At 61.7% G+C, this 114333-nt stretch carries 99 protein-coding genes, 1 tRNA gene and 1 pseudogene (1 of these 101 only partly in view); 60 read left to right on the top strand and 41 right to left on the bottom strand.

Going from position 1 to position 114333, the window contains the following annotated elements; genetic code table 11:
- Positions 1-31: 31 nt before the first annotated feature.
- Positions 32-1252, bottom strand: a complete 1221-nt coding sequence (gene sstT / locus BM70_RS0102120; RefSeq protein ID WP_025854461.1) for a serine/threonine transporter SstT — start codon at positions 1250-1252, stop codon at positions 32-34.
- Positions 1253-1481: 229 nt separating this feature from the next.
- Between sstT and BM70_RS0102125 the strand changes: the two genes are divergently transcribed.
- Positions 1482-2636 (top strand): MFS transporter, encoded by a 1155-nt coding sequence (locus BM70_RS0102125; RefSeq protein ID WP_025854462.1) that lies wholly within the window; start codon positions 1482-1484, stop codon positions 2634-2636.
- A gap of 128 nt (positions 2637-2764) precedes the next feature.
- On the opposite strand, the gene nhaR is transcribed toward BM70_RS0102125, so the two are convergent.
- A complete protein-coding gene (gene nhaR, locus BM70_RS0102130) occupies positions 2765-3667 on the bottom strand; it encodes a transcriptional activator NhaR (protein ID WP_025854463.1) in 903 nt (300 codons plus the stop codon).
- 134 nt (positions 3668-3801) lie between these two features.
- On the opposite strand from nhaR, the gene BM70_RS0102135 reads away from it, so the two are divergent.
- Together BM70_RS0102135 and BM70_RS0102140 are read left to right on the top strand one after the other, a co-directional pair.
- Positions 3802-4053: a hypothetical protein gene (locus tag BM70_RS0102135; RefSeq protein ID WP_025854464.1), complete on the top strand. Its 252-nt coding sequence runs from the start codon at positions 3802-3804 to the stop codon at positions 4051-4053.
- 41 nt (positions 4054-4094) lie between these two features.
- Positions 4095-4841, top strand: a complete 747-nt coding sequence (locus tag BM70_RS0102140; protein ID WP_025854465.1) for a TerC family protein — start codon at positions 4095-4097, stop codon at positions 4839-4841.
- A gap of 58 nt (positions 4842-4899) precedes the next feature.
- On the opposite strand, the gene BM70_RS0102145 is transcribed toward BM70_RS0102140, so the two are convergent.
- Positions 4900-5601, bottom strand: a complete 702-nt coding sequence (locus BM70_RS0102145; RefSeq protein WP_025854466.1) for a hypothetical protein — start codon at positions 5599-5601, stop codon at positions 4900-4902.
- Positions 5602-5873: 272 nt separating this feature from the next.
- On the opposite strand from BM70_RS0102145, the gene BM70_RS0102150 reads away from it, so the two are divergent.
- The 4 genes from BM70_RS0102150 (at position 5874) to BM70_RS0102165 (ending at position 9887) form a co-directional block, all read left to right on the top strand.
- Positions 5874-6572 (top strand): glutathione S-transferase N-terminal domain-containing protein, encoded by a 699-nt coding sequence (locus BM70_RS0102150; RefSeq protein ID WP_025854467.1) that lies wholly within the window; start codon positions 5874-5876, stop codon positions 6570-6572.
- Between the two features lie 3 nt (positions 6573-6575).
- A complete protein-coding gene (locus tag BM70_RS0102155) occupies positions 6576-7418 on the top strand; it encodes a PhzF family phenazine biosynthesis protein (protein WP_025854468.1) in 843 nt (280 codons plus the stop codon).
- A 119-nt stretch (positions 7419-7537) separates the two neighbouring features.
- Positions 7538-8512 carry a porphobilinogen synthase gene (hemB, locus tag BM70_RS0102160; RefSeq protein WP_025854469.1) on the top strand — a complete coding sequence of 325 codons (975 nt, stop codon included), beginning with the start codon at positions 7538-7540 and terminating at the stop codon, positions 8510-8512.
- Between the two features lie 289 nt (positions 8513-8801).
- Complete coding sequence (locus tag BM70_RS0102165; protein WP_025854470.1) at positions 8802-9887, top strand: DUF1615 domain-containing protein; 1086 nt, start codon at positions 8802-8804, stop codon at positions 9885-9887.
- Between the two features lie 72 nt (positions 9888-9959).
- Here BM70_RS0102165 and BM70_RS0102170 read toward each other — a convergent pair whose 3' ends face one another.
- Positions 9960-10823 (bottom strand): DUF4349 domain-containing protein, encoded by an 864-nt coding sequence (locus BM70_RS0102170; RefSeq protein WP_025854471.1) that lies wholly within the window; start codon positions 10821-10823, stop codon positions 9960-9962.
- A 149-nt stretch (positions 10824-10972) separates the two neighbouring features.
- Here BM70_RS0102170 and BM70_RS0102175 point away from each other — a divergent pair, with 149 nt between their 5' ends.
- Positions 10973-11392 (top strand): PaaI family thioesterase, encoded by a 420-nt coding sequence (locus BM70_RS0102175; protein ID WP_025854472.1) that lies wholly within the window; start codon positions 10973-10975, stop codon positions 11390-11392.
- 80 nt (positions 11393-11472) lie between these two features.
- Here BM70_RS0102175 and BM70_RS0102180 read toward each other — a convergent pair whose 3' ends face one another.
- The 3 genes from BM70_RS0102180 to BM70_RS0102190 are packed head-to-tail and all read right to left on the bottom strand — an operon-like array spanning position 11473 to position 14058.
- Positions 11473-12654, bottom strand: a complete 1182-nt coding sequence (locus BM70_RS0102180; protein ID WP_025854473.1) for an acetyl-CoA C-acetyltransferase — start codon at positions 12652-12654, stop codon at positions 11473-11475.
- A gap of 11 nt (positions 12655-12665) precedes the next feature.
- Positions 12666-13325 carry a CoA transferase subunit B gene (locus tag BM70_RS0102185; RefSeq protein WP_003211625.1) on the bottom strand — a complete coding sequence of 220 codons (660 nt, stop codon included), beginning with the start codon at positions 13323-13325 and terminating at the stop codon, positions 12666-12668.
- A gap of 34 nt (positions 13326-13359) precedes the next feature.
- On the bottom strand, positions 13360-14058 hold the full coding sequence (locus BM70_RS0102190; protein ID WP_010211319.1) for a CoA transferase subunit A: 699 nt from the start codon (positions 14056-14058) through the stop codon (positions 13360-13362).
- A 189-nt stretch (positions 14059-14247) separates the two neighbouring features.
- Here BM70_RS0102190 and BM70_RS0102195 point away from each other — a divergent pair, with 189 nt between their 5' ends.
- Positions 14248-15147 carry a LysR family transcriptional regulator gene (locus BM70_RS0102195; RefSeq protein WP_025854474.1) on the top strand — a complete coding sequence of 300 codons (900 nt, stop codon included), beginning with the start codon at positions 14248-14250 and terminating at the stop codon, positions 15145-15147.
- A gap of 173 nt (positions 15148-15320) precedes the next feature.
- Here the strand turns inward: BM70_RS0102195 and BM70_RS0102200 are convergent, their stop codons facing one another.
- The 6 genes from BM70_RS0102200 to BM70_RS0102225 all read right to left on the bottom strand — a co-directional run bounded on the left by BM70_RS0102200 (position 15321) and on the right by BM70_RS0102225 (position 23226).
- Complete coding sequence (locus tag BM70_RS0102200) at positions 15321-15650, bottom strand: hypothetical protein (protein WP_025854475.1); 330 nt, start codon at positions 15648-15650, stop codon at positions 15321-15323.
- 605 nt (positions 15651-16255) lie between these two features.
- Positions 16256-17101: an NAD-dependent protein deacetylase gene (locus BM70_RS0102205; RefSeq protein WP_025854476.1), complete on the bottom strand. Its 846-nt coding sequence runs from the start codon at positions 17099-17101 to the stop codon at positions 16256-16258.
- Positions 17102-17109: 8 nt separating this feature from the next.
- Positions 17110-17550: a CBS domain-containing protein gene (locus BM70_RS0102210; protein WP_025854477.1), complete on the bottom strand. Its 441-nt coding sequence runs from the start codon at positions 17548-17550 to the stop codon at positions 17110-17112.
- A gap of 131 nt (positions 17551-17681) precedes the next feature.
- The gene (locus tag BM70_RS0102215) at positions 17682-19631 is read right to left on the bottom strand and encodes a DNA topoisomerase III (protein ID WP_025854478.1); all 1950 of its coding nucleotides are present in this window, start codon (positions 19629-19631) and stop codon (positions 17682-17684) included.
- A gap of 166 nt (positions 19632-19797) precedes the next feature.
- Positions 19798-21420, bottom strand: coding sequence for an MFS transporter (locus BM70_RS0102220; protein WP_025854479.1), 1623 nt, complete (start codon positions 21418-21420; stop codon positions 19798-19800).
- Between the two features lie 159 nt (positions 21421-21579).
- The gene (locus BM70_RS0102225) at positions 21580-23226 is read right to left on the bottom strand and encodes a GMC family oxidoreductase (RefSeq protein ID WP_025854480.1); all 1647 of its coding nucleotides are present in this window, start codon (positions 23224-23226) and stop codon (positions 21580-21582) included.
- A 316-nt stretch (positions 23227-23542) separates the two neighbouring features.
- Between BM70_RS0102225 and BM70_RS0102230 the strand changes: the two genes are divergently transcribed.
- Positions 23543-24436 carry a LysR family transcriptional regulator gene (locus BM70_RS0102230; RefSeq protein WP_025854481.1) on the top strand — a complete coding sequence of 298 codons (894 nt, stop codon included), beginning with the start codon at positions 23543-23545 and terminating at the stop codon, positions 24434-24436.
- 37 nt (positions 24437-24473) lie between these two features.
- On the opposite strand, the gene BM70_RS0102235 is transcribed toward BM70_RS0102230, so the two are convergent.
- Genes BM70_RS0102235 through BM70_RS0102245 form a run of 3 tightly spaced genes read right to left on the bottom strand, consistent with a single transcriptional unit; the run spans position 24474 to position 27504 of the window.
- Positions 24474-25571, bottom strand: coding sequence for a DNA alkylation repair protein (locus BM70_RS0102235; protein ID WP_025854482.1), 1098 nt, complete (start codon positions 25569-25571; stop codon positions 24474-24476).
- Positions 25572-25588: 17 nt separating this feature from the next.
- Positions 25589-26935 carry a glutamine synthetase family protein gene (locus BM70_RS0102240; RefSeq protein ID WP_025854483.1) on the bottom strand — a complete coding sequence of 449 codons (1347 nt, stop codon included), beginning with the start codon at positions 26933-26935 and terminating at the stop codon, positions 25589-25591.
- Positions 26936-26946: 11 nt separating this feature from the next.
- Positions 26947-27504: a helix-turn-helix domain-containing protein gene (locus BM70_RS0102245; protein ID WP_025854484.1), complete on the bottom strand. Its 558-nt coding sequence runs from the start codon at positions 27502-27504 to the stop codon at positions 26947-26949.
- Between BM70_RS0102245 and BM70_RS0102250 the strand changes: the two genes are divergently transcribed.
- From BM70_RS0102250 to BM70_RS0102260, 3 genes are all read left to right on the top strand, one after another.
- Positions 27503-27919: a DUF4440 domain-containing protein gene (locus BM70_RS0102250; RefSeq protein WP_256220866.1), complete on the top strand. Its 417-nt coding sequence runs from the start codon at positions 27503-27505 to the stop codon at positions 27917-27919. The genes BM70_RS0102245 and BM70_RS0102250 overlap by 2 nt on opposite strands.
- A 140-nt stretch (positions 27920-28059) precedes the next feature.
- Positions 28060-28368: an RcnB family protein gene (locus BM70_RS0102255; RefSeq protein WP_025854486.1), complete on the top strand. Its 309-nt coding sequence runs from the start codon at positions 28060-28062 to the stop codon at positions 28366-28368.
- A 76-nt stretch (positions 28369-28444) separates the two neighbouring features.
- The gene (locus BM70_RS0102260; protein ID WP_025854487.1) at positions 28445-29638 is read left to right on the top strand and encodes an MFS transporter; all 1194 of its coding nucleotides are present in this window, start codon (positions 28445-28447) and stop codon (positions 29636-29638) included.
- Here the strand turns inward: BM70_RS0102260 and BM70_RS0102265 are convergent.
- Both BM70_RS0102265 and BM70_RS0102270 read right to left on the bottom strand, forming a co-directional pair.
- Positions 29601-29873, bottom strand: coding sequence for a DUF1652 domain-containing protein (locus BM70_RS0102265; protein ID WP_025854488.1), 273 nt, complete (start codon positions 29871-29873; stop codon positions 29601-29603). The genes BM70_RS0102260 and BM70_RS0102265 overlap by 38 nt on opposite strands.
- Before the next feature lie 109 nt (positions 29874-29982).
- Positions 29983-31473, bottom strand: a complete 1491-nt coding sequence (locus tag BM70_RS0102270) for a PAS domain S-box protein (RefSeq protein ID WP_025854489.1) — start codon at positions 31471-31473, stop codon at positions 29983-29985.
- Between the two features lie 173 nt (positions 31474-31646).
- On the opposite strand from BM70_RS0102270, the gene BM70_RS0102275 reads away from it, so the two are divergent.
- The 8 genes from BM70_RS0102275 to BM70_RS0102310 all read left to right on the top strand — a co-directional run bounded on the left by BM70_RS0102275 (position 31647) and on the right by BM70_RS0102310 (position 38313).
- Positions 31647-32615: a hypothetical protein gene (locus tag BM70_RS0102275; RefSeq protein ID WP_025854490.1), complete on the top strand. Its 969-nt coding sequence runs from the start codon at positions 31647-31649 to the stop codon at positions 32613-32615.
- Between the two features lie 85 nt (positions 32616-32700).
- Positions 32701-33504 (top strand): AraC family transcriptional regulator, encoded by an 804-nt coding sequence (locus tag BM70_RS0102280; protein WP_025854491.1) that lies wholly within the window; start codon positions 32701-32703, stop codon positions 33502-33504.
- 134 nt (positions 33505-33638) lie between these two features.
- Positions 33639-34457: an ABC transporter ATP-binding protein gene (locus BM70_RS0102285; protein ID WP_025854492.1), complete on the top strand. Its 819-nt coding sequence runs from the start codon at positions 33639-33641 to the stop codon at positions 34455-34457.
- Positions 34454-35218, top strand: coding sequence for an ABC transporter permease (locus tag BM70_RS0102290; RefSeq protein WP_025854493.1), 765 nt, complete (start codon positions 34454-34456; stop codon positions 35216-35218). Before BM70_RS0102285 ends, BM70_RS0102290 begins: the two co-directional genes overlap by 4 nt.
- A 24-nt stretch (positions 35219-35242) precedes the next feature.
- On the top strand, positions 35243-36283 hold the full coding sequence (locus BM70_RS0102295; protein ID WP_025854494.1) for an ABC transporter substrate-binding protein: 1041 nt from the start codon (positions 35243-35245) through the stop codon (positions 36281-36283).
- Positions 36280-37164 (top strand): PhzF family phenazine biosynthesis protein, encoded by an 885-nt coding sequence (locus BM70_RS0102300; RefSeq protein ID WP_025854495.1) that lies wholly within the window; start codon positions 36280-36282, stop codon positions 37162-37164. The genes BM70_RS0102295 and BM70_RS0102300 overlap by 4 nt, the downstream gene beginning before the upstream one ends.
- Positions 37161-37622 (top strand): RidA family protein, encoded by a 462-nt coding sequence (locus BM70_RS0102305; RefSeq protein ID WP_025854496.1) that lies wholly within the window; start codon positions 37161-37163, stop codon positions 37620-37622. The genes BM70_RS0102300 and BM70_RS0102305 overlap by 4 nt, the downstream gene beginning before the upstream one ends.
- 70 nt (positions 37623-37692) lie before the next feature.
- Positions 37693-38313 carry a hypothetical protein gene (locus BM70_RS0102310; protein WP_025854497.1) on the top strand — a complete coding sequence of 207 codons (621 nt, stop codon included), beginning with the start codon at positions 37693-37695 and terminating at the stop codon, positions 38311-38313.
- A gap of 117 nt (positions 38314-38430) precedes the next feature.
- Here the strand turns inward: BM70_RS0102310 and BM70_RS31050 are convergent, their stop codons facing one another.
- Positions 38431-38745, bottom strand: a complete 315-nt coding sequence (locus tag BM70_RS31050; RefSeq protein WP_256220867.1) for a DUF6124 family protein — start codon at positions 38743-38745, stop codon at positions 38431-38433.
- Between the two features lie 532 nt (positions 38746-39277).
- Between BM70_RS31050 and BM70_RS32080 the strand changes: the two genes are divergently transcribed.
- From BM70_RS32080 to BM70_RS0102355, 8 genes are all read left to right on the top strand, one after another.
- Entirely contained in the window at positions 39278-39463 is a 186-nt protein-coding gene (locus tag BM70_RS32080; protein ID WP_025854498.1) for a type II toxin-antitoxin system HicA family toxin, read from the top strand.
- A 52-nt stretch (positions 39464-39515) separates the two neighbouring features.
- Positions 39516-39917 (top strand): type II toxin-antitoxin system HicB family antitoxin, encoded by a 402-nt coding sequence (locus BM70_RS0102325; RefSeq protein ID WP_016977415.1) that lies wholly within the window; start codon positions 39516-39518, stop codon positions 39915-39917.
- A 39-nt stretch (positions 39918-39956) separates the two neighbouring features.
- Positions 39957-40301: an FKBP-type peptidyl-prolyl cis-trans isomerase gene (locus tag BM70_RS0102330; protein WP_025854499.1), complete on the top strand. Its 345-nt coding sequence runs from the start codon at positions 39957-39959 to the stop codon at positions 40299-40301.
- Between the two features lie 445 nt (positions 40302-40746).
- Positions 40747-43452, top strand: a complete 2706-nt coding sequence (mgtA, locus tag BM70_RS0102335; protein WP_025854500.1) for a magnesium-translocating P-type ATPase — start codon at positions 40747-40749, stop codon at positions 43450-43452.
- 65 nt (positions 43453-43517) lie between these two features.
- Positions 43518-44234, top strand: coding sequence for an MgtC/SapB family protein (locus BM70_RS0102340; RefSeq protein ID WP_025854501.1), 717 nt, complete (start codon positions 43518-43520; stop codon positions 44232-44234).
- 299 nt (positions 44235-44533) lie between these two features.
- The gene (locus BM70_RS0102345) at positions 44534-45160 is read left to right on the top strand and encodes a response regulator transcription factor (protein ID WP_025854502.1); all 627 of its coding nucleotides are present in this window, start codon (positions 44534-44536) and stop codon (positions 45158-45160) included.
- 1 nt (position 45161) lies between these two features.
- Positions 45162-48776: a transporter substrate-binding domain-containing protein gene (locus BM70_RS0102350; protein WP_025854503.1), complete on the top strand. Its 3615-nt coding sequence runs from the start codon at positions 45162-45164 to the stop codon at positions 48774-48776.
- Between the two features lie 134 nt (positions 48777-48910).
- Positions 48911-49339 (top strand): hypothetical protein, encoded by a 429-nt coding sequence (locus BM70_RS0102355; protein ID WP_025854504.1) that lies wholly within the window; start codon positions 48911-48913, stop codon positions 49337-49339.
- Here the strand turns inward: BM70_RS0102355 and dkgB are convergent.
- The 5 genes from dkgB to BM70_RS0102380 form a co-directional block, all read right to left on the bottom strand.
- A complete protein-coding gene (dkgB, locus tag BM70_RS0102360; protein ID WP_025854505.1) occupies positions 49336-50154 on the bottom strand; it encodes a 2,5-didehydrogluconate reductase DkgB in 819 nt (272 codons plus the stop codon). The two genes, BM70_RS0102355 and dkgB, sit on opposite strands and share 4 nt — an antisense overlap.
- 195 nt (positions 50155-50349) lie before the next feature.
- Positions 50350-51165 (bottom strand): PP2C family serine/threonine-protein phosphatase, encoded by an 816-nt coding sequence (locus BM70_RS0102365; RefSeq protein WP_025854506.1) that lies wholly within the window; start codon positions 51163-51165, stop codon positions 50350-50352.
- Positions 51162-52565, bottom strand: coding sequence for a serine/threonine-protein kinase (locus BM70_RS0102370; RefSeq protein ID WP_025854507.1), 1404 nt, complete (start codon positions 52563-52565; stop codon positions 51162-51164). The genes BM70_RS0102365 and BM70_RS0102370 overlap by 4 nt, the downstream gene beginning before the upstream one ends.
- A 10-nt stretch (positions 52566-52575) precedes the next feature.
- Positions 52576-53454 carry a DUF3365 domain-containing protein gene (locus tag BM70_RS0102375; protein ID WP_025854508.1) on the bottom strand — a complete coding sequence of 293 codons (879 nt, stop codon included), beginning with the start codon at positions 53452-53454 and terminating at the stop codon, positions 52576-52578.
- Between the two features lie 30 nt (positions 53455-53484).
- Complete coding sequence (locus BM70_RS0102380) at positions 53485-54333, bottom strand: hypothetical protein (RefSeq protein WP_043274140.1); 849 nt, start codon at positions 54331-54333, stop codon at positions 53485-53487.
- A 274-nt stretch (positions 54334-54607) separates the two neighbouring features.
- On the opposite strand from BM70_RS0102380, the gene BM70_RS0102385 reads away from it, so the two are divergent.
- The 3 genes from BM70_RS0102385 to BM70_RS0102395 all read left to right on the top strand — a co-directional run bounded on the left by BM70_RS0102385 (position 54608) and on the right by BM70_RS0102395 (position 56899).
- Positions 54608-55306 (top strand): hypothetical protein, encoded by a 699-nt coding sequence (locus BM70_RS0102385; protein ID WP_025854510.1) that lies wholly within the window; start codon positions 54608-54610, stop codon positions 55304-55306.
- Between the two features lie 149 nt (positions 55307-55455).
- The gene (locus tag BM70_RS0102390) at positions 55456-56007 is read left to right on the top strand and encodes a DUF3455 domain-containing protein (RefSeq protein WP_025854511.1); all 552 of its coding nucleotides are present in this window, start codon (positions 55456-55458) and stop codon (positions 56005-56007) included.
- Between the two features lie 124 nt (positions 56008-56131).
- The gene (locus tag BM70_RS0102395) at positions 56132-56899 is read left to right on the top strand and encodes an outer membrane protein (RefSeq protein WP_025854512.1); all 768 of its coding nucleotides are present in this window, start codon (positions 56132-56134) and stop codon (positions 56897-56899) included.
- 130 nt (positions 56900-57029) lie between these two features.
- On the opposite strand, the gene BM70_RS0102400 is transcribed toward BM70_RS0102395, so the two are convergent.
- Together BM70_RS0102400 and BM70_RS0102405 are read right to left on the bottom strand one after the other, a co-directional pair.
- Positions 57030-57608: a cupin domain-containing protein gene (locus tag BM70_RS0102400; protein WP_043274141.1), complete on the bottom strand. Its 579-nt coding sequence runs from the start codon at positions 57606-57608 to the stop codon at positions 57030-57032.
- Positions 57596-59551 (bottom strand): FAD-dependent oxidoreductase, encoded by a 1956-nt coding sequence (locus tag BM70_RS0102405; protein ID WP_025854514.1) that lies wholly within the window; start codon positions 59549-59551, stop codon positions 57596-57598. Before BM70_RS0102405 ends, BM70_RS0102400 begins: the two co-directional genes overlap by 13 nt.
- 125 nt (positions 59552-59676) lie before the next feature.
- On the opposite strand from BM70_RS0102405, the gene BM70_RS0102410 reads away from it, so the two are divergent.
- From BM70_RS0102410 to BM70_RS0102460, 11 genes are all read left to right on the top strand, one after another.
- Positions 59677-60435: a class II aldolase/adducin family protein gene (locus tag BM70_RS0102410; protein ID WP_025854515.1), complete on the top strand. Its 759-nt coding sequence runs from the start codon at positions 59677-59679 to the stop codon at positions 60433-60435.
- A gap of 41 nt (positions 60436-60476) precedes the next feature.
- A complete protein-coding gene (locus BM70_RS0102415; RefSeq protein ID WP_025854516.1) occupies positions 60477-61115 on the top strand; it encodes a TetR family transcriptional regulator C-terminal domain-containing protein in 639 nt (212 codons plus the stop codon).
- A gap of 150 nt (positions 61116-61265) precedes the next feature.
- Positions 61266-62057 (top strand): enoyl-CoA hydratase/isomerase family protein, encoded by a 792-nt coding sequence (locus BM70_RS0102420; RefSeq protein ID WP_025854517.1) that lies wholly within the window; start codon positions 61266-61268, stop codon positions 62055-62057.
- Between the two features lie 27 nt (positions 62058-62084).
- Complete coding sequence (locus BM70_RS0102425; RefSeq protein WP_025854518.1) at positions 62085-63245, top strand: acyl-CoA dehydrogenase family protein; 1161 nt, start codon at positions 62085-62087, stop codon at positions 63243-63245.
- 18 nt (positions 63246-63263) lie between these two features.
- Positions 63264-65372, top strand: a complete 2109-nt coding sequence (locus BM70_RS0102430; protein WP_025854519.1) for an acetate--CoA ligase family protein — start codon at positions 63264-63266, stop codon at positions 65370-65372.
- Positions 65362-66969 (top strand): 5-guanidino-2-oxopentanoate decarboxylase, encoded by a 1608-nt coding sequence (locus BM70_RS0102435; RefSeq protein WP_025854520.1) that lies wholly within the window; start codon positions 65362-65364, stop codon positions 66967-66969. The genes BM70_RS0102430 and BM70_RS0102435 overlap by 11 nt, the downstream gene beginning before the upstream one ends.
- A 19-nt stretch (positions 66970-66988) precedes the next feature.
- Complete coding sequence (locus tag BM70_RS0102440) at positions 66989-68575, top strand: ABC transporter substrate-binding protein (protein WP_025854521.1); 1587 nt, start codon at positions 66989-66991, stop codon at positions 68573-68575.
- Positions 68576-68707: 132 nt separating this feature from the next.
- Entirely contained in the window at positions 68708-69667 is a 960-nt protein-coding gene (locus tag BM70_RS0102445) for an ABC transporter permease (protein ID WP_025854522.1), read from the top strand.
- 3 nt (positions 69668-69670) lie between these two features.
- Positions 69671-70498: an ABC transporter permease gene (locus BM70_RS0102450; protein WP_025854523.1), complete on the top strand. Its 828-nt coding sequence runs from the start codon at positions 69671-69673 to the stop codon at positions 70496-70498.
- Between the two features lie 2 nt (positions 70499-70500).
- Positions 70501-72120, top strand: coding sequence for an ABC transporter ATP-binding protein (locus BM70_RS0102455; RefSeq protein ID WP_025854524.1), 1620 nt, complete (start codon positions 70501-70503; stop codon positions 72118-72120).
- A gap of 9 nt (positions 72121-72129) precedes the next feature.
- Positions 72130-72831 carry an NAD(P)H-dependent oxidoreductase gene (locus tag BM70_RS0102460; protein ID WP_025854525.1) on the top strand — a complete coding sequence of 234 codons (702 nt, stop codon included), beginning with the start codon at positions 72130-72132 and terminating at the stop codon, positions 72829-72831.
- A gap of 122 nt (positions 72832-72953) precedes the next feature.
- Here the strand turns inward: BM70_RS0102460 and BM70_RS0102465 are convergent, their stop codons facing one another.
- Positions 72954-74033 (bottom strand): 3-deoxy-7-phosphoheptulonate synthase, encoded by a 1080-nt coding sequence (locus BM70_RS0102465; protein WP_025854526.1) that lies wholly within the window; start codon positions 74031-74033, stop codon positions 72954-72956.
- A 616-nt stretch (positions 74034-74649) separates the two neighbouring features.
- On the opposite strand from BM70_RS0102465, the gene BM70_RS0102470 reads away from it, so the two are divergent.
- Positions 74650-75399 carry a carbon-nitrogen hydrolase family protein gene (locus BM70_RS0102470; protein WP_025854527.1) on the top strand — a complete coding sequence of 250 codons (750 nt, stop codon included), beginning with the start codon at positions 74650-74652 and terminating at the stop codon, positions 75397-75399.
- Positions 75399-75830 carry a GNAT family N-acetyltransferase gene (locus BM70_RS0102475; RefSeq protein ID WP_025854528.1) on the top strand — a complete coding sequence of 144 codons (432 nt, stop codon included), beginning with the start codon at positions 75399-75401 and terminating at the stop codon, positions 75828-75830. The genes BM70_RS0102470 and BM70_RS0102475 overlap by 1 nt, the downstream gene beginning before the upstream one ends.
- A 35-nt stretch (positions 75831-75865) precedes the next feature.
- Here the strand turns inward: BM70_RS0102475 and BM70_RS0102480 are convergent, their stop codons facing one another.
- Positions 75866-76105 (bottom strand): DNA-binding protein, encoded by a 240-nt coding sequence (locus BM70_RS0102480; protein ID WP_025854529.1) that lies wholly within the window; start codon positions 76103-76105, stop codon positions 75866-75868.
- Between the two features lie 82 nt (positions 76106-76187).
- Here BM70_RS0102480 and BM70_RS0102485 point away from each other — a divergent pair, with 82 nt between their 5' ends.
- From BM70_RS0102485 to BM70_RS0102505, 5 genes are all read left to right on the top strand, one after another.
- Positions 76188-76553: a helix-turn-helix domain-containing protein gene (locus tag BM70_RS0102485; RefSeq protein ID WP_025854530.1), complete on the top strand. Its 366-nt coding sequence runs from the start codon at positions 76188-76190 to the stop codon at positions 76551-76553.
- Between the two features lie 151 nt (positions 76554-76704).
- Positions 76705-77346, top strand: a complete 642-nt coding sequence (gene uvrY, locus BM70_RS0102490) for a UvrY/SirA/GacA family response regulator transcription factor (protein ID WP_025854531.1) — start codon at positions 76705-76707, stop codon at positions 77344-77346.
- A 1-nt stretch (position 77347) separates the two neighbouring features.
- Positions 77348-79171, top strand: a complete 1824-nt coding sequence (uvrC, locus tag BM70_RS0102495) for an excinuclease ABC subunit UvrC (RefSeq protein WP_025854532.1) — start codon at positions 77348-77350, stop codon at positions 79169-79171.
- A gap of 32 nt (positions 79172-79203) precedes the next feature.
- Positions 79204-79764: a CDP-diacylglycerol--glycerol-3-phosphate 3-phosphatidyltransferase gene (pgsA, locus tag BM70_RS0102500; RefSeq protein ID WP_016968866.1), complete on the top strand. Its 561-nt coding sequence runs from the start codon at positions 79204-79206 to the stop codon at positions 79762-79764.
- A gap of 63 nt (positions 79765-79827) precedes the next feature.
- A tRNA-Gly gene (locus tag BM70_RS0102505) sits at positions 79828-79903 on the top strand.
- Positions 79904-79986: 83 nt separating this feature from the next.
- Here BM70_RS0102505 and BM70_RS32090 read toward each other — a convergent pair.
- The 4 genes and pseudogenes from BM70_RS32090 to BM70_RS0102520 all read right to left on the bottom strand — a co-directional run bounded on the left by BM70_RS32090 (position 79987) and on the right by BM70_RS0102520 (position 85496).
- Positions 79987-80268, bottom strand: a pseudogene (locus BM70_RS32090) (hypothetical protein).
- A gap of 683 nt (positions 80269-80951) precedes the next feature.
- Complete coding sequence (locus BM70_RS0102510) at positions 80952-83369, bottom strand: ATP-binding protein (RefSeq protein WP_025854533.1); 2418 nt, start codon at positions 83367-83369, stop codon at positions 80952-80954.
- 2 nt (positions 83370-83371) lie between these two features.
- Positions 83372-84031, bottom strand: coding sequence for a response regulator transcription factor (locus BM70_RS0102515; protein WP_025854534.1), 660 nt, complete (start codon positions 84029-84031; stop codon positions 83372-83374).
- 160 nt (positions 84032-84191) lie between these two features.
- On the bottom strand, positions 84192-85496 hold the full coding sequence (locus BM70_RS0102520; RefSeq protein ID WP_025854535.1) for an EAL domain-containing protein: 1305 nt from the start codon (positions 85494-85496) through the stop codon (positions 84192-84194).
- Between the two features lie 726 nt (positions 85497-86222).
- Between BM70_RS0102520 and BM70_RS32960 the strand changes: the two genes are divergently transcribed.
- Both BM70_RS32960 and BM70_RS31070 read left to right on the top strand, forming a co-directional pair.
- Positions 86223-90944, top strand: a complete 4722-nt coding sequence (locus tag BM70_RS32960) for a YadA-like family protein (protein WP_025854536.1) — start codon at positions 86223-86225, stop codon at positions 90942-90944.
- Positions 90945-91157: 213 nt separating this feature from the next.
- On the top strand, positions 91158-96305 hold the full coding sequence (locus BM70_RS31070) for a YadA-like family protein (RefSeq protein WP_025854537.1): 5148 nt from the start codon (positions 91158-91160) through the stop codon (positions 96303-96305).
- Positions 96306-96333: 28 nt separating this feature from the next.
- On the opposite strand, the gene BM70_RS0102535 is transcribed toward BM70_RS31070, so the two are convergent.
- Entirely contained in the window at positions 96334-97272 is a 939-nt protein-coding gene (locus BM70_RS0102535; RefSeq protein WP_025854538.1) for a LysR family transcriptional regulator, read from the bottom strand.
- Positions 97273-97379: 107 nt separating this feature from the next.
- Between BM70_RS0102535 and BM70_RS0102540 the strand changes: the two genes are divergently transcribed.
- Positions 97380-97820, top strand: coding sequence for a carboxymuconolactone decarboxylase family protein (locus BM70_RS0102540; RefSeq protein WP_025854539.1), 441 nt, complete (start codon positions 97380-97382; stop codon positions 97818-97820).
- 189 nt (positions 97821-98009) lie between these two features.
- Complete coding sequence (locus BM70_RS0102545; protein ID WP_025854540.1) at positions 98010-98657, top strand: HD domain-containing protein; 648 nt, start codon at positions 98010-98012, stop codon at positions 98655-98657.
- Between the two features lie 96 nt (positions 98658-98753).
- Here the strand turns inward: BM70_RS0102545 and BM70_RS0102550 are convergent, their stop codons facing one another.
- Together BM70_RS0102550 and BM70_RS0102555 are read right to left on the bottom strand one after the other, a co-directional pair.
- Positions 98754-99680, bottom strand: a complete 927-nt coding sequence (locus tag BM70_RS0102550; RefSeq protein WP_025854541.1) for a TIGR03571 family LLM class oxidoreductase — start codon at positions 99678-99680, stop codon at positions 98754-98756.
- A 129-nt stretch (positions 99681-99809) separates the two neighbouring features.
- Entirely contained in the window at positions 99810-100658 is an 849-nt protein-coding gene (locus tag BM70_RS0102555) for a type 1 glutamine amidotransferase domain-containing protein (protein ID WP_025854542.1), read from the bottom strand.
- A 111-nt stretch (positions 100659-100769) separates the two neighbouring features.
- On the opposite strand from BM70_RS0102555, the gene BM70_RS0102560 reads away from it, so the two are divergent.
- Together BM70_RS0102560 and BM70_RS0102565 are read left to right on the top strand one after the other, a co-directional pair.
- Positions 100770-101696: a LysR family transcriptional regulator gene (locus BM70_RS0102560; RefSeq protein WP_025854543.1), complete on the top strand. Its 927-nt coding sequence runs from the start codon at positions 100770-100772 to the stop codon at positions 101694-101696.
- Positions 101697-101768: 72 nt separating this feature from the next.
- A complete protein-coding gene (locus tag BM70_RS0102565) occupies positions 101769-102671 on the top strand; it encodes a LysR family transcriptional regulator (protein ID WP_025854544.1) in 903 nt (300 codons plus the stop codon).
- Here BM70_RS0102565 and BM70_RS0102570 read toward each other — a convergent pair.
- Genes BM70_RS0102570 through BM70_RS0102580 form a run of 3 tightly spaced genes read right to left on the bottom strand, consistent with a single transcriptional unit; the run spans position 102668 to position 104639 of the window.
- Entirely contained in the window at positions 102668-103087 is a 420-nt protein-coding gene (locus BM70_RS0102570) for an SRPBCC family protein (RefSeq protein ID WP_025854545.1), read from the bottom strand. The two genes, BM70_RS0102565 and BM70_RS0102570, sit on opposite strands and share 4 nt — an antisense overlap.
- Complete coding sequence (locus BM70_RS0102575; protein WP_025854546.1) at positions 103084-104142, bottom strand: L-dopachrome tautomerase-related protein; 1059 nt, start codon at positions 104140-104142, stop codon at positions 103084-103086. The genes BM70_RS0102570 and BM70_RS0102575 overlap by 4 nt, the downstream gene beginning before the upstream one ends.
- Positions 104139-104639, bottom strand: a complete 501-nt coding sequence (locus tag BM70_RS0102580; RefSeq protein ID WP_256220868.1) for a cupin domain-containing protein — start codon at positions 104637-104639, stop codon at positions 104139-104141. The genes BM70_RS0102575 and BM70_RS0102580 overlap by 4 nt, the downstream gene beginning before the upstream one ends.
- Before the next feature lie 221 nt (positions 104640-104860).
- Between BM70_RS0102580 and BM70_RS0102585 the strand changes: the two genes are divergently transcribed.
- The 4 genes from BM70_RS0102585 (at position 104861) to BM70_RS0102600 (ending at position 111894) form a co-directional block, all read left to right on the top strand.
- Positions 104861-105955 carry a zinc-dependent alcohol dehydrogenase family protein gene (locus BM70_RS0102585; RefSeq protein ID WP_256220869.1) on the top strand — a complete coding sequence of 365 codons (1095 nt, stop codon included), beginning with the start codon at positions 104861-104863 and terminating at the stop codon, positions 105953-105955.
- A gap of 266 nt (positions 105956-106221) precedes the next feature.
- On the top strand, positions 106222-107367 hold the full coding sequence (locus BM70_RS0102590; protein ID WP_025854549.1) for an efflux RND transporter periplasmic adaptor subunit: 1146 nt from the start codon (positions 106222-106224) through the stop codon (positions 107365-107367).
- On the top strand, positions 107364-110519 hold the full coding sequence (locus BM70_RS0102595) for an efflux RND transporter permease subunit (RefSeq protein ID WP_025854550.1): 3156 nt from the start codon (positions 107364-107366) through the stop codon (positions 110517-110519). Before BM70_RS0102590 ends, BM70_RS0102595 begins: the two co-directional genes overlap by 4 nt.
- Positions 110512-111894, top strand: a complete 1383-nt coding sequence (locus BM70_RS0102600) for an efflux transporter outer membrane subunit (RefSeq protein ID WP_025854551.1) — start codon at positions 110512-110514, stop codon at positions 111892-111894. The genes BM70_RS0102595 and BM70_RS0102600 overlap by 8 nt, the downstream gene beginning before the upstream one ends.
- Before the next feature lie 39 nt (positions 111895-111933).
- On the opposite strand, the gene BM70_RS0102605 is transcribed toward BM70_RS0102600, so the two are convergent.
- The 3 genes from BM70_RS0102605 to BM70_RS0102615 form a co-directional block, all read right to left on the bottom strand.
- Positions 111934-113241 carry an MFS transporter gene (locus BM70_RS0102605; RefSeq protein ID WP_025854552.1) on the bottom strand — a complete coding sequence of 436 codons (1308 nt, stop codon included), beginning with the start codon at positions 113239-113241 and terminating at the stop codon, positions 111934-111936.
- A 65-nt stretch (positions 113242-113306) separates the two neighbouring features.
- A complete protein-coding gene (locus BM70_RS0102610) occupies positions 113307-114287 on the bottom strand; it encodes a transketolase family protein (RefSeq protein ID WP_025854553.1) in 981 nt (326 codons plus the stop codon).
- Between the two features lie 2 nt (positions 114288-114289).
- Positions 114290-114333, bottom strand: the 3' portion of a protein-coding gene (locus BM70_RS0102615) for a transketolase (RefSeq protein WP_025854554.1). 844 nt of this gene lie beyond the right edge of the window; 44 of the gene's 888 nt are visible here — the last part of the coding sequence; its start codon lies off the right edge, out of view; the stop codon is at positions 114290-114292.

Consider the following 114333-nt stretch of genomic DNA (forward strand, 5'->3'; position numbering starts at 1 on the left):
AACGTACCGCCGGTTTTTTTGTGCGCGACTATTACGCCGGCTGTTCTTCCTTGCCCAGGCAAGCGGCCGCGGTGAACAGCACATCGGTGGATGAATTGAGCGCGGTTTCCGCCGAATCCTGCAGCACGCCGATGATGAAACCTACCGCCACCACCTGCATGGCAATCTCGCTGGGGATGCCGAACAGGCTGCACGCCAGGGGAATCAGCAGCAGCGAGCCGCCCGCCACACCGGAAGCACCGCAGGCACAGATGGCCGCGACCACACTGAGCAGCACTGCTGTCGGCAGGTCGACGGCGATGCCCAGGGTGTGCACGGCAGCCAGGGTCAGCACGGTGATGGTAATCGCGGCGCCTGCCATGTTGATGGTGGCACCGAGCGGAATCGACACCGAGTAGGTGTCTTCATGCAGGCCAAGGCGTTTGCTCAGCGCCAGGTTGACCGGAATGTTCGCCGCCGAGCTGCGGGTGAAGAAGGCGGTGATCCCGCTTTCACGCAGGCACATCAGTACCAGCGGATACGGATTGCGGCGCAGTTTCCAGAACACGATGGCGGGGTTGATCACCAGCGCCACGAACAGCATGCAGCCGATCAGCACCACCAGCAGGTGGGCGTAGCCGAGCAGGGCGCCGAAGCCGGAGGTGGCCAGGGTCGAGGCGACCAGGCCGAAAATACCCAGCGGCGCAAAGCGGATCACCACGCGCACGATCAGGGTCACGCCGTTGGACAGGTCTTCCAGCACCGCACGTGTGGTCGGCGCGGCGTGGCGAATGGCAATGCCCATGCCAATGGCCCACGCCAGGATGCCAATGAAGTTGGCATTCATCAGCGCGCTGATCGGGTTGTCCACCACGCTCAGCAACAGGCTCTGCAACACTTCGCCGATGCCGCCGGGCGCGCTGACTGCCGTGTCGTGGGTCACCAGCACCAGCGTGGAGGGGAACCACATACTGGCAACTACCGCCACCACGGCTGCGGCAAAGGTGCCCAGCAAATACAGGAACAGGATCGGTTTGATATGGGTTTCCTGGCCATGCTTATGGTTGGCAATGGATGCCATCACCAGCACAAACACCAGGATCGGCGCCACGGCCTTGAGCGCGGAAACAAATACCTTGCCGATAAACCCGGTGGAGCGTGCCACTTCGGGTAGCAGCAGGGCCAACAGGATGCCGGCGATCAGGCCGATGACGATTTGCGTGACCAGGCTGACGCGGGCCAGTCGTTGCAGAAGAGAAGGGGCAGCAGTCATAAACACTTGTCTCTAGTTTTTTTAGGGCGCAGCTACTGACTCAGAAAGGGCTGTAGGACGCGGATCGCGAAGTCTAGCATGCTGCGGGAAAAGTCCTTGGCGGTGCGGCATTGCGTCACCCATGTGCCCAAGCTTTTGCAAAATCCTGTTAAGATTCTGTCTTCTCACTTTTCCTATCCTTCAGCGAGCCCTTAGGGCTGTCGTTGATGTCGTCGTTTCTGGAGTTTTCATGTTGTTTCCCATCCTGCTGCTGTCGGCCGCCGGCTTTACCGTGCTGACCACAGAATTCGTCATCGTCGGCCTGCTGCCGTCCATCGCCCGTGACCTGAACGTCAGCGTGTCCCAGGCCGGGCTGCTGGTGACCTTGTTCGCGTTTACCGTGGCGGCCTTTGGTCCGTTTCTCACGGCGTACTGTGCGCGTTTCCCACGCAAGCGGTTGTTTATCAGCATCCTGATCATGTTCGGCGTGGCCAATACCGTGGCGGCGCTGGCCCCGAATATCTGGGTGATGGCGCTGGCGCGGTTGATCCCGGCCCTGGGCTTGCCGGTGTTCTGGGCCTTGGCCAGTGAAACGGCGGTGGACATCGTCGGCCCCGAATACGCCGGGCGCGCCATCGAAAAGATCGGCTTTGGTATCGTCTGCGCCACGGTGTTCGGCATTCCGGTGGGCACGCTGATTTCCGATATGTTCGGCTGGCGCACAGCCTTTGCCATCCTCGCAGTCGTGGCGGTGGCCAAGGCTTTGCTGCTGTTTATCTACTTGCCGGTGACAAAACCGAAGAATGCTGAGGTGACGTTGCGCTCGCAGTTCAAGATCCTGCGCAACCCGCTGATGCAGGGCCATATCCTGCTGTCGATCCTGGTGTTCAGCGGCATGTTCACGGCCTACACCTACCTGGCGGACATCCTTGAACGCCTGGCCGGTTTCGACGGCACACTGGTGGGCTGGTGCCTGATGGGCTTCGGTGCGGTCGGGCTGATCGGCAACGCGCTGGGCGGGCGTGCGGTGGATCGCCACCCGTTGATCGCGTCCATGGTGTTCTGCGGTTTCATGATCGCCGGCATGGTCGCGCTGGTGCCGGCAATCCACTCCACCGTCGGCCTGGCGGCGGCGATGGCCGTGTGGGGCGTGACCCAGGCGGCGATGTTTCTGGTCAGCCATGTGCGCTTGATGAAGGCCGCGCCCCACGCCCCCGCGTTTGCCGCATCGCTGAATATCGCCGGGGCCAACCTGGGCATCGGCCTGGGCGCCATGGTCGGCGGCCATGTGATCGACACCTTCGGCCTGGGCAGCCTGGGCTTTGCGGCGTCCGGGTTTATCCTGGTGTCGATTCTGCTCGCGCTGTGGCTGATGACCGCCAAACCGGTGTCGACCTGTGCCTGATTCATGTAGGAGCGGGCTTTTTGTGGTGAGCAGGCTTGCCCTGCGCTGGGCCGCGAAGCAGCCCCTTGGGTCGGCGGTGAAACCGTCGGGGGACAAGCCCCACTCACCACAGCAAGCCCACGTTATGCTCAGGGCAGGGTGGTAAACAGCTCGCGTCGAGCGCCTTCGGTAATTGCGACGATGCCGGGGTGCTTGACCTTGCGCTCCACCGAGATCGCGTAGAACGACTCGGTCACGGCCACGGTCTGGCCAATCAGCGCCACGCCGTACTGGCGCACCACTTCATCGGCAATCACGCTGGGGGCGATAAAGATCCCGCTGCCGGATTGGCCAAACGCCTGCATCAAGGCGCTGTCATCGAACTCGCCGATGATCTTCGGCTGGATCTGCTGCTCGGCAAACCAGCGCTGCAAGCGGCTGCGCACGACGGTTTCCGCTCCCGGAATCAACAGCGGTGCGCCGTGCAGGCAGTGTGGGAAATCACCGCCGTAGGCGTCAGCCAGCGCCTGGGTGGCGAAAAAACTGATGCCACATTCCCCCAACTTCTGGCTATAGCCCTTGATGTCCAGGTGCGTGGGCATCGGGCTGTCGGAAATCACCAGGTCCAGACGCTGGATCGCCAGGTCGGCGAGCAGGCGTTCGAGTTTGTCTTCGCGGCAGGTGATGCGGATCGGTTCACTCAATTCCATGGTCGGCGCGATCAGCCGGTAGACGATGGACTTGGGCACCACGTCCGCCACCCCGACGCGGAACAGGATCTGCTGTTCATCGGGCTGGGCGCGCAGCATGGCCTCCAGTTCATTGCCGGTCTGGAACATCTGCTCGGCGTAGGGCAGGGCCTGGCGGCCGGCTTCGGTCAGTTCCAGTTGGCGGCCGACGCGCTGAAACAGCGCAACGCCATAGGTTTCCTCCAGCAGGCTGATCTGCCCGCTGATGGTCTGGGGCGTGAGGTTGAGCTGCTCACAGGCGCGCACGATGCTGCCGGTCTTGGCCACCACCCAGAAGTAATGCAGTTGTCGGTAATTGAGCATGGCTGCCATCACTTCGTAAAAATCGAAGTATACGCGAGAAAAATACGAATTTTCCTGAACTGTTCACCTGCATAGAATGCCTCGCTATCGCGGGGCCACTATTTGGACCCAATGGTTCTAACGAGGAAGACATCATGAAACTCAATTCCCTGGGCACGGCAGCGTTGCTTGCGCTTTCATTGGTAGTGATCAGCGGTTGCGATCAGGTCGAAAAGAGCGCGCAACAGGTGCTGGGCAAGGCCACCGAGTCGGCCAAGCAAGCGATCGATGACACGCACAAGGCCGCCGAACAGGCCTTGAGTGAAGCGACAAACGGCCTGATCACCCCGCAGAAAAAGGATGACCAGGAAGAGAAAGAAGCAGAATCGAGCAGCAAAGAAGCCTAATGACCCGCACCTCATTTCCCGTACAACGTCAGGACTGACCTATGGATTACCTTTTACAACTGGCCGCCAGCCCCACCGCCTGGATTGCTTTGGCTACCCTGATCGTGATGGAGATCGTGCTGGGTATCGATAACCTGATCTTCATTTCGATCCTTACCAACAAATTGCCGGAGAAGCACCGGGCCAAGGCGCGGCGCATCGGTATCAGCATGGCGTTGGTATTGCGTCTGGGCCTGCTCAGCACCATCGCCTTCATCGTGCAGCTCACGGCGCCGGTGTTCGAAGTATTCGGCCAGGCGTTTTCGTGGAAGGACATGATCCTGATCGCCGGTGGCCTGTTCCTGGTGTGGAAGGCAACCACCGAGATCCATCACAGCATGGACCCGGAGCCCGAAGAGAAGGCCAGCGTCGGCAATACGGTCGCCATCGGCTTCGCCGCGGCTATCGGGCAGATCCTGTTGCTTGACCTGGTGTTTTCCATCGATAGCATCATCACCGCGGTGGGCATGACCGAGCACTTGCCGATCATGATCATTGCCGTAGTGACCTCGGTGATCGTGATGCTGGTGGCGGCCGAGCCGTTGGCCAAGTTCATCAACGACAACCCGACCGTGGTGATGCTGGCCCTGGGCTTCCTGATCATGATCGGTATGACATTGATCGCCGAAGGCTTCGGCGCCCATGTGCCTAAAGGCTACGTGTACGCGGCCATGGCGTTCTCGGCGGCGATCGAATGCTTGAACATTGCCCGCCGCAACCGCCACAAGCGTTTGCTTGATGCCCGGTAATAACCGCTGAAACCAAAAGGCCGGCTGCGCTTCCAGGAGCCCAGCCGGCCTTTTGCTGTCAGGATTCTGCGCTCACCTGCGTCGGATCCGGGCACGTCTCATCGCCGTTGTTCAAGCCCTGCTTGTAGTTGCGACTCAGCAGCGAAGCCTTGCCGTTGTGCCAGGTCAGCGTCAGCACATACAGCGTGTCGTAGTCGCTGCCCGACCAGTCGTCGGTGATGGTGTGCTTTTCGCCCGACGCTTCGCTGGCTACCTTGTTGATCAACTCCGGCAGGTAGCCGTGGGACCAGGCGGTGTAGATAGTGGCGTTGTGGTACTTGTCTTCCACCAGTTCGTCGGCGAGGGCGCTGGTGTCATTCGCGGAAAACTTGATGTTCACCGGCAGGCCCAGCTTGATCGCGCTGGGACTGATGGTCATCAGCGGTCGAATATAGCTGTAGGAATTGTCCAGCTCGCCTTCTTCCACATTGCGTGTCGGGTTGGCGGCAAAGACAAAATCGGCCTTGCCGAATTTTTCCGGCAATACCGTGGCCAGGTTCATTGCCCGGTTGAGGCCCTGGCAATTGAGTTGCCCCAGGCCGCCGGCGGGTTTTTCACCGTGGCGCAGGAATACGAGGGTTTGCACGCCGTCCACTTGTTCGGCGCTGCTGATACGCGACTCCAGGGTCAGCCCGAGAGCGCCGCCGACTAATAACAGCGGCAACATGATGTATGAATATCGTTTCAGGCGCAGCGCAAGGCACAAAGGCTTGATTGTCATTGGGTGTCGAGTCTTCAGTGCATCGGATTAAGGCGGACAAGCCCGGCCCCAGTGACGCATCCGGCGTCCTGCGGTGTTCCCTGTCGATAGCGCGAGGTGCCTCCATTCACCGTACGAGCGCACTTGAGAGTGCCAGTGGGCGTATTGGTTCGCCCACGCGGGACAATAGCCGGTCGATGTTGCGTATTGATGACCCATGCAGGACGCCTTGGGGATGACTATCATGGGGGCTTTCCGAGCTTAACGGCGCATGCTGCCTCGAGGACTTCCCAATGAACCCACTCGCCGCTTTCCCGATCAACAGCAAATGGCCGGCTCAACATCCCGAGCGTCTGCAGCTCTACTCGCTGCCCACGCCCAACGGGGTGAAAGTGTCGATCATGCTCGAAGAGCTGGGGCTGCCCTATGAGGCGCACAAGGTCAGCTTCGAGACCCAGGACCAGTTGTCCCCCGAGTTCCTGTCCCTGAACCCCAACAACAAGATCCCCGCGATCATCGACCCCAATGGCCCCAGCGGCCTGCCGCTGGCGTTGTTCGAGTCGGGCGCGATCCTGATTTACCTGGCGGAGAAAACCAGCCAGCTACTCTCCGAAGACCCGGCTACTCGCTATGAAACCCTCCAGTGGCTGATGTTCCAGATGGGCGGCATCGGCCCGATGTTTGGCCAACTGGGGTTCTTCAACAAGTTCGCCGGCAAGGCCTATGAGGACAAGCGTCCCCGCGACCGCTACGCCGCCGAGTCCCGACGCTTGCTGGACGTGCTGGAAAAACGCCTGCTGGGCCGTACCTGGATCATGGGTGACGAGTACAGCATCGCCGACATCGCGACCTTCCCGTGGATTCGCAACCTGATCGGCTTCTACGAGTCCGGTGACCTGGTGGGCATCGCCGACTTCCCCAACGTACTGCGCGCACTGGACGGCTTTGTGGCTCGGCCAGCGGTGATCCGTGGCCTTAATATTCCGGGTTGAGACATGCCGACTTTCGATTTCAAACAGCTGGACGTATTCAGCCGCGTTTCGCTCAAAGGCAACCCGCTGGCGGTGGTGTTCGGTGCCGACAGCCTGAGCGACCAGCAGATGGCGGATTTCGCCAACTGGACCAACCTCAGCGAAACCACGTTCTTGCTGACACCCCGCGATCCCAGGGCTGACTACCGGGTGCGCATTTTCACCACCTTGAAGGAACTGCCGTTCGCCGGGCACCCGACACTGGGCAGTTGCCACGCGTGGCTGCAGGCCGGTGGCATTCCAAAAGGCGAGGAGATCATCCAGGAGTGCGAAATCGGCCTGGTACGTATCCGTCGTCAAGGCGATGAACTGGCGTTCATCGCGCCGCCGCTATTGCGCTCCGGGCCGGTGGAGGCGTCCGTGATAGAACGCGTGCGCCTGGCGTTGGGTTTGGCGCCTGAAGCGATTGTGCGCAGCCAGTGGGTCGACAACGGTGCGGGCTGGCTGGCAGTGATGCTGGCCGAGCGTAACCAGGTGCTGGAACTGCAGCCGGATTACTCGCAATTGCTCGGGCTGGCCGTGGGCGTGATCGCCCCGTGTGATCCTGACTGCGACGACGTGGACACTCAATTTGAAGTGCGTGCCTTTATCGCTGGCGACGGCGCACAGGAAGACCCGGCCACCGGCAGCTTGAACGCCGGGCTCGCGCAATGGTTGCTCAGCGAAGGCCTGGCGCCGGAGCGCTATGGCGTCAGCCAGGGCACGGCCATCGGGCGTGCAGGCCGGATTCACGTGGAGCGCCAGGGCGATGAAATCTGGGTCGGTGGCGCCGTCGCGGTGTGCATCGACGGGCGTGTGCAGCTCTAGATCAATAAATTGTTACGGCCCACGCAATACACTGTTGGCCCCTTGGCGTTTGTGCTGCGGGGCCCCGGGGGCATAAGCTTTCGCCCCAAAGTTTTCTGCCATTTTCTTTCAGGACCGCCATGACCAGCCAGTTCCCCCAAGCCCGTCCACGCCGCCTGCGCCGCTCCCCGGAGCTGCGTGGCTTGTTCCAGGAAAGCGAATTCACCCTCAACGACCTGGTGCTGCCAATCTTCGTCGAAGAAGAAATCGACGACTTCGTGCCGATCACCAGCATGCCGGGCGTGGTGCGTATCCCCGAGAAAAAACTGGCCGGCGAGATCGAGCGCTACGCCCGTGCCGGTATCAAGTCGGTGATGACCTTTGGCGTGTCCCACCACCTGGACGCCAGCGGCAGTGACACCTGGAAAGAGCGCGGCCTGGTCTCGCGCATGTCCTCGATCATCAAGGACGCCGTGCCTGAGATGATCGTGATGTCCGACACCTGCTTCTGCGAATACACCGACCACGGCCACTGCGGCGTAATGCACGGCGCCCATGTCGACAACGATGCGACGCTGGTCAACCTCGGCAAGCAAGCCGTGGCGGCCGCCCGCGCCGGTGCCGACGTCATCGCCCCTTCGGCGGCGATGGACGGCCAGGTCCAGGCGATTCGACGCGCCCTGGATGATGCCGGCTTTACCCATATCCCGATCATGGCGTATTCGACCAAATTCGCCTCGGCCCTCTACGGCCCGTTCCGCGAAGCCGGCGGCAGCGCACTCAAGGGCGACCGCAAAAGCTATCAGATGAACCCGATGAACCGCCGCGAAGCCGTGCGCGAATCGCTGCTGGACGAGCAGGAGGGCGCGGATGCGCTGATGGTCAAGCCGGCCGGTGCCTACCTCGACATTATCCGCGACATCCGCGAAGCCTCGCGCTTGCCGGTGGCGGCGTATCAGGTGAGCGGCGAGTACGCGATGATCAAGTTCGGCGCCCAGGCCGGTGCGATTGATGAGGGCCGTGTGGTGCGTGAGACGTTGGGCTCGATCAAGCGCGCGGGTGCGGATTTGATCTTCACTTACTTCGCGATGGATTTGGCATTGGCCGGCATCTAAACGTACCTCCACTGTAGGCGCTGGCTTGCCGGCGATAGCATCACCTCGGTGTTACTGAAAGACCGAGGCGCCTGTATCGCCGGCAAGCCAGCTCCTACGGTTTTGTATGGTGTCAGCGCTGTGTGAACGCCAGGTTCAATTCCTACCCCGCAAAGGTTGCCGCAAAGCTGCGGCGCAACCCATTCTGCGTTTTGCGGGTCACTGGCGAGCGCACAAGGTAGGCGAACCCTGGTTAGACTTACCGGTCGATATCTGCAATGCCCGGCCCGTCGTCATCCAAGGAAGCCCCATGTATTCAAGCCGCCTGATCCTGTGCCTTGCCACTTTGCTGGTGCTGGCCGGTTGCTCTACCACGCGCAACCCGCAACAGCCGGCGCGTAGCGAGACCGAGGTGAAGGCGCAGATCGTGCGCCTGTTGCCGGCCAAGGTCGCCGACCGCAACGGCTGGGCCCAGGACATCTACGCCGCCTTCGACGCCCAGAAAATCTATCCCAGCACGGAAAACATCTGCGCCGTGCTGGCGGTCACCGAGCAGGAGTCCACCTACCAGGTCGACCCGCCCGTGCCGAACATGGGCAAGATCGCCCAGGACGAGATCCTGCGTCGCGCCGCCAAGGTCCATGTGCCGGCCTTTGTCGTACGCAGCGCACTGCAACTGCGCTCGCCCAACGGCAAGACCTACGCCGACCGTCTGAGCACTGCCCGCACCGAGCGGGACCTGAGCGGCATCTTCGATGACTTCATCAGCGTTGTGCCCCTGGGCAATACGTTGTTTGGTGGTTTCAACCCGGTGCACACCGCCGGTCCGATGCAGGTGAGCATCGACTTTGCGCAGAAACAGGCGCGCGGTTATCCCTACACGGTGGATGGCAGCATTCGCCGAGAAGTCTTTACCCGCCGTGGCGGCATGTACTTTGGCATCGCGCATTTGCTTGGTTACCCGGTGAACTATGACCAGCCGTTGTACCGCTTCGCGGATTTCAATGCCGGTTGGTACGCCAGCCGCAATGCCGCGTTCCAGGCCGCCGTCAGCCGCGCCTCCGGCACCGAGTTGGCGCTGGATGGGGACTTGATTCGCTACGGTTCATTGCTGCCCGGCACCACCGAGCTGGCGGTGCGTTCATTGGGCGCCAAGCTGGACATGCGCAACCCCAGCATCCGCAGCCAGTTGGAGCAGGGCGAGCAACTGGATTTCGAGGACACCACGCTCTACAAGCGCGTGTTCGCCTTGGCCGACAAGGCCGCAGGTAAGCCGATGCCACGGGCTATCCTGCCGGGCATCGTGCTCAAGAGCCCCAAGATCACCCGCAACCTCACCACGGCCTGGTTCGCCAAGCGGGTCGACGAGCGCTATCAGCGCTGCCTGAAGCGCTGATCAGCTTTGTGGTGAGCGGGCTTGTCCCGCGCTGGGGTGCGTAGCAGCCCCAATCAAAGACACTGAGGACTTTCAGGTGTCACTCTGCGGCTCATTCTGGGGGTGCTTCGCACCCCAGCGCGGGACAAGCCCGCTCACCACAGGGCGGCTCTTCACAACAAAGCGGCGCCATAGCCACACCCACAACCACACGACCGGGAATGCCAGGATCACGAACGGCAGCACATAGCTTGATCGCTCCAGGGCGTCGGCGGTGCCTTCCACCAGGTTGTCGCCCAAATTGCTGAACATCCGGCTGAACCGTGACGGCTGGTTTGCGCCGTCCGAGGAGCGGAAATTCAGCGTCACGCGGTTAGTGTCGAGACGCCGTTGCTGGCCGGCGGCAATCCGGGCCAGTTCCTGTAGCTCGTTTTCAATGCCCGCCTGTTCCTTGCTCAAGGCAATCAGGTCACTGACGGTGATGTCCTTGCGTTTGGCCAACTCGTCCAGTCGTTGTTGCTGGGCTTGCAGGCGATCCTGGCGACGGCGCACGTCGGCGACGGCATCGGCGAGGTCTTCGGCTGTGGTGATGCGCTGGCCGAGTTTGCCGCCTTCAGCAGCCATCGCAACCATCGGCTCCACGCCGGTCGGCGCGATGCGCAGGATGATCTGGCCGCCGCTGTCGTTTTCGGTGATGCCGAGGATATTGCAGGCGCCAAAACGCGCGGTCTCGCAGGCTTCGCGAGTGGCCTGCATGCGCGGTGAAAGCAAGGCGCCGGGAAGGGCCAGACTCAGTTCGTGTTCGTAGGCCAATTGCGCGCCGGCACGGCTTTGTTCGCCGTTGATCACCCGCGCGCGCGAGTGGTCACTGGGCGAGCAGCCAACCAGGGCCAAGCCGGCCAGCAGTGTCAAAAGAGGGACACGAAGTGCGGGGGATTTGCCGTCCGGGTGGCGCATTGCAGTTCCTTGAGGGAGTTGATGCGGCGATTAAAGCGGGTCTGGTGGATTAACGCAAAGCATCGCGGGGGATTTGCGCGGTGGATGGTAATGGCCGCTGCTTGCGGCCAGGCGTACATCTCAACCTTCACTCCAGGGAAGAATCCGCCATGATCACCCACGCCGTCCCCGAAGGTTTTGTCTCGTTGCCCCGCAGCAGTCCGCTGCTGGATCTGCTGGGCCCGGCGTATTGCCGGGGTGAAGGCCTGCAACTGGAAATCGGCCTGCGTGCCGACAATCGCCACGCCAATGGACGGGGCACCGTGCATGGCGGGGTGTTGGCGACCCTGGCGGATATCGGAATGGGGTACGCGATGGCGTTTTCCAGCGAGCCGCCGCTGCCGTTGATTACTGCGAGCATGACCCTGGATTACCTCGGCGCGGTGCAGGTGGGGGAGTGGATTTTGGTGCGGTTGGAACATCACAAACGCGGGCGTCAGATGGCGTTTGCCACGGTGAGCCTGCAGGTGGGGGAGAAGGTGGTGGCGCGGGCGAATGCGGTGTTTGCGGTGCCCCAATCCGACATTTGAACTGCGTTTTTCAGATAGAACGCATTAAGAAAAGGCCCGGTTTTCGTGGAACCGGGCCTTGTCCATGTTGCTCTTGCCAATCAGCTACGTTCGAGGGCCAGGGCTACACCCTGGCCGCCACCGATGCACAGCGTCGCCAGGCCTTTCTTGGCATCGCGCTTGATCATTTCATGCAGCAGGGTCACCAGTACGCGGCAGCCTGAGGCGCCGATCGGGTGGCCGATGGCGATGGCGCCGCCGTTGACGTTGACCTTGTCGGCGTCCCATTCCAGCTCTTTGCCCACCGCCAGGGATTGCGCGGCGAAGGCCTCGTTGGCTTCGATCAGGTCCAGGTCGCCCAGGCTCCAACCGGCTTTGTCCAGGCAACGGCGGGTGGCCGAGACCGGGCCGATGCCCATGATGGCGGGGTCGACGCCGGCGTTGGCGTAACTGGCGATGCGCGCGAGTACTGGCAGGCCGAGGGCCTTGGCTTTGTCGGCGCTCATCAGCAGCACGGCAGCGGCGCCGTCATTGAGACTGGAGGCGTTGCCGGCGGTGACGCTGCCGTCTTTCTTGAACGCCGGTTTCAGCTTGGCCAGGGACTCGGCGGTGGTGCCGGCGCGTGGCTGTTCATCCACGGCGAAGGCCACCGGGTCGCCTTTGCGCTGGGGAATCAGGATCGGCGTGATCTCATCGACAAAACGCCCGGCCTCGATGGCGGCGGCGGCTTTTTGCTGGGAAGCGGCGGCGAACGCGTCCTGGGCTTCACGGCTGATGCCGTACTTGTCCACCAGGTTCTCGGCGGTGATGCCCATGTGGTAATCGTTGAACGCATCCCACAGACCGTCGGTGATCATGCTGTCGATCATCTTGGCGTGGCCCATGCGCAAACCGGTGCGCGCGGCGGGCAGCACATACGGAGCCAGGCTCATGTTCTCCATGCCACCGGCGATGATCACGTCGGCGTCACCGCAACGGATGGCCTGGGCGCCCAGGTGCAGGGCCTTGAGGCCCGAGCCGCAGACTTTGTTCAACGTCAGGCTTGGCACAGCGTGAGGCAGGCCGGCAAGGATCGAAGCCTGACGCGCCGGGTTCTGGCCGCTGCCTGCGGTGAGCACTTGGCCGAGGATCACTTCGTCCACTTCGGCCGGATCGAGGCCGGTCTGTTCCAACAGGCGACGGATCACGGCGGCGCCCAGTTCCGGTGCCGGAATGTTCGCCAGCGAACCCTGGAAGCTGCCCACGGCGGTGCGGGTGGCAGCAACAATCACGACGTCTTGCATGGAATCTGTCCTCACTGGAAGTGCATTTCTGGAACGTGGTCCGGGACGATCAGTTTACCGGCGGTCTTGCTCACAATCTCTTCAACGCTGACGCCAGGTGCGCGTTCCTTGAGGACAAAAGCGCCATTTTCGATTTCCAGGTACGCCAGGTCAGTCAGCACGCGCTTGATGCAGTTGGCGCCGGTCAGTGGCAGGCTGCATTGGCTGAGCAGCTTGGATTCACCATCCTTGGAGGCGTGGGTCATGATCACGATGATGTTTTCCGCACCAGCCACCAGGTCCATGGCGCCGCCCATGCCCTTGACCAGCTTGCCGGGGATCATCCACGAGGCGATGTTGCCTTGGACGTCGACTTCAAACGCACCCAGCACGGTGAGGTCGACGTGGCCGCCGCGGATCATCGCGAAGGACTCGGCGGAAGAAAAGATCGACGCGCCGATACGCGCGGTCACGGTCTGCTTGCCGGCGTTGATCATGTCGGCATCAATGGTTTCTTCGGTAGGAAACGGTCCCATGCCGAGCAGGCCGTTTTCCGATTGCAGCATCACTTCCATGCCTTCGGGGATGTAGTTGGCCACCAGCGTCGGAATGCCGATGCCCAGGTTGACGTAGAAACCGTCCTGCATTTCGCGGGCGACGCGTTGAGCCATTTGTTCGCGGGTAAGAGCCATTTTATGAGTCCTTATTGTTCGGGCTGGGGGCGGATTATTTGCGCACGGTGCGCTGTTCGATGCGCTTCTCGAACGTGCCGCAGATGATCCGGTCGACGTAGATGCCAGGGGTGTGGATCTGCGCCGGGTCCAGCTCGCCCGGTTCGACGATTTCCTCGACTTCGACCACGGTGATCTTGCCGGCGGTGGCGGCCAGCGGGTTGAAGTTCTGGGCGGTGTGGCGGTAGATGACGTTGCCGAAGTGGTCGGCTTTCCAGCCTTTGACGATGGCGAAATCGCCGGTGATGGATTCTTCCATCAGGTACGGGCGGCCGTTGAATTCACGGGTTTCCTTGCCTTCGGCGACCGGGGTGCCGACACCGGTGGCGGTGAAGAACGCCGGGATGCCGGCGCCGCCTGCGCGCATTTTTTCGGCCAGGGTGCCTTGGGGGGTCAGCACCACTTCGATCTCGCCGCTGAGCAATTGCTTCTCGAACAGCGCGTTTTCACCGACGTAGGAGGCGATCACTTTGCTGATCTGCTTTTCTTCCAACAGCACGCCCAGGCCAAAGCCGTCGACGCCGCAGTTGTTGGAAACCACGGTCAGGTCGCGGGTGCCTTTGCGTTTGATCTCGGCGATGAGGTTTTCCGGAATACCGCACAGGCCAAAACCACCGGAAAGCACGGTCATGCCGTCTTCCAGGCCTGCCAGCGCTTCCTCATAGGACGCCACGCGTTTATCGAAACCTGCCATATGCACCTCTTTTATTGTTTGTGGGCCAGCCAATGAACCGAGTGTTGCTCTGGCGGATTGATTTGTTAAGTTGTTTTTTAAGGTTGATTGATTTAGAAAACAGAACAATTAGCCTCAAGCCGCACGCTTCAAGCATAGTCAGCGGCCGCTTTCACTTGCAGCTTTCAACTCGTCACTTGGAGCGTTCCTATGACCGTTAAACAGATGCGGGCGTTTCTCGCCGTGGCCCAGAGCCTGAGTTTTGCCGCCGCCTGCGAGCGCCTGCACCTTTCCCAGTCGGCGCTGAGCCTGACCATCAAGGGCCTGGAAGAAGGCCTGGGCGGGCGCCTGTTCAGCCGCAATACGCGCAATGTCGCGCTGACACCCGAGGGTGAATCCCTGCTGCCCCTGGCACGCCGGCTGATTGCCGATTGGGATAACGCCGAGGATGAACTGCGTCAGCGCTTCACCCTGCAGCGTGGGCGGGTCACGGTGGCGGCGATGCCGTCGTTTGCGGGCAACCTGCTACCGCCGATCCTGAAGATATTCCGCGCACGTTACCCTCAGGTGAATGTGACGGTGCATGACTTGATCAACGAGCAGGTGCTGGAAATGGTCCGCGACCGACAGGTGGAACTGGGTGTCGCGTTCGAGCCGTCAGAGGGTTCGTCGCTGGCATTCACCCCGTTGTACCTGGACCGGTTCATTGCTGTGGTGCCCGGTGATTCACCGTTGGCTGAGTGTGCCGAAATCGATTGGCAAACCTTGCTGGAGCAGCCATTCATCACCTTGCAGCGGCCGTCCACGGTACGGGTGATGCTGGAAGAACACCTGGGCGCGCTGCAGATGAAGTTGCCGGTCGCACTGGAAAGCCATCAATTGGCGACGGTGGGCAAGATGGTTGCCAGCGGCCTGGGCGTCAGTGCGGTGCCGGCGTTGTGCGCGCAGCAGATGGAGGAGGCGGGCGCCCACTGCATTACCTTGACCGACCCGGTCATCGAGCGCCCCATTGGCGTGCTGACCAAGCCGGGACATGAACTGTCGGCGGCGGCACAGGTGCTGTTTGATATTTTCCGCGACGAAGCCGCAAAAGGTCGCTTCCCACTCTGACCCCTGTAGGAGCCGGCTTGCCGGCGATAGCGGTCCTGAGTCTGGCAGTACAACCAAGAAAGGCATGGCCGGCAAGCCGGCGCCTACAAAGTTATGTGGACAGTAAAAGAATGATGGCAATAAAAAAGTCCGCTCGGCTAACCGGGCGGACTTAATGTGTTAATTAGTTTTTATCAGCAGTATCTATCAATCACCTTAACCTGCGATTGGCCTTTGAGGTTCTGCCATTCGGTATTAAGTGTGTGGAAAACCTGCTCGATAAAGTTGCGATCGGCGGCCGCTTTCTTGCCGACATAACCCTGGCCGCGGCGGTACATCTTCAGGCGCGCTGCCAGTTCACGGTTATTGCGGTCGAACTCGGCTTCTTCGGTGTGGGGCGCCAGGCAGTCAATTTGGACTTCGCCCGATTTGCCAATCCACAGGATATGGTCGTCGAGTGTGTCTTTCTGCGCTGCGAACATCTCAGCCAATTCATCGATAGTTGGTTGGTTGTTCAGATTCATGTGTAAGCCCCTTGACCAGTTGGCGATCTATCAGTTGGTTCGTTAAAACTGCTTAGTTGTCTCCGGTTCCGAAAACCGGGCGTCAGCGACTGTCTGCCGAATACGGGCAGGGTCTTGAACCTGATGCATGTAGTCTTGCTGATGAACTGCTACGCAATGCTTTCATAACGAAGACAAGCCGCATTTGAGCGTCTTGTACCGAGCCCATCGGGCCGGTCAGCTTCATCAATCCGCCTTGTGGGCAGTGCACATCCGGAAAAAACAGCTCGGCGGTCAGACGAGCTTGTTCAAAACACGTGTTGCCAACGCTCCCGATCCGGGAGACGTCTCGATAATGCAAGGACAAAAAGGTTACGTCAACGGTTATGTAGTGATTATTTTTCGGCACTACATAAAACGCTGTGGGGACGGGAGAATGCGGGAAATCGTGACTTGGGCGTCATTTTTTGGAGGGGTGGGTCGTAGACCGGAAAGGCTGAGTTCGACACATAATTGTGTAGGCGTCGTCTTGCCGGCGATAATGGTCTGCCAGCCGGAGATTTGTAACTGACACACCGCTATCGCCGGCAAGCCGGCTCCTACAGTGTTGATCGGCGGTGCTTGGGTTATGTCAGGCGGTCGGTCAACAACGGCAACAACCGCTCGCACGACGCCTCGATCTTCACCTGCAACAGCTCATCCCCGCGGGTCTTGCCCAGATTGATGGCAATCACCGGCTTGCCCTGTTCGACCATGGCCTTGCATAAGCGGAAGGCCGAATAGGCCATCAGCGAAGACCCCACCACCAGCAAACCCTCGGCATGCTCCACCGCGGCCATTGCCCTGGCCGCGGTCGCCGGCGCTACGTTCTCTCCAAAAAACACTACATCCGGTTTCAGGCGCTCGCCATTGCAATGGGGGCAGCGGGGAACCTGGAAGTGTTCTTCAAACGCAGGATCGAGCAAGGTATCGCCATCCGGTGCCTGTACCGCATGGACCTGTGCCAGGTAGGGATTGTCGATTTCCATCTGTCGCTGGATCACATCCCGCGTGCTGCGCTGCTGGCAGTCCAGGCACAGCACCCGGTGCAGGCTGCCGTGCAGTTCGATCACATCATGGCTGCCGGCCTGATCATGCAGGGTGTCCACGTTTTGCGTGATCAGCCCGCTGATGCGCTCGCGCTGCTGTAGCGTCGCCAAGGCCAGGTGCGCCTTGTTCGGTTGCGCAATACGGACCCTCGGCCACCCCAGCATCGCCCGGGCCCAATAACGGCGCCGTGCCTGTGGGGTGGCGAGGAACTCCTGGTACATCATCGGCGCCTTGCCTCGACGCACGCCCTCGCTGTCGCGGTAATCGGGAATGCCCGACGACGTGCTGATCCCCGCACCGGTCAGCACCAGGAAGCGCCGTTCGGCCATGGCCCTCTGCAGAATGTCGAGGTGGTCTTCTTGATGTTCCAGCGTATCGAGCATGGGTTCCCCTATTCGCCGCGGATGTACTGCTCCAGCTGTTTGATCAGGTCCGCCTGGTCGGCGATGGCTTCTTTCACCAGGTCGCCGATGGACAGCAGGCCCAGCAGTTTGCCGTCTTCGACCACGGGCAGGTGGCGCAGGTGACTGTCGGTCATGATGTTCATGCACTCATCGACCTTTTTATGCGAGTCGACAGTGATCACCGGAGAACTCATGACTTCATCGACCCGAGTGGTGACCGACGACAGGCCTTTGAGGATGAGTTTACGTGCGTAATCACGTTCGCTGATGATCCCTACCACCACGCCTTCCTTGACGACCGGCAAGGCCCCGACGTTTTTCTCCGACATCCGGACCAGCGCTTCAAACACGGTGTGGTCCCATTGGATGGTATGGACGTCCTGGTTTTTGTGGTCCTTGGCTTTGAGCACTTGTGCAACGGTTTTCATGGCGGCCACTCCGGTGTTGTTGTTAGTGAGTCAGGGTCCCCTTACAGAATCCTAGACGGCCCACGCCGCGGCAAGGTCCAAAGCGGCGTTAAACCGGTCGAAAAACGTCATTCGCCGGATTTTTTCGGTGTTTATCCGGCATTTGTCGGCTTTTTCGCGCGCTTGGGGCTGGCCGCCGTCTTGCGGGGCGTGCTTTTACGTTTCTTTTTCCACGGCGTGGCGCCTCGACCTGCCGGGCTGGCCGGGCCAGTGATGGTCATGCGCATGCCATTGCAGCGCGCCACTTGCTTGCTCATCCAGGCCGCCTGCTTGGCGACGAATTCTTCTAGGCTCATTTCGCCGCTTTGCACCATATCCAGCGCCTGCTCCCAGATTGCAGTGGTGCCCGGGTCGGCGATGGCACGGGGCACCGCATCGATCAGGCTGAACGCCGCCGGTGTGGCCGACAGGGCCTTGCCGTTCTTCACCAGGTAACCACGGTCCAGCAGACCCTGGATGATGCCGGCGCGAGTGGCCTCGGTGCCGATGCCGGTGGTGTCCTTGAGCTTTTGCTTGAGCAGCGGGTCTTCCACCAGCTTGGCGACGTTCTTCATCGCCTTGATCAGGTCGCCTTCGGTAAAGGGCTTGGGCGGTTGGGTCCACAGGTCCTTGAGGTTGACCTTGGCCACGGCATAATCCTGGCCCTGCACCAATGGCGGCAGCGCTTGGGGAACCGGTGCTTCGCGGCCTTTGGCCGGCGCGAGGGCTTCGGGCAGGGCGCGTTTCCAGCCCGGCTCGATCACCACTTTGCCCACCGCACGCAACGCCTGGCCCGCACAGTCGAAATCTGCCTGGGTGCGGTCGTACTCATGATTGGGCAGGAACTGCGCCAGGTAGCGCGCGCGAATCAGGGTGTAGACCGCACGATGTTTGCCCGTGAGTTGCCCGACGTCCTTGCCGGCGCCGGTAGGAATGATGCCGTGGTGAGCGCTGACCTTGGCGTCGTTCCAGGCCCGTGAGCGGCGCTGAGGGTCGATGTGAGGCATCAGCTCGTTCACGCCTGCATCGGCCCGGCCCAATGCCGCGAGAATCTTCGGCGCCTCGCTGTGCTGGCTCAGCGGCAGGTAGCCGCAATCGCTGCGGGGGTAGGTGATGACTTTGTGGGTTTCATACAGCGACTGGGCGATGTCCAGGGTTTCCTGGGCGCCAAGGCCGAGTTTCTTGGAGCAGATTTCCTGCAGGGTGCCCAGGTCGAAGGGCAGGGGTGCCACTTCGCGCATGCGTTCGGTACGCAGCTTGACCAGCCTTGCGGTGGCGGCGTTGCGCATCGCGTCGGCAGCGTCTCGCGCCAGTTGCGGGTTGAGGCAGCGGCCCTGGTCATCACAGGCATCCTCGGCTGCGCGCCATTGGGCGGTGAAGGTCATGGCGTTATGGCGCAAGTCGACATCAATCGCCCAGTACGCCACCGGCACGAAATCGGCGATGCTGCGGTCGCGGTCCACCACCAGGCGCAAGGTCGGCGTTTGCACACGACCCACGGGCAGCACGCCCTGATAACCGGATTGGCGCCCCAGCAAGGTAAACAGGCGACTCATGTTCATGCCGATCAGCCAGTCGGCGCGGGAGCGGCCCAGGGCCGAGTGATACAGGCTGAAGGTCTCGGCGCCGGGCTTGAGGGCCGCTAATGCCTTGCGGATGGAGGCGTCATCCAACGCCGACAGCCACAGCCGCTGGATCGGCCCGCGATAGCGGCAATGCTCCACCAGCTCACGCGCGATCATCTCGCCTTCGCGGTCGGCGTCGGTGGCGATCACCAGCTCCTGGGCTTCTCCCAGCAAGCGCTTGACCGCCTTGAACTGGCTGGCGGTCTTGGGCTTGACCAACATCTTCCATTTTTCCGGGACGATGGGCAGGTCGGCCAGTACCCAGCGTTTGTACTTTTCGTCGTAGGCGTCGGGCGGGGCGGTTTCCAGCAGGTGGCCGATGCACCAGGTGACCGTGACGCCATTGCCCAGCCAGCACCCGTCGCCACGGCGGCTGGCGCCGAGCACGGCCGCGATATCTTTGGCCTGGGAGGGTTTTTCACAGAGGTACAGCCGCATGGTCATCACATCAGATCGGGTTGATGCCTTGCAGGATGCTCAGTTGGAGGGCTTTGATCAACCATTATCTGTATGGATGTACAGCAATTTGTGTGGCGCCACAAAATGACTGTGGGAGCGGGCAAGCCCGCTCCCACAGGGGATCTCCAGTGTTCAGGAGACCGGGTCAGTTGTTATCGATATCCACGTGCCGTGTTTCTTTCAGGCAGAACATCCCCACGATCAGGCTTACCCCGGTCACTACCACCGGGTACCACAGGCCGTAGAAGATATCGCCGGTATACACCACCAGGGCAAACGACACGGTCGGCAGGAACCCGCCAAACCAGCCGTTACCGATGTGGTAGGGCAGGGACATCGAGGTGTAGCGGATGCGCGTCGGGAACAGTTCTACCATCAACGCTGCCAGCGGGCCGTAGCACATGGCGGCGATCAGGATCAGCGCCACGATCAGCACCACCACCATGGTTTTGTTGACCTGGGCCACATCCGCCGAAGACGGGTAGCCGGCCAGGGTCACGGCGCCACGCAGGGCTTTTTCGTCGAACCCGTCGATACGCACTTCGCCCACGCTCACCTGCACCGGGCTGCCGGCCGGTGCCGCGGCGCTGCTGTAGGGCAGGCCTTGCTTGACCAGGAAGGTCTTGACCTTGTCGCACGGGCTGTCGAATTTAGCCTTGCCCACCGGGTCGAACTGGAAGGTGCAGGTCGCCGGGTCGGCCAGCACGGTGATCGGGGCCTGTTGACTGGCCTGGTCCATCGCCGGGTTGGTGTAGTGCGCCAGGCTCTTGAAGATCGGGAAGTACAGCGCGGTCGCCAGCAGCAGGCCGAGCATCAGCACCGGCTTGCGGCCTATCTTGTCCGACAGCCAGCCAAAGAAGATGAAGAACGGCGCGCCAATCACCACGCTGATGATCAACAGCATGTTGGCCAGGGCCGGGTCCATTTTCAGGAACTGCGTGAGGAAGAACAGCACGTAGAACTGCGCCGCATAGAAGGTTACCGCCTGGCCGCCGTTGATACTGAACAGGGCAATCAGCACGATCTTGAGGTTTTCCCACTTGCCGAATGAATCGCGGATCGGCGACTTGCTGGCCTTGCCTTCCTCTTTCATTTTCAGGAACGCCGGCGATTCATGCAGGCTCATGCGGATCCAGGTGGAAATACCCAGCAGCACGATGGAAAACAGGAACGGAATGCGCCAGCCCCAGACTTCGAACTGGTCGCCGGTGAAGTAACGGCAGGCCAGCACCACCAGCAACGACAGCAACAGGCCCAGGGTCGCGGTGGACTGAATCCAGCTGGTGTGGAACCCGCGCTTGCCCGCTGGCGCATGCTCCGCCACATAGGTGGCCGCGCCGCCGTATTCGCCGCCCAGCGCGAGGCCTTGCAGCATGCGCAGTACGATCAGGATGATCGGTGCCGCAATGCCGATACTGGCGTAGGTCGGCAACAGTCCGACACAGAAGGTCGCCACGCCCATCAGAATGATGGTGACCAGGAAGGTGTATTTGCGCCCGATCATGTCGCCCAACCGGCCAAATACCAGTGCGCCGAACGGCCGCACCACAAAGCCGGCCGCAAAGGCCATCAAGGCGAAGATGAATGCCGTGGTGTCGTTGACCCCGGCAAAGAACTGCTTGCTGATCACCGCCGCCAGGGCGCCGTAGAGGAAAAAGTCATACCACTCGAACACCGTCCCCAGGGACGAGGCGAAGATGACCTTCTTTGAGTCGTTGCTGGTGCTCGCATCGATCGGCGAGCCCAGGGTTTGAGCATGTTCTGACATCGGGTAGCCCTCACAGTGATTATTTATTGTTGTTCCACTGTCGGCGCCAACCTCAGCGCCGGTTGTCCTTCATGTAGAAGCCGGCTTGCCGGCGATGGCGTCCTCAAGCCATATGCAAACCCAGGACACGCTATCGCCGGCAAGCCGGGCTCCTACAAATCATGCGGGTGCAATCATCTCTCTCTCGGGGGCAAGGTTCCTCGTAGTCGGCGAAAGAATCAGCTGCGCGGCCTTCTCCGCGATCATCAGCGTAGGTGAACAGGTGTTGCCGGACGTGATGCGCGGCATGATCGAGGCGTCGGCGATGCGCAATCCGGGCACGCCATGCACCCGCAGTTGAGCATCGACCACGGCGTCTTTATCGCTGCCCATGCGGCAAGTGCCGACCGGGTGGAAGATCGTGGTCCCGATCCGCGCAGCGGCTTCGTGCAGTTCCTCTTCGGTCTGCAGCGAATCGCCTGGCAGGTATTCCACCGGTTTGAATTGGCCCAGGGCCGGCGCGGCGACGATGCGGCGGGTCAGGCGGATTGCATCGGCGGCCACGCGCAAGTCTTCCGGGTGGCTGAGGTAGTTGGGGCGGATCAGCGGTGCGTCCGCCGGGTTGGCCGAGCGAATATCGATACGCCCGCGACTTTGCGGGCGCAGGTCGCACACCGAGGCAGTAAAGGCCGGGAACCCATGCAGCGGTTCGCCAAAACGCTCCAGGGACAACGGCTGCACGTGATATTCGAGGTTGGCCGAGGCCTGTTCCGGGCTCGAGCGGGCAAATGCACCGAGCTGGCTGGGCGCCATCGACAGCGGGCCGCTGCGGTCGTACAGGTAGCGCAGGCCCATGCCCATCTTGCCCCACAGCGTGCCCGCGATCTGGTTGAGGGTGCGGGCGTTTTCCAGCTTGTAGATCAGCCGCAGTTGCAGGTGATCCTGCAGGTTACCGCCTACGCCCGGCAACTCATGCAAGACGTCGATGCCCAATGGCTTGAGCACGCTTGAGGGGCCGATCCCCGAGCGTTGCAGAATGCCCGGCGAGCCCACGGACCCGGCGCACAGCACAATTTCCTTGCGCGCCTTCCAGCTCACCTGCTGGCCGTGCTGGCGCGCGATCACTTGGGACGCGCGGCCGTTTTCCAGCAGCACGCGGTCCACGTCCACGTCGGTCAGCACTGTGAGGTTGGGGCGTTGGCGGATCGGCTTGAGAAAAGCCTTGGCCGCGTTCCAGCGCACCCCGGCTTTCTGGTTGACCTGGAAGTAGCCGCAGCCTTCGTTGTCGCCCTGGTTGAAATCGTTGATGTTGGCGATGCCGCTCTGCGCCGCCGCATCACGGAACGCATCGAGGATCGGCCAGTGCAGGCGCTGTTGCTCGACCCGCCATTCACCGCCGTCGCTATGGAATTCCGAGGCGCCGGCAAAGTGGTTTTCGCTCTGCTTGAACAGCGCCAGCACGTCCTTCCAGGCCCAACCCGCGTTGCCTTCTGCCGCCCAGCCGTCGTAATCCCGGGCCTGGCCACGCATGTAGATCATGCCGTTGATCGACGAGCAGCCGCCCAGCACCTTGCCGCGCGGGTAACTCAGGGCGCGGCCTTGCAGGCCTTCCTGTGCTTCGGTCTTGAAGCACCAGTCGGTGCGCGGGTTGCCGATGCAGAACAGGTAGCCGACGGGAATGTGGATCCAGGGGTAATTGTCGCGGCCGCCAGCTTCAAGCAGCAGCACGCGATGGGCGGGGTTGGCGGACAGTCGATTGGCCAGCAGGCAGCCCGCGGGGCCGGCGCCTACGACGATGTAATCGTATTCAGCAGTTGCAATGGGCATCTGAGGCCTCGCTTGTTTTTCTTATTGGCTCCATCCTAGTTGTTAGTTTTCGTCTTAAAAATGTTAGTTTTTACCCAGCTGCTGTGCGTTTTTGAACAGTGCCACGCAAAAACCGACTGCACATAATTTCCTGTAGTGAGCGAGCTTGCTCGCGCTGGGCTGCGAAGCGGCCCCGCCCAGGCAAACGTGGTCGTTCAGATACAGCGTAGTCGTGGCGACAAGGGGGCGGCTGTGCAGCCCAACGCGAGCAAGCTCGCTCACCACAGGTGAGGAGCAAGGCTTTAGTCAGTCTTTATGCCCAAGGGAGTAAGGCGCCATGTTCGACTGGAACGACCTGCGGTACTTTCTCGAGTTGCAACGCAGCGGCCGCTTGCTCACCGCCGCGCAACGCCTGAAAACCACCCACGCCACCGTGGCGCGGCATATCGAAGCCATCGAGAAAAGCCTCGGCACCGCACTGTTCGTGCAGCATGCCCAGGGTTACGAACTGACTCCCGCCGGCGAAGCCCTGCTCAAGCACGCCGAAGCCATGGAAAACGTCGCACTGCTGGCCGAAGACGAACTGACTCATTCCGCCGCGCCCCTGGGCAAGATCCGCCTCGGGGTGGCCGAAGGGTTGGGCGTGATGTTCCTGGCCAGCCGCATGGGCGGGCTGTTCGACCGCTACCCCGGACTTGAAGTGGAACTGGTGGCGGTGCCACGCTTTGTCAGCATCCTCAACCGCGAAGCGGAAATCAGCATCCACCTCGAACGCCCGAGCGTCGATCAACTGGTCACGCGCAAACTCACCGACTACCGCCTGGCCCTCTACGCCAGTCGCGCCTACCTGGATCGCAACCCGCCGATTGAAAAACGCGAAGACCTGGCGGCGCATGCCTGGATCGATTACGTGGACGACCTGCTGTTCAGCCAGGAGCTCAAGTTCCTCAGCAGCTTCTGTCGCAACCCCAAGGTGGTGTTCCACAGCACCAGTGTGATTGCCCAGCACCAGGCAGCGCGCTCTGGGTTGGGGATCGCAGTGTTGCCGTGCTTCATGGCCTCAGGCGACCCCGAACTGGTGCCGTTGTTGCCGGGGGAGGGGATCCAGCGCAGCTACTGGATCAGCTCGCGCCGGGAGTTGCACAAATCGGTGCGGCTGCGGGTGTTGTGGGATTACGTAGTGGAGTTGTGCGCGCGCGAGCAAGGCTTATTGCTCGGCGAAGCCAACTGACGAAACCGGATCAATACTGTGGGAGCACCGGACCCCGTCAAGCACGCAACTCAAACTCGGCACTGCCCAGCCTCTCCCCATTCACCAACACATGCACCACATGTTGGCCTGAGTAATGCTTGCGGGTGGTCATGTCGCGAATGTGCTGTTCGCGCCGAATGGGCTGCTGCTCCCCGGCACCGAGGCTGAACGCCTTGAGTTTGAATACCTTGTTTGCACTGTGGCCAGCGCTTTTCACATAGTCGATGGCGTAGTCCACCACCAGTTTCTGAGGGGCTTCGGCGGTGGATTCCAGGGTGAAGGACAGGTTGATCCGCTCCCCCAGGTTGATCACCGCCGGCGTCACTTTCAGATGGTGGAGCTTTACTTCGGCCCTGGCCCCGGCACCCATGATCGTCAACGCGCGCGTATTGCCCTGCTTGATCAGGCTGCGCAGGGCGTGGCGGGCGATCCAGGCGGTGTGGGGGTTATCGAGGTTCCAGCCTTCGATCAGGCTGAGCACCCAGTCGGGATGCTCCTTGGTGATGTCATTGAGGTGGTTGGCCACGGACTTGCGCACGTACAGGCTGCTGTCGCCCTTGAGGTTGTCGAGGATCGACGCGCACAGTTCAGGGTTGGCCTGCACCTCGGCCAATCGAAACGACCAGGGCAACCGTGGCCGCGAGCCTTCGCTGGCCAGGCGACGCACGTGTTCGTTGTCATCCAGTGACCAGGCCTGCATCACCGCCAACGTGCGTTTGAAGTCGTGCAGCAGAAAGTGGCGGATCGCGAATTCAGCCGAGCCAAAGGGGGTGAAGTACTTGAGCGCGGCCATCGAGCGCTTGAAATCATCCCGCCCGTAACTCGCCACGAAATGCGGCAGGAACAGGCTGACAAACGCGCTGTTCAGGCGCGGGGCCAACGCATAAAGCACCTTGAGGGTTTGCGGGTAGTCCAGCGGGAGCACTGCATGCAGGCTCTCGCTGACCCGCGCCATGCGCTGCATCACCGATAACTCGGCCAGCCCGGCCTTGGCATGCTTGAGGAAACCCTTGGCGTCGAAGGCCGGGTACACCGCCGTCATCTCGCTGGCGATGTGTTGCAGGCGTTCGACGTTGAAGATTTCCTTGAGGGCCGGGGCGCTTTGGTCGGTCATCGGTGATTCCTTGGAAGTTAGAGAAACCAGCGATATTCCCGCGCATGGATCTCTTGCTGGAAGGCCAGGTGATCCTGGCGTTTGTTCTCGCAATACACGTCGACAAATTCGGCGCCGAGTTTATCGCGCAATACCGCGTGATGCTGCATCGCCCGTACGGCATCGAGCATTTCCAGGGGGAAATCGGCGCCGCTGCTGCGGTCCTCGTTCAGCGGGGCGATGGGATCTTGCTTGGCTTCAAGGCCATGCTCCAGGCCGGCCAGGATCGCCGCCAGCACCAGGTAGGGGTTGGCATCGGCACTGGCGAGGCGATGCTCGATGCGCAGGTTGCGCGGGTCGGATTCGGGAATGCGCACGCACGCGTCACGGTCTTCGAAGCCCCAACTGGCACGGGTTGCCGCGTTCACCGTACCGCCCAGGCGGCGGAATGCATTGTGGTTGGGCGAGAAGATCGGCATGCAATGGGGCAACAATTCCAGGCAGCCGGCCACAGCATGCCGCAGCGGTTGCTGCTGGTGCGCCGCCAGCAGGTTATTGCCAGCGCCGTCATACAGGCTGACATGCACATGCATGCCGCTACCAGGGTATTGCAGGTACGGCTTGGCCATGAAGCTGGCGCGGTAACCGTGCTTGAGCGCCACGCCACGGGTGCTGCGGCAGAATAGGGCGGCCCAGTCGGCGGCGCGCATGCCATCGTCGAGGTGGCCGAAGTTGATCTCGAACTGGCCGGGGCCGATCTCGGCAGTGATCACCGTGATGTCGATGCCCTGGTCCTTGGCGGTTTGTGCCATATCGTCGAGCACTTCGCCGAAGCGCGAAAGCCGTTCGATATGCAAGTTGGGCTGGTCGTCGGCGTCATCGCTCAGTGGGTCACGGGCGAATTGTGGCAGGCCGTTGTCGAGCTTTTTGTCGAACAGGTAGAACTCCAGTTCAAACGCCACCACCGGGTGGATGCCCTTGTGCTGGAGGCGCTCGAGCACCTTGGCCAGCACTTCGCGGGGTTCGAATTCGATGGGCGCTTCGGTGCCGTCCGAGGTGATCAGCATCTGGCCCAGGGGCTGCGATTCCCAGCTTACCGGCTTGAGCGTGCCCGGCACCAGGCGCCGGTTGGCGTCCGGGTCGCCGTCGTTGAAGCAGTAATCGCCAATCTTGAACAACCCGCCCTGAACCCCCAGCAGCACAGCGTTCTGCGGCAGCTTCAACGGGCTGCCGGCGGCGACTTTTTCCAGCATCTCGATAGGGTAGCGCTTGCCATAGAAGTGCCCGGGAATGTCCAGGGCGATCAGGTCGACATAACGCACGTCGGGATGGTTCTGGCGAAAGGTCCGTACTTCGGCCAGTAACGTGGAGGCATGGCTTTTCACGGGTGTTGCTCCTAGTTGTAAACCCACAGCACGCGGGCGGGCAGATCGGTCAGGTTGGCGTAGCGGCAATGGGCGAAGCTGGCCAGGTGAAAGCTGTCGCCGGCGCCGAGGGTGACCGAGTCGGCTTCACCTTCGACCCACAGCGTCAACTCGCCCTCCAGCACAAAACCGGCTTGCTCGGCGCGGTCGCTCATGGTGTGTTCGCCGCTGTTGGCGCCGGGGGCCAGCAGGCTGTCGAGCATCGAGAACGCACCGTTCATGCTCGGTGAGACGAGGATGTCGGTGATGCCATTGGCGTAATACACCGTGCGCCGCTCGTTGGGGCGGGTGATCCAGTCCACGGCCTTGGGTTTGGGCTGGCTGTAGAAATAGGTGGTGGGCACCTCAAGGGCGTGACTGATGGCGGTCAGATCCGCCACGGTCGGGCGCGACAAGCCACGCTCGACCTGGGACAGGAACCCCACGGATCGCTCGATTTTTTGCGCGAGCTGAGCGAGGGTGAGCTTCTTGTGCTTGCGCAAGTCGTGGATCAGCGCCGCGAGGGTGGCAAGTTCTTCTTGTTGGCTCATGAAATTTATTTCGATTAATTTCATGAAAAATTACAGGATTTATTTCATGGAGGCAATGGACATGGATTTACACGTGCACTTGTTCGGGTTGGAACAGGCACTGCAGCAAAGCGCGACCCGTTCGGATACGAGGCAGTTGGCACGATTGCTGGCCGATGATTTTGTTGAGTTCGGTGCCAGCGGCCAGGTGTGGGGCAGCAAGGCAGAGGTGATCGACGGGCTGCAGGATGAGGTGTTTTCTGCGCGGAGCATGACCGAGTTCGTGGTGAAAATGCTGAGCGAGAATGCAGCGTTGGTAACCTATCGCTGTCACCGGAGTGGAGTCGGGACCTCGTTGCGCAGCTCGGTATGGCGGGCAGAAGAAGGGCAGTGGCAGATGGTGTTCCATCAAGGCACACCCGTGGCAGTTGATTAGCAATTGCTGTGGCGAGGGAGCTTGCTCCCGCTGGGTCGCGAAGCGGCCCCAACCCATCGGGGCAGTGAGAGGTTTAATGGAATGATCACGCATGGCCGCGGTCCGAACCTGGGTACGCATCATTCATTGAAGGAGCACCCATGAAAGCCAGAAACCTGATCGCCTGCCTGCTGGTTGCCGCGAGCGTGTCCACCGCCAGCTTTATCGTGCAGGCCGGTGATACCCCCCAGGAAACCGTGCAGCCTTCGAGCATCAACACCCGTGACCTGAAAGAAGGTGATCGCGCCCCGGATATGCTGATGCGCAAGGAATCGGCTGTCAGCGACTGGAAAAAGCGCGGCCTCCAACAGCCTGAAGAAGACAGCCAATGGGCACGGGTGGGCGATAAGTTCGTATTGCTCAAGACCACCAACGGCACCATCCTCGAGATCACCCCCGTCAAGAAATGACCGTGTCTGTTGTGACTGCTCTAGGGTAAGGTAACCGGCTGTAGACGCCGCGTTACCTTCCAGGAAAAAGAGCAGGATGCTTGCCACAATAAGAAACTACCCCCGCACCGTGAACCTGTTGCTGTGCGCCACGTTGATGCTGACGCTGGCCAAGGCCATCACGTTTCCGTACCTGGTGGTTTATCTCACCCGTCACTTTGCCCTCGACATCACCCAGGTCGGCCTGGTCATCGGCAGTTCGCTGATTGTCGGCTCGCTGCTGAGTGTGTATGGCGGCTTCCTGGTTGACCGCATCAACAGCTACCGGCTGCTGCTCGGCCTGAGTGCGCTGTTTGTGCTGGGCTTTATCGGCACGGTCCTGGCCCAGAATATCTGGGCGTTCTACAGCTGCCTGATCCTGATCAACCTGGCTTACGCGGTAATCGACATCGCCGTCAAAGCCGGCTTTGCCAGCCTTTTGCCCGAAGATGCGCGCAGCGAAGTGTTTTCCATCAAGTACACCCTCACTAATATCGGCTATGCCGTGGGGCCGGCTTTCGGGGCCGTGGTGGCCAAGCTGGATATGAGCTTGCCGTTCGTGCTGTCAGCGCTTTTGGGGGTGGGGTTTTTCCTGCTGTACTGGCGTTGGGGCGACCGCACCCTGACCACCGTCGATGGCACGCAAAAACCGGTGGCGTTCCTCGCTGTTGGTCGCGTCTTGCTGCGCGATCACCGCCTGGTCTGCTTCACCCTGGGCGGCATGCTCAGTGCCGTGGTATTCGGCCAGTTCACCGCGTGGCTGTCGCAGTACCTGATAACCACCACCACCGCCGAATACACCTACACCGTGGTCAGTGCGGTGCTGACCACCAACGCGGTGTTGGTGATTGCCTTGCAGTACGTGATTGGGCGGCGCATCTCGCATCGTTACCTGGGCCAGTGGCTGATCGCGGGCCTGGGCATGTTCATGCTGGGGGTTATCGGCTTTGCCTTGTCCACCAGCGTGCTGTGGTGGGTGCTGGCGATGGCGGTATTCACCGTAGGGGAGATCATCGTGTTCCCGGCCGAGTACATGTTCATTGACCGGATCGCTCCGGACCACTTGCGCGGTATGTACTACGGGGCGCAGAACCTGTCCAACCTGGGGGCTGCCCTGGGGCCGGTGTTGTGTGGGCTGGTGCTGGCCAGCCTGCCGGCCCCCTACATGTTCCTGATGCTGGGGGCGTTCATTGTTGCCGGTGGGGTGTTCTATTTCATTGGGGCGTCGTTAAAGGCAAATCATCCAGCGTGAGCTTGCCCACGTTGTTGCTTTGCAATTCGTAGCGCAACTCTTCCACCATTTTTTCCACTTCTTGCGGAGTCTGCAGCCGGTTCGTGCTGATCCCGGTCACCACCAGGTCCACGCGACCGGTTTCAGCGTCATAGACCTTGAGGGTCAGGGACGCATCCCGGCACAAAGTGAATTCACATGTCAGCGGCGACAGGCCTTCTTCGATGCAATTTCGCAGTTGAGAGAGGGTAAACATGCTGGTTCCTTCAAGGCATCAGTTTTGACCCTTGAAGGTTAAGGAGCGCCCCTCGGCGGCATAAGGCGAATTCGCACTAGCCGCACTAGTGCATTTGCACTTTCGAGGCTTATTTTTTGACGCGCAGTTCCCCGGCGAACAATCCGCGTTCCCGAGCCCAGACGATGGCGGCACTGCGACTGTGTACCCCGAGTTTGGAGTACACCGTGGCCACATGGTTACGTACCGTATTGGGCGCCAGTTTCAGGCGCGAAGCGATCTCTTTGTCGGCCAGGCCTTCGCAGATCAACCCCAGCACATCGCGCTCACGGGCGGTAAGGTCGGTAAAGGCAATATTGGGACGCGTGGGGCTGTTGACGCTCTTGGCGTTGGCGAGTTTTTCGATGAGTGTCTGGCTGAACCAGGAGGCGTCCTGCATCACTTCCTCGATGGCGGCCACCAGTTCCAGCTCCGAGCGCTTGCGTTCGGTGATGTTCATCATTACCAGCAGGTAGCAGGGCACATCCTGGATGACCACGGTGTCGGCGGACACCACGCAGTCGATCACCTCATTGCCTTTCTTGCGCACCTTGAGGTCCTGGCCGTCGAGGGTGCCGGCTTTTTCCAGGCTGGCGAACAATTGCGCAGCCGCCTGCGGGCTGTCGATGAAGTCGATGTCTTCGATGGATTTGCCGATCAGCTCCTCGCTGATGTACCCGGTGATGTTCATGAAGGCTTCGTTGATATCCACCACCTGGCGATTGGTGGCGCTGCACACCAGTGTGGGCACCGGCGTCAGGCGGAAAGACTTGGCGAAGCGCTCCTCACTCTGGCGCAGGGCGATCTCCGCCTTGCGGCGCGGCTCCAGGTCCATGAAGGAAAACAGCATGCAGTCTTCTTCGTTCATGTCCAGCGGCTGCCCGGCGACGATCACCAGTTTGCTGCCACCCTCGGGTAGCCTCAATTCGGCCTGCATCTGCGGGATGGTCGCGCCTTCGCCCAGGCGCTGGATGGCCAGGTCCTTGCGCTCGGCCTGTTCCAGCACGTCCAACTCATACACCGATTTGCCGATCACCTGGTCGCGGTTATAGCCGGTCATCTCCAGGAAGCCCTGGTTCACCTTGATGTAACGCAGGTCGCTCAGGCGGCAGATCACCGCTGGCGCCGGGTTGGCGTTGAAGGTTTTTTCGAAGCGTTGCTCGGCGCTGGCCCATTCGGTGGCGTCGCTGAGGATCAACACCAGCAACTCCGGCTCACCGTGGGAGTCGCTGATCACCAGGCTGCGCAGGCGGTGGACCCAGGTTTTGTCTGCGTCGGCGGTGGGGGTGACTTCCACCACCACATCACTGAACTCTTCGCCTGCGGCTACACGGGCGAGCGGGTAGTTTTCCTGCAACACCGGATGGTTGTTCCGGTAGCGCAGGGCAAAGCGTTCGGCGTAGGCCTGGGTATTGGCGCCCAGTGCCGCGACGTCATCGACGCCATGCATGTTCAGCGCGGCCTCGTTGGCCCAGAGAATGGTCTGGTCGACTTCCGCGAGGATGATGCCGTCGGACACCCCGGAGATGATCTGCTGCAGTTGGCGGCGATTGGTTTCTTTGGCAAGGACATCCTGAGTCATGGTTTCTCCGGGTTTTGGACGCATGGAAGTACGACACCCCGGCTTCAGGATAGTGCAGAGCAATTGCCCGTGATGGGGTACGAATGCACTAGATGGCATGGTGCATTTGCGTGAGGACGAGCGGTACGTGGCTCGCCAGACTGAGACGGTCAATAACTGTCAAAGGATCGATCATGACCACTGTCTATGAAACCAACCGTTCGCCGTTTCGCGTGTCCTGGAGCTCCGTACTGGCCGGTAGTGCAATTGCCCTGGTGAGTTACCTGGTGCTCAGCGTGCTGGGTACCGCCATCGGCGCCAGTGCCGTCAACCCGATGGAAGCGGGCAACCCGTTGAGCGGCTTTGGCACGGGGGCCGGGATCTGGCTGTTCGTCTCCACCCTGGTCGCTGTCGGCCTCGGCGCCTTTGTGGCCGGCCGCACGGCACCCGATCGCGGCGGCCTGCACGGCGTGCTGACCTGGACCCTTACCACGTTGCTCACCACTTGGCTGCTGGCAGGCCTGGCCGCCAGTGTCGTCGGCACCGCCGGCAATGTGGTGGGCAAAGGCCTGTCGGCTGCCGGTAGCGGCATTGCCGCCGCAGCACCGGGCATTGGCGACAGCGTCAAGCAGCAACTGAACCAGCAGGGCATCCAACTGGACTGGAACAGCCTGCAGGGTGAGCTGGATACGCTGCTCAAACAGACCGGCAAGCCTGAGCTGGACCCTTCCAATGTCGAGCAGAAAACCGATCAGGCAGCGGCGGATGGCAAGCAATCGGCAACTGACGCGGCGGCCAATCCTGCCCAGGCAGGCGATGCACTTAAGCAGTGGTTCGAACGGGTCAAGGCGTCCGGCGAGCCGGCCTTGAATGCGGCCGATAAAGAGGCGTTGGTCAACATCGTGGCTGCCCGCACCGGCAAGAGCAAAGAGGAAGCCACCCAGATCGTCGACAACTACGCCCAGGCCTATCAGCAAGCCATGCAAAAGGTCGATGAGCTGAAGCAACAGGCCGAGCAGAAAGCCCGTGAAGCCGGTGAAGTCGCGGCCAAACAGCTCTCCCGTGCGGCCTGGAGCACCTTGGCCATGCTGCTGCTGGGCGTGGCCTTGAGCTTCCTGGTAGGGCGCATGGCCCTGACCACGCGTCGAGTGCCGTTGGCTTAACAACATTTGCAGCAAGGACGCTGCTTTTCACTGGCACCAAACATGCTAGTGTCAGCACTCCAACACCCACCGGCAGTGCCTGGCGATGCGTGACATCTACAGCGTCTTCAACTCCAATGGCGCCTATGAAACGGGGGCCCATGCCCATGACGAGTTCATGCTGATGGTGCCCGAGCACGGTTTGCTGCGTTTCAAGGACGAAGACAGCGGGCGCACCACCTCGGTGATCGAACGCCAGTTCGTGCTAGTGCCGCCCCAATGCAGCCATTCCTCATCGTCACTCACCGCCAGCCAGGGCCACCTGGCGTTCTACGTCGACCCCGACTACATGCGCTATGCCTTGCGCGACCTGTCCGGCGATGCCAACCGCGTGCTGCGCGTGCCCACCCTGGGCATCTGGCAAACCTCGGCGCCGCTGCACCATTTGCTGCTGGCGAAAAAGGCCTTCAGCCAACCCGACCCCTATGTCGATCGCCGTCGCCAATTGGCCCAGGCCGATCACTTGCTGCTGCTCGAATGCCTGGCAGTTTCCCTCAGCCAGCCGAGCCTGCAACGCTCGTCCATCGAGCGCCACGGCGCCATGCTGGTGCGCGATGTGAAGGCTTATGTGGAAGGCAACCTTGAGCATGCGCCGGGGCTGGATGAGATTGCGGCGGTGTTCCATATGTCGCGTCGGCACTTGACCCGCCTGTTTGCGCTGCACACTGGCGAGACGGTGCTGGCCTACGTTCAGCGACTGCGCCTGGAACGGGCGCAGACCCTGCTGCGGCACACGCGCTTGTCAGTGCTGGAGATTGCCAACAACGTCGGTTATGAATCGCCGTCGCACCTGGCCCATGTGTTTCGGCGTGTGTTGGGTGTGTCGCCGGATGAGTGGCGACGCGGCTAACCTTACACCTCCCATTCTCGATGTCCCAATTCCGCGCATTATCCGGCCCGATCCCGTGCGCCACAAATCTGTCATCCGTTCATCCTCTGCTCACCAACAACAAACAAGTCCGGCGTACCGGACGAGGAGGGGCGGTGAGCGCAAAACCCTTTATCCGTTTTTCAGGCGTGCAAAAAAGCTTCAAAGTCGAGGGCCGCCAGTTTGTGGCCGTGCGCAATGTGTCGCTGGAGGTCCAGCGCGGAGAAATCATCACCCTGGTCGGCCCCTCGGGCTGCGGCAAGTCCACCTTGCTCAACATGACCGCTGGGCTGTTTGGGCCCACCGAAGGCGTGGTGCATTACGACGGTGCCGAGGTCAAAGGCGTGAACACACGGGTCGGCTACATGACCCAGGCCGATCACTTGCTGCCTTGGCGCACGGTGGTGGGCAACATCGCGGTGCCGTTGCAGATTCGCCGCGTGCCCAAGGCCGAGATCGAGGCGCGGGTTGAGGAGCTGATGGCACTGGTGGGCCTCACCGGTTTCGGCGAAAGTTACCCCAATCAGCTTTCCGGCGGTATGCGCAAACGCGCGGCCATGGCGCGCTTGATGGCCAGCGACCCGGAAACCCTGCTGATGGACGAGCCCTTCGGCGCCCTCGATGCGCAAATGCGCCTGACCCTGCAGACCGAACTGCTGCGCCTGTGCCGCAAGCTCAACAAAACCGTGCTGTTCGTCACCCATGACGTCGACGAGGCCATCGCCCTGGCCGACCGCTGCGTGGTGTTCGCCGGTCGCCCCGGCACCATCGACCATGTGCTCGATATCCCCTTGACCGGCGAACGCAACCTGGTGCAACTGCGCTCCGACCCACGCTACGTGGAACTCTGCGCCGAACTGTGGAAACGCCTGGCACCCGACGTTGCCGGCGCCGCTGACCCTTCTTCATTGGCTCACTCGCTGGAGGTCGTATGATCCAGGTTTATCGCTTGCTGTTCTTGGTGTTCCTCATGCTGTTGTGGGAAGGCGTGTCGCGCTGGTTTGGCGTGGAGTTCTTCATCAGCCGCCCTTCGGCCGTGGCCCAGAGCCTGTGGAAAATCCTGCTCAATGGCGTGTTTTTCTACCATGCCGGCATCACCACCTTGGAGGCGGTGCTGGGCTTTTTCTTCGGCTCTCTCGCAGGTTTGATCGCAGGCCTTGTACTGGGCCGCGCCAAGTTGCTGGCCGACATCCTTGATCCGTTTTTGACGGCCTTCTACAGCCTGCCGAAAGTGGCGCTGGCGCCGCTGTTCATCCTCTGGTTCGGTATCGACTTGCCGATGAAAGTCATCCTCACCGCCGCAGTGGTGTTCTTCCTGGTGTTCCTCAACACCTACAGCGGCGTGCGCAACGTGTCCCGCGAGCAACTGACCATCCTGCGCCTGATGGGCGCCAAGGAACGTGACCTATTGACCATGGTGGTGATCCCCTCGGCCTTCACCTGGGTGTTCACCGGCCTGCGGTTGTCGGTGCCCTATGCGCTGATCGGCGCGCTGGTGGGCGAGATCATCGCCGCCAACCGTGGTTTGGGTTACCTGCTATCGGATGCGGCCTCGCAGTTCGACACCGCCGGTGTGTTTGCCGCGCTGGTGGGGATCATTGCTTTGGCGCTGATCCTGAACACGGCGGTGAAGCTGGCCGAAAGCAAGCTGATGCCGTGGAAAGCCAATGAAGCGGAACGTGAAGTCGCGGTTTAACCCCCTCTGGTTTGGAGCTTGATCATGCTTAAGCGTCTTGTGATTGCCGGTCTGTTGTGCGCTGGCTTCCTGCCCGCCGCCCAGGCTCAGGACCTCACCAAGGTCACCCTGGCGTTCCCCAGCGAAGGCTTTCTGTATGTGCCGATCTACGTCGCGCAGAAACAGGGCTACTTCGCCGAAGAAGGCCTGAATGTGGAAGTGATCGTGTTTCAAAAAGGTGGCTCGGCAGCGTTGACGGCCGTGCTCGGTCGCGATGCCGACGCCTATGTCGGTTTGCCTGCGGTCGCAGTGCGCGCGCGGTCCAAAGGCCAGAACGTGCAGGCGTTTGCCGCCGTGCAGACCCAGTTCGGCAGCACCGTGGTGATCGATGGCGAGTCGGCGCGCAAAGCCGGTGTGTCGGCCACGTCGCCCATCTCGGCGCGTGCCGAGGCCCTCAAGGGCTTGAAGATCGGCGTGACTGGCCCCGGCAGCACTACCGACATGTTGGTGCGCTACTTGGCCAAGGACGCCGGCCTGAACCCGGATAAGGATTTCACCATCGTGCCCATCGGCGGTGCGCCGAACATGCTGGCGGCGTTTTCCCAGGGCAGCATCAACGGCTTCTCGCTGTCGCCGCCCACCGTCACCACGGCGGCGCAGCAGGGCGGGTTTGTGCTGATGGACCTGGCCAAAGGCGAATACAAACCCTTGGACGGCTTCCTGTTCACCGCGATGATCGCCCGCGAGGACTGGTTGAGCAGCAACAAGGCCACCGCCGAGAAACTGGTGCGCGCTATCTGGAAAGCCGAACACCTGATCGCCAGCGAACCGGACAAGGCCCGCGAGTCGGTGCGCCCGTACTTCGCCCACACCGATGCGGCGATCTTCGACGCCGCCTGGGCGGCTTCGTTGCCGTCCTATCCGGCCACGCCGCGTATCGAACAAGACGGTGTCGAGAAGAACATCAGTTTCATGAACGCCGTCGAGAATGATCCGGTGACACTCGACCCGCAACAGGTCTACACCAACACCATCGTCGACGCCGTGGCGCCGACTGTTTCCACCCTCAAGGGAGAGGCGAAATGACGCCCAAGGTTCATCTGGTCAATGTATTTCCCGCCACCGCACGTGGCGGTAATCCGGCGCCCACCGTGGCGCTGGCCGACGGCATGAGCGACGCCGACATGCAGCAAGTCGCCCGCGATTACGGGCATGAGTGCGGCTTTGTGTTTGCCGCACCGGCCGGCAGCGATTTCGATTTTGCCCTGCGTTTCTGGGTACCCAACCATGAGATGGAAATGTGCGGCCATGCCACCGTCGGCGCCATTTGGCTGCTGGATCAATTGGGCATGCTGCACAAGGAGCGCCTGGCGCTGTGGACGTTGAGCGGGCGGGTTGATGCACAGGTCACTAACGCCGGTACGCCGCAGATCCAAGTGGAAATCAGCCAACCCAAGGGCCAGGTTGAAACCTTGAGCGACCCGCAGGTGGAGGCCGAAATTCTGTCGGTGTTGGGCATCACGTCCAATGAACTGGCGCCGCTGCCGATCCAGAACGCCCGCACCAGCCGGGTCAAGACGCTGGTCGCGCTGAAGAGCGTGGCGGTGCTGGACAGCCTCAAGCCGGACTTCCGCCGCATGGAGCAACTGTGCGAGCGCATCGGCTCTACCGGCTTGTATCCCTACGCGCCGTCGGACCTTGAAGGTCGTCAGTTTGATGCACGGCAATTCCCCAAATCCTCGGGTTACCCGGAAGATGCCGCCACCGGCATCGCCGCCGCGGCCTTGTCTTTTGGCCTGCTGGAAAATGGCTTGGTGACCGCTGACGATCGTCCGGTGTACATCCGCCAGGGCCGCGCAATGGGCCGGCCTTCGCAGATTTCCCTGCGCTTTCGTCACGATGCGGCGGGGCAGTTGCAGGGTTGCTGGTTGGGTGGGTATGTGGAATTTGTCGAGGAGCCCGCATGAGTATTCGCGAGCGTATCGCCGCATTGGGCTTGCAACTGCCCGAGGCGCCAGGACCCAAGGGTGACTATGTGCCGGTGACGATTCATGCGGGTGTGGCCTATGTGAGTGGACAAGTGTGCCGGCTGGGCGATGGCGTGATCAGCGGACCGGTAACGGAGCAAACCCCGCCAGCGCGGGTGACCCAAGCCGGTCAAACGTGTGCGCTGCGTGCCTTGAGCGTGCTGGATCAGGCGGTAGGGTTGGAGAACGTCGAGCGCATTCTGTTTGTGCGAGGGTTTGTGTATGGCGGCGAGGGTTTCCATAGATTTTCCAGCGTGGTCGACGGCGCTTCCCAGGTGCTGATTGATGTTTTTGGCGAGCAGGGCCGGCATGCACGGTCGGCGGTCGGCGTGGCGGGGTTGCCCAGCGGCGGAATGCTGGAATTGGAGGTCACCGCCGTTATCAAAACGACTGGATGACACATCGGCACTCACCTCAATGAACGCGTAAAATGCCGGTCTTTTTACGCGTATCTCGCAAAGGTGCCCCTTGAGCGCAGGCAAAACCGTCGGACTGTTACTACTCACCTCCCTGTTGGCGGCGTGCGGCACCTCGCCGCCACGCACGCCCAATGACCTCTGCGGCATCTTCCGCGAAAAGGACGATTGGTACGACGCCGCCAAAGTCACGCAAAAGCGCTGGGGCGTACCGATCCAAGTGCCGTTCGCCATCATGTATCAGGAGTCTGGCTTCCACCAGGACGCCTTGGCCCCACGCAAGTACCTGCTGTGGATCATCCCCTGGGGCCGCGTCTCCACCGCCGCCGGCTACGCCCAGGCCAAGGACGAAGTGTGGAACGACTACCGCAAGAGCACCGGCCGCAGCGGGGCCAGCCGCCAGGACTTCGACGACGCCATCGACTTTGTCGGCTGGTACATGGACAAGACTTCCACCATCAACGGTGTCTACAAATACGACGCCTACGGCCAGTACCTGAACTACCACGAAGGCTGGGGCGGCTATCGCCAACGCACCTACGCCGCCAAGGCCTGGCTGCCGCCGGTGGCCAGCAAGGTGCAGGCGCGCTCGCAGATGTATGCGACGCAGTATGCGCGGTGCAAGGATGATTTGGGGCGGGGGTTTTGGAGTCGGTTTTGGCGGTGGTTGTGAGGGTTAAGTTAACTATTGTGGTGGGCAGGGCTTGTTGTGGTGAGCGGGCTTGTCCCGCGTTGGGGCGCGAAGCGGCCCCAAAAAAAGCGCGTTCTGCCTGATTAGAACGAGTCTGTTTTAGGGCCGCTTCGCAGCCCAGCGCGGGACAAGCCCGCTCACCACAAGGTTTTGCTTGATGCGAACGGACTTAGCTCGGCTGCATACACTCCAGCGACCGATCCACCATCCACTGGCCATGTCCACCAGGTGCATGACCGACAGCACCAAGGTGCGTGAAGTCCCTTCCAGTTGATCCCCGGCCGTTTGCGCCGCAACGGCGGCACAACGCAACACGCTGCTGGCGTGGGCCAGGGCGTCTTCGAAGCTGAGGTCTGGGGTGGTGGTGAAGAATTGCAGTTCTGAAGCGGGTGGCGCGGGGACAGGTTTGTCCATGGGTTCAACTCCTAATCAACGTTAGAGAGCCGTTACCTTCGCTACTAAACGGGGTGGCGGCCGTACGCAGGTTAGTAGACCGGTGATTAGGACCCGGCGCACCCGAAGGTGCCCTGCGCACGGCCACCATAACGCAGGGCCGAAAAAAAGCGCCTTGCATAAGGGGGCGCTTGGCGCCTAATCACATCGTGGGCTACTAAACCCGGTCACTGAATGGGCAGTGACCGACGAAGACTAGCCACGTGATTTGAGCGGCGCAAGCGGTTGGGATTCTCTCGGAAACGTCCTGCGAGTTAAAGGGAAATGTCACTGATTTGAGGTGTGTCATCTCTCCAACATTCCGTATGGCGCCATGAGATCAAGGCACAAAAACTGACACTAGTTCTCTGGCGCAAAGGTTTCGCACATCGTCATCATCACGGCACGCAAGCTTGCTTGAGGGGCAGCGGGCTTTTTTCATTGGTGTGTCATGTGTGTACAAAAAACGCATTGCCATTTAGCGGTGTGTAATATACACACCTAAGGGTGGGCGATGGGAAGTCGAGAGGTGATTGACCTGTTGGTTGCAGATGGTTGGGTTGAGGTGGCGGTGAAGGGGAGTCATCACCAGTTCAAACACTCTGTGAAGCGGGGGAGAGTAACCGTCCCTCATCCCAAGTCGGAGATTGCCAAGGGCACTCTGCACAGTATTTTCAAGTCAGCAGGGCTCAAGCAATGACTCTGCTGGAGCGTTGGACGAGCGCCGAAGGGGCTCGTCCAGAGGAGGATCAATGAAATTCCCAGTGGTAGTGCATAAAGACGCTGACTCGGATTACAGCGTGACCGTTCCTGATGTGCCGGGGTGTTTCTCGGCGGGTGGATCTTTCTCCGAAGCATTGGATAATGTTCGTGAAGCATTGGCTTTGCACCTTGAAGGCCTGGTTGCCGATCAAGAACAGCTTCCTCAGGCGCAGGAGGTTGATGCTCATATAGGTAATCCGGATTTCGCCGGTGGTGTCTGGGCGATCATTGACTTTGATCTAACGCCCTATCTGGGCAAGTCAGTGCGGTTTAATGCCTCTTTGCCGGAACACCTGTTGCAACGCATTGATGAGCGTGTGCAGAAGGACCATCGCTATGCATCGCGGTCAGGGTTCTTGGCGACTGCTGCATTGCGTGAGCTTTCAGCGTAAACCAACTCAAGCAAACACTATCTATCCAACGGAAACCCCATGAGCCCCGAAGAAGTCCAAATCACCGACATCCGCCCCGGTACCGGCAAAGCCGTGGTCAAGGGCGCGCTGATCACCACCCAATACACCGGCACCCTGGAAGACGGCACGGTGTTCGATTCCTCCTGGGAGCGGGGCAAGCCGTTCCAGTGTGTGATCGGCACCGGGCGTGTGATCAAGGGCTGGGACCAGGGGTTGATGGGCATGCAGGTGGGCGGTGTGCGTACCCTGTTCGTGCCGGCGCATCTGGCCTATGGCGAGCGGTCGATGGGTGCGCATATCAAGCCCAACAGCAATCTGCGTTTTGAGATTGAGTTGTTGGAAGTGCTGACGCGGGATGATTGAGACCTCCAAGATAAACGCTTCCTGAACCCACCCTGAAGAATCTTCTTATTCCCCATACGGAAACTTTCCTACGGTTTACTCTCCTTTCATCGGGGCGTAAGCTTCGCGCGTTTTCATCAATAGCGGAGACCCTCAGTGGGTACTTGTTCGAGTGACAGTAGTCGGCCGGTTTCGGTAACCGGCACAGGCTTGGCAAGGTAACGCGCATTTTTCCGATGCCGTTGTCTCGCCACTAAAAGCGAGAAGCGGCATCCCGGCAGCGCCAGTCCTGGCATCTGCCCGAATCCCTCTCATCGACGCTGACCAGCACCCGCCTCACCTCGGGATGCTACGGACGCGCCTGTCTTTTACGACAGGCGGGCCAAGCTGGCTGTGCCTATAAAACGGGCGCGGTGCAGACGGCGGTACCTGCACGACGGTTTTTTCCTCGCGCAGGAGTAACACCATGAACCTGACTCTGTTGAAAGAGTTCTTTGCCGGCTTCCTGCGGACCCGGCACATTGCCCGGCATTTCCGCCGCCTGGCGATGCTCGACACCGTGACCGACGCCAGCGTCAGCCGCGAAGTGCCGCCGACCCTGGCGCAAACCCTGGTGGTCTCGGCCAACAGCAGTGCGGTGCAATTGCTCGGCACCCTGGGCAGCCATTCCGAGGGTTTGACGACTCAGGAAGCCGATGCCCTGCGCGTGCAATACGGCCTCAACGAAGTCGAACATGAGCAACCGCTGCCATGGTGGGTGCACCTGTGGCACTGCTACAAAAACCCGTTCAATCTGCTGCTGACCTTGCTGGCGGTGATCTCCTGGCTGACCGAAGACATGAAAGCCGCCACGGTGATTTTCTCCATGGTGGTGCTGTCGACGCTGCTGCGTTTCTGGCAGGAGGCCAAGTCCAACAAGGCCGCCGATGCCCTCAAGGCCATGGTGAGCAACACCGCCACCGTGCTGCGCCGGGACGAAGCCAAGCGCATCGAGCTGCCGATCAAGCAATTGGTGCCGGGCGATCTGATCATCCTGTCGGCAGGCGACATGATCCCCGCCGACTGCCGCGTGCTCAGTGCCAAGGACCTGTTCGTCAGCCAGGCGGCGATGACGGGCGAATCGATGCCGGTGGAGAAGTTCGCCCAGCAGCAGGATGCCCACACCCGCAACCCACTGGACCTGGAAAACATCCTGTTCATGGGCACCAACGTGGTGTCCGGCGCGGCGACAGCGGTGATTCTGACCACCGGCAACAGCACCTATTTCGGCGCCTTGGCCCAGCGCGTGACCGCGACCGACCGTGCGACCACCTCGTTCCAGCACGGCGTCAACAAGGTCAGCTGGTTGCTCATCCGTTTCATGTTCGTGATGGCGCCACTGGTGCTGTTCATCAACGGTTTCACCAAGGGTGACTGGACCGAGGCCCTGCTGTTCGCACTGTCGATTGCCGTGGGCCTGACCCCGGAAATGCTGCCGATGATCGTGACCTCCACCTTGGCCAAAGGGGCGGTGTTCCTGTCGCGCAAAAAAGTCATCGTCAAGCGCTTGGACGCGATCCAGAACTTCGGCGCCATGGACGTGCTGTGCACCGACAAGACCGGCACCCTGACCCAGGACAGGATTTTCCTGGCGCGTCATGTGGACGTGTGGGGCGAAGAGTCCGATGACGTGCTGGAAATGGCCTACCTCAACAGCTACTACCAGACCGGCCTGAAAAACTTGCTGGACGTGGCGGTGCTGGAACATGTGGAGGTGCATCGCGAGCTGAAGGTCGGCACCGCGTTCCAGAAGGTCGATGAGATCCCGTTCGACTTCAATCGCCGGCGCATGTCGGTGGTGGTCGCCGAGCAGGGCCAGCCGCACCTGTTGATCTGCAAGGGCGCGGTGGAAGAGATTCTGTCGGTGTGCAACAACGTGCGCCATGGCGACGTCAATGAGGCGCTGACCGAGGACCTGCTGGCACGCATTCGCCAGGTCACTGCAGCGTTCAACGAAGAAGGCCTGCGCGTAGTGGCCGTGGCGGCGCAACCGATGGCGCCAGGGCGCGACACCTACAGCCTGGCCGATGAGAAAAACCTCACGCTGATCGGCTACGTGGCCTTCCTCGACCCGCCGAAGGAGAGCACCGCGCCTGCACTCAAGGCTCTCAAAGCCCACGGCGTCGCCGTGAAAGTGCTGACAGGTGATAACGAACTGGTCACCGCCAAGATCTGCCGCGAAGTGGGCCTGGAGCAGCAGGGCCTGCTGATGGGCAATGACATCGAGGACATGACCGACACCCAGCTGGCCAAGGCCGTGGAAACCACCAATGTGTTCGCCAAGCTGACGCCGTCCCACAAGGAGCGCATCGTGCGCCTGCTCAAGGCCAACGGGCATGTGGTGGGGTTCATGGGCGATGGCATCAACGACGCGCCGGCGCTGCGGACCGCCGACATCGGCATTTCGGTGGACAGTGCAGTGGATATCGCCAAGGAAGCGGCCGACATCATCCTGCTGGAAAAGAGCCTGATGATCCTGGAGGAGGGCGTGCTGGAAGGCCGGCGCACCTTCGCCAACATGCTCAAGTACATCAAGATGACCGCCAGCTCCAACTTCGGCAACGTGTTCTCGGTGCTGGTGGCCAGTGCGTTCATCCCGTTCCTGCCGATGCTGCCGATGCACCTGCTGGTGCAGAACCTGCTGTACGACATTTCGCAGATTGCGATTCCGTTCGATAACGTCGATGCGGAAATGCTCAGCAAACCCCAACGTTGGCAGCCGGGCGATGTCGGCCGTTTCATGCTGTTTTTCGGGCCGATCAGTTCGATCTTTGACATCACCACGTTCGCACTCATGTGGTATGTCTTCGATGCCAACACCCCCGACCACCAAACCCTGTTCCAGTCCGGCTGGTTCGTGGTGGGGCTGCTGACCCAGACGCTGATCGTGCACATGATTCGCACCCCGAAAATCCCGTTCCTGCAAAGCCGTGCGGCGATGCCGTTGATGGTGATGACCGGTGTGATCATGGCCGTGGGGATATTCCTGCCGATGGGGCCGCTGGCGCATTACTTCAAATTGCAGGCGCTGCCGTCGCTGTACTTTGTGTTCCTGCCGGTGATCCTGCTGGCCTACATGGCCCTGACCCAGGCGGTGAAGGGCTACTACATCCGTAAATTCGGCTGGCAGTAACAACGCCCCCTTGTAGACGCCGGCAAGCCAGCTCCTGCAGCGGGCTGTGGTCAAGGAGATTTTTCATGCAAGCAATCAACAACATCAACCTCAATTCCCTGATCGATACCCTGGTCAGCCTCACCGCCGCCTTTATCCTCGGTGGCCTGATCGGTTTCGAGCGCCAGTACCGCCAGCGCACGGCGGGCCTGCGGACCAACGTGCTGGTGGCGGTGGGCGCGGCGATCTTCGTCGACATGGCCAACCGCCTCGGTGGCGCGGAAGGCGCGGTGCGAGTGGTCGCGTACGTGGTATCGGGCATCGGTTTTCTCGGTGCCGGCGTGATCATGCGCGAAGAAGGCAATGTGCGCGGGCTCAATACCGCTGCCACTCTGTGGGCCTCGGCCGCGGTGGGGGCCTGCGCGGGTGCCGACCTGATCCTTGAAGCGCTGCTGGGCACGCTGTTTGTGCTCGCGGCCAACACTTTGCTGCGGCCGATCGTCAATAACATCAACCGCCAGCCGCTGGATGTGGTGTCCGCGGAGGTCACCAACATCCTGTACGTGATTGCCCGGCGTACCCAGCAAAAAGCCGTACTGGCCTTGCTGGAGGCTGAGCTGGCACGGTGCAACTACCCAGCCAGCGATGTCGATGTGCGTCCCTTCGGCACCGAGGAAGTGGAAATCGAAGCTACCCTGGCCGTGACCTCCGTCGACGGTGACGAGTTGGACGCGTTGGTGGCGCGGATCTCCATGTCGACCCTGGTGGTACAGGCCTTCTGGAGCCCGAGTACCACTGAGTAATCCTCGGCTGTCAGGCGATGCCCCGCGCAAAGCTGACTATGCTGCTGCAAGGAAAAGTCCTACAAGCATTCAAGACTATCCCTTCATTTGATAAGGCACACCGTTGTTAAGGTTGCGCGCTTGCGCCTCGGCTACAAAGGCGCAGCTCTATGTGTTGACCGTGCTTTATCAAAAGGAGGGGCCTGTGTTGCCTGGCGCGTTGCGCGGAGTATTCAGTACCGTTTGTCGGAACTGTTACTTTTCACAGGTAGATAGGTCCCGTGTGATATGTGAGCGTATTGATCCCTCGGGGGAGTCTTATGAGCAAAGCTTTAATTGTGGATGATCACCCTTTTATACGCGCCACTGTGAAGTACCTGTTGAAGCAGGAAGGTTTTGTAGAAATCTTTGAGGCAGGCAACGGCGCCGACGCCATGCAGATTGCGCGTGAGGAACGTCCGGATCTGGTTATTCTCGATTTGGCAATGCCCAAGCTCGGCGGGCTGGAGGTGATCAGCCGGATCAAAGCGCTGGGACTGCCTTGCAAGATTCTGGTGCTGACCTCGTACCTGGCCGTGTTCTTCTCCACCCGCTGCATGCGCGCCGGGGCCATGGGCTTTGTGGCCAAGACGGGCGAGCTTGACGAACTGCAGAAGGCGATCAGAGCGATCAGGTGCGGTTACAGTTGCTTCCCCAGCGTGGCCAGCAGTTCAGTACGCCGCGACGATTTGCAGACCACTGAGCAAGAACTGGTGGAGGCGCTGTCAGACCGCGAATTGACGGTGCTGCAGAAGCTGGCGCTGGGCCTGGGCAACAAGGAAATCGCCGAGGACATGCTGCTGAGCCACAAGACCATCAGCACCTACAAGACGCGGCTCAAGGAGAAACTGCGTATGTCCTCGGTCGTGCACCTGTCCAAGTTCGCCCAGCGTAACCATCTGATCTGAAATGGCCACCTCACGGCTGAAAAGGCTCATGGTCATTCTGCTGTTGGGGCTGTTGCCGTGCGCGGCGATGGCCCTGGATGCACCACACGACTTGCGGCTGTTCGGCCATTCCACTCTCGAAAACCCACGCCTGGAGCTTGATGAAAGCGACTGGCGCTGGTTGCGCGAACGGCGCATGTTGGTGATGGGGGTCTCGGCACCCGACTACGCACCTTTCGACCTGAGCAACGACAATGATTTTGAAGGTATCACGGCTGACTATACGTGGCTGATCAGCCTTATCTTGAATGTACCTGTCGAGGTTCGACGCTACGACACCCGCGATGAAGTGATCGAGGCGCTCAAGCTGGGCGAAGTGGATTTCGTCGGGTCGGCCAATGGCTATGAGGCGGCCGACAAGCAATTGGTCCTGTCCCGTTCCTACGCCAATGATCAGCCCGTGCTGGTAACCCGCACGGGCGACAGCCATGCATTGAGCGCCGACCTGGCTGGCAAACGCGTTGCGATGCTTTACCACTACATGCAACCTGATGCTGTCCAGGCCTTTTACCCAAAGGCGCAACTGATGTTGTACGGCTCGACCCACCAGGCCATTGGTTCCGTGGCGTTCGGCCAGGCGGATGTCTACCTGGGCGACGCCATCAGCACCCGCTACCTGATCAACAAGAACCATCTCAATAATGTGCGCATGGCAGATTTTTCCGCGCTGGAGGTCAATCCGTTCGGGTTCGCTTTCACCCGGGACAACGTCCGTCTGCTGAACATCATCAATGCCGCGCTGGCGGTTATTCCGGCCAGCCAACAGATGGAAATCCTGCGCCGCTGGAGTGCCGGTGACAGTGGTTTCCTGGCGGCAGACCGGTTACGCCTGAGTGACAACGAGCAGCGCTGGCTGGGGAAGCATCCACGGGTGAAAGTTGCGGCGCTCGACAAGTTCATGCCGTTGTCATTCTTCAATGAACAGGGGCAGTTGATGGGGTTGAGTGACGAGCTATTGTCGCGGATCAGCTTGCGCACGGGCTTGAAGTTCGAAGTGGTGCAGCGGGACTCATTGCCTCGGCAAATCGATGAAGTGAGCACGGGGCAAGTCGACATGATGGCGGTGATCACACCCAGCGTCGAGCGTTCCGAGAAAGTCCGGTTTACCCGCCCGTACTTGTCCAGTCCCTATGTGCTGGTCGCGCGCGCCGGTGACGAGAGGCTGGTGACCCTGGAGGACATGCCCGGAAAAAGACTGGCGCATATCAGCGGCAACAGCATCGGTGCGCAAATTGTCCGGGACTATCCGGGTATCGTCTTGGTGGATGTCGAGAACCCTGAGGAGGCCATGGATTTGGTCGCCAAAGGCAGCGTCGATGCGACCGTCGTTTCGCTGATCAGCGCACGCTACATGATTGCGCGCCATTATCGTGATCGTCTGCGCATCACCAGTACAGTCGGCACGGAACCGGCGCGAGTTGCCTTCGGCGTCAACCGCAGCCAGCTGGAACTGCATTCGATCCTCGAGAAGGCACTGTTGAGCATTTCGCCTGAAGAAATGGACGCGCTGACCAACCATTGGCGCAGTGAGATACTCATCGAAGACAGCTACTGGATCAGTCATCGCAATGTGATTATCCAAGGGTTTGGCCTGGCCGCATTATTGCTGCTGGTCACGCTGGGCTGGGTGCTCTACCTGCGCAACCTGATTCACAAGCGCGCCCAGGCCGAACGGGCCTTGAGCGACCAGATGCGCTTCATGAGCGTGCTGATCGATGGTACGCCCCACCCGATTTACGTGCGTGATCGACAGGGCCGGTTGATGGCGTGCAACAACGCTTACCTCGATGTGTTCGGCTTCAAGCTGGAGGACGTGATCGGCAAGACTGTGGTGGAAACGGATACCGGCAACCCGCCCCAGGCCCAATCCTTCCATGCTGATTACTTGAGCCTGATGGAGCGGGGGGAACCGCAGATCCAGGACCGGGTTCTCAAGGTGCCCGGTGGCGGCGTGCTGACGATCTACCAATGGATGCTGCCGTACCGTGATAGCAACGGCAACGTGGTGGGCATGATTGCCGGTTGGGTGGATGTGAGCGAGCGTCACCGCTTGCTGGGCCAGTTGCAGGAAGCCAAGGAGGAAGCCGACGCCGCCAACCGCGCCAAGACGACTTTCCTGGCGACCATGAGCCATGAGATCCGCACGCCGATGAACGCGGTGATCGGCATGATCGAGCTGGCGCAAAAAAACGCCGAACAAGGTCGCGCCGACCAGGATGCGCTGGAGGTGGCGTCGATGGCGTCACGGAGCATGCTGGAGTTGATCGGCGATATCCTGGACATTGCGCGGATAGAAACCGGTCACCTGTCCCTGACCCTGGCACCGGCCAATCTCCACGAGTTGCTGGCCTCGGTGGCGCGGGTGTTCGAGGGACTGGCGCGGGACAAGGGCCTGATGCTGCAGGTCGAGCTCGACCCGATGACCGACCGATCGGTGCTGATCGACCCGTTGCGTTTCAAGCAAGTGGTGTCCAACCTGCTGGGCAATGCCATCAAGTTTACCGCCACCGGCCAGGTACGCTTGGGTGCCCAATGCACGCCGGCGCTGGCCGGCGACCACTTGAACCTGCGGTTGTATGTCGAGGACACAGGCATTGGCATCAGCGCCGAAGACCAGCAGCGCTTGTTCAACCCGTTTATCCAGGGCAGCAATAACGACCAGTCGGCACGCAGCGGTTCCGGCCTCGGGTTGGTGATCAGCCGTAACCTGTGCGAGATGATGGACGGGCAACTGCACTTGAGCAGTGTGCTGGGCAAGGGAACGCGGGTGGACGTGACGCTGACGCTGGCGTTGACCACGGCCGTACCGGTTTCCTCGCCTGTCCCCTCGGTCCCAACTCCCCATGCCTTGAACCTTCTGGTGGTCGATGACTACCCGGCCAACCGCCTTCTGCTGGCGCGCCAGCTGAGCTTCCTGGGGCATCACATTGTCACGGCGGCAGATGGCGCCGAGGGCTTTGCACTGTGGCAGGCAGGGCGGTTTGATGGGGTGATCACTGATAGCAACATGCCCATCATGGATGGCTATGCGTTGGCACGTGATATCCGTGCCCAGGAGCGTCAGCGTGGCCTGGTGCCGTGCCTGTTATTGGGGTTCACCGCCAACGCCCAGCCGCAAGAGACCGAGCGCTGCAGGCAGGCGGGCATGGATGGCTGCCTGTTCAAACCGACCGGTCTCGATGATCTGCGCGCAGCGTTGGCGTCGCGCACGGCCAGGGCTGCCACGCATAAAGCCGAGCCGGTATTTGATTTAAGTACGTTGATCACGTTGACGGGCGGCGAGAACAGCGCACTGGATGAGTTGCTGGTGCCGTTGCTTGGGAGTCTCGTCGAGGACCGCCTGTTGTTGCCGGCACTGTGTGACCCGTTGGACTTCGCCAAACTGCATGACCTGGCTCACCGCGTCAAAGGCGGGGCGCGCATGGTCAAGGCTCAGGTGCTGGTCGCTTGCTGCGAAACCTTGGAGGCGGTGTGTGAAAGACGTGACCCCGATGAGGCAGTGGCTGCCGCTGAGGCAGTAGGCATGGCCATCGATGGCTTGCACCATGGTCTCAGCCAGTACCGCAAGCAGCCTTGACGGGGTCGGTTAGCCATTCGGTGAATTTGGGAGAACTCCTACATGGAACGGGAACAAGCCTGATTTTGTCCTCGGGAGATGTCAGGAAAATGGGCGACGCTCACTGACGAGCACTGCCACCCCAGGGGTTCGCCATGTCAAACAAAGCACTGACCATCCTGATTGCCGATGAACAACACCTGCAACGCCTGTACATCGAGAAAATGCTCAATCGGTTGGGGTATTACCGGATCGTGCCGGTGCAGACCTTTGAAGAGGTCCAGTTGCTCACCGCCATTCCGGCCCAGCCCTTTGACGTACTGATCATCAATGCGGCCCTGGCGATCCACTCGTGCGGGCCTCAACCCCAGGCGCACCATGTGCTGGTCTACGATCACCTGGACTTGAACCCGGACTCGCCCGCTGGTGCAACGCCGGCGGTGCTGGTTCGGCTGCCCGGCGTACCGGACAACGTCAACCTCGAACACTTCATGGACATCATCGACCCACCCGCGGCCGCCACCGGCCTGCGGGTGTTGCCATGGCTGCGGGAGTTATCCCGCACGCCCGTGGCGCGGGTTTAGTCCCACTTCGGTGCGATACCCTTGGGGCTGGTCAGGCGATGGCCGCGTTCCAGCTCGGCAATCTGCGCCATGTCGGCAGCACTCAAGGTCAGTTGCAGGGCCTTGAGGTTGCTTTCCAGGTTGGCGCGCTTGGTCGACGATGGGATGACCGCGTAGCCCAACTGCATGGCCCAGGCCAGTGTCACTTGTGCCGGGGTGGCCTGATGGCGCTCGGCGATTTGCTGGATCACCGGGTCCTTGAGCACTTCGCCATAGGCCAGGGTCATGTAGGAAGTGATCTGGATACCGTTGGCGTTGGCGAACTCCACGACCTTGCGGTTTTGCAGGTAGGGGTGCAGTTCGACCTGGTTGGTGGCGATGTTTTCCGCGCCAACGGCTGCAATCGCTTGCTTCATCAGGTCGACGGTGAAGTTGGAAATACCGATCTGGCGAGTCAGGCCCAGGCGTTTGGCTTCCAGCAACTGGCCCATGAACTCGGCGACAGGCACCTGGTCTTCCGGCGATGGCCAGTGGATCAGGGTCAGGTCCAGGTAGTCGGTTTTCAGCTTGCGCAGGCTTTCGCGCAGGCTTGGAATCAACTGGCCTTCGGCGAAGTTGGCGATCCAGATCTTGCTGGTGATGAACAGCTCATCGCGCGGGACGCCGCTGTCGGCAATGGCTTGGCCGACGTCTGCTTCGTTCTCGTAGATCTGCGCGGTGTCGATGACGCGGTAGCCCAGTTCCAGGCCGGTGCTGACGGAATCGATCACGACCTGGCCTTGCAGGCGGAAGGTGCCAAGGCCAAAGGCCGGAACGTTTTGCGTAGCGATAGACATCAGTAACTCCTGAGGGGATGTGAACAATGGAGTCGAGTATCCGCCCGTCGTTCCTTCAGAAAAACCGCCGAATCCGAAAAGGACTCTTTACCGCAGGTCACGAATGGGCGGCGCGCCGACCCTGCGCCGCACCTGGGAAAGCCTCAAGGAAATCATCGCACCGGGGGAATTGGATCCGCTGACCAACGAGCGGCTTTATGTGTCGAACCAGGCAAGAAGCACAGTGACATTGTCGCGCCCGGCGTATTCGCGGGTGAGGTGGATCAGTCGCTGGCATGCGATGTCCAGCGTCTCGCGGTGGGCGAGGGCCAGCACCTGGGTCATTTCCTGGTGTGGGACGCAACCGTGCAGGCCGTCACTGCAGAGCATCAGCAGGTCGTTCGGCTGGACCGGTTGCACGCGCACTTGCGGCTCCACACGTGGGCCCGGGCCGATGGCTTGCAGTAACAGGTTGCGCGCGGGCAAGCGGTCGACCTTGCCGGCCTCAAGGGCCTGCTGGTACCAGGTCTGGTCGCGGGTCAGCAGGCTCAATTCGCCGTCGCGGTAGCGGTACAGGCGGCTGTCGCCCACATGGAACACCAGCAGCGGCCCATCGGCTTGCGGGCGCCATACGCCGGTGAGGGTGGTGCCCATGCCGCTGCCTTCGCTCATCTGGCGGGCCACGTTCTGCTGATAGACGCACTGGTTCACGTGGTCGATGGCGTTGTGCAGGCGGCTGGCGGCTTGCATGTCCGGGTCTGACCAGGTGGCATCCGGGTCGCCACTGTCGTCGAGTGAATCGACGCTGTGGGTGTTGAGCGCCTGGCGCAAGCTGAGCAGCGCTTCGGTGCTGGCCAGGGCGCCCGCTTCGTGGCCGCCCATGCCATCGGCCACGGCGAACAACCCAAGGCGCGGCTCCACCAGAAAATTGTCTTCGTTGCTCTGGCGCACCGTACCGGCATCACTGGCCCCAAAGGCGATCGCGCAAGCCAGCTGATGGGGCCCGCAGGCGCTTAGGGGGGAGTCGGTCATGGCAGGGGCTCGAAGCTGTTGAGGAAGGCCAGGCGCTGGGCCTCGCTCTCGATAGAGTCGGCCAACCGTTGCACAAAGGGTTGGCGCATTGAAGTCGCACGCAGGGCACGGCTGACCACGATGCGTGCGATGGGGCCGATCATTACGGCCAGGCGGCGTTCGGCCATGTGCGCAAAGTCGGGGTCGACCTGTGCGTCTGTCACCTCGGTGGGGTGGGCAATCGCGGTGGGTTCGATAATGGTCGCGGGGGCAACAGTCGGTGGGTTGAGGCGTTGAAACAGTGAGTGGCTGGCACTGGCGAACTGTTCACGGCCACGCTCCGAGGGAATATGCGGCAACAGCGCGGCGCAGATCTCTTCGAAATCGTCAGCGGTATTGAGGCTCTTGCGCACCAGGAAGCGGGCGAGTGGACCGATCTGGTGGGACAACAGCGATTCGAGTTCGGGCATCACGGCCAGTTTCCACGGCGTCAGGGTCTCCACCGCTTCGGTCGCCAGCGGGCTCACGCCGCTGCTCAAGGGTTGGTTGGGGCGCATCAGTATGGTGCGGTCGTCGTCGATCTCGGCGGTGGTCCAGCGCCCGGTGGTCGTGCCGAGCAGGGCTTCGAGGTCATCCAGGAAGGCCTGCGCCGAAGGGTAGCGGTCGGCCGGACGCTTGGCCAGGGCGCGCGCGATCACGCTGTCCAGCGCCGGGTCGAGGGCCAGGTTCAGGCTCGACGGTGCCACCGGTGTCTGGTTAAGGATCTGCTGCATGACCATGGTTGCCGAGCCGGAGAATGGCCGCTCACCCGTGAGCAACTGGTACAGCACGATGCCGGCGGAAAACACATCGGAGCGACCGTCGATCAATTCGCCGCAGAACTGTTCCGGCGACATGTAGCTCGGGGTGCCGATCATCGAACCCGTCTGGGTGAGGGTGGAAGAGTCCAGGCGCGCTACGCCAAAGTCGGTGACCTTGACGTGGTTGTCGGCGGTGATCAGCAGGTTGGCCGGCTTGATATCGCGGTGCACCACGCCCTTTGAGTGCGCGTACTCCAGGGCCAGCAGCAACTGGCGCATCCAGCCGAGGCTGTGGTTGAGGTCGCGCGGCGGCTGCGCGGCCAGCAGGGTATTGAGCGGTGTACCTTCGATGAATTCCATGGCGATGTACGCCGAGCCTTCGTCCTCGCCATAGTCGTACACGGTGACGATGTTGGGGTGCATCAAGCGGCCGGCGGCCTGGGCTTCGTTCTTGAAGCGACTGACCAGCTCGGCGTGCTGGCTGTCGCCGAACAGTTCCTTGCGGATGGTCTTGAGCGCCACGGTACGCGCGATATTCGGATCGAACGCCTTGTACACCGTGCCCATGGCGCCTTTGCCGAGCACGCTGTCTATCCGGTATTTGCCGAGTTGTTCAAGCATGATCGCGGCCCTATTCCTCAAGCATCTTCATGGCACTGACCAGGCTGGTGCGCATGCGACCGAAGGACTGGCCCAGGCGTGCCAACTCGTCGTTGCCGCTGACGTCCATCGGCGGCACGTCGGTTTCCCCCAGGCTGACGCGGTCAGCCAGTGCCGACATCTGCCGCAGGCGTCGGGTGACAAACAGGTGCACCGCCACGTTCAGAGCCACGAACAGCACGGCGAAGATCCCCAGCATCGACAACATGTAGCTGTGCAGCAGGCTCCTGGCGCGTTGCAGCGGCAGGTCCAGCGGTACCGAGACCAGTTGGGCGCCGATGGTATCGTTGAGTTTCCAGCCGAAACCGTTGACCGGCCCATAGATGTCGACCATGGTTTTCGGCGCCGCGTCCGGTGTGCTGTGGCACGCAAGGCAGGCCGCGTCCTTGATCTGGATCGGTCGCGCAATGTACAGCGACGTGCCTTTTTCATCCGCACGCTCTCCCACCATCTCATCGGTTTGCGGCTGGCTGCGCAGGGTGCTGATCAGGGTTTTCTCCCACTCGTTGGCCAGGTCGCGCGGGTTGGTGGGGTTGAGTGTGGCCTCCTTGTAGGCATAGTCCGGGTAAGACTTGAGCAGTTCCTGCAGGTGCGAGATGGCGGCGAAGTCCGGCACCGATTGCGGCAGGAACTGGAACTTCAAGCGGTTCTCCAAAAGCGGCACGATCTGCTCGGCCGTGTAGGTGCTGGCGGCGGAGGCCGAGCGCATCAGCATGCGTGCGGTTTCCAGGGTTTCCCGGCGCGCGCTCTGTTGCAACAGGTAATGGGTTGAAAGGCTGGTGGCGATAAATCCGACGATAAACACCGCCAGGAACACCACGTTGAATTTGACCGCGAGCGACAGTTTCATAAGGACCTTCGGGGACCGGCGTGGTGGATGTCAGTGCGTATTTCTGCGGCGTTCCAGGCGCAGCAGCTCCCGTTCCCACTCCAGCACGCCACCGCGATTGACCTTCACCGCCTGGCGGAATGTCGGGTCATTGAGGCGCGGGGCGAAGCGGCTGGCGAGCATCTGCTGGCTGAGGTTGAGCGGGCTGACGACCCAGGGCGCGATATCGTCATAGGTCACGTCCCGCTCCTTGCCGGGTTCGGCTGCGGCCGGGATTTTCTTGCCGAGCGGCACCAGCGGGTCGAGGAACTGGCGGGGCAGGGCGTCGATGAAGGCTTGCTCGGGGCGCGGCACTGTCTTCAGGGCGCTGCCTGCGCTGCGTTGCGCAAAGTCTTCGTGGCCCAGGGTGACGCTATGGTCGCTTTTGCCATGGGCGTCGAGTTCGTTGACCACTTGGCTGCCGTCTTCAACGAACATCTCGGTTTGACGTGGGGTCACGTGGATTACGCTGGCGCTTTGGGTGACGGTGAAGGCCAGGGCACCCGTGGTCACGGCCAGACGGGTGTGAGTGCTGTCCGCGGCCGGTTGCAGTTTCAGCCAGCCACTGAGCAGGTTGATCTGTGCGGCCGTGCGGTTGGTGGCGATCAGGATACGGGTGTCCGGCCCCAACGCGAGGGTGGTCGAGGCGAGGCCTTCGATCTGAATGCCGGCGTTGCCGGTTTGCAGGATATCGCCCCCTTGCAGCCGCGTGCCTGCGCCCACGCTGTAGAGCGTGGTAGCGCGTATCAGCTTCAGCGGTTTTTCTGCATAGGCAATCACGCCGATATTGGCTGGCGCCGCCAGGGCCGGCGGCAACGGGAGCAGACCGGCAAGCAATAGGACTATCGAAAGTTTTTTCACGTGGGCGCCATCTATCGAGCACTGGGGGGCAGGCACCGATGCTGTAGCTACAGCCGGTGTTCGTGCGTGCGCAAGGCAACGCAGGGCCGAAGGCTACCGGCTGGAAGGGCCGGGAACGAAGACAATTATCTGCATGGAAAAGGCGGAATCCGATTAAGCGAAATCATGGAATAAAGCGCTCGCGAAGCGTGTTCTTTGCATGGTTTCCCGTGATTCGAACGGCGTTTGCAGGGATTGGCGAGACGTCTGCACCTTCCTACTAGCCGGAGCGCTTATGACGACCAAATGCATGAACGCGTTTTCAACGACCAAGACTTTCCTGCAACAGAATTTCATGACTGCCAAGCGCATTCCTCCCGGGCTGGTAGCGGGTATCAATGTGTTCGATGTCAACGACCACAAGGCCGGTGGGTATCGGTTGGCAACCCTCGATAAACCGGGCGAATTCGGCAAGATCGAGCGGCCATTGATGGGCCACTGGGTACCTCAGGGCGGTTTTTGCGATATCCCGGCCAACCCGGGGGCGACCGGGTATGTATTCACACCGGACTTCAGTGGGTGTTCGATCCTGATCGACCAGATTGATGAGCTTACCTACCGCGTGTTTCACGTACAGGGTGGCAGCGACTACTTGAACAAGGAATACCTCAGCCGGTCTGACGGCCATGGCCTGGGGTTCGCCACGGCGATGACGTTTGACGACTATGGCGAAGATGCCTATCCGCGCGGATTCGCGTTCATGAAATTCGAGGAAGGCCGCTGGTGGATTTACTTCCAGCGCCAGAACGGTGTGGGGCTGAATTTCGCCTATGGCACGTTCCAAATGAACGGTGCACAAACGGTCCGCGGAGGAGGGCGGATCCCCGTGCCGAACCTCAAATACGAGTCACCGCGCCAGGCTGTGGTGCACAGCGGCAAAGCCTTGCCGATACCCGCCAGCAAGCTTCCCGAGCGAGCGATCGAAGTCTGGTAAACAAAGGTTTTTACGCTGCGTGGAAAATTGTCGGGAATAAAGGGGCCGGGTCGATTGTTCATCCTGCAGACGCTGACAACCAGCCGCTACCGATGGATTCCAAGATGATTGACCAGACCCTTCTCGACTCTTCTCCTGGCAGGCGCAAAATGAGTGACACCGACCCTGACACCCTGGCGCGCCGCAATCGCCTGGCGCTTCTGGTCGTGCAAGTGATCGGCCTGATTGTGCTGGTGCTCTGTGCGATCGATGCGCAGCGGGCTCAGGCACAGGACCTGCCGGAACCGGCCGATGGCGCCGCCAGGAAAGTGCTGATGACGGTGCGGGCTGACGGTGTGCAGATTTATACCTGTGTCCAGGACAACAGCGGGCAACGTGCTTGGCAGTTTCGTGAGCCGCTGGCGACGCTGATGATCAACGGCAAGACCGTCGGCCGACACTTTGCCGGGCCAACCTGGCAACTGGATGACCTCAGTGCGGTGGTCGGCAAGGTTGTCGCCCAGGCACCGGGAGCCACTGCCAACGATATCTCGCTGTTGCGCCTCAACGTGGTGACGCACCAGGGAGAGGGTGGGCTGGCGCAGGTGATGGCGGTGGAGCGTCTGCATACCCAGGGGGGTGTATTCAGTGGCAGTTGCGCCCAAGTGGGTGAACTTCACCTTGAACCCTACAGCGCGGATTATCGCTTCCTCGGCCAATAGCACCACCCCGAGCCGTTCGGCTCGTCAGTCCCCCCGATTTGACTTCACGCCTCGCGCCGATTGCCTTCGGTGTGCGGCAACGCTGTGCCCGTAACACAACCAAAAAAACCTAGGAGCTTTACACATGATCACTCGTTTACTTGCCGCTACGGCACTGACTGTTGTTGCTTCGGCCGGCGCCCAGGCGGCGGACGCCTACTCGTCCGAAGGCCCCACTGACTGGACCGGTTTCTACGGCGGGTTGAGCGCCGGCTACGGCTTTGGTGGTGACGGTGACGTCACTACCAAAGGCCAGGCCGCACCTAACATCGCCAACATCAACGGCGGCGCACGCCCTGGTCGGGTGGACCTGGACCGCAACGGTCTGCTGGGTGGCCTGCAGATAGGTTACAACTACCAGTTCGGCCAGTGGGTCGCCGGTATCGAAGCGGATATCTCCCACACCGACCTGCAAGACCGCCGCAATATCGGCACGGCACAGCTCAATACCAGGCTGGCGCTGAACAACACGTTTGAATCGAAGATCAAATACCTTGGCACCCTGCGCGGGCGCTTTGGTTATGCGTTCGACCACACCCTGATCTACGGCACTGCGGGTCTGGCCTACGGTGAAACCAGCCAGAGCGTCGACATGTTCGGCCCTACCGGCAATACCCAGTTCAGCGGCGACCAGAGCCACTTCAAGATGGGCTATACCGTGGGGGCGGGGATCGAACAGGCGATTACCAGGAACCTCTCGTTCAAGACCGAATACCTGTACTACGACCTGGGAGAAGACAAGCTGAACGTGGCGGTGATTCCGGGCAGTGGCGGGGCTGGGACTGGTTACGATTCCAAGTTCAAGAACGACGGGCAGATGTTGCGCGTCGGGTTGAACTGGAAGTTTGACTGACGTCGGCGCCTCAGGCGCAAAGGCTTTCGGCTTTCATCGGGCGCGCAGGGCGGTGTGGGTGGAACTGGCCCTGTCGCGCCTTGCCATTGTCGACAGTTCCCGGGGGACAGTTCTCATTCCTACCAGCGGCTTAAAACGTCGGCGGCGTGATGATCCAGATCACCACGGTTGTCACTTTTCCGGGGTTGCCGTACCGATGGGGTTCACTGCTGGCAAAGCTGAAACTGTCGCCCGCCTCCAGCAGAAAATGTCGCTCACCCACCCACAGCTCGAACCGACCGCTGAGCACATAGCCCGCTTCTTCGCCTTCATGGCTGTAGCTCTGCTGGCTGTAGGTGCCGGGCGGAAAGCTTGATTGCAGCATTTCCAGCTGGTGGTTGGGCAGGGGCGTCAACAGTTCGTCGACGATGCCATCTTCGTAATGAATGCTTTGGCGGTTGCCCCTACGGACCACGTAGCCTTCGTCTTCGATCGCCGGCACGGTTTCGCTGGCGAAGAACCACTGGGTCGTCACGCCCAGGCTGCGGGCAATGTTGAACAGTGCCGGGATCGATGGATAGGCCAGGTTACGTTCCAACTGGCTGAGGTAACCGGCGGTCAATTCGCTCGCCTGCGCCAGGGCCGTGAGGGTCAGCCCACGCGCCTTGCGCAGGCCGCGGATGCGCGTGCCGAGAAACAGTTGCTGGGGTTCGTCTGTCACAGGTTCCACGCTACCTTGAGTCCTTCGTAGATTGCCTCTTCGGCGGTGCGCGGGGCCAGGCAGTCGCCGATGCGATCAAAGGGCACCAGACCTTGCAGCTCCGCGCCCAGAGTGTCCACCGGCTGGTGCCCCTGGCACAACACCAGGGTATCGATATTCTCCAGCAGCATCGGTTCGCCGCTGGCGGTGTGTTGCAGGTAGACCGTGGTGTCGTCGCAGCCGTAGAGGCGGGCGTAAGGGATGATCGGGATCCCCAGCCGATGCAGTTCGCCCGCCAATTGATCGCGCACATACAGCGGCAGGCTTTCCCCGCAGTGGGTGCCGTTGACCGCCAGTTGCACCTGATGGCCGGCGCGCACCAGGCGCTCGGCGATACCCGGGCCGATCCAGTCGCAACGCCAGTCGACCACCACCACCGAACGCCCCAGGGGAGCCTGGTCGCGCAGCACCTGCCAGGCATCCACCACTTGCAGTTCACCGCCTTGCTCGAAGGTTGGCCAGTAAGGTTCGGCGCCGGTGGCGATGATGACGTGATCGGGACGTTCCTGTTCTACCAGGGCACGGTCGACCCGGGTATTGCGCACCACCCGTACACCCGCCAGCTGCATCTCGCGTTGCAGGTTGGTGCTGGCCCCGCCGAATTCGCTGCGCCGTGGCAGCAACTGTGCCAGCAACACTTGCCCGCCGAGTTGGCCGCTCGCCTCGTACAGTGTCACCGCATGCCCGCGTTGCGCGGCGACCGCCGCGGCTTTCATGCCCGCCGGGCCTGCGCCCACCACCATGATGCGTTTGCGCTTCAACGCCCCTTGCAACGCGCCAAATATCAGCTCGCGGCCGGTCTCCGGATGCTGGATGCAGGAGATTGGCAGCCCCTTGTGAAAATGACCGATGCAGGCTTGGTTGCAGGCGATGCACGCGCGCACATCTTCGGCGCGGCCCTCGAGGGTTTTGGCCGGCATCAGGGGGTCGCAGATCAACGCCCGCGTCATGCCGCAGACATCGGCCTGGCCGCGCGCCAGGATCAGTTCGGCCTCCTGAGGCTGGTTGATCCGCCCGGTGACGAAGAGCGGAATCGACAGGCTGGCCTTGAACGTCGCCGCCTCATCGGCAAGGTACGCGGCGGCAATCGCCATGGGCGGCACGATATGGATCGCGCCGCCCAGGGACGCTGATGTACCCGCGACGATATGCACGTAATCCAGCTGTGTCTGCAGGCTTTGCACGGCCTCCAGGGATTCGGTTTCGGTGAGCCCCTCGGCATCGCGTTCATCCGCCGAAATGCGCAGGCCGATGATGAAGTGTTCGTCGGTGGCGGCCCGGACCGCCGCGATGATGTCTCTCAAGAACTTCAGTCGATGCTCCAGGGAGCCGTTGTAATCATCACTGCGTCGGTTCACCCGAGGGTTGAGAAACTGCGCCGGCAAGTACCCATGGCTGGCGACCACTTCAACCCCGTCGATACCGGCCTGATGCAGGCGCCTGGCCGCTGCTGCATAACCCGCGACGATCTCGTCGATCATCGCCTGGTCCAGCGCCCGCGGCATCACGCGAAAGCGTTCATTGGGCACGCCCGACGCCGAGTACGCCACGGCCAGCAAGCCATCGGCCGACTCCATGATTTCCCGCCCGGGATGGAAGATCTGCGACAGCATCACGGTGCCCTGGGCATGGCAGGTATCGGCCAGTGCGCGGTAGCCGTCGATGCAGCCGTCGTCAGTCGCCATCAGCACATGGGAGGTGTACCGAGCGCTGTCATGTACCCCGGCCACCTGCAACACGATCAGTCCCACACCGCCTTCGGCGCGGGCGCGGTGGTAGGCGATCAATTGCGCATTGACGCGGTTATCGGTGGGCATCGAGGTGTCATGCCCGCTGGACATGATGCGGTTTTTCAGGCGCTTGCCGCGCAGTACCAGCGGCTCGAACAGATGGGGGAAGGCCGGGTGCGACATGGTGCGAATACTCCAGGCGCTGTTATTGTTGTATAGGAGGCGAGCCTCAGTAAAAAATCAACTTGTTTTTTTACTGGCGGCTGGATTAGCGTCGCCGTTGACCACCCCGTGCCTGGAGAATAAAAATGACGCACTCCACCGAACGGCAGCTGCGTGAACAGCTCGCCGCCTGCTATCGATTGATCGCGCACTACCGCATGAGCGACCTGATTTTCACGCATATCTCGGTGCGCATTCCCGGGCCCGAGCATGACTTCCTGATCAACCCCTACGGGCTGATGTTCGATGAAATCACCGCGTCCAGCCTGGTCAAGATCGGCTTGGACGGCCGCGCCGTGGAGCCCTCGGCCTATGCGGTCAACCCGGCGGGTTTTGTGATCCACAGCGCGATCCACGGCGCGCGTGAAGACGCCCAGTGCGTATTGCACACCCACACCCGTGCAGGCTGTGCGGTGGCCGCGCTGGAGTGCGGGTTGTTGCCGGTGAACCAGATCTCCATGGAGTTCTACGGCAAGGTCGCCTACCACGACTACGAAGGCGTGGCCCTGGACATGGCGGAGCAGCAGAGGCTCCTACAGGACCTGGGCGACAAGCCGGTGCTGATGCTGCGCAACCACGGTTTGCTCACCGTCGGCGAGACGGTCAGCCAGGCGTTCCTGCGCATGTATTACCTGGAGAAGGCCTGCGATATCCAGATCGCGGCCCAGGCGTGCGGCCCGCTGGTGCTACCGTCCGCCGAGGTCTGCGCCTACACCGAGCAGCAATTCAACAACCCTGGCCGACCGCTGGAGGAGGGCGAGTTGGTTGACGTGGACGCCATGCAGTTGGCCTGGGCTGCATTGCTGCGGATGCTGGATCGGGTGTCGCCGGGGTATCGCGACTGATGTAGAGTCGTGCTGCCGACTCAACCCAAGGAAACCGCCGTATGACCCAGGAATCCCGTTTTTCCAGGATGGAGCCGGAATTGCGCAAGGCCAATCTGGTCCAGGCCACGCTCACGTGTCTCAAGCGTGATGGTTTCCAGGGGGCGTCGATCCGCAAGATCAGTGCCGAGGCCGGGGTGTCGGTGGGGCTGATCAGCCATCACTATTCGGGCAAGGATGAACTGGTGGCCGAGGCCTACCGCACCATCACCGACCAAGTCATGAGCCTGCTGCGCGAGACAATGGCCAAGGCGCCGCCGAACCCGCGGGAACGCCTGTCGGCGTTGTTCCGTGGCTCGTTTTCCGCCGAGTTGCTGGACCCGCACCTGCTGGATGCCTGGCTGGTGTTCTGGGGCGCGGTGAAGACGGCGCCCGCGATCAACCTCGCCCACGAGCACTCCTATGGCGAGTATCGCACCATCATGCGTTCGGCCCTCACCGACATGGCCAGGGAGGAGGGCTGGAAGCATTTCGACGCCGACCTCGCCGCCATCGGTTTGAGCGCACTGCTCGACGGGCTGTGGCTGGAGTCGGGGCTCAACCCCGGCACCTTCACGCCAGAACAGGGCATCCAGATCTGCGAGGCCTGGGTGGATGGCCTGCAGGCGGGCGGTCGCCAGCGTTTCCAACTCAAACCCTGAGCCTTCCCTGGCCGCCTGGGCGCAACGTCCAGGCCGGCATTTTCCCTGCTGAAAATATTTGTAGTTTGCTGATTGCCTCCTTACTGAACACTCGTTTAGTATCGGCCCATGTCGCACCCCTCAAGCCAAATAAAATAATTCGAGGAAGCCATGACGACCGATTCGCCCGTGCTCACCGATGTGCAAGCTGGCATTGCCTGGATCACCCTCAACCGTGGCCCGCAGCGCAATGCATTGGACATTCCCACCCTCAAGCACCTGCACACCTTGCTCGATGCCTTCAACACGGATACCGCTGTGCGCGTGGTGGTCTTGACCGGCAACGGTCGCAGCTTCTGCGCCGGTGCCGACCTGGCCGAGTGGGCCGACGCTGAAGCCCGTGGCGCCCTCGAAACCTACGGCTGGACTGAAACCGCCCACGCCCTGATGACCCGCCTGCACACCCTCGATAAACCCACGATTGCCGCGATCAACGGCACCGCTGTCGGCGCGGGCATGGACCTGACGTTGTGCTGCGACCTGCGCATCGCGGCCCAATCGGCGCGTTTCAAGGCCGGCTACACCAGCATGGCCTACTCGCCGGACGCGGGCGCCAGCTGGCACTTGCCGCGCCTGATTGGCAGCGAGCAGGCCAAGCGCCTGCTGTTCCTGGACGAACTGTGGAGTGCCGACCGCGCCCTGGCTGCCGGCCTGGTCGGTGAAGTGGTCGCCGATGATCAACTCCAGGCTCACACCACCGACCTCGCCACCCGACTGGCCAACGGCCCGACCTTCGCCTTCGCCCAGACCAAGACCCTGATCCGCGAAGGCGCCGACCGCAGCCTGCCCGAGCAGTTGCAGGCCGAACTGGCGGCGGGCCTGTTGTGCGGGCGCAGTGCTGACGGCGCCGAAGCCCTGCGCGCGTCCATGGAAAAACGCCTCCCGAATTTCTGCGGCAAATAACAACAACACCTTCGAACAGGTAGCGCCATGAATTTCCAGCTCAGCCAAGAACAAGACATGTTGGTGGACGCGGTACGCAGTTTTGTTGCCAAGGAATTACTGCCCTTCGAGGAGGCGGTGGACCGTGCCGATGAGGTCTCGCCCGAGCTGGCTGCGCAGATTCGCGACAAGGCGATCGCCGCCGGTTTCTACGCCTTCAACATGCCGGAAGAGGTGGGTGGCGGTGGCCTGGATTACCTGTCCCAGGCCCTGATCGAGCGGGAGTTGTCCAAGGTCTCGTGGGCGCTGCATGTGTTTGTCGCGCGGCCGTCCAAGATCCTGATGGCGTGTACGGGATCACAGATTGGCGACTACCTGTTGCCGTGTGTGCAAGGCAAGAAAATCGACTGTTTTGCCCTCACCGAACCCGGCGCCGGTTCCGACGCCAACGCCATCAAGACCCGCGCCGTGCGCAGTGGCGACGACTTCGTGATCAATGGCAGCAAGCACTTCATCAGCCACGCCGGGCACGCCGATTTCGCCATTGTGTTCGCGGTCACCGATACCTACGAACACAACGGTCGGCAACGCAATGCCGTGACTTCGTTCCTGGTCGATCGCGGCACGCCCGGCATGACCATCCGCCGTGGCCCCAAGTGCGTGAGCAACCGTGGCTACCACACCTATGAAATGTTCTTCGACGACTGCCGCGTGCCGGCCTCCAAAGTGCTGGGCGAAGTGGGCAAGGGCTGGGAGGTGGCCAACGCCTGGCTCTCCGCCGGCCGCGTGATGGTTGCCGCCAACTGTGTCGGCCAGGCTCAGCGCGCGCTGGATGTATCGCTGCAATGGGCGGCGGACCGCAAACAGTTCGGCCAGCCCATCGGCACTTATCAAGGCGTGAGCTTCAAGCTTGCGGACATGGCCACGCAGATCCGCGCAGCTGAACTGCTGACCCTGCACACCGCCTGGAAAATGGATCAGGGCAGTATGACCGACGGCGAAGCCGGCATGGCCAAGTTGTTTGCCAGTGAAACCCTGGGCAAGGTCGCTGACGAGGCGGTGCAGATTTTTGGCGGCATGGGCTTGATGGATGAAGGGCCGGTGGAGCGCATTTGGCGCAATGCACGGATCGAGCGGATCTGGGAAGGCACGTCGGAAATCCAGCGCCATATCATCGCCCGTGAACTGTTGCGGCCGCTGTTGCGCTGATCGGCGCGGAGAACGCTTATGTCCCAGGTTATTCGCGACAACCTCAAGCGCCTGCTGGCGCCCCGGCACCTGGCTTTCGTGGGCGGGCGCAGCATGGCGCGCGCGCTCAAGCGCTGCGCCGGTGGCGGGTTCGCCGGGCCGATGTGGCTGGTCAATCCGCAGCATGACAGCCTCGACGGTATTCCCTGCGTGCGCAGCATCGCCGACCTGCCGTGCGGCCCGGATGCGGTGTTTATCGCCACCAACCGTGAACTGACGCTTACCTGCGTGGCTGAACTCGCTGCCATCGGCACCGGTGGCGCCATCTGCTATGCCTCGGGCTTTGCCGAAACCGGCGCCAGTGGGGCGGCGCTGCAACAACAGTTGTTACACGCCGCAGGCGAGATGGCCTTGCTTGGCCCCAACTGCTACGGCCTGCTCGACTACCTGCACAGCTCGGCACTCTGGCCGGTGGCCCATGGCGGCAAGGCGGTGGAGAAGGGTGTGGCGGTGCTGACCCAGAGCGGCAACTTTGCCTACAACCTGTCGATGAGCGACCGTTCGCTGCCGGTGGCCTACATGGCCTCGGTGGGTAACCAGGCGCAATTGGGCGTTGCCGAATTGATGGATGTGCTGCTCGATGAGCCGCGCGTTACCGCGATCGGCCTGCACCTTGAAGGCTTGAAGAACGTGCCGGGGTTTGCCCGTGCAGCGCACAAGGCGCTGGAGAAAGGTATCCCGATTATCGCGCTGAAAACTGGCGTTTCGCAGATCGGTGCCGAGCTGGCCTTGAGTCACACCAGTTCGTTGTCCGGCTCCGATGCGTTGTACGACAGCTTGTTTGCGCGGCTCGGTGTGATCCGCGTCAGCGGGCCAGTGAGTTTTGTCGAAACCCTGAAAGCCGCAGCGTGCGGCAATCTTCCTGGGGGCAATAGCCTGATTGCGTTGGCCTGTTCCGGTGGCGATGCGGGGCTGATTGCCGACTATGCCGAACGCAATCATCTGGCCCTGCCCAAGCTCGATGAAGGCCAGCGCACTGAACTGGCGCAGGTGTTGCCCAGCTACGCCAACCTGGTCAACCCGCTGGATTTCACCACGGCCATCTGGGGCAACCGTGAAGCCCTCGATGCCATGCTCGACACCGCCCTGCGCACCCGTGCCGATGCGGCGATGCTGGTGCTGGATTACCCCGCCGACTTCACGGGCGAGCGCAAGGAGTGCGACCTGCTATTGGAACTGTTCTGCGACGCGCTGAGTCGCCATGGCAAGACCGGGTTTGTCACCTCGGCCTTTCCCGAGCTGCTGCCGGCCCATGCCCGTGAGCGCCTGCATGCCCACGGTATTGCAGCGTTGCAAGGCGTGGAGGACGCGCTGGCGGCGTGGGGGCGGATTGCCGACTACCAGGACAACCGTCGCGTATTGCTGGAGCGCGGCGAATCGGTCCTCGAACCCTTGTGCCCTCGGAGCCTGCCAGGCAGCGGTGAGGTCCTCGACGAATGGGCCTCCAAGCAAGCCCTGCGGGCGTTCGGCCTGACCACGCCAGCCGGAGTGCTGAGTACACCAGGAAGGGCGATCAGCGATGCAGAGCTGCTGGGTTATCCCTTGGTGCTCAAAGCGGTCAGCGCGCAATTGCCGCATAAAACCGAAGCCGGTGCCGTGGTACTGAACCTACAGAACGGCATGGCCCTGAGCACCGCACTTGAGCAGATGCGCGAGCACATCGCCGCTTATGCGCCGCACGTCGCCTTCGATCAACTGCTGCTGGAATCCATGGCGGCGCCACCGTTGGCGGAGTTGATCGTGGGCATCAAGCGCGAAAACGACTTCGGCCTGGCCTTGGTGATCGGCGCCGGCGGCATCCTGGTGGAGCTGCTCAAGGACAGCCGCAGCCTGCTGCTGCCGACCACCGACAGTGCTATCCGCAACGCCTTGCTCAGCCTGCGCAGCGCGGCATTGCTGCAAGGCTTTCGTGGTCGCGACAGGGTGGATATGGACGCACTGGTGGCAGCGATTCGTGCAGTAGCCGACTACGCCTGTGCCAACGCCGGGCAGTTGCTCGAGCTGGACGTGAACCCATTGTTGGTCAATGCCCGAGGCGCCACGGCGGTCGATGCGTTGATTCGTCTAGGAGATGAACATGCAAGATAAAACCCTGACCGGCGGCCAGGCCCTGGTGCGGTTGCTGGCCAATTACGGCGTCGACACAGTGTTTGGCATCCCCGGCGTACACACCCTGGAGCTGTACCGCGGCTTGCCTGGCAGTGGCATTCGCCATGTGCTCACGCGCCATGAGCAGGGCGCCGGTTTCATGGCCGATGGGTATGCACGGGTCAGCGGCAAGCCGGGGGTGTGCTTTGTGATCACCGGCCCCGGCGTGACCAATGCCGCAACGGCCATCGGCCAGGCCTACGCCGATTCGATCCCGCTGCTGGTGATTTCCAGTGTCAATCACACGGCAAGCCTTGGCAAAGGCTGGGGCAGCCTGCATGAAACCCAGGACCAGCGCGCGATCACCGCACCGATCACCGCGTTCTCGGCTGTAGCGCTGAGCACCGAGGATTTGCCCGAACTGGTCGCCCGTGCATACGCGGTGTTCGACAGTGAGCGACCACGCCCGGTGCATATCTCGGTGCCGCTGGACGTGTTGGCCGCAGCGATCAAGCGCGACTGGAGCAACGAAGTGGTGCGTCGCCCGGGTCGTGGCCTGCCGTCGGCGGAAGCCTTGGACGAGGCCGCGGCCAGGCTCTCGGCCGCCAAGCGGCCGATGATCATTGCCGGTGGTGGCGCGCTGGCGGCAGGCGAGGCGTTGCAGCGCTTGAGCACGCAATTGGCGGCGCCGTTCTTCACCAGCGTGGCCGGCAAGGGGTTACTCCCGATCGATGACCCGCTGAATGCCGGTTCCACCCTGTGCATCGAACCCGGCTGGCAGCTGATCGGCGAGGCGGATGTGGTGCTCGCAGTGGGCACGGAAATGGCCGACACCGACTATTGGCGCGAGCGTTTGCCCCTCGGCGGCGAGCTGTTGCGGGTGGACATCGACCCGCGCAAGTTCAATGATTTCTACCCCTGTAGCGTGGCGCTGCACGGCGATGCCCGGCAGACCGTACAGGCCTTGTCGGGACGCCTGCCGTCCAGCCCGCGCAACGCCGATGCCGCCGGCGCGAAAGTGTCGGCGTTGCTGCAGGCGGTCGAGTTGGGTCACGGCCCCTTGCAGTCGATTCACCAAGCGATTCTAGACCGCATCGAAGCCGAGCTTCCGGCCAACGCCTTTATCAGCAGTGACATGACCCAGTTGGCCTACACCGGCAACTACGCCTACCGCAGTCGTGCCCCACGCAGCTGGCTGCATCCCACCGGCTACGGCACCTTGGGCTATGGCCTGCCGGCGGGTATCGGCGCCAAGTTCGGTGCGCCGCAACGTCCCGGTTTAGTGTTGGTCGGCGATGGTGGTTTTCTCTATACCGCCCAGGAACTGGCCACCGCCGTGGAGGAACTGGACAGCCCGCTGGTGGTGCTGCTGTGGAACAACGACGCCCTCGGCCAGATTCGCGATGACATGCTCAACCTGGACATCGAACCCATCGGCGTGCTGCCACGCAACCCGAATTTCGCCCTGTTCGCCCAGGCGTTCGGCTGCACCGTGAACCAGCCCCGCAACCTGGACGAATTGCAGACGGACCTGCGCAACGCGTTCAAACGCAATGGCGTGACCTTGATCGAGCTGAAACATGCCTGTGCCTGTTGACCTTTAGAGAGACAAGACCATGAGCGAAAACAACAACAAAATGACTCAAGCGATGCACCGAAGGGACTTCCTCAAACACAGCGCCGTGGCCGGTGCGGTGGCTGCCGCGTTTTCCATGGGGCTGCCGTTGCAGGCCTTTGCCGCAGAGGTCACGCCCAAACCTGGCGGCGTACTGCGCCTGGGCCTGGCCGGTGGCAGCACCACCGATTCGCGTGACCCCGGCTCCTGGGTCGATACGTTCACCTTTGTCGGCTTTTCGGCGGTGTACAACACCCTCACGGAAATCGCGGTGGACGGCAGTGCGATTCCCGAATTGGCCGAACGGTTTGAATCCACGCCCGATGCGCGGGTGTGGACCTTCCACTTGCGCCCCGGCGTGACCTTTCACAATGGCAAGAGCCTGACCGCCGAAGACGTGGTGGCCTCGATCAATCATCACCTGGACGCCAAGTCCACCTCGGCCGCCAAGACCGTGCTCGGCGATGTCGCCAGCGTCACGGCCAAAGGCACGGACGCGGTGGTGTTCGAGCTGCACTCGGGCAATGCCGATTTCGCCTATGTGGTCGCCGATTACCACTTGGTGATCATGCCGGCCAAGGACGGCAGCGCCGACTGGCAAGCCGGCGTAGGCACGAGCGGCTATCGCCTGAAAAGCTTCGAGCCCGGTGTGCGCATGGACCTGGAGCGCAACCCCGACTACTGGAAACCCGGCCGTGCGCATTTCACCAGCGCCGAGCTGCTGGCCATTGCCGACGGCGCCGCGCGGGTCAACGCGCTGGTCACCGGGCAGGTGGATGTGATCAACAAGGTCGATCTGAAAACCGTGGCGCTGCTCAAGCGCAACCCCGGCTTGGTCATCGAAGAAACCAAGGGCGCCCAGCACTACACCTTCCCGATGCTGTGCGACAGCAACGCGTTCAAGAACAACGACATCCGCATGGCGATGAAGCACGCGATCAACCGTGAGACGCTTCTGGCCTCGGTGCTGCATGGCTACGGCCTGGTGGGCAACGACCATCCGATCCAGCCCGGCAGCCGCTTTATCAATAGCGCCCTGGAGCAACGTGCCTACGACCCGGACAAGTCACGCTTCTACCTGCGCCAGGCTGGTGTGGAGTCGCTCAAGGTGCGCCTGCAAGCCTCCGACGCCGCCTACACCGGCGCGGTGGATGCCTCGGTGCTGTTCAAGGAGCAGGCGCGCCAGGCCGGTATCGACATCGATGTGGTGCGCGAACCGGCCGACGGTTACTTCTCCAATGTGTGGATGAAGCAGCCATTCACCACCTCGTTCTGGTACAGCAGCCTGACCGCCGACCGCATGTTCAGCATCGGCTATGCCAAGGGCGCGGCCTGGAATGAAACCCACTGGGACAACCCGCGCTTCAACCAATTGCTCAACGCCGCCCGTGGCGAGATGAACGCGCCGCTGCGCCAGGAGATGTACAACGAAATGCAGGCGCTGTGCCGGGACGACGGCGGGGCGATTGTGCCGCTGTTTGCCAGCTCGGTGGCGGCGCGTTCGAACCGCGTGGCCCATGGCGCGCAGACCGCACCTTACGGCGAGTTGGACGGGTTGCGGTTGATCGAACGGTGGTGGCAGGCCTGACCCTTGAGCCGGCTTGCCGGCGATGGCGGACCGGAGGTTGGCGGTGATGCCGCTGGCCTCATCGCTGGCAAGCCAGCTCCTGCATTAGGGCGGTGATGTCTTTGAACGCGTGCCCAGTCAAGGAATCGCACGATGAATAGCTTGTTGAAACTGGTCCTGCAACGCTTGGCCCTGGGTGTGCTGTCGTTGTTCGCTGTGTCGGTGATCATCTTCCTCGCCGTGGGCATGTTGCCGGGGGATATTGCCCAGGCCATGCTCGGCCAGTCCGCCACCCCGGAAACCGTGGCGGCGTTCCGGGCACAGCTTGGCCTTGATTTGCCGCCGTTTACGCGCTTCGCGCAATGGCTGCTGCGGCTTCTGCACGGTGACCTGGGCGCCTCGCTGGCCAACCAGCGACCCATTGCCGAACTGATCGGGGCGCGGCTGGGCAACACCCTGAGCCTGGCCGCACTGGCAGCGCTGGTCTCGGTGCCTACGGCGCTGGTGCTGGGCATGCTGGCGGCGCTGTATCGCAACAGCTGGTTCGATCGCCTGCTCAATACCTCGGCGTTGAGCGCGGTGTCGTTCCCTGAGTTCTTCGTGGCCTACCTGCTGATCCTGGTGTTCTCGGTGAAACTCGGCTGGTTCCCGAGCCTGTCGAACCTGGCGCCGGATGCCACGTTCGGCACGATCCTGGAGCGCTCGGTATTGCCAGTCGCCACCCTGAGCCTGGTGGTGATCGCGCAGATGATGCGCATGACCCGCGCGTCGCTGATCAACCTGCTGGCCAGCCCGTATATCGAAATGGCCCGCCTCAAGGGCATCAGCCAATCGCGGATCATCTGGCGGCATGCACTGCCCAACGCACTGGCCCCCATCGTCAACGTGGTTGCGCTGAACCTGGCCTACCTGGTGGTGGGCGTGGTGGTAGTCGAGGTGGTGTTTGTCTATCCCGGTCTCGGCCAGTTGCTGGTGGATTCGGTGTCCAAGCGCGACATCCCGGTGGTGCAGGCCTGCAGCCTGGTCTTTGCCGCCACCTACATCCTGCTCAATACCGGGGCTGACGTGTTGTCCATCGCCAGCAACCCACGCCTGATGCATTCGAAGGGGTAGCCCATGAACCTGTTGAGTCAATTGGCCCGGGCGCCGTTGAGCGCCAAGTTCGGCCTGCTGGTCATTGTGTTGTACGTCGTGGTTGCGCTGTTCGCGCCGCTGCTGGCGCCTTATGGCGAAACCCAGGTGGTGGGCGAGGGCTTTGCGCCCTGGAGCGGCCAGTTCCTGCTGGGCACCGATAACCTGGGGCGCGACATGTTCAGCCGCCTGGTGTACGGCGCGCGCAACACCTTGGGCATCGCGTTCCTGACCACCACCCTGGCGTTTCTGCTCGGAGGCTTGAGCGGCCTGGTGGCGGCGATCAAGGGGGGCTGGATCGACCAGGGATTGTCGCGGGTGGTGGATATCCTCATGGCCATTCCGCAGCTGATCTTTGCCTTGCTGATTCTGAGCGTGGTAGGCACCAATGCCACGTCGCTGGTGCTGGTGATTGCGCTGCTGGATTCGACGCGGGTGTTTCGTCTGTCCCGTGCCGTGGCGATGACCGTGGTGGTGCAGGACTTTGTCGAAGCCGCACGCCTGCGCGGTGAAGGCTTGTGGTGGCTGGTCAGCCGCGAAGTATTGCCCAACGCCGCCGCGCCACTGATTGCCGAATTCGGCCTGCGTTTCTGCTTTGTGTTCCTGTTTATCAGCGCGCTGTCGTTCCTCGGCCTGGGCATTCAGCCACCCACCGCTGACTGGGGCAGCATGGTGCGCGACAACGCGGTGCTGATCACCTTCGGCGACATCAGCCCGCTGCTGCCGGCCCTGGCGGTGGCGCTGATCACCGTCAGCGTGAATTTTGTCGTCGACTGGATGCTGCACAAATCCAGCGGCCTGAAGGAGTGTTGAGGATGGACAAGCCACTGCTGGAAATCCGCAACCTGCAGATCGAAGGGCATTACGAAGACGCCTGGCACCCGCTGATCAAGGGCATCGACCTGACATTGCAGCGCGGTGAAGTACTGGGGCTGATTGGCGAGTCGGGGGCGGGTAAATCCACGCTTGGTCTGGCGGCGATGGGCTATGCGCGGGACGGTTGCCGCATCGTGGGTGGCTCGGTGTGTTTCGACGGCATCCCGTTGCTGCAGGCCAGGCCCGAGGCGCTGCGCAAGTTGCGTGGCCTGCGTATTGCGTATGTGGCGCAAAGTGCGGCGGCGTCGTTCAACCCGGCGCATCGCCTGATCGACCAGCATGTGGAAACGGCGGTGATCAATGGCGGCGTCGACCGCGCCCAGGCCGAGCGCGAAGCGGTGGAACTGTACCGCGTGCTGCGCCTGCCCAATCCGGAAACGATCGGCCAGCGTTATCCCCATCAAGTCTCCGGCGGGCAGTTGCAGCGGGTGATGACGGCGATGGCCATGGCTTGCCACCCGGACCTGATTATCTTCGACGAGCCCACCACGGCCCTCGACGTCACCACTCAGATCGAAGTGCTGGCGGCCATTCGCGATGCGGTGAAAACCTTCGGCAGCGCCGCGTTGTACATCAGCCATGATCTGGCGGTGGTTGCGCAGATGGCCGATCGCATCATGGTGCTGCGCCACGGCAAGCTGGTGGAAGAGGCGGACACCCGCAGCATGCTCAGCCAGCCGCAGCAGGACTACACCAAATCCCTGTGGGCAGTGCGCAGCTTTCGCACCGAGCCCAAGGCGTGTCCCGTGCAGGAAGTGCCGCTGTTGGATGTGCGGCAGGTAAGCGCCAGTTACGGCCATCAACCGGTGCTGCATGAGGTATCGATGAAGCTCTATCGTGGTCAGACCCTGGCGGTGATCGGCGAGTCTGGCAGCGGCAAAAGCTCCACGGCACGCTTGATCACCGGGCTGCTGCCGTCGACCGCGGGCCAGGTGCTGTATGACGGCGAGGCGTTGCCGGTGGATTTTCGGCGGCGCAGCAAGGAGCAGCTGCGGCGTATCCAGATGATCTACCAGATCCCGGACACCGCGCTGAACCCACGCCAGCGCATCGTCGATATCATCGGCCGGCCGCTGACGTTCTATCTGGGCCTCAAGGGCAAGGCGCTGCGCGCGCGGGTGGCCGAGTTGCTGGAGATGATCGAGCTGGACCCGGCGGTATTCATGGCGCGCCAGCCGCGCGAGCTGTCCGGCGGCCAGAAACAGCGGGTGTGCATCGCCCGCGCGCTGGCAGCCGACCCCCAACTGATCATCTGCGATGAAGTCACCTCGGCCCTCGATCAACTGGTGGCCGAAGGGGTACTGAAACTGCTGAACCGCATCCAGCAGCAACTGGGCGTGGCCTACTTGTTTATCACCCATGACGTGGCCACCGTGCGCGCGATTGCCGACGAGGTGGTGGTGATGCAGCGGGGCAGGGTGGTGGACCAGGGCAGCCGCAGTGCGATTTTCACTCCGCCGTACCAGGACTACACCGGCTTGCTGTTTTCATCAGAGCCGGAAATGGACCCTGACTGGCTCGATCACTTGCTGGCCCAACGGGCGGCACACACCGTTTGAGGAGTTTGTATGAAGGTTTTGATTGTTCACGCGCACCCTGAGCCGCAGTCATTCACCGCAGCCTTGCGCGATCAGGCGGTTGCCACGCTGGAGGGCCAGGGACATGAGGTCAAGGTCAGTGATTTATATGCCATGCAGTGGAACCCGGTGGCGTCGGCGGCGGACTTTTCGTCGCGGGAAAATCCCGATTACCTGGTGTATGCCCTGGAGCAGCGCCTGGGGGTGAAGAAGCAGTCAATCGCGGCGGATATCCAGGGTGAGTTGGACAAGCTGTTGTGGGCTGATCTGTTGATCCTCAACTTTCCGGTCTTCTGGTTCTCGGCGCCGGCGATGCTCAAGGGCTGGATCGACCGGGTGCTGGTGTCGGGCGTTTGTTACGGCGGCAAGCGCTTCTACGATCAAGGCGGGCTGGCGGGCAAGCGGGCGATGGTCACGGTGACCCTGGGCGGGCGCGAGCACATGTTCGGTGAAGGCGCGATCCACGGGCCATTGGAGGATATGTTGCGGCCGATCCTGCGCGGTACGCTGGCGTATGTGGGCTATGACGTGCTGGCGCCGTTCGTGGCGTGGCATGTGCCGTATATCAGTGCTCAAGCGCGACAGGATTTCCTGGTGGGGTATGCGCAGCGGTTGCAAGGGCTGGCGGATGAACAGCCCTTGGTATTCCCGAAACTTGAGCAGTTTGATGAGGCGCTGTATCCCCTGTCGTGAGCCAAACACTGATCAAATGTGGGAGCTGGCGTGCCTGCGATAACGGTACATCAGCTACAGATTTATAGCCTGACACTCCGCCATCGCAGGCACGCCAGCTCCCACATTTCGATCTCGACCAATCAGTTGGTTTTGTGTTGTTGGCGCAAACGCTCGGCCGCACTGCGCAGCAGCTGTTCAGTGCCGTTCCAGCCCAGGCAGCCATCGGTCACTGATACGCCGTATTTCATCGACGGGCTCAGCGGCTGGCAGCCTTCGAACAGATGGCTTTCAAGCATCATGCCGATCAGCGAGGTGTCGCCCTGCAGGCGCTGTTCCAGTACCTCGTTGAACACTGCCGGTTGACGCAACGGATCCTTGCCGCTGTTGGCATGGCTGCAGTCGACCATGATCCGCGCCGCCACCTTGGACTTGGCCAAGTCGTGTCTTACCTGTGCCACGCTTTGCGCATCGTAGTTCGGTCCACGGTGACCGCCGCGCAGCACCAGGTGGGTGTCGGGGTTGCCCGGGGTCTGGATGACCGCCGGATGGCCCTGGCTGTCGACGCCGAAGTGGCGGTGCGGGTGGGCGGCCGAGCGCATTGCATCGCAGGCAATCGCCACGCCGCCGTCGGTGCCGTTCTTGAAGCCCACGGGCATGCCCAGGCCGCTGGCCATTTCGCGGTGGATCTGCGATTCGGTGGTACGCGCCCCAATCGCAACCCAGCTGAGCAGGTCATCGAAGTAGCCGGCGGCCATGGGTTGCAGCAACTCAGTGGCGACCGGCAGACCCAGGCGCAGCATTTCGCGCATCAGTTCGCGGGACAGCGTGAGGCCGGCGGCCATGTCATCGCTGCCGTCCAGGTGCGGGTCATAGGCCAGGCCTTTCCAGCCGATGGTGGTGCGGGGTTTTTCGACGTAGGCGCGAATCACCAGCAACATCTGGTCGCTGACTTCCAGCGCGAGCTTCTTCAGGTTGCGTGCGTACTCCATGGCCGATTCCGGATCGTGGATCGAGCACGGGCCGACGATCACCAGTAAACGAGAGTCTTCGCCATTGAGGATGGCGCGCACGGCTTGGCGATGGGCATGCACCTGTTCATTGAGGAACGGGCTGAGGGGCAACTGGTGCTTGAGCTCCAGAGAGCTAGGCAGGCGCTGGGTCAGGGCTTCATTGGCGCTGATCAGAGCAGAGACGGGCAAAGCGGCGGTGGCAGAGTTCATATTCAAGGCTTCCTGGGCAAGCGGCGGGCAGTTCCCGCACGCTCGGCCCTACTGGGGTGTTCGACAATTGGCCGTGCTGGCTACGTGTGTTGGCTTGCCACCAATAGGTGACCGATCGGAGGCGGCAGGCTGTCCCGAGCGGAGCTGGCTAAATCGCCATGCGGTGGAAGTGTCGTAGCGGTAATAGGTGGCGTAGTTCATGTCGTGATTCCTTTTTAGTATTCGGTGTGAAGCGAAATGATTAAGGGCTGAAAAAACAAAACCCCCGGTCGGGGAGCCGACCGGGGGTTAGATTTCTCTGGTAGGCGACCCCTTGAGCAGTGGGCGCCGATTTCAGGTATCAGGCGCGCCAGTGGCTAAACCAATACCCAAAATAAAAGCTTACAGCTGCGCTCGAACCGTTCACGCGGGTAGCCGATACCGAGCGCGGGGCGCTGGCAGCAGGGCAAACCTGAGTGTGGGTGAGTTGCAACATGGTATGTCTCCAAATGATGGGGGGAGCTTACTAGAGGCGTATGGGAGGATTCAATCAGTAATTTCTATCGCGTACCGCTACCAACCACTATGGGCCGAGATATGCTTGTCACTACTCGATGATGATTGCTTGGACGCGACCATGACTGCCCTGACCCTTGCCGCTGCTCAAACCCTTTCCCTCGCGGGCGACCTGCCGGCCAATATCGAACGGCACCTGTCGTTCATGCGCGTGGCTGCCGAGCACCGCGTGCAAGTGCTGGTGTTTCCGGAACTGTCGTTGACCGGGTATGAGCCGTCATTGGCAGGCGGGTTGGCGATTGCGCCCGATGACAGCGTGCTGGCACCGCTGCGTGACATGGCGCGGGAGTTGCGGCTGACGGCGGTGGTGGGGATGCCGATCCGCCTGGCGCCCGAGGCCGGTGTGTCGATCGGTGCGCTGGTGTTGGGCGCGGATGGCTCCCTGGCGGTCTACACCAAACAGCATTTGCACCCTGGCGAAGAGTTGGCGTTTGTTCCGGGGCAGGGCGGGGCGGCCCTCGAGCGGGGAAGCGAGCGGATCGCGCTGGCGGTATGCGCGGACTTTTCCCACGCCAGCCATCCGCGTCTGGCGGCTGAGGCCGGTGCCACGGTTTACGCCGCCGGGGTGTTGATCAGCGAAGGCGGCTACGCTACAGACAGCGCGTTGCTCCAGGGCTATGCCGCCGAGCATGGCCTGCTGGTGTTGATGGCCAACCATGGTGGCCCATCGGGTGGCTATGTGTGCGCCGGTCGCAGCGCGATCTGGGCGGCTGATGGCCGTTTACTGGTCGCTGCTTCCGGTGTTGGCGATGCGCTGGTGATTGCCCGTCGCGAGGGCGGGGAGTGGGCTGGCCAAGTGGTGGTGGTCTAATGGCGTTCCATCTGCGCGAGGCGACAGACCAGGACCTGCCGTTCGCCCGAACGTTGACCTTCGAGGCCATGAGCCGCTACTACCTGCAATACGGACTGGTCTGGTCCAACGATGGCTTCGACGTCGCCTGGGCTGGCCGCGAAAACTGGCTGATCTGTGGCGATGACACGGTGATGGGCTTTATCAGCTTGAGCCGCGACAGCCGAGCGCTCTATATCCGCGAGTTGCATATGATCGAGGCATCTCGCGGGCTGGGCGCGGGCAGTTGGGTATTGGAACAGATGGCTCTCAAGGCCCGGGCCCTGGGCTTGTTACGCTTGACCGTGTTCAAGACCAATCCGGCGAGGAGGCTCTATCAGCGCCGCGGGTTTGGCATTGTCGGTGAAGAGAACTGCTTCTGGTGCATGGAGCGTGTCTGCCTTACAAGCTAGACCCTGCACCTGATGCTAATAAGCGCATACTGGCTTCAGGAAATGACTTCCTGAGCGTTGCGTTGGCTATCGGCCTCAGCAAGGATAATCCCTTCTTTCATGCCCAACAGGACCGCTACCTTATGGGCTTCTCCACGCCGTCCCTTTTTGCGCCCAGCGAGCACTTGGTAGGTGGTTGCCGGATCAACGCCATGTTCACGGGCGAACGCTTGAACTGACTTCCCTTGGTGTTCCAGCCAGGCCTTGGCTTGTGCAGCAGTACGGATTCCGGGCATAGTTCAAAACCGTTCAAGTTCGTTTAGCAATGAGATGAGTGTGTCACCTCTTGGGGTGTGCCAAATAGGATCATACATCCAAATGAGTGGAATCGGTTCGCGTTTGAGGCAAGAAAGAGAGCGGCTTGGCTTGTCGCAGAAAGTTTTTGGTGAAATAGGAGGCGTCGAAGCCAACGCGCAAGGAAAATACGAAAGCGGAGGGCGGGCGCCCAAAGCGGACTACTTGTCGCGCGTCGCCGAGAGAGGAGTGGATGTGTTGTACGTGCTGACCGGCGTAACCACGCCGATTCAACTGGAAAACCTCAGCCAGATTGAAGAAAAAGTACTGGGTGATTACCGTGCAATGTTCAAGGAAGACCAGGCGGCGATCCGCCGCTTGACCTCAACCCTGGCCGAGCACTCCGCTGCGCAGAACGGAAAACCCAGGTCGCACCCCCAGGATTCCTGACCCGTCGCCCAACAAATAGCGCCGTTCACCGTTCGGTGGACGGCTACTGTGCGTTCAAACTCTATATATATGACGCTTGCAGCTAGGTCTGCGCCGTGGTTTTTTGCTAAGGTGTTCAGCAACCTATAAGACCATATCGCGAGGTGTCTGCTTGATTAGGGGGCTAGTAGTCGATGACCATGATCTCGTTCGTACAGGCATTACACGAATGCTGGCTGACATCGATGGCCTGCAAGTAGTCGGCCAGGCCGAGTCGGGAGAAGAGTCCCTGATCAAGGCCCGGGAGTTGAAACCCGATGTGGTCCTGATGGACGTCAAGATGCCCGGTATCGGCGGTCTTGGTGCCACGACCAAGCTGTTGCGCAGCCATCCGGACATCAAGGTCGTGGTGGTGACTGTGTGTGAAGAAGACCCGTTCCCGACACGCCTGTTGCAAGCGGGTGCGGCCGGTTACCTGACCAAGGGTGCAGGCCTGGCCGAGATGGTGCAAGCCATTCGCCTGGTGTTTGCCGGCCAGCGCTACATCAGCCCGCAGATCGCCCAGCAACTGGCCATCAAATCCTTCCAGCCCACCAGCGACTCGCCATTCGATGCGCTGTCGGAGCGGGAAATCCAGATCGCCCTGATGATCGTCGGTTGCCAGAAGGTGCAGACGATCTCCGACAAGCTGTGCCTGTCGCCCAAGACCGTCAACACCTACCGCTATCGCATTTTCGAGAAGCTCGCCATCAGCAGTGATGTTGAATTGACCCTGCTCGCAGTGCGCCACGGCATGGTGGACGCCAGCGCCTGACATGACCACACCGTTTGATCCAAGTGCCTTCCTCTCGACCTGCAGTGGCCGCCCCGGCGTGTACCGCATGTTCGACAGCGAGGCGCGCCTGCTTTATGTCGGCAAAGCCAAGAACCTCAAGAACCGTCTGGCGAGCTACTTTCGCAAGAGCGGTCTCGCGCCCAAGACCGCCGCGCTGGTGGGGCGTATCGCCCAGGTCGAAACCACCATCACCGCCAATGAGACCGAAGCGCTGCTGCTCGAGCAGACGCTGATCAAGGAATGGCGGCCGCCCTACAACATCCTGCTGCGCGATGATAAATCCTACCCCTACGTGTTCTTGTCCGACGGCAACTTCCCACGCCTGAGCATTCACCGCGGCGCGAAGAAGCAGAAGGGCAAGTACTTCGGGCCCTATCCCAGCGCCGGCGCGATCCGCGAAAGCCTGAGCCTGCTGCAGAAGACCTTTTTTGTGCGTCAGTGCGAAGACAGCTTCTACAAGAACCGCACGCGGCCGTGCCTGCAATACCAGATCAAGCGCTGCAAGGCGCCTTGCGTCGGCCTGGTGGACCCGGCCGAGTACGCCGAGGATGTGCGCCATTCGGTGATGTTCCTCGAAGGGCGCAGCAACGCCCTCACCGACGAACTCTCCGGCGCCATGGAGCAGGCCGCCAGCACCCTGGACTTCGAACGTGCCGCCGAACTGCGCGACCAGATCTCCCTGCTGCGCCGCGTGCAGGATCAGCAGAGCATGGAAGGTGGCACCGGCGACGTGGACGTCATCGCGGCCTTCGTCAACCCGGGCGGCGCCTGTGTGCACCTGATCAGCGTGCGGGGAGGGCGGGTATTGGGCAGCAAGAACTTCTTCCCACAGACCGGTATCGACGAGGAAGTGGCCGAAGTCATGGCGGCCTTCCTCGGCCAGTATTACGTCAGCAGCCCCGAGCGCGACCTGCCGTCGGAGCTGATCGTCAACGTGGTGCATGAAGACTTCCCCACGCTGATCGAGGCGATCCACGAACTGCGCGGCCGCGAGCTGGACATCAGCCACCGCGTGCGCGGCACCCGCGCGCGCTGGCAGCAACTGGCCGTGACCAACGCCGAACAGGCCCTGAGCGCACGCCTGGCGAATCGACAGCACGTCGCCGCACGTTTCGACGCCCTGGCCGAAGTGCTCAACCTGGATGAACCGCCGCAGCGCCTTGAGTGCTACGACATCAGCCACTCCAGCGGCGAGGCCACCGTGGCGTCCTGCGTGGTCTTCGGGCCGGAAGGGCCGATCAAATCCGACTACCGGCGCTATAACATCGAAGGCGTCACCGCCGGCGATGACTATGCGGCCATGCACCAGGCCCTGACGCGGCGTTTCAGCAAGTTGAAGGATGGCGAGGGCAAGCTGCCGGATATCCTGTTGGTGGACGGCGGCAAGGGCCAACTGTCCATGGCCCGCGACGTGCTCAACGAACTGGCGGTGCCCGACCTGATCCTGCTCGGCGTGGCCAAGGGCGCCACGCGCAAGGCCGGGTTCGAGACGTTGTACTTGAATGATGCCGCCCATGAGTTCACCTTGAAGGGCGACTCGCCGGCGCTGCACCTGATCCAGCAGATCCGCGACGAAGCCCACCGTTTCGCCATTACCGGCCACCGCGCCCGGCGTGGCAAAACCCGGCGAACCTCAACCCTGGAAGGGGTCGCGGGGGTCGGGCCGACACGGCGTCGTGACTTGCTTAAACATTTTGGTGGCTTGCAGGAGCTGTCCCGTGCCAGCATTGACGAAATAGCCAAAGCACCCGGTATCAGTAAAAAGCTCGCTGAGTTGATTTATGCGAATCTGCATAGCGAATAGAATGCCTTTCCACCTCGTAGCCAGTTGTGCCGATGAATATCCCTAATCTGATCACCGTTCTACGCGTCCTGCTTATCCCGATTTTCATTCTGTTGTTCTATTTGCCGTACGAATGGAGCTACGCGGCCTCCAGTTCCGTGTTCGCCTTCGCGGCCGCCACTGACTGGCTCGACGGCTACCTGGCCCGCCGCCTGGAGCAGAGCACGCCGTTCGGCGCGTTCCTGGACCCGGTGGCCGACAAGCTCATGGTGGCCGTCGCCCTGGTCCTGCTGGTGCAGGAACACGGCAACCTGTGGCTGACCCTGCCGGCCGCCGTGATCATCGGCCGCGAGATCGTCGTCTCGGCCCTGCGCGAATGGATGGCGGAAATCGGCGCCCGTGCCCACGTCGCCGTCTCGAACATGGGCAAATGGAAAACCGCAGCGCAGATGCTCGCGTTGGTCATCCTGCTGGCCAACCCGTCGGACTTCTCGTTCTGGGTCCTGCTGGGCTACGCCTTGCTGCTGATCGCCGCCGGCCTGACCTTGTGGTCCATGCTCCAGTATCTGCGCGCTGCCTGGCCGCATCTGCGCACCACCGTTGAAAAGAAATAAAACTTTTTTGAATCAAGGGGTTGACGGGTTCTGATAATTCTATAGAATGCGCATCACCAAGACGCGGGAATAGCTCAGTTGGTAGAGCACGACCTTGCCAAGGTCGGGGTCGCGAGTTCGAGTCTCGTTTCCCGCTCCAAACACAAAGAAAAAGCCACTCAATAGAGTGGCTTTTTTTTGCCTGGGATTTGGCAGTCCGGATCGCATCGCTCGCAGAAGGCGTCAGTCATCCACGGTAAAAGTCACCCAACCAGGGCCCTCGGCCGATTTTTCAATTTCGGCAATCACTCCACCGACTTATGAGCCGTCCGGCAGGTTAACCATGACAAAGTTGGGGTGGGCGGGCCATTGAAGTGGCATGTCGAAATTCAAACGCGCGATCGTCGGTTTGCCGCTGCTGGTCAGTTGAATATTTACCGACTCGTTAAGGTGTTCATCCGAATGTGTTCCCATATGACGAGATGCAGCGATGACGCTGGCAATAACCTGATAATCGTAAGACATGACGGCTGACGGGGCGAATGATTCAGAATTTTTGAGAGGTTCTGAAACTTACCGCTCGTCAGACCTGAAGCGGATTTCTTGAACAGACGACTGGTTCTCTGGGCCAGATTGAATATGCGCTGACGAAAACTCCCTTTCGTCTTGCCTCTGGGAGAACGCAATGAAAGCCATCGTTTACAACGACCCTCCTGACCGCCCCGCTTCGCGACAATAGGATTGAAAGGGCGTGATGACCGACTTGAGGTCTCGCGCCTGTGATAACTCACTGGTAAGCAGGTGAACGATCGTGAAAAGGTTATATGCGTGCTCAAGTCATGCAAAGCGGCGCATGCTGGAAACGTGCGACCACACTAACCAGGCAGCCCTCGATAATCACGTATGGTTATCTCGTTCGAAAGCCTGCGTAAAAATTCCGCCTCGCTTTGCAGCAGTGTGACCATATTCAGGACATTACTGGCTTCGGCAACTGTCAGCTTGCGCAACAGACTGAGTAAGTCAGTCGCGCAGGCCTCGTTAATCGATGCTGACTCGATTAGTCTTAGTTGCCGTCTTTGAATCTCGTGCAAAGGATCCATCAGTCAAACCTTGGGTGCAGTTGAGTGTGTCGTTAGCTGACAAGGCTGATTTTCAAGTGGGAGACTGGATAATCCAATCAGACTGCTCTGAAATCACAGACCATAATTTCAACCCTGCGGACGGGGAGCGGCCTGGTCGAAAACAGGGTGATTGAATGTCGTGGTGCGGAACCCGTGAAGCAGCGCCTGTAATGTCGTGCAGTAGCCTGGGTCATTCCATGGCGTTGCCGCTCTGAGTAGGACCTCCAACTGCCCCGACTCGCGGGCTACGGCTGCCCATTCTATGGTGCGTGCGGCACCGTGAAGACGGTGGGCTGCGTGTAGGGCAGGCTCCAGACTGCGTAAAGTCATACCTTCAAGCAGCGCCAGCAGATCCCGCTCCAATGCTTCAAGGATGTGCTGGCGGTCCACCGGGACCCGGTGAGCGAAGGGCTGTGGCAGTAGCGTCAGCGTTACGCCGCACCATAACTCGATGGCATCCTGTAATTTTCCAAGACTGATCGGTTTACTTAGGACGCCATCCATGCCTGCATCAAAGCAGCGTGTGACATGCTCGTTGTCCGTAGATGCAGAAATCGCAATGATAGGGCAGCGGGCTTGTGCCGCATCCTTTTCAATCATTCGGAACAAACGCGTCAGCGAATAGCCATCCTGATCCGGCAAGTCGCAGTCCATTAAAATGAGATCATAAGAGCCCTGCTCAAAGCAGTCCACGGCTTGGGCGCCGTCTCGCGCGATGACAGGGGTACAGCCGAAGCCTTCGATCTGTGCCTGCAAGACAGCCTGATTGGCGACAGTATCTTCCACTACCAGAATGCGTAGCGTCATTGGCGCAGGTACTGCTGACCAAATTGTGGCAGGGCGGACGGCTTCAGCCTCCGTCGAGTCGGGGGGCGCCAACTCTGCCGTCAACGACAACTCGAAACGCGTTCCCTCACCCAATGTACTGTCTAGTGTGAGGGTGCCACCCATAAGTTTGAGCAGGTCACGACAGATGACCAGCCCCAGGCCCGTGCCACCGGAGCGCTTATAAGACTGTGCGGCCTGGCTATAGGGTTGGAACAGGCGGGCCTGGCTTTCTGGGCTCAGACCGATACCCGTATCCGTGACTGTCAATCGTAGCTGCTTGCGGCGAGGTGTATTCAGGTCGCTGATGACGTAGGCCACCTCTACACCTCCGGTTTCGGTGAATTTGATGGCGTTGGACAGCAGGTTGTGCAGTACCTGTCCAACACGAGTGCTATCGAGCATCAGCAATGGCAGGTGGGGCTCTCTAGCGACGCCGATCGATAGATGTTTCTCCCGTGCTCGCAAACGGTGCAAGTCAACAACGTTATTCACCAGAGTGGAAATATTTACCGGTTCGTATTCGAGTTTGACCTGGCCTGCGTCGAGTTTGGAAATATCAAGCACATCATTGAGCAACCTCAGCAATGATTGTGCGCCGTGGTTGGCCAGGTCGGCAAAGTGCTGCTGCTGCTTGTCCAACGGCGTGTTGCGCAACAGTTCCACGGCAGCCACCACCGCGTTCATCGGCGAGCGGATTTCATGGCTCATCACCGCCAGGAACATTGCCTTTTCTCGCTCGTTGCGTTCGGCTCGCTGGCGCATGCGCTGGGTCTGGTAAATCGTGATGAGCAACAACAATACGACCAGGACAATTAACGCGAGCTCATGAGGGTAGTGGGACACAACTTCCCTTATCGTCAGGTCCTGGGTGGCATGTTCGCGCAGCCAATTGGCGTGCAGGATGCGAACTTCGTCAGGGGTGACTGAATCGAGCGTCTTCTGGATGATTGAGTGCAGTAAAGGCTCGTCTTTCCGAGTGCCCATGCCAATTTGCGACGCCATACCGGTGAGCACCCCGGATATCTGCAATTGGCCCTGGAACTGGCGATAGAGGAACGGCAGCAGATAGGCTTCGGTGGCCACCGCAGCATCGGCGGTGCCTTCGGCAACTTGCTGCAGCATCGTCAGGGCGCTGCCGCCGATGATCAATTTCGCCCCAGGTGCCTTCGTCGCGAGGAAATCTTTGTATCGATCGAAGGAGGGCAGGGTCACGGTCAGCCGGTCCAGCTGTTCAGCCTCGAAAAGAGGCGGGCGTCCGATGCGGGTGATGATGACCGTAGTGGTATTCAAATAGGCTGAAGTTAGCAGCAGTCGGGGGTCTTTAACACCGGGACCATTAAGCCTGACGGTGGAGATAAGGTCTGCTTGTCCGGTTGTCAGGAGCTCTATGCGCTCTTGAATCGAGTGAGCTGCAACATAGTCGATCTTCATGCCGGTCTTGTCTGCAATCAGCTGCAAATACTCAGCGGACAGCCCTTTGAGGCGGCCGTTCTCCACGTATTCGATTGGAGAAAGACTGCTCACTACGGCGACACGCAATACCGAATGATGTTCGATCCAGGCTCTTTCCTCGACGCTTAAATCAGGTCCGGGAGGCCGCGCGCCGGCGTTAGCCCATGTTGCGGCCATCAACAGGCACAGGCTGGCGCCCCAACGAACGCGGTTCCTGGTCATCATGTCTAGTCCAGGGTTTTCATGATCTTGAACAAGCCGTTGTTAGAGGTGACTCCAAGCTTGCGAAAAGCGGTGGCCTTCTGCGTACTGATGGTCTTGATGCTGCGATTGAACTTCTCGGCGATCTCCGTCACCGTCATGCCTTCCAGATAGCACCGAATCACTTCCTGCTCGCGCGCGGACAAGGCAGCGCGCTGCAAGGCGTTGTCACTGATCGGCGTTTGTGTCGATTCACCGGGCCTGGCTGCATCGGCCACTTGGTAAGACATGTCGGCACTCAGGTAGATGGCACCCGAGGCAACGGTACGAATCGCCTTTACCAGGCTTCCCAGTCCCTCATCTTTACCTACAAACCCTCGTGCCCCGACACGCAAGGCAAGAGACACGGTGGCCGATTCATGATGGCTCGATACCATCAGGATACGACAGTCAGGGAAGCGGCTTCGTAGGGCGCGAATCAGGGAGACGCCGTCCAGCTCATCTCGCCCCAGAGCAAAGTCGAGTAGTAAGACGTTGGCAGGCATTGTCGCCATGCCGCGTATCAGTTCACGGCTGGTTTCATAAACACCAACAATCTCGATGGACGACTCTTCGGCGAGGTGGCTGACAAGGCCGTGGCGTACCACTGCATGATCATCAAGGATCGCTATGCGTACGGTTTTCATGGTTGCCAATGGACACTCGAAAGTAGCCGGGTAACTAATCGATTAAAGACCATCTATCAATTCGGCTCCAGCAGGGTTGTAAATATCGTTGAACCGCGCCGTTATCGCTTCAGGCACGCGTGAGGTGGTGTATGCAGGTTCAATGAACGTCAACGCGTCCCTAAGCGGTGATCATGCTTAAAAAATCATCGCTTTCCATGGGCCGGGCCAGAGCGAAACCCTGCCCGGTGTTGCAGCCCAGCTTGCTCAGCAATTCGATACTCTCGGTATCTTCAATGCCTTCGGTGATCAAGTTGATGTTGAACAACTGGGCTAGACCGACGATGCCCGAGATGATTTCTGAAGAGTGTGCGGACTGCCCCAGCGCACGTACCAGGGCACCGTCAATCTTCATCTCGTCGAACGGCATCCGTGCCAGCAATGACAGCGTTGCCGCACCTGCACCGAAATCGTCCAGGGACACCGGAAAGCCTTTGGCGCGCAGCGCGGTGATTGAAGCTGAAAGGGCCAATTCGCTATCGGGCGCGAGATCCTCGGTTAATTCGATCTTGAGGCGTTTGCAAGGCAAACCTGCGCGATGCATCTTCTGCGCAAGCCGAGTGGCTAATCCATGAGCGCAAAGCGTGCGCGCCGACGCGTTGATGGCGATGGGAATTTCAATGCCTGAACGGCTCAGCCTGCCCAACGTGTCGATTACGGTTTTTTCGATAAAGCTGAACAATAATAGATCCAGTCCGAGTTGGTTGATCATCGGGATCAGGATCGAGGGTGGCACATCTCCATGACGTGGGTGGTGCCAGCGGATCAGGGCTTCCGCTCCGACGACTGCCCGGGTCGCCAGGTCGTATTGAGGCTGGTAGACCACTCTTAATCCATCTCCGGTGGCGAGGGCTGCAACCACCTCATCGTCATTTAACAGTTGCTCCAGTTTTTCCTCGTTGGGGCTGCGTGGCGCCGGGTGGGCGGTATTCGCCAGTTGACTGATAGCAGTCAGGAACTGTTCGGGCTGTTGTTCAACAGCGATCTCTACCCGGATACCTGAAGCCTTGGCAAGGCGGGCATGGGAAGCCAGGGCTGCCGTCGAGACGCCATTGAGGGTCTGAGTCCAGCCCTGCTCAACCCCTGCGTTGAGCAATCCAGGCGTGAGCGCAAGCGAGGATTGCGGCTGCGCGGTCCAGAGGATATGGGGAATGCTGCGCAGTAACCCGGAAGCATTCAGGTCGCTGACACAGCACGGCAGCATCAAGCTGTCGACGTGATCAGCGTGAATTTGCGCGACGATGATGTCGACAGGCTGCTTACGCAAATGCGTCATCAATTCGCTCAACGAGTCGATGCGTTCGATCTGAAAAAGGTGGCTCCCGCTGAGCTGCGTGATGACGCGATGTGCGTAATGCTCGTCACTGGCCAGAATGACCAGGCTTTGCAGGGCGCGCTCGGAGGGGGCGATGACTTGGGCTGCCATCTGCTGATGCTCGGTGGTTGTTGTGAAGGTGTATTTGAGCAAGGACAGTGTGGAAGAAATATAAGACTGGGACTAAATCGCGACTGACCCCGGCGTCTGCGGGCGTTGGTTAAAAATTTAAGAGCAGTCCGATATGCGCGTTTTTGAATGCTCTACAGAATTCAGCCCGATTCATAGCGGCTCGCAGCAACTGCGAGCATTACAGAACGAGTGCACGCACGCTGTCGCCGACAGTCCTTGCCTCTGCGCTTCAATGCCACTTCGTGAGGCCTCATACCTGACGATGTGTGTGCTACAGGGTGAGTTATTGTGAAAGTCACGTCACGTTCAGTCTTGCCGTTTGCGTTCCTGCGGTCAGCGCCACTTAATCCGATTCGCTACTGGGTTCGCATGCGTTATTGCCATGCGCCTGATGCGTGTTCGTTATCACGCCGTCAACTGGATTGGGCGATATTGGGAGTGCTGACCCTGACAGGTATAACGGCATTGCTGAGTGCACCTGCTCATGCCGGGAATGGTTTGCATATCAACGCGAATGCGGATGGCCAGTGTGTAAGCTTGAATGATCCACAGAACAACGATGGCAATGCCAGTACCTATCTTGCGCAAAACCTTATCTTCAAAGATCAGGCCTCGAATAAGTGCAATTCTGCGACTAAAGGTTCGCAGACCGATTCGGTTCTGTTTTACCGTCCTGGAGGCGTTCCTGGCGTAGGGGCTACCTCTTTGACCCTGGGCGGAGAACTGTTCGTCAACAGCGGCCGTGTGATACTCGGGCAGCCAGGCGGCAATATGGCGATCGGTAACGAGAGCACTCAAGCCATTACCGACGGCGCAGCCATTGGTCATGGAGCCCAAGGCCTCGGCCGCTGGGGCATGGCGGCGGGCTTCCAAGCCAAGTCCCTGGCTGATTACGCCCACGCATTTGGCTACAACGCCCAGGCCACGAATCAGTACGCCACGGCTATCGGCGCGAATACTAGGGTGGAGGGAGAGCGGGCTACGGCAGTGGGCGCTGGTGCATCGGCCAGCGGCGGAGGGGCTTTTGCCGCAAGTCGCGACGCCAAGGCGGATGGCATCCACAGTGTCGCTATAGGCACTGAGGCCAGTGTGACGGCCAGTAGCGATGAAGGGGTTGCGTTGGGCAACAAGGCCACTGCGCAACATCGTTATGGTGTTGCGTTGGGCAGTGGTGCCACGACGCAAAACCTGAAGGCAGTGGCGCCGGTGACGATCAATGACAATGCCTACAGTTTCGACAGTAGGTCGGCAATGGGCGTGGTCAGTCTGGGTAATGCCAACCAGACTCGCCAACTGATCAATATGGCCCCCGGGGCGGTTAGCGCGACTAGCACCGATGGTGTCAATGGCGCCCAGTTGTTCGTCGCGTACGATGCGATCCAGAAACTAGGGGATCGGGAGCAGGCCGCCACTCAGTCGGTGGCGGAGGCCCTCGGTGAGGGCACGGTGGTCAAGGACGGCAAGGTAGTACTGCCGACCTTTTCCCTGACCAGCCTGGGCGCTGGCGTGGCACAGCCTACGTCGGTGGTGGGGGCGATCAAGGTGCTGGATCAGGCCCATAAAGGTACACAGGAAGCCTTGAGTGACGTGGATCAATTGGCCAACGACACCGCTGAGCAAGTCCGTTTGGCGATGGCCGAGAAATACCTGCGGTGGAATGAGGACCAGCAAGCCTACACGGCCAGTGAAGGCGCTAGCCGTGAGAACCGCGTTGCTAACGTGGCCGCAGGTGTGGCCGCTACTGACGCGGTAAACAAGGGCCAGTTGGACGCCGTGGAAAGTACGGCCAACAACGCGAACACGCTCGCCAATACGGCGCTGGCCGGTGCCAACGCGGCGCAGGCCACGGCCGCCGACGCTCGCAGAACCGCAAGTGCGGCGCAGGAGGGGGCCGATGCCGCCCTGCAAACGGCGGCAGGAGCACGGGCTACGGCAGATACTGCACAGAACACAGCCAAGGATGCCGCCAACTCGGCCGACGACGCACAAAAAGCCGCAGACTCCGCGCAAGGCTCTGCCACTGCGGCGCTGGGAATCGCATCAGTCGCGCAAACGACAGCCGACGGCGCCCAAGGTACTGCCAACTCGGCACTGGGTTCGGCAAGCGGTGCACAGCAACTGGCCCAAGCGGCACAGGCGGCTGCAGACGTGGCGGCGAATTCGGCAACGGCAGCGCAGCGAACGGCTGAGACCGCAGAGGGAAAAGCCAACTCGGCGTTGGTTGGCGCTGATGGTGCCCGTAAAGTGGCGGACGGCGCGCGAGGTGCTGCCGACGCTGCTTTGACCATGGCCGACAGCGCCCGGAAAAGTGCCGGAGTGGCGCAAGGAACGGCCAGCTCCGCGCTGGACTCGGCAGCGAACGCGCAGAAAACCGCGGAGTCCGCGGAGGAAGTTGCCGAGCGGGCGCAAGTGGCCGTTGCCAATGCACAACAAACGGCGGAAAACGCACAGGGTATCGCCACTACTGCCCTGGGGGCGGCAGCCACTGCACAAAAGACTGCCGATGCCGCGCAGGGGGCCGCGAGCACGGCGTTGAGTTCTGCGTCTGAAGCGCAAAAAAACGCGGCGGCGGCCCAAGGCACTGCCGACTCCGCGCTGACCACAGCCTCCGGTGCCCAACGAACCGCGAATGTTGCGCAAGGCACTGCCGATACTGCATTGGGCGCGGCAGTTCGGGCCGGCGAAACCGCTACGGCCGCCCAGGGCTCCGCCGACACCGCATTGGCTGCAGCGGCAACCTCGCAAAAGGCTGCCGACGCAGCTCAAGGCACTGCAAATACAGCGCTGGATAAGGCTGCTGCTGTACAAAAGAGCGCCGATGCCGCACAGCTCACCGCCAATCAGGCGCTCAGCGCCTCCGATGGCGCCAGACAATCCGCCGGCGCCGCCCAAACCACTGCCGACTCCGCGTTGGCAACGGCGACAGGAGCGCAGACTGACGCTCAAGCGGCTCAGGACCGCGCGGATGCTGCCCTCGGTTCGGCGGCTGGTGCTCAGCAGGCCGCAAATGCCGCGCAAGGCACAGCGGACACTGCGCTTGGCGCGGCCTCCACGGCACAGCGCACTGCGGACGTCGCCAAGTCTACTGCCGACCAGGCACTGAGCAAGGCCTCCACGGCGCACCAGGCGGTCGAGACCGCCCAAGCCACGGCTGACTCTGCACTGGCTGCGGCAGCCGGCGCGCAAAGCGCGGCAGGCAACGCCCAGGGTACCGCTGACAGCGCATTGGCCTCGGCAACCCAGGCACAGCACACCGCAGAGACTGCCCAAGCCACGGCTGAGACGGCATTGAGCTCGGCTTCCGGCGCGCAGGAAACCGCCGAAATCGCCCAGGGTTCCGCCGATACCGCTCTGGCTTCGGCCTCGTCTGCGCGCAACGCGGCGGATAAGGCTCAGGGTACTGCAGACGCTGCCGGGCGATCGGCAAGCGATGCGCTGCAGGCTGCGGTCACGGCACAGAGCAGCGCCGACAACGCCTTTGGCGCCGCAAACGATGCCCAGCGTGGGGCGGACGCGGCCCAAGGCACCGCTGATGCGGCCAAGGCCACCGCGGATATCGCCGCCAGTCAGCTCAAGGGCCTGGACGACGGCCAGACCGTTGTCCAGCGCATCGACGCCGCTATCCGAGGCGCCGCAGGTGCAGCCAGTGAGTTCGTCGCCAAGGCACTGGGAGGAGGCTCTACCGTGGGCGCCGATGGTCAGCCGACGGCGCCGGCCTATGCAATCAGTCAGATTAATGCGGACGGCAGCGTTCAGCCTGTTCCTCAAACCCATGACAATGTGGGTGATGCCCTGACGGCTCTGGACAGCAACGTCGACAAGGTCAACACCGCCGTGAACCGCCAAGGAGCAGCACTTGGTGCCTTGAGCGAGGAGGTCCGGGGCCTGCGTGACGACAGCGTTGTGTGGGACGAGGTTCGCGGTGCTTATACCGCGGGTCGCGGCGCTGATCGCAGAGAGCCTGCACGCATCGGTAACCTGGCAGCCGGTGTTGCGCAAACCGATGCTGTCAATAAGGGCCAGCTCGATGCCGTCGCGCTCACCGCATCGCAGGCCAACAGCGCCGCCGACGCGGCCCATGCGGCTGCTATAAAGGCCCAGAGTGCAGCGGATGGCGCGGTGGTCGCGGCCGCCTCTGCTCATACCGCCGCTGATGCCGCGCAACAGGTCGCCGATACCGCTGGCGGCACGGCTGCCGACGCACGCGAGGCAGCAAACGCCGCTCACACACTGGCCAGCCAGGTTGCCCGGGTTGCCGAGCGTGCCGCAGCACAATTGCAGGGGCTGGGGGAGGGTGAGACCGTGCTTGATCGCGTACAGGCAGCGAGCCGCGCAGACCGACAGGCATTGGCTGATGCGCTGGGCGGTGGCGCCGCTGTGAACGCGGATGGTTCCGTGAAGGCGCCGGCGTTCGGCGTGACCCGGATCAACCATGAGGATGGGTCCACTGGCCAGATCCAAGCAGACAATGTCGGGCAGGCGATCGAGACACTCGATGCCTCGCTGAATGCGGTCAGCACCAAGGCCGACAAGGCCATGGCGGATGTGGGTAGTCTTCGCGAGCAGGTGAGCAACGGCCAGGTAGGTTTGGTACGCCAGGACTCGCTCAGCCGGGATATCCAGGTGGCACAGGATACTGATGGCGTTCGCGTCGATCTCAACGGTACCCAGGGGCCTCGTATACTGACTGGCGTGAAGGAGGGGGCGTTGAGCGCCGATAGCACCGATGCAGTTAACGGGCGCCAGCTCGACGCTGTCAACCGAGAAGTAAAGCAGTTGGCGCAGCAGGCCTCCGGTATCGCCGTAGATACCCAAGGCAATGACAAAGCAACGGTGGCGCCGGGCAGCAAGGCTGTGGCAGTAGGGGCCAACGCCCAGGCCGGTAGCGAACGCAGTGTTGCCATGGGGGCAGGTGCCGTGGCTCAGGCGCCTCGCAGCACCGCACTGGGGGCAGGTGCCAACGCCGATGCGCCCGGAAGCGTCGCGCTGGGCGCCGGCTCCCAGGCCCAGCGGGCGAATACCGTCTCGGTGGGCGCACCGGGCGCGGAGCGGCAAATCACCAATGTGGCAGCAGCCAGTGAGGCGAGTGATGTCGTCAACCTGGGCCAGACTACGCAGATAGCCAACCAGGCGGCTGATCGCTCGCTGCGGCAAGCTAATGCCTATACAGACAGCCAGATCAGCGCACTGCGCCAGGATGCCTACGCTGGCATCGCATCGGCGATGGCCATGGCAGCCTTGCCTGTGGCTTCGACGCCGGGCAGGAGCATGGTGGCCATGGGGACGTCGGTCTACGAAGGGCAGTCATCCTTGGCCGTCGGCCTCTCCGGGAGCACCGAAGATGGTCGTTGGGCTTACAAGGCCAATGGCTCGGGCAGTGCTCAGGGGAGTGTCGGGCTGGCGGTCGGCGTGGGTTATGAATGGTAGGGCCTGATATCGGCAGGGCGAGGGCCTGGCCTTCGGCCTGCCGATTTAGGAGCAGTCCGATATTCCCCGCCGGCCTCGCTGCCCACAATAACCCTCAGTAATCATTGCCCGCTTTCGCAGCGGCTACCGCTCGTGGAACCCGTCTCAGCCATCGGATTGCCATGGTGCCTGGTTTCGGTTCGACGCATCCGTCAATGTCTCAGGTAAGTCATCGTGAAAGTCACATTGCGTTTCGATTCGCAGGTCGCTTGTCTACATGCTGTTCCTCTCAACCTACTTCGTTCCCTTATTCGCGCCTTCTATTGCCACCCGTTTACGGTGACATCGTGCGGTTGGCCGATCCTCGGCCTGCTGACCCTTACCGGTATTTCGGCACTGCTGGGCGTGTCCGATGTCCGCGCAGGCAACGGCGTACACATCAACGGCAATGACAGCGGCGAATGCGTCAGCCTCAATGACCCCCAAAGTAGTTACATTGCGGGCGCCGCGGCCGACAGAGCCTATTTGAGCGAAAGCTTGAACTTCAAGGATAGTCAATCGGCGCGATGCGACTCGAGCGTCAAGAGGGGCCAAACCGACAGTGTGATGTTCTTTCGCCCTTCGGAGACACCGGGTGTTGGCGCAACCTCGCTTTCCTTGGGTGGGGAGCTGTATATCAACAGCGGGCGGCTGATGTTGGGAGGTGCAAACGGCAGCATCACGATCGGCCAGACGGGCGACAGAGTTGGCAGCGCACTGGCCACTGATGGCGGCTTTGCCTTTGGCCGCGGCGCCGAGAGTACCGCCCCTTGGACCATGGCCTTCGGCCTGCTCGCCAAGGCACAAAATCCGTATGCGCTGTCGTTTGGCAATACTGCTACGGCCTCCAATACGTTCAGTACCGCATTCGGTTCGGCGTCCACGGCTTCAGGTACTTACGCCACTACACTCGGCGCCAGTGCACAGGCTGGCGGCGCGGGCGCTTTCGCTGGCGGTCGATTCGCGGTATCGCGAGGGGATAACGCGGTGGCGATCGGCAGGAACGCGAGCGCGTCCAACCTCGAAAGCCTGGCGCTCGGCTACAGCGCCCAAGCCCCCCAGAATGCAGGCGTCGCGCTCGGCAGCTTCTCGGCCACTGATGATCTGCGCGAAGTCGCGTCCGTGAGCCTTAACGGGCACGCTTATTCCTTTGACCGCAGCAGCGCTGTCGCTACGGTCAGCGGTGGCAGCGCGGCACGGCTGCGTCAATGGATTTTTGTCGCGCCAGGCGCCGTGACCGCCACGAGTACCGATGCCATTAACGGCGCCCAATTGTTCTCGGGATACGAGGCGGTTCGGCGCCTGGGGGCGCGTGAGACCACAGCCGGTGAGTCGGTGGCACAGGCATTGGGAACCGGCCCGCTAGCCCAGGGCAACCGGGTGGTGCCGGCACCGCTTGGACTGACCAGCCTGGCCCCGGGAACGCCGTCACCCACCACGCTGTTGGGGGCGCTGGCGGCCTTGGACAAGGCGCACAAAGTCAGCGATGCCCACATGGGTGAAGTGTTCGACACCGCCCTGGATACTTCGGAAAAAGCCCAGCAGTTAAGGGCGACGAGAAAGTTTTACTGGAACCCGCAGAGCGGTGTTTATGACGCTGACCGGGACGCTGGTGTGCCCACGTCTATTATCAATATGGCAGCCGGTGTGGTAGCCACCGACGCCGTCAACAAAGGTCAGTTGGCGGATGTTGAGAGCAGTGCCTTGCGTGCACAACAGGCGGCTGACACCGCCAACGTTGCCGTGGACAAGGCTCGTCAGGAGTCATTGGCCGCAAGGGAAGCCGCCGACTCGTCGTTGGTACGGGCCAATAGTGCATCGCAGGACGCGGCGAGTGCACTTGAAGCCGCCAATTTCGCCCAAAACAGTGCGGACGCTGCGGCGAGCGCCGCCAGCAAGGCCGGTGCGTCTGCTACCAATGCGCAAGCTGTGGCAGCGCGTGCCGATATTGCTGCGGCAAGCGCTCAGAGGTCAGCGCAGATCGCTCAGGAGGTCGCTACGGGCGCACAAAGCAGTGCAAACACGGCGCAGGCACTCGCCGCTGGCGCTCAAACGCGTGTCAAAGAAGCGGAAAATACTGTGGACCACGCCACGGCCGTTGCAAATACTGCGCTCGGCTCAGCTGACGCCGCCTCGGATGCGGTCACTTCGGCGCAGGCCGCTGCAGCGGCTGCACAGGACCGGACGGACCAGGCTGCCACTGCGGCTTCAAGTGCACAGGAGGCAGCCGATGGCGCACAGCGCGCTGCGGACGCCGCCGTGACTGCGGGCAAGGGTGCCGAAATGGCCGCTGATACCGCGCAAGCCGCTGCTGGCCAGGCCCTGAGCGTGGCGGGAGCGGTACAGGATGCGGCGGCTGCCGCTCAGGACATCGCCGATCAGGCCGCGGGTGCCGCGTCGTCCGCCCAGGGGGCCGGCGAGCTCGCTAGAAACATGGCTGACAGAGCCCAGGACACGGCTGCTGACGCGCTCAACGCGACCGGTTCGGCGCAGGTTTCAGCCAACGTAGCACTGGGCGCGGCAACCGCCGCCGAGACAACGGCCGCCACCGCCTGGCAAACAGCCGATTCGGCAGGTGCGGCGGCCGCTACCGCGCAAACTAATGCGCAGAATGCCCTGGGCAGCGCAAAAACCGCTCACGACACCGCCGCTTCTGCCCAAGACCTGGCCAATGTCGCCCGGCGTAGCGCAGACAGCGCGTTGGGTGTGCTGGAAAGCGCTCAGGCCACCACTGACGGGGCTCAAGGCACCGCCGACGTCGCGTTGTCTTCAGCCGTGCAGGCGCAGCGGTCTGCGGATGCCGCGCAGGACACCGCGGGCGCTGCGCAGGGCTTGGCTGGCAATGCGAGTAACACCGCCATGGCTGCGCGCAACCGTGCCGACACAGCACTGGGCGCAGCTTCGATAGCACAAGAAGCTGCCAACGCCGCCGACACTACCGCCAGTCGAGCGCTGAGCCTCGCCACTGGCGCGCAGACTTCCGCCCAGGCTGCCCATGGTACCGCCGATACCGCTTCCGCTGCGGCGTCCGGCGCACAGCAAGCTGCGCAGGACACTCAAGTCAAGGCTAACGTTGTGTTGGCCGCTGCATCCACCGCACAGACGGCTGCACAGACCGCGCAGGGCGCTGCCGACCATGCGTTGCTTATCGCATCGAAGGTCGATGAGAAGGCCCGGACGGCCCAGGGCAGCGCCAATGCTGCTGTGGATGCGGCGAACACGGCGCAGCGTACGGCTGACACAGCCCACACTACGGCGCAGCAAGCCGCCCGTACCAGCATCGACGCGATGAATGCAGCCGTCGCAGCGCAGTCGGATGCCGATCAGACGCAAGGCGTTGCAACTGAGGCAAACCACCGCGCCTTTGCAGCGCAGGCGAGGGCAAGCTCGGCGTTGAGTGCTGCGGCGGACGCCCAGCGAGCGGCCGACAATGCCCAGGGCACTGCCAACGCCGCTCACTCCACTGCTGATGTGGTTACCGTCCAACTCGCCGGCCTGGACACCGAGCAGACCGTGGTGCAATACCTTGATGCGGCAGTAACAGCGGCTGCGGGCCTCGGGCGGGAGGCTGTCACCCGGTTACTGGGCGGCGGCTCCACCTTGGACGCCCAAGGCCAACCCACGGCGCCTGCCTATGGCATTTCCGTGACTGCTGCTGATGGCAGTGTTCAGCCTGCAGTTGGCCACGACAATGCGGGTGATGCGCTGAACGCGGTGGCGAGCAATATCTCCACGCTCAACGACGCCGTACTTACCCAGTCCACTGCGCTGGAGGCACTTGGTGGTGATATTCAGGGCCTGCGCGATGACACGTTGCAATGGGTTGGCGTTGATGCAGCCTATACCGCTGGCCGTGGCCACTCATCCAGTGAACCGGTGCGCATAGCCCAACTGGCGCCAGGACGCGCGCAAGCCGACGCGGTGAACAAGGACCAGTTGGATCAGGCCGATCGCGCTGCGCTGTCGGCCCACAGCATTGCCCAGACGGGCCATGCCGTGGCAGATCGAGCGCAAAGCGCCGCCGTCGGTGCAACGGACGCTGCCGTCATTGCCCACACCCGCGCAGACGCCGCAAAGGAAAGTGCCACGGCTGTTCAAACCGTCGTCGCAATCGCCCGAGGCGACGCTGACGCGGCACACACTCGCGCGAGTATTGCCGGCCACGTCGCGGACCAATCGGCCACGCGGCTGCAAGGTATAGCCCCAGGAGAAACCGTACTCGAGCACATCCAGAGCGCCGCTCGAGCCCATGACCAGGCGTTCGCTACCGCCGTGGGCGGCGGCGCGAGTGTGAATGCCGACGGTTCGACGGGGGCGCCCACCTATACAGTGACGCAGCCTGGCCAGAAGGGGGCTGGCGCCGAGTCGATCAACGCCGACACCATCGGGCAGGCATTCGATCTGCTCAACGAGCGCGTGGTGGTGGCCGATGACCAATCGAACGCAGTCAGTGCGCAAACAGATTCGCTACGTAAACAAATGGATGGTGGTGAGGTGGGGCTGGCCCGCCAGGATCCGGTCAGCCGTGACATACAGTTGGCCGGCGCCACTGACGGGGCACGGTTCGATATCGGCGGCAGCCAAGGCCTGCGCACGCTTGGCGGCGTTGAGGACGGCGAGGTCAGTTCGACCAGCGGCGATGCAGTCAACGGGCGCCAGTTGGAGGCAGTGAATCAGCAGGTCAAGCAACTAGACCGGCAATCTTCCGGCGTCGCCGTGGATGTGACTGAAATCGGTGAAAGCGCATCCACCCGTTCAGGTAGCCATTCCGTGGCGATCGGCGCACAGGCCCAAGCCGAAGGCGAGCGCAGTGTTGCCACCGGTGGCGGCGCCACTGCGCGGGCTGACCAGAGCACTGCACTGGGCCCGCAGGCAAACGCAGATGCGGCAAATAGCGTGGCGCTGGGGGCGGGGTCACACGTCACGCGGGCTGATAGCGTGGCTGTCGGCGCATATGGTGCCGAGCGTCAAATCATCCATGTGGCCGAAGCTACGCGAGGCACGGATGCTGTGAATTTCCGCCAGTCGACTCGGCTTTCCAATCAAGCCGCCAATCGGTCGCTAAGTGATGCCAATGCATATACCGACCGTCGGCTCGGAAGCCTGCGGCAGGATGTATACGCTGGTATTGCGACAGTAATGGCGACCGCCGGGTTGCCTGTGGCTTCTTCGCCGGGCAAGTCGATGGTGGCCATGGCAACAGCTGTGTACGAGGGCCAGCCCGCTTTGGCCGTCGGGCTGACGGCGCGTTCCAGGGGGGGCAGGTGGACCTATCGTGCGACCGGGGCGGGTACCGCGCAGGGCGATTTCGGACTTACCGTAGGCCTTGGATATCATTGGTAATTACACGCCGTTAGCATAGGAAATCTTCTTAGCGTGCCGTTATGTCAGGGGTACTCACCCTCCAGTGAGGATCATCAGCCATGAGCGCTGTTGCCCAGTCAACAAAGACCCTCACTCTCGCTGACAAGCGCCGCGAGTGGGGGTAGACAAGACTGATGGGCATGCCACCTACGGCCCAGTCAGGAAGAACCTGCACCAACTGGCCGGACTGAAGGTGCGGATTGGCTTGCGCCAGGGGCACTGAAACAATGCCAAGCCCTGACAGTCCCGCGGTCATGTAGGCGTCCCCATGGTTAAAACGCATTGCGGGAAGCTGATCAATCGAGAAGGTTCTACCCGCGCTCTCCAGCACGGGTTTCAGCGGTTTGCCCGAACCCGGAAATGTAAAGCCGAGGTACCGGTGGTGCAGTAAGTCATCAGGCTTCACTATCGGAGGGGCATTGCGCAGATAAGTGGGTGACGCACACAGGCAGAAGCGCATTTGTCCTACCAGGCGACACACGAGTCCCTGATCCGTGATCGGCCCCCCTCGAAACGCACAATCAATGCCTTCTTGCACGAGGTCGATCACGCGCTCGCTGCAGCCGATGTCCAGTTGAATATTCGGATGCAACGTCGAAAAGTCAGGCAGTGATGGAATGACAAGACATGTTCCGAGCGGAGAAGGCATCTCCACACGCACCCTCCCACGCGGCTCGGTACGACTCTGCGAAATCGAAACTTCCAGTTCGTCGATATCATCAAGCACTGTGCGCGCACGCTGATAGTAAGCGGTACCGTCTGGGGTGGGAGTTACCCTTCGAGTGGTTCTGTGCAGCAGCTTTACCGACAATAGCGACTCAAGGCCCTGTATCTGGCCTGATATCGTCGTTTTCGCCACGTTTAATGCTTGCGCCGCGCGAGTGAAACTTCCAGTTTCGACGATCCGGCAAAAGGCACGCATCGCCTCCAATCGATCAAAAGCCATATTATCCGGGATCTCGCACAATGAAGTCGATTTGCCCTAGTTTATCTAGTTAGTCTCAGGCAATACAGTCGCTCCTGGACCGAATCTTCGGTTGACGGGAGAGAGACATGACTTCAAAACGCCTCAACTATTACGTCGCTGCCCCGCAGGCAATGAAAGCCATGATGGGGATGGACAAAGCCGCTTCGGAATCGGTGCTTCCACCCAGCCTGCGGGAGTTGGTACGGATCCGCGCTTCCCAACTCAACGGCTGCGCCTACTGCATTGATAGGCATACCAACGATGCCTCCAGGCAAGGGGAAACATTACGGCGCCTGGTGGCGTTGAGTGCGTGGAAGGAAACGTCGTTCTTCAGCGAGCAGGAGCGCGCAGCGCTGTTATGGACCGAGACGCTTACGCTGGTCGCAACGACTCATGCACCAGATGATATCTACGCAGAAGTCGCCGCCGCTTTCAATGACCAGGAACTGGCCGAGTTGACTTTTGTGATTGCGAGTATCAACGCCTGGAATCGCTTTGGCGTTGGCTTCGCAATGCAACCGGAATAAGCGGGGCAAATGCACATTCTGGACTTGAAGCGCTGATGCTCTGCGGTAGGGCGATGGGGGATCCGCACTGGACCCGGCAGCGTCCACACATGCCAATGGCTTCCCTCCAGTAGCGTGCTGCGCTTCCCGGTTCCCAGACTTTTCTCAAGCCCGACCAGAACGTGTTTGCAGAGTGGAGAGCAAGTAGCCATGACACTGACCAAGCGTTTCGATGTAACAATTCCCGACAGCCAGTTAGCACGCGAAGTGACCCAGCTCATTCGCGATAGCGAAAGTGATTTATTGTTTTCTCACTCCACACGCGTCTACTTTTGGGCGGCATTGGCAGGCGCGCGCAAGGACCTGGTTTTTGACGCTGAGCTGCTCTATACCGCGGCGATGTTCCATGATCTAGGTCTGACAGCGAAGTATCACCACAGCCAACTGCGTTTTGAAGTGGACGGCGCCAATGCCGCGCGGGACTTTCTGCGCGGTCATGGCGTATGCGTGACGGACCTGGATAAAGTCTGGAACGCGATCGCGCTGCATACGACACCGGGCATTGCGGAACACATGCATTCAGAGATTGCCCTGCTACAGGCCGGTGCGGGAATGGATGTGGCAGGGCGTGGGTTTGAAGAATTTACCGAAGAACAGCGTAATGCGGTCATTTCGGCCTATCCAAGAGAGGCCGGATTTGCTCACAGAATGATCGATGAATTTTACCAAGGCATGAAACATCGACCTCAAAGCACCTTTGGCACGTTCAACGATGACTTCCTGGCATTCAAGGAGCCGGATTTCAAGCGAGCAAATCTGTGCAGCATCATTCTGTGTTCGCATTGGGAGCATGGATAGGCCGACAGCCTATCCATGCAAAACATCGCGTCAGTGCGTTAGGCCCAACAATGGAACCCGCACCCAATCATCCACTAATTGTTCGACGGCTACGCACTATTCATGAAACACCGGCAGCACATACTCCGCCAGCTCTTCCATCACCGCCACGATCGGCCGGCCACTGTGGCGCAGGTGCAAGCCCACATGTTGCACTCCGGCTTCACGCAGTGCATGCAGTTCTTCGATCAACGCATTTCGCCCGCCACGCCCGCCGAAACGCAGCGCTTTCAGCGGTGCATGCGGGTCGGCTTCCAGGTCCAGGTGCAGGAAGGTGATGTACGGCTTGTCACCCCCCACTTCGCGCCACAGACGTACGCGGCGCTGGTGTTCCTGAGCGGTTCCGGGGTAGGCGAGCCAGCCGCCCATATGCTCGCCGATCCAGTTCGGCGATTGTTGGCCAAGCCCGGCCACCAGTAGCGGGAAGGCTTCTTCGCGTTGCGGCAACAACTCGGCGCCTTCGGGCAGGTGGCCGGCGCCTTGGGTTTTCAGCAGTTCGACGGCGCTGCGAAACAGCGCGCCGCGCTGGTCATAGTCGACACCGAACAGCGGGTATTCCATCGGCCGGTCGCCGCTGGCCACGCCAAGCAGCAGTCGCCCGTTACTCAACTCATCGATGCTGTTGGCGGCCTTGAGGGTCAGCCAGGGTTGGCGCAAGGGCAACACCACGGCGGCGGTGCCGAGCATGATGTTTTCAGTGATGCCTGCCAGGTAGCCCAGGTATGAGAAGGTCTCGAACACCTGCGCGGCGTCGCCGAAGTGGGGATCGTAGACGGGCACGTCGCGTACCCAGAGGGCACGAAAGCCGACGCTGTCTGCCAGCCGCGCGAGTTCGGCGTGCTGCTTGATATCGGGGACGCCAAAGGGGCGTTGCTCGGCAACGCGCAGGCGCTGGCCATCGGTGGACCAGTCGTTGTCCAGCGGCAGCTCCAGGCCGATCGAGAAGTGGGTCGGGCCGAGCAAGCGTTGAAAGTGAGTGTTCATCCAGTCTCCTTCGCCGTGCTCAAGGCAGGGCGTTACTACGGTTGATGCGCCGTAGTATCCCTGCCCCTGGGCGGGAGAAAAATGCGTCAGCGCGCACAATACTCTTGAGCGAAATGCACAGCTGGGCGATCAGGGCTTGGCCGGCAGCCGTTTGAGGATCGCCTTGCCCACATCCAGCGCCGACGCCGGGTTCTGCCCGGTCACCAGTTCGCGGTCGATCACCACATGGCTGGTCCACGGCGAGGTGTTGCTGCTGTAGGTGCCACCGGCCTGTTGCAGCGCAGTCTGTGGGTAGAACTTCATGGTGCCGCCGTTCAGCAGGCCCTTGGCGATTTCTTCTTCCTGGTTGCTGATGACCGTGAATTGATAGCCAGCGTAGGTCCAGCCGGAGGCCGGTGCCGGGTTGCCGTTTTCCAGTTGCCGAGTGAACGCCGCCGCGTCGGGCAGCGTCGACAGCAGGGCGATCGGCCCGTGGCAGACCAGGGCAGTGGTCTTGTTATTGGCATGGAAGTGGTTCAACAGCTTGCCCAGCTCGGCACTGTGCAGCAGGTCTTGCATCGGGGCGTGGCCGCCTGGCACGTACACCGCGTCGAAGTGCTCGTAGCCGATCTGTTCGACCCGCGACAAGCTGATCACCGGTGATTCACCCGGCGAGGTGATCTTGAGCTGTTCCAGCAACGCCTTGTGCGCCTGCAAGGCGGCCACGTCATTGTTGAAATACGCTTTGTCGGTAGAGGATTTATCCAGCGTCGGCGCCTTGCCCGTGGGTGTTGCAAAGGTCACTGAATGCCCGGCGTCGAGCAGCAGTTTCACCGGCTGCATCAATTCGTTCAGGTAAAAACCGGTGGAGAATACCTGGTTGTCCTTGAGGTCCAGATGGTCGGCGTCTGACAGCACCACCAGAACATTGCTGGCCTGGGCGTGAAGTGCCGTGGTGAAAACTGCCATTGCCAGGGCGAGTCGGCTGAGCGTGCGCATGGGATGTCCTCATTGAGAAGAAAGGAGCCGGATGGCTGGGCGCACTATATTCATGCCTGGAGTGGCGATAAACTCGCTGCCTGGAACAGCACCTGTTCGTTGGAGGCAAAGGTGAGTCGTCGATTCGATTATCTTGCAGATGTAGAAGTCTTCGTCACCGTGGTGGAAAAAGGCTCCTTGAGTGCGGGGGCGGTGTTTCTGGCGACGACGCCGTCGGTGGTCAGCCGTGCGATTTCACGCCTGGAAACGCGCCTCGGCGTGCAACTGTTAAGGCGCACCACACGTCGCTTGAGCCTGACCCAGGCCGGCGTGCTTTACCTCGAACAGTCCCGTGCGGCCTTTTCGTTGATCGACACGGCCGAACGCTCGATCCAGGGGCAGGAGGGCGCGCTGACCGGCCGAGTCCGTCTCAGCGTACCGACCACGTATGGCCACTACCGGCTGCCGCCCTTGCTGTGCGAATTCAACCGGCAGTACCCGCAGGTGCGCATCGAACTGAGCATCAGCAACCGCAATGTCGACCTGGTGGCCGAAGGTTTTGACCTGGCGATTCGCCTGGGGCCGTTACCGGACAGCGGCCTGATCGGGCGCAAGCTGGAGGATGCGTCGCTGTGCGTGGTCGCCGCGCCCGACTACCTGCGCCGCGCCGGCTCGCCGTTGAGCGTGGATGATCTGGTTGGGCATGCCTGTCTGCCCTTTGTGATGCCCAGCACCGGGCGCGTCAGCCCGTGGCTGTTTCGCGAGCAGGGGAATGACCGGGAGTGGTTGCCGGAAGCGGCGATCCAGGTGTCCGACGATGTGCTGGGTATCGTGTCCCTGGCCGAACACGGCATGGGCATCTGCCAGACCTACGTGTTTATTGTGCGGGAGCGCATCCAGAGCGGACGCCTGGTGCCATTGCTGGAACAGGCGGTAGGACGTTCGCGCCCGTTCTCGGTGATTTTTCCGCCCCATCGGCAGTTGTCGGCGGCGGCTCGGGCCTTGATCGACTTCCTCACTCGCGAGGTGAATCCGATTCATAAGACAAGTGAACAGTAGGCCGGTATATCGACGTTTGTACCCCAGGCGTTTGTGATAATTTTTCACTAATCAGTCAGTGGAGCAACGAACGTGGATAACAGAGCAGGTGAGATGTCGGTGTTTGTTCGCGTGGTCGACGCTGGCAGTTTTTCCCAGGCCGCCCGCCAGATGCTGATGACGCCCTCGACCGTCAGCAAACTGATTGTGCGTCTGGAACTGCGCCTGGGCGTGCGCCTGCTGGAGCGCTCGACGCGCAAACTGTCGCTGACCGATGAAGGCCGTATCTATTACGAGCGCAGTATTGCCTTGCTGGCCGATCTCGACGATGTCGAACGCGTGTTGGCCCAGGGCGCCCAGAAAGCGCGTGGAACCGTGCGGATCAACGCGTCGGTGGCCTTCGGCACGCTGGCGATCGAGCCCAACCTACCGGCGTTCTGGGACGCCCACCCGAATATCCAGATCAACCTGTCGCTGTGCGATGACATCGTCGATATGTACCTGGACCGCACCGATGTCGCGTTCCGGGTCGGTGTATTGAACGATTCGACACTGCGCGCGCGGACCATTGGCGTAGCGCGACGCAAGATCGTCGCTTCACCGCTGTACCTGGAAAAACACGGTGTGCCTGAAACCCTCGAAGCCCTCAGCGAGCACAACTGCCTGAGCTTCAACTTCCGTCGTGCGACGCCGGTATGGCCGATGAATCAGAGCGGCCGTATCGTGGATCGCATCGTCCAGGGCAACCTGCAAGCCAATAACGGCGAGACGGTCCGGCGCATGGCGATTGCCGGTGCCGGCATTGCGCGCCTGGCGGACTTTCACATCGACGAGGACATTGCCGCCGGGCGCCTGGTCGAGTTGCTGGCGCACAACGGCCATGATTGCGAGGAAGTCCACGCGCTGTACCAGGGCGGCCAGCACGTGCCCCAACGTATCCGCACCTTCCTCGACTTCATGGTGCCGCGCTTGCAGGCCTTTATGACGCGCGGTTAAGCCTGTGCTTCGACTACGCGCTTGAGGCCTTGCAGCCCGGCGGCATACAGCGCTTCAAAATGCGCGACGACCTCTGACTCCACTGCACCCTGGACGATAAAGGTACTCGACCAGCTTGCCAGCGTACCGCCCTTGCCGTCGTCCTTGGCCGCCATGGTGCCGACATAGTCGATCACCGGCGATGGGCCTTCGAGCAAGGCATAGCTGTACTGCCGGGCGTCCTCGTCAAAGGTCAGCAAGCGCTCGACAATCACCGCTCCGGCAGCGGTTTTCAGATGCCGCAGGCGCCCGCCGTCGCTGAGGTTGCTGCTGACAATTGCGTCCAGCCAGCGCGGCAGCCAATCGTAGCCGCCGAGCACCGACCAGACTTCGTCGACAGGGCGTGCAATGGCAATCGAAATACGGACTTCACTCATGGTTTCACCTGTGGGTTCATTGGCGCGTCCACTCTCAGACGCAAAACATGGAAGGGGGGCCGGCTGTCGTCTTCACCTGCATTGAGCAAGGGGTGACGGTGCAGTTGGTTGGCCGTGATATAGAGCCATTGGCCCTGGGCATCCAGCTCGACGCCATCCGGCCAGCCGAGCAGTTGATCGTCCTGGGCCAGGATGCGGTAGCCGGCCGGGGAGGCGACGCCGATGGCGTTGTTGGCGATATCGGTCACGTAGACATTGCCCTCGGCGTCCACGTCAAAACCGTCGCAGAACGGTTTCTCGCACCAGTACTCCACCGCATCGTCCAGTGCCGCGACGCTGGCCGGCTGCGCCAGTTGCTGCGTGGCAATCCGATAGACCTTGCGCGCCGACATCGAACCGAAATACACCCAGCGGCCCAACGGGTCGATGGCGATCGGGTTCAGGCCATAGCGGTACGGAATCACTTCGCCTTGAGGCGTGCGCAGCGCCAGGGTTTTCCCCGCGATCTGCAGCGGCGCGTCCCCCGGCATCAACGCCGGATGGCTCTCCAGCGCGCGCCATGACAGCCCGGTTTGCAGGTCGACCACGATAATCGCCGGGTAATCGCTGGCGCCCGATGGGTTCATGGTCATGTCGGCGATGTAGATGCGCTGACGGCGCCAGTCGATCACGAAGTCCTGGGTGAAGGAGCTGGGGCGCAGCACATTCTGCGGCAGTACGATCAGGCGTTGCAGGCGGTTTTCCCGGTCGTTCCAGGCGATCAGGCGTGGCTGTTGCTGCGGGCCACCCATGTCGAGGATCCACACGATGCCTTGTGGGTCGGTACGGATACCGATGACCGCCGACATGCCATGGCCCTGGGCGTCGGGCTTGCCCGCCCAGCGTTCATTGGGGTATGGCGGGTGCAGGCCGTCTGCGGTCACGGCGCGCACCGAGAACGGCGGCGCGATGATTGCGCAGACGGACACCAGCACGCGTCCGTCCGGCATGACCGTGGGGTTGCCCGGCCGCTCGACCGCGAAGGTCGCCACGACCTCCAGGGCCGGGGCGTTCATTTGAGCGCCTGCACAAAGGACGCGGCGGTACCGGCGGCCGGGTCGACGAAAATGATGTCGCTGGGGTCGCGCCGTGGCGTATCGACCGAGACCATGAACAGGGGGTGCTCAAGGATTTCCGGCATGCCGTGGATGGTGAACTTCTTGAAGAACAGCATCTCGCCGGGGCCCACTTCGAACGGTTCGCGGTCGCCCATGAAAAAGCGTGCGCGCCCGGACAGGATGATCAGGTACTCGTCGCACGTGGCGTGGTAATGCGCCGGGGTCGGGTGATACACCCGGAACACGCGGCCGCTGGCTTCGTCTTCGTCGGTCAGGCGGGTATCCACCAGCAGGGTGTCGGCGTTCTCGGGGAAGGTCTTGACGATGGCATTCAAGTCGAACGAGGCGTGGGGGGCGGCCTCGACCAGTTTTTTGCGTGGGGTTGCTTCGGACATCATGAAACCCTCATTCAGGCGCACTGTGTTCAGCGCGGTGATCGTGTGTGGGTTCAGCATAAGCAGTGCACCGTGGCGGGAGAATGCCGCGCGCGCGCACAAGATCTGGGAATTCAAATAACAGCTGTCGACAGCCGCGGGTTGCGAATTCAATTCCAAACTGCTGCGCCCGGCGATGCATTTTTGCCAGGGATCGCATGGGGCATAGTGGGGTCTATCCATTATCGATCCCGCTGCGTTGGAGACACACGATGCAAGTCCGAGCTGCTGTCCTGAGACACATGAACGTTGCCCCGCCGTACGCGCAGAGCAAGCCGATCAGCATCGAGACCGTCGAGCTGGCGCCGCCCGGGCCGGGGGAAGTGCTGGTGCGAATCCGCGCTGCCGGGCTGTGTCATTCCGACCTGTCGGTGATCAATGGCGACCGCCCGCGCCCCATGCCCATGGCGCTCGGCCATGAAGCGGCCGGGGTGGTTGAAGCCTTGGGCGACGGGGTCAGCGACCTCGAACCGGGTGATCACGTGGTCATGGTCTTCATGCCCAGTTGCGGCCACTGCCTGCCCTGCGCCGAAGGCCGTCCGGCCCTGTGCGAGCCGGGTGCCAAGGCGAATGCGGCAGGCACCTTGATCAACGGCTCGGTGCGCTTGAACAGCGCGACCGGGCAGGTTCATCACCACCTGGGCGTGTCGGCGTTTGCCGAATACGCGGTGGTGTCGCGCAACTCGGTGGTCAAGATCGACCGCGATTTGCCGTTCGTAGAAGCTGCGTTGTTTGGCTGTGCGGTACTCACCGGGGTTGGCGCGGTGGTCAATACCGCGCAACTGCGCGTGGGCTCCACGGCCGTGGTGATCGGCCTTGGCGGCGTGGGCCTGGCGGCGGTGCTGGGCGCAAGGGCCGCGGGTGCCAGCCAGATCATTGCGGTGGACCTGTCGCCGGCAAAACTCGCGCTGGCCAAGGCGGTCGGTGCGACCGCCGTGGTCAATGGCGGCGATGCGGACGCCGTCGAGCAGGTGCGCCAATTGACGGCTGGCGGTGCCGACTATGTGTTTGAAATGGCCGGCTCCATCCGCGCGCTGGATAACGCCATGCACATGACCCGGCGCGGCGGCATGACCGTGACCGCCGGCCTGCCGCCACCGGACTCGGCGCTGCCGGTCAACGTCGTGCAACTGGTGGGCGAGGAGCGCACGCTCAAGGGCAGCTATATCGGCACCTGCGTGCCGTTGCGTGATATTCCACGCTTCATTGCGCTGTACCGCGATGGCCGCTTGCCGGTGGATCGGTTGCTGAGTGGCCGGCTGAAACTCGACGACATCAACGAAGGTTTCGACCGTTTGCACGATGGCAGTGCGGTGCGTCAGGTGATTGAGTTTTGAGGCGCGTTCTTTAACGTTTACTTAGTTAAGAAGATGGCTGGAAGGCCATCTTTTTTTGCCTGTGTTATTTGCTTGGGGATCAATATTGTTTTCGTTTTTATGCGGTTTATCTTGATCCCTGAGTAGCGGAAAATTCCTTTCTATTCAAATAAATGAAAGTTGGCCAAGCGATTTAATCGTTAACTTTATCCACTGAATAATCTATTCAGACAACTTATTGCGGAGCAACTGACGTGCATTCTTCTATAAAGGGGAAGGGGAGCTTTTTGTCCCTGAAAAAGCCCAACTGGGTCAAAGGCGCGGCACTTTCAGGTATCAGTCTGGCGGTGTTGGCGACCTTGAGCGGGTGTGGCGCAGACAACCAGACAGCTGCGCCGGCAGCACCGACGGTGACGGTGAGCAAGCCGGTCAAGTCGGTGATTACCGATTGGGACAGCTTCACCGGCCGCTTCGAGGCCACGGATTCCGTGGAAGTGCGCTCGCGGGTCAGCGGCTATCTGGAGAAGGTCGCGTTCCAGGACGGCGCCATCGTCAAGAAAGGCGATTTGCTGTTCGTGATCGACTCGCGCTCGTTCCAGGCGGCGGTGGTCCAGGCCCAGGGCAAACTGGCCCAGGTCCGTTCGCAACTGGCCCTGGCCGAGCAGGAGTTTGCTCGCGCCAACGTGCTGATCGAATCCAAGACCATCGCCCGCAGCCTCTACGACCAACGCTTGCAGGCGCGTCAGGCGGCGCAGGCCGAAGTGCTGAGCGCTGAAGGTGCGTTGAGCAACGCCAAGCTCGACCTCGAATTCACCCGCATCACCGCCCCCATGAGCGGACGCATCAGCCGCAAGCTGATCAGTGAGGGCAACCTGGTCAACGGCGGCAACAGCAGCGCGACGCTGTTGACCACCATCGTGTCCATCGACCCGATCGACATCTACTTCGATATCGATGAGCAGAGCTACCTCAAATACCGTCGCCAGGCCCACACCGCGGGCAATCAGAGCCAGGTGCGGATCGCCTTGCCGGGCGAGAGCGAACCGAGCATGAGCGGGCGCATGGATTTCATCGACAACCGCCTCGATCCCTCCACCGGCACCCTGCGCCAACGTGCGCGGGTGAGCAACAAGGACCTGCAACTGAGCCCTGGGCAGTTTGGCCGAGTGCAGTTCTCCAGCCAGGCCGCATACCCGGCGCTGCTGCTGCCGGACAGCGCGATCAGCGTCGATGCGACGCGCAAAGTGGTGTACGTGCTCAACCCGCAGGACAAGGTCGAGATTCGCCCGGTCACCCTTGGCAAGCTGCATGACGGCCTGCGCGAAATCTCGGCCGGCCTGCAAGAACAGGACCGCGTGATTGTCGATGGCCTGCAGCGTGTGCGCGCCGGGGATACGGCGACGGTCGCCGCACCGCTGGAGGCGCAGCGATGAACCTGGGACGCACCTCCATCGAACAACCGGTGCTGGCGATCGTGCTGTCGATCGTCTTGCTGATCGTTGGCGGCCTGGCCTATCTGGTGCTGCCCACCTCCGAGTACCCGGATATCGCGCCGCCCACGGTGGTGGTCACCGCGACCTATCCGGGGGCTTCGGCGCAGACCGTGGCCGAGACCCTGGCGATCCCCATCGAGCAGGAGGTCAACGGCGTTGAAGACATGCTCTACATGTACAGCCAGGCGACGTCCGATGGCAGCCTGAACCTCACCGTCACCTTCAAGAGCGGCACCGATGTGGACAAGGCCCAGGTGCTGGTGCAGAACCGTGTGGCGCTGGCCACGCCGCGTTTGCCGGAACCGGTGCAACGCAGCGGGGTGACAGTGCGCAAGTCGTCGCCGACGCAGCTGTCGACGATTTTCATCTCGTCGCCCAAAGGTACTTACGACCAGCTGTATGTCTCGAACTTCGCGATCCGCAATGTCGCCGATGTGCTCAAGCGCATCGATGGCGTGGGGGATATCAACCCGTTGGGCGCGCGGGAATACTCGATGCGCATCTGGCTCGACCCGGAGCGTGTGGCGGCATTCAACCTGACGCCGGCCGACATCATCGCCGCCGTCCGTGCGCAGAACACCCAGGTGGCTGGCGGTGTGATCGCCCAGCCGCCGGTGGGCTCCCAGGCCTTCCAGCCGAACCTGATCTTCGAAGGGCGCCTGAAGGAGCCGGCCGACTTCGACAACATCGTGCTCAAGTCGGGGGCCAGCGGGCGCCTGGTGCGGCTCAAGGACGTGGCGCGTACCGAAATCGCCGGGCTGGCCTACGTCAATAACACCTATTACCTGCGCAACCCGGCGATCGGTCTGCAGGTGCTGCAACGCCCCGGTGCGAATGCCCTGGCGACCATGAAAGTGGTCGAAGAAACGATGCAGAAAATCGGCAAGGACTTCCCCGAAGGCATCGAATACAGCATCGGCTACAACCCGACGGCCTTCATCGCCGACAGCATCGGCGAGCTGGGCAAGACCATCTACGAGGCGGTGATTCTCGTGGTGCTGGTGATCATGGTGTTCCTGCAGGGCTGGCGGCCGTCGATCATTCCGATCCTGGCGATCCCGGTGTCCCTGGTCGGCACCTTTGCGGTGATGGCGATGCTCGGTTACTCGATCAATAACCTGACCTTGTTCGGGCTGGTATTGGCGGTGGGCATCGTGGTGGACAACGCGATTGTGGTGGTAGAAAACGTCGAGCGGCACCTGGCCGATGGCAAGAGTCCGCTGGAAGCCACGCGAGTGACCATGCAGGAAATCGGCGGTGCGCTGATCGCCATCACCTTGGTGCTGTGTGCGGTGTTCATTCCCACGGCGTTCATCCCCGGCATTTCCGGTGAGTTCTTCCGCCAGTTCGGTATCACCATTGCCGTGGCCACCGCGATTTCGTTGTTCAATTCGGTGACCTTGTCGCCGGCATTGGCGGCGATGATTCTGCGTCGGCATGCACCAGAAGACGCGCATGCGAACGTCGGGCTGCTCAAGCGTGCGGCGAATGGCTTCAACCGTGGCTTCCTGAAGCTCTCGGCCCGCTATGCCCGCAGCGTGCGTGGCCTGGTGGGGCGCACGCCGCTGATGCTGGCGATCTACGCGGTGCTGATCGCCGCCACCGCTTATTTGCTGGTGTCGACGCCCAAAGGGTTTATCCCGATTCAGGACCGCGGTTACCTGGTGGTGATCGTGCAATTGCCTGACGGTGCATCGCTGGAGCGTACCAACGCGATTTCCCAGCAGATCGAAGCGATTGCCCTGCAGGTGCCGGGGGTAGACCGGGTGCCGACGTTCTCCGGGTTCTCGATGGTGACAGGCACCAGCTCGTCCAACTCGGCCGGCCTGGCACCCGTGTTCCTGCCCTGGTCGGAGCGCAAGGTGCACGGGCTGACCTCGGACAAGATCGCCGAAGACCTGCGTGAACGCCTGAAAGTGGTCAGCGGCGCCACGGTGATTGTCGCCACGCCACCGCCCGTGCAGGGCCTGGGCAGTACCGGTGGTTTTTCCATGCGGTTGCAGGACACCGCTGGCCTGGGCACCGAAGCCTTGGCCAAGGCCACCGACGCATTGATCGCGGCGGCCAACGCCACACCGGGCATGACGGGCGTCTACTCACCGTTCTCCGCGCGAACCCCGCAAGTGTTCGTCGAACTGGACCGTGAGCGCGCCGAAATGCTGGGCGTGCCGAGCAGCCAGATCAACCAGGCAATCGAGACCTACTTTGGCTCGTCCTACATCAACGATTTCAACCTGGTGGGGCGCACCTATCGCGTCACCGCGCAGGCCGACTTGCCGTACCGCGTCACGCCCGAAGACCTGGCCCGGGTGAAGGTGCGCAACGACGCCGGCCAGATGGTGCCGATTGCCAGCGTGACCCGCCTGCACGAGGCCCTGGGTGTAGAGCGGTTCCCGCGCTACAACCTGTTCCCCACTGCAGAAATCAATGGCGACACCTTGCCGGGGCTGGGTTCCGCGTTCGGCATCAAGACCATGGAACGTCTGGCCCAGGAGACGCTGCCGGCTGGCATCACCTATCAGTGGACGGACCTCAGCTACCAGCAGACCACGGCTGGCAACATGGGGCTGCTGGTGTTCCCGTTGTGCGTGATCTTTGTGTACCTGGTGCTGGCTGCGCAGTACGGCAGCTGGAGCCTGCCACTGGCGATCCTGCTGATTGTGCCGATGTGCCTGCTGGCGGCGGCCGGTGGTGTGCGCCTGATGGGGCTGGATATCAATATCCTCACCCAGATCGGTTTTATCGTGCTGGTGGGGCTGGCAGCGAAGAACGCGATCCTGATCGTCGAAGTGGCGCGGCAACAGGAGAAGGACGGGCAGGGCATCGTCGAGGCGGTGGTCGAGGCGTGTCGCCTGCGTCTGCGTCCGATCCTGATGACGTCGCTGGCCTTCGTCCTCGGTGTGCTGCCGCTGGTGATGTCCGAGGGCGCGGGTTCGGAAATGCGCCAGGCCGTGGGCGCGGCGGTGTTCTTCGGCATGATCGGCGTGACGCTGTTCGGGCTGCTGTTTACGCCGGTGTTCTATGTGTTGATCCGCCGCCTGGCCGGCGGCGAACGCTTGATCCACTCTCAACAGGGGCTGACCCATGAATAACCGTCTACGTATGCCGGCCCTGCTGCTCGGTGCGGCACTGCTGAGCGCCTGCGCTGCACCGGTGCTGCCGCCCGCCAGCGAGGCACCGGCGGGGCCTTTCGTCAACGCGCAAACCACGCCGCCGAGGGGGGTGCCGCAGCATTGGTGGACGCTGTATCAGGACCCCTTGCTCAACCGCCTGGTGGCGCGTGCGCTGGCTGAAAACCTCGACCTGCAAATGGCCCTGGCCCGCATCGATGCCGGGCGCACCCTGCGCAATATCGCTGGCGCCTCCGGCAGCCCGCAGGTGGATCTCGGAGCGAGCGCTGCACGCCAGCGCCTCTCGGCGGATCAGGCGGGTTTCACCGACCCGCTGATCACCGAGCCGACATCGATAGGCTTGGGCGCGGCCTGGGAGATCGACCTGTTCGGCCGTATTCGCGAAGGTGTGCGAGCGGCGGATGCCGATGTGCAGGCCAGCGAAGAAGAGGCCCAGGGCGTGCGCGTGGCGCTGATCACCGAGGTGGTGCAGGCCTACGCCGAGGCGCGTGGGCTGGAAGAGCGCCTGGCCATCGTCAAGCAAAGTGCGGCCAGCCAGGCCGAGACGCTGCAACTGACCGAGCAGCTCTACGCCGCTGGCGACAGCCCCGAAGCCGACCTGCTGCGGGCACGCTCGCAGTCCGACTCCACTGCCGCGCAGGTGCCGGCGTTGCAACTGAGCTGGCAGCGGTCCTTGCATCGGTTGTCGGTGTTGCTCGCCCAGCCGAGTGAAACGCTGTACCAGCAGTTCCGGGACACGCCGGTGCAGGTGGCGAACGTGTCGCTGCTGGACGCCGGTACGCCGGCCGATCTGTTGCGGCGCCGTCCCGATATCCGCGCCGCCGAAGCGCGCCTGATCGGCGCCTATGCGCGGGTCGGCGTGGCCAAGGCTGACCTGATGCCGCGCTTGAGCCTGTCGGCGGCGCTGGGTTCGCTGATCGACGGGGTAAGTGCCGCCAGCCTGGCCAATTCGACGTTCTGGCTGGCCGGGGTGAATGCCAGCGTGCCGGTGCTCGACGGCGGCCGGCGACGTAATGTCGTCGACCTGCGCGATGCCGAGGCGCGACAGGCGTTGCTCGCTTATCGGCGTACGGTACTCACGGCGGTGTCGGAGGTGGAGTCGGCCCTGGCGGCGGCGCAGCGCAATGCCGAACGTCAACGGTTCCTGGCCAGCGCGGCGAGCCAGGCCAGCTCGGCGGCCGAGCAGATCCAGCGTGCCTGGCAGGCGGGGGAAACGCCGTTCCTGGATGTGCTGCAGGCGCAGCGGGTGCAGTTGGCGGCGCAGAACGCGCTGGCCCAGGTCAAGACCGCGCAGTGGCAGAACCAGGCAGCGCTGGTGAACGCGTTGGGTGGTTGACGCCAGCAGGGGAGCAGGGCTTGCCTGCTCCCCCTTTCTTCAGATTTTATCGATCGGCACGCCGTGGTTGTTCTTCCACAGCAACACCACGGCGCTGGCGATGACCGCCACCACGATCAGGTAGATATTGAACAGCCAGCCGATATTTTCCGAGTACAGCCAGGTGGTCAGGTACGACGCGGTACCGCCGAACACCGCCACCCCCAGGGAGATGCACACACCGAACATGCGCGTGCGATAACGGGTGGGGATCTGCTCGGAAATCGACGCCGGTTTGCACCCGGTGATAAACCCGACCAGCAACAGCCCGGCCGTCTGCGCCACCATCAAGGTCCAGGGTTCGCTGGAGATCAAGCCCCACAGCGGGAACAGCGTGGCGGCAATCCCCAGCAGCGAAATCAGCGCAGAGATCTTGCGGCCCCACTGGTCCGAGAGCCACCCGGAAATTGGCAGGAACACCAGGTAGATGACCTGCGCGATGCAGCTCATGGTGAACGCGCTGCGTGGGTCCATGCCCTTGACGCTGATGGCATAGATCGACGCCGAGGTGACCCAGGTGTAGTAGGTCAAGGTCGCGCCGGCTTCATACAGGAACAGGCGCACGCCGTGCTGGAGGATCTTGCCGCGGCTCCATGCCGGTGCCGACGCGTCTGCCCCGGCGCTGGGCGAGTGCTCGCTTTCCATCATGTTGCGCCGCAACCACAAGGCAAACACCGCCAGCAGGCCACCGGTGGCGAAGGGCAGGCGCCAGCCCCATTCCTGCATCTCGCTGGTGGAGAGCAGGCTGGTCAGCAGTGCCATGTAGAACGTCGCCAGCAACGAGCCGCAACCCACGGCGAGGAACACCGTGCTGGACCACAGGCCACGGCGTTTGGGCGGCGCGATTTCGGCGATATAGGCATAGGACGTGGTGGTTTCGCCGCCGTGGGCGAACCCTTGTATCAACCGCGCCAGCAACAGCAGCCCGGAGGCCCAGCTGCCGATCGATTCATAGGACGGGATAAACGCAATCAGCAGGCTTGCGCCCGCCATCAGCAGCATGGTGCTGAGCAGCACCATGCGCCGGCCCAGCCGGTCGGCGAGGATGCCGAAGAAAATCCCGCCGATCGGCCGCAGCACAAAGCCTGCCGCAAACACTGCCAGGGTGCTGAGCAGTGCGGAGGTGGGGTTGCTTTTGTCGAAGAGGGCGGCGGCGATGTACACCGAGGCCACGGTGTAGATGGTCCAGTCGAACCACTCCAGCAAGTTGCCGACGCCGGTGGCGATCAGGGACTTTTTGCGCAAGGACGTGCGTGTCTTGCCGTGCCCGATCGTGTGATCGGACAGGGTCTCGGTGATGTTATTCATTATTGGCTCCGAGAAGTGGGGTCAACCACGCGGGGGCGAGCAGGCCCGCCCCCGTTTGGCCGGCGTCAGGCGTTGAGGTGGGCCAGGGCGACTTCCTCGATCCCGGCGGCATCGAGTTTGTAGTGCTGGTAGAGGTGCGTTGGCGGGGCGATCAGGCTGTATTCGTCATAGATACCGTGGCGCTTGAGCTTCACGCCGACGCCTTCGTCCGACAGCACTTCCGCCACGGCGGCGCCCAGGCCACCGAGCACGTTGTGCTCCTCGACGGTCATCATGCGTTTGCTGCGGGCGGCGGCACGCAGGATCGCGTCGCGGTCGATCGGCTTGATCGAGGCCATGTCGATCACGCCCACCGAACGGCCCTCGGCGTTCATCTTGCGCGCCGCCTCGAGGGCAGCGTGCACGGTGATGCCGCAGGCAATGATGGTCAGTTCTTCGCCCTGGATATGCTCGTGGGCCTTGCCGAATTCGAACACCACATCGGCGTCGTAGACCACCGGGTCGCGCCCTCGGCCGATGCGGAAATACACCGGCTTGTCATAGGTGGCAGAGGCCTTGATGGCCGCCGCCAGCTGCGCGCCGTCCGCCGGTGAAACCACTGCCAGGTCGGCAATCGAGCGCATGGTGGCGATGTCTTCGGTGGCATGGTGCGAGGTGCCATAGAAACCCAGGGAGATCCCGGTGTGGTGGCCGATCAGGCGCACCGGTTGTGCCGAGTAGGCCACGTCCATGCGGATCTGTTCGCAGCACAGCAGGCCGAGGAATGAAGCGAAGGTCGCCACGAACGGCATCACCCCGCAGGTGGCCAGGCCAGCGGCGGCGGTGACCATGTTCTGTTCGGAGATACCGAACTGGATGTATCGCTCGGGGAACTCGTTGGCGAACTTGTTGAGCCCGTTGGAGTACTGCAGGTCAGCGGAACCGGCCATCACCGGGTAGCCGGCGCGGGCCAGGTCGATCAGCGCGTCGGAGAGGAACGACAGGCCCGGGTTCATCGCGTTGAGGCCACGGTACTGCCAGGAATTGGGGGAAAGAGGGGCGTTCATGTTCAGATCTCCATGGCTTCAATTTCAGCGATAGCGCGTTTGGCGT

It is taken from the genome of Pseudomonas sp. CHM02 (assembly GCF_000612585.1).
Taxonomy (GTDB): domain Bacteria; phylum Pseudomonadota; class Gammaproteobacteria; order Pseudomonadales; family Pseudomonadaceae; genus Aquipseudomonas.

Excerpts from the sequence above, each read along its gene's own strand:
- BM70_RS0102215 (WP_025854478.1), bottom strand. The coding sequence starts at position 19,631 with ATGCGGCTGTACCTCTGTGAAAAACCCTCCCAGGCCAAAGATATCGCG.
- BM70_RS0102295 (WP_025854494.1), top strand. The coding sequence starts at position 35,243 with ATGCTTAAGCGTCTTGTGATTGCCGGTCTGTTGTGCGCTGGCTTCCTG.
- BM70_RS0102540 (WP_025854539.1), top strand. The coding sequence starts at position 97,380 with ATGACTTCAAAACGCCTCAACTATTACGTCGCTGCCCCGCAGGCAATG.
- BM70_RS31050 (WP_256220867.1), bottom strand. The coding sequence starts at position 38,745 with ATGGACAAACCTGTCCCCGCGCCACCCGCTTCAGAACTGCAATTCTTC.
- BM70_RS0102475 (WP_025854528.1), top strand. The coding sequence starts at position 75,399 with ATGGCGTTCCATCTGCGCGAGGCGACAGACCAGGACCTGCCGTTCGCC.
- BM70_RS0102245 (WP_025854484.1), bottom strand. The coding sequence starts at position 27,504 with ATGAGCCAACAAGAAGAACTTGCCACCCTCGCGGCGCTGATCCACGAC.
- BM70_RS0102145 (WP_025854466.1), bottom strand. The coding sequence starts at position 5,601 with ATGACAATCAAGCCTTTGTGCCTTGCGCTGCGCCTGAAACGATATTCA.
- BM70_RS0102135 (WP_025854464.1), top strand. The coding sequence starts at position 3,802 with ATGAAACTCAATTCCCTGGGCACGGCAGCGTTGCTTGCGCTTTCATTG.
- sstT (WP_025854461.1), bottom strand. The coding sequence starts at position 1,252 with ATGACTGCTGCCCCTTCTCTTCTGCAACGACTGGCCCGCGTCAGCCTG.
- BM70_RS0102180 (WP_025854473.1), bottom strand. The coding sequence starts at position 12,654 with ATGCAAGACGTCGTGATTGTTGCTGCCACCCGCACCGCCGTGGGCAGC.
- BM70_RS0102340 (WP_025854501.1), top strand. The coding sequence starts at position 43,518 with ATGCAAGCAATCAACAACATCAACCTCAATTCCCTGATCGATACCCTG.
- BM70_RS0102395 (WP_025854512.1), top strand. The coding sequence starts at position 56,132 with ATGATCACTCGTTTACTTGCCGCTACGGCACTGACTGTTGTTGCTTCG.
- BM70_RS0102385 (WP_025854510.1), top strand. The coding sequence starts at position 54,608 with ATGACGACCAAATGCATGAACGCGTTTTCAACGACCAAGACTTTCCTG.
- mgtA (WP_025854500.1), top strand. The coding sequence starts at position 40,747 with ATGAACCTGACTCTGTTGAAAGAGTTCTTTGCCGGCTTCCTGCGGACC.
- BM70_RS0102305 (WP_025854496.1), top strand. The coding sequence starts at position 37,161 with ATGAGTATTCGCGAGCGTATCGCCGCATTGGGCTTGCAACTGCCCGAG.
- BM70_RS0102445 (WP_025854522.1), top strand. The coding sequence starts at position 68,708 with ATGAATAGCTTGTTGAAACTGGTCCTGCAACGCTTGGCCCTGGGTGTG.
- BM70_RS32080 (WP_025854498.1), top strand. The coding sequence starts at position 39,278 with ATGGGAAGTCGAGAGGTGATTGACCTGTTGGTTGCAGATGGTTGGGTT.
- BM70_RS0102255 (WP_025854486.1), top strand. The coding sequence starts at position 28,060 with ATGAAAGCCAGAAACCTGATCGCCTGCCTGCTGGTTGCCGCGAGCGTG.
- BM70_RS0102580 (WP_256220868.1), bottom strand. The coding sequence starts at position 104,639 with ATGCTGAACCCACACACGATCACCGCGCTGAACACAGTGCGCCTGAAT.
- BM70_RS0102330 (WP_025854499.1), top strand. The coding sequence starts at position 39,957 with ATGAGCCCCGAAGAAGTCCAAATCACCGACATCCGCCCCGGTACCGGC.
- BM70_RS0102595 (WP_025854550.1), top strand. The coding sequence starts at position 107,364 with ATGAACCTGGGACGCACCTCCATCGAACAACCGGTGCTGGCGATCGTG.
- BM70_RS0102410 (WP_025854515.1), top strand. The coding sequence starts at position 59,677 with ATGACGCACTCCACCGAACGGCAGCTGCGTGAACAGCTCGCCGCCTGC.
- hemB (WP_025854469.1), top strand. The coding sequence starts at position 7,538 with ATGACCAGCCAGTTCCCCCAAGCCCGTCCACGCCGCCTGCGCCGCTCC.
- BM70_RS0102250 (WP_256220866.1), top strand. The coding sequence starts at position 27,503 with ATGAAATTTATTTCGATTAATTTCATGAAAAATTACAGGATTTATTTC.
- BM70_RS0102270 (WP_025854489.1), bottom strand. The coding sequence starts at position 31,473 with ATGACTCAGGATGTCCTTGCCAAAGAAACCAATCGCCGCCAACTGCAG.
- BM70_RS0102460 (WP_025854525.1), top strand. The coding sequence starts at position 72,130 with ATGAAGGTTTTGATTGTTCACGCGCACCCTGAGCCGCAGTCATTCACC.
- BM70_RS0102555 (WP_025854542.1), bottom strand. The coding sequence starts at position 100,658 with ATGCGCACGCTCAGCCGACTCGCCCTGGCAATGGCAGTTTTCACCACG.
- BM70_RS0102200 (WP_025854475.1), bottom strand. The coding sequence starts at position 15,650 with ATGAATCTGAACAACCAACCAACTATCGATGAATTGGCTGAGATGTTC.
- BM70_RS0102520 (WP_025854535.1), bottom strand. The coding sequence starts at position 85,496 with ATGGCAGCCCAAGTCATCGCCCCCTCCGAGCGCGCCCTGCAAAGCCTG.
- BM70_RS0102230 (WP_025854481.1), top strand. The coding sequence starts at position 23,543 with ATGTTCGACTGGAACGACCTGCGGTACTTTCTCGAGTTGCAACGCAGC.
- BM70_RS0102370 (WP_025854507.1), bottom strand. The coding sequence starts at position 52,565 with ATGCTTGAACAACTCGGCAAATACCGGATAGACAGCGTGCTCGGCAAA.
- uvrC (WP_025854532.1), top strand. The coding sequence starts at position 77,348 with ATGACCACACCGTTTGATCCAAGTGCCTTCCTCTCGACCTGCAGTGGC.
- BM70_RS0102280 (WP_025854491.1), top strand. The coding sequence starts at position 32,701 with ATGCGTGACATCTACAGCGTCTTCAACTCCAATGGCGCCTATGAAACG.
- BM70_RS0102455 (WP_025854524.1), top strand. The coding sequence starts at position 70,501 with ATGGACAAGCCACTGCTGGAAATCCGCAACCTGCAGATCGAAGGGCAT.
- BM70_RS0102155 (WP_025854468.1), top strand. The coding sequence starts at position 6,576 with ATGCCGACTTTCGATTTCAAACAGCTGGACGTATTCAGCCGCGTTTCG.
- BM70_RS0102485 (WP_025854530.1), top strand. The coding sequence starts at position 76,188 with ATGAGTGGAATCGGTTCGCGTTTGAGGCAAGAAAGAGAGCGGCTTGGC.
- BM70_RS0102170 (WP_025854471.1), bottom strand. The coding sequence starts at position 10,823 with ATGCGCCACCCGGACGGCAAATCCCCCGCACTTCGTGTCCCTCTTTTG.
- BM70_RS0102190 (WP_010211319.1), bottom strand. The coding sequence starts at position 14,058 with ATGGCAGGTTTCGATAAACGCGTGGCGTCCTATGAGGAAGCGCTGGCA.
- BM70_RS0102235 (WP_025854482.1), bottom strand. The coding sequence starts at position 25,571 with ATGACCGACCAAAGCGCCCCGGCCCTCAAGGAAATCTTCAACGTCGAA.
- BM70_RS0102140 (WP_025854465.1), top strand. The coding sequence starts at position 4,095 with ATGGATTACCTTTTACAACTGGCCGCCAGCCCCACCGCCTGGATTGCT.
- BM70_RS0102535 (WP_025854538.1), bottom strand. The coding sequence starts at position 97,272 with ATGGCTTTTGATCGATTGGAGGCGATGCGTGCCTTTTGCCGGATCGTC.
- BM70_RS0102405 (WP_025854514.1), bottom strand. The coding sequence starts at position 59,551 with ATGTCGCACCCGGCCTTCCCCCATCTGTTCGAGCCGCTGGTACTGCGC.
- BM70_RS0102605 (WP_025854552.1), bottom strand. The coding sequence starts at position 113,241 with ATGAATAACATCACCGAGACCCTGTCCGATCACACGATCGGGCACGGC.
- BM70_RS0102570 (WP_025854545.1), bottom strand. The coding sequence starts at position 103,087 with ATGAGTGAAGTCCGTATTTCGATTGCCATTGCACGCCCTGTCGACGAA.
- pgsA (WP_016968866.1), top strand. The coding sequence starts at position 79,204 with ATGAATATCCCTAATCTGATCACCGTTCTACGCGTCCTGCTTATCCCG.
- BM70_RS0102575 (WP_025854546.1), bottom strand. The coding sequence starts at position 104,142 with ATGAACGCCCCGGCCCTGGAGGTCGTGGCGACCTTCGCGGTCGAGCGG.
- BM70_RS0102175 (WP_025854472.1), top strand. The coding sequence starts at position 10,973 with ATGATCACCCACGCCGTCCCCGAAGGTTTTGTCTCGTTGCCCCGCAGC.
- BM70_RS0102420 (WP_025854517.1), top strand. The coding sequence starts at position 61,266 with ATGACGACCGATTCGCCCGTGCTCACCGATGTGCAAGCTGGCATTGCC.
- BM70_RS0102365 (WP_025854506.1), bottom strand. The coding sequence starts at position 51,165 with ATGACCGACTCCCCCCTAAGCGCCTGCGGGCCCCATCAGCTGGCTTGC.
- BM70_RS0102600 (WP_025854551.1), top strand. The coding sequence starts at position 110,512 with ATGAATAACCGTCTACGTATGCCGGCCCTGCTGCTCGGTGCGGCACTG.
- BM70_RS0102260 (WP_025854487.1), top strand. The coding sequence starts at position 28,445 with ATGCTTGCCACAATAAGAAACTACCCCCGCACCGTGAACCTGTTGCTG.
- BM70_RS0102125 (WP_025854462.1), top strand. The coding sequence starts at position 1,482 with ATGTTGTTTCCCATCCTGCTGCTGTCGGCCGCCGGCTTTACCGTGCTG.
- BM70_RS0102290 (WP_025854493.1), top strand. The coding sequence starts at position 34,454 with ATGATCCAGGTTTATCGCTTGCTGTTCTTGGTGTTCCTCATGCTGTTG.
- BM70_RS0102195 (WP_025854474.1), top strand. The coding sequence starts at position 14,248 with ATGACCGTTAAACAGATGCGGGCGTTTCTCGCCGTGGCCCAGAGCCTG.
- BM70_RS0102415 (WP_025854516.1), top strand. The coding sequence starts at position 60,477 with ATGACCCAGGAATCCCGTTTTTCCAGGATGGAGCCGGAATTGCGCAAG.
- BM70_RS0102390 (WP_025854511.1), top strand. The coding sequence starts at position 55,456 with ATGAGTGACACCGACCCTGACACCCTGGCGCGCCGCAATCGCCTGGCG.
- BM70_RS0102345 (WP_025854502.1), top strand. The coding sequence starts at position 44,534 with ATGAGCAAAGCTTTAATTGTGGATGATCACCCTTTTATACGCGCCACT.
- BM70_RS0102545 (WP_025854540.1), top strand. The coding sequence starts at position 98,010 with ATGACACTGACCAAGCGTTTCGATGTAACAATTCCCGACAGCCAGTTA.
- BM70_RS0102375 (WP_025854508.1), bottom strand. The coding sequence starts at position 53,454 with ATGAAACTGTCGCTCGCGGTCAAATTCAACGTGGTGTTCCTGGCGGTG.
- BM70_RS0102610 (WP_025854553.1), bottom strand. The coding sequence starts at position 114,287 with ATGAACGCCCCTCTTTCCCCCAATTCCTGGCAGTACCGTGGCCTCAAC.
- BM70_RS0102480 (WP_025854529.1), bottom strand. The coding sequence starts at position 76,105 with ATGCCCGGAATCCGTACTGCTGCACAAGCCAAGGCCTGGCTGGAACAC.
- BM70_RS0102465 (WP_025854526.1), bottom strand. The coding sequence starts at position 74,033 with ATGAACTCTGCCACCGCCGCTTTGCCCGTCTCTGCTCTGATCAGCGCC.
- BM70_RS0102205 (WP_025854476.1), bottom strand. The coding sequence starts at position 17,101 with ATGCTCGATACGCTGGAACATCAAGAAGACCACCTCGACATTCTGCAG.
- BM70_RS0102350 (WP_025854503.1), top strand. The coding sequence starts at position 45,162 with ATGGCCACCTCACGGCTGAAAAGGCTCATGGTCATTCTGCTGTTGGGG.
- BM70_RS0102275 (WP_025854490.1), top strand. The coding sequence starts at position 31,647 with ATGACCACTGTCTATGAAACCAACCGTTCGCCGTTTCGCGTGTCCTGG.
- BM70_RS0102430 (WP_025854519.1), top strand. The coding sequence starts at position 63,264 with ATGTCCCAGGTTATTCGCGACAACCTCAAGCGCCTGCTGGCGCCCCGG.
- BM70_RS0102425 (WP_025854518.1), top strand. The coding sequence starts at position 62,085 with ATGAATTTCCAGCTCAGCCAAGAACAAGACATGTTGGTGGACGCGGTA.
- BM70_RS0102510 (WP_025854533.1), bottom strand. The coding sequence starts at position 83,369 with ATGATGACCAGGAACCGCGTTCGTTGGGGCGCCAGCCTGTGCCTGTTG.
- nhaR (WP_025854463.1), bottom strand. The coding sequence starts at position 3,667 with ATGCTCAATTACCGACAACTGCATTACTTCTGGGTGGTGGCCAAGACC.
- BM70_RS0102150 (WP_025854467.1), top strand. The coding sequence starts at position 5,874 with ATGAACCCACTCGCCGCTTTCCCGATCAACAGCAAATGGCCGGCTCAA.
- BM70_RS0102470 (WP_025854527.1), top strand. The coding sequence starts at position 74,650 with ATGACTGCCCTGACCCTTGCCGCTGCTCAAACCCTTTCCCTCGCGGGC.
- BM70_RS0102515 (WP_025854534.1), bottom strand. The coding sequence starts at position 84,031 with ATGAAAACCGTACGCATAGCGATCCTTGATGATCATGCAGTGGTACGC.
- BM70_RS0102210 (WP_025854477.1), bottom strand. The coding sequence starts at position 17,550 with ATGAAAACCGTTGCACAAGTGCTCAAAGCCAAGGACCACAAAAACCAG.
- BM70_RS0102585 (WP_256220869.1), top strand. The coding sequence starts at position 104,861 with ATGAACGTTGCCCCGCCGTACGCGCAGAGCAAGCCGATCAGCATCGAG.
- BM70_RS0102265 (WP_025854488.1), bottom strand. The coding sequence starts at position 29,873 with ATGTTTACCCTCTCTCAACTGCGAAATTGCATCGAAGAAGGCCTGTCG.
- BM70_RS0102440 (WP_025854521.1), top strand. The coding sequence starts at position 66,989 with ATGAGCGAAAACAACAACAAAATGACTCAAGCGATGCACCGAAGGGAC.
- BM70_RS0102185 (WP_003211625.1), bottom strand. The coding sequence starts at position 13,325 with ATGGCTCTTACCCGCGAACAAATGGCTCAACGCGTCGCCCGCGAAATG.
- BM70_RS0102220 (WP_025854479.1), bottom strand. The coding sequence starts at position 21,420 with ATGTCAGAACATGCTCAAACCCTGGGCTCGCCGATCGATGCGAGCACC.
- BM70_RS0102450 (WP_025854523.1), top strand. The coding sequence starts at position 69,671 with ATGAACCTGTTGAGTCAATTGGCCCGGGCGCCGTTGAGCGCCAAGTTC.
- BM70_RS0102550 (WP_025854541.1), bottom strand. The coding sequence starts at position 99,680 with ATGAACACTCACTTTCAACGCTTGCTCGGCCCGACCCACTTCTCGATC.
- BM70_RS0102300 (WP_025854495.1), top strand. The coding sequence starts at position 36,280 with ATGACGCCCAAGGTTCATCTGGTCAATGTATTTCCCGCCACCGCACGT.
- BM70_RS0102435 (WP_025854520.1), top strand. The coding sequence starts at position 65,362 with ATGCAAGATAAAACCCTGACCGGCGGCCAGGCCCTGGTGCGGTTGCTG.
- BM70_RS0102325 (WP_016977415.1), top strand. The coding sequence starts at position 39,516 with ATGAAATTCCCAGTGGTAGTGCATAAAGACGCTGACTCGGATTACAGC.
- BM70_RS0102225 (WP_025854480.1), bottom strand. The coding sequence starts at position 23,226 with ATGCCCATTGCAACTGCTGAATACGATTACATCGTCGTAGGCGCCGGC.
- BM70_RS0102355 (WP_025854504.1), top strand. The coding sequence starts at position 48,911 with ATGTCAAACAAAGCACTGACCATCCTGATTGCCGATGAACAACACCTG.
- BM70_RS0102165 (WP_025854470.1), top strand. The coding sequence starts at position 8,802 with ATGTATTCAAGCCGCCTGATCCTGTGCCTTGCCACTTTGCTGGTGCTG.
- dkgB (WP_025854505.1), bottom strand. The coding sequence starts at position 50,154 with ATGTCTATCGCTACGCAAAACGTTCCGGCCTTTGGCCTTGGCACCTTC.